The 111885-nt window shown below is 60.3% G+C and carries 115 protein-coding genes and 4 tRNA genes (2 of these 119 only partly in view); 34 read left to right on the forward strand and 85 right to left on the reverse strand.

Annotated elements, in window-relative coordinates:
* The 6 genes from ACR0IR_RS05785 to ACR0IR_RS05810 form a co-directional block, all read left to right on the forward strand.
* On the forward strand, nt 1–321 hold the 3' portion of the coding sequence (locus ACR0IR_RS05785; protein ID WP_093962961.1) for an ABC transporter ATP-binding protein. 468 nt of this gene lie to the left of the window's left edge; 321 of the gene's 789 nt are visible here — the last part of the coding sequence; the start codon falls outside the window, past its left edge; it ends in the stop codon at nt 319–321.
* Complete coding sequence (locus ACR0IR_RS05790) at nt 318–1148, forward strand: ABC transporter ATP-binding protein (RefSeq protein ID WP_170338588.1); 831 nt, start codon at nt 318–320, stop codon at nt 1146–1148. The genes ACR0IR_RS05785 and ACR0IR_RS05790 overlap by 4 nt, the downstream gene beginning before the upstream one ends.
* A 328-nt stretch (nt 1149–1476) precedes the next feature.
* Entirely contained in the window at nt 1477–1806 is a 330-nt protein-coding gene (locus tag ACR0IR_RS05795; RefSeq protein WP_170363452.1) for a hypothetical protein, read from the forward strand.
* A gap of 210 nt (nt 1807–2016) precedes the next feature.
* Nucleotides 2017–3027 (forward strand): branched-chain amino acid ABC transporter permease, encoded by a 1011-nt coding sequence (locus ACR0IR_RS05800; RefSeq protein WP_093962081.1) that lies wholly within the window; start codon nt 2017–2019, stop codon nt 3025–3027.
* Nucleotides 3024–4337 carry a branched-chain amino acid ABC transporter permease gene (locus tag ACR0IR_RS05805; protein ID WP_170338584.1) on the forward strand — a complete coding sequence of 438 codons (1314 nt, stop codon included), beginning with the start codon at nt 3024–3026 and terminating at the stop codon, nt 4335–4337. Before ACR0IR_RS05800 ends, ACR0IR_RS05805 begins: the two co-directional genes overlap by 4 nt.
* A gap of 188 nt (nt 4338–4525) precedes the next feature.
* Nucleotides 4526–4780 (forward strand): hypothetical protein, encoded by a 255-nt coding sequence (locus ACR0IR_RS05810; RefSeq protein WP_093962083.1) that lies wholly within the window; start codon nt 4526–4528, stop codon nt 4778–4780.
* Nucleotides 4781–4822: 42 nt separating this feature from the next.
* Here the strand turns inward: ACR0IR_RS05810 and ACR0IR_RS05815 are convergent, their stop codons facing one another.
* Entirely contained in the window at nt 4823–6370 is a 1548-nt protein-coding gene (locus tag ACR0IR_RS05815) for a helicase HerA-like domain-containing protein (RefSeq protein WP_170363451.1), read from the reverse strand.
* A gap of 468 nt (nt 6371–6838) precedes the next feature.
* Here ACR0IR_RS05815 and ACR0IR_RS05820 point away from each other — a divergent pair, with 468 nt between their 5' ends.
* Nucleotides 6839–7450 carry an invasion associated locus B family protein gene (locus ACR0IR_RS05820; RefSeq protein WP_170363450.1) on the forward strand — a complete coding sequence of 204 codons (612 nt, stop codon included), beginning with the start codon at nt 6839–6841 and terminating at the stop codon, nt 7448–7450.
* A gap of 52 nt (nt 7451–7502) precedes the next feature.
* Here the strand turns inward: ACR0IR_RS05820 and ACR0IR_RS05825 are convergent, their stop codons facing one another.
* Genes ACR0IR_RS05825 through ACR0IR_RS05840 form a run of 4 tightly spaced genes read right to left on the reverse strand, consistent with a single transcriptional unit; the run spans nt 7503 to nt 11750 of the window.
* Nucleotides 7503–8711, reverse strand: coding sequence for a beta-ketoacyl-[acyl-carrier-protein] synthase family protein (locus tag ACR0IR_RS05825; RefSeq protein WP_093962085.1), 1209 nt, complete (start codon nt 8709–8711; stop codon nt 7503–7505).
* Between the two features lie 9 nt (nt 8712–8720).
* A complete protein-coding gene (locus ACR0IR_RS05830; RefSeq protein WP_093962086.1) occupies nt 8721–8978 on the reverse strand; it encodes an acyl carrier protein in 258 nt (85 codons plus the stop codon).
* Nucleotides 8979–9010: 32 nt separating this feature from the next.
* Nucleotides 9011–10102, reverse strand: coding sequence for a UDP-3-O-(3-hydroxymyristoyl)glucosamine N-acyltransferase (gene lpxD, locus ACR0IR_RS05835; protein ID WP_170363449.1), 1092 nt, complete (start codon nt 10100–10102; stop codon nt 9011–9013).
* A 37-nt stretch (nt 10103–10139) separates the two neighbouring features.
* Nucleotides 10140–11750 carry a L,D-transpeptidase family protein gene (locus ACR0IR_RS05840; protein ID WP_170363448.1) on the reverse strand — a complete coding sequence of 537 codons (1611 nt, stop codon included), beginning with the start codon at nt 11748–11750 and terminating at the stop codon, nt 10140–10142.
* A gap of 354 nt (nt 11751–12104) precedes the next feature.
* Here ACR0IR_RS05840 and mepK point away from each other — a divergent pair, with 354 nt between their 5' ends.
* Nucleotides 12105–12674, forward strand: a complete 570-nt coding sequence (gene mepK / locus ACR0IR_RS05845) for a peptidoglycan L,D-endopeptidase MepK (RefSeq protein WP_170338571.1) — start codon at nt 12105–12107, stop codon at nt 12672–12674.
* Between the two features lie 131 nt (nt 12675–12805).
* On the opposite strand, the gene ACR0IR_RS05850 is transcribed toward mepK, so the two are convergent.
* The 10 genes from ACR0IR_RS05850 to iscR form a co-directional block, all read right to left on the reverse strand.
* Nucleotides 12806–12882 (reverse strand) — tRNA-Arg (locus ACR0IR_RS05850).
* A 78-nt stretch (nt 12883–12960) separates the two neighbouring features.
* Complete coding sequence (locus tag ACR0IR_RS05855; RefSeq protein ID WP_170363447.1) at nt 12961–14181, reverse strand: cysteine desulfurase; 1221 nt, start codon at nt 14179–14181, stop codon at nt 12961–12963.
* 11 nt (nt 14182–14192) lie between these two features.
* Nucleotides 14193–14759 (reverse strand): Yip1 family protein, encoded by a 567-nt coding sequence (locus ACR0IR_RS05860; protein ID WP_170363446.1) that lies wholly within the window; start codon nt 14757–14759, stop codon nt 14193–14195.
* Nucleotides 14756–15241, reverse strand: a complete 486-nt coding sequence (locus ACR0IR_RS05865) for a YIP1 family protein (protein ID WP_170363445.1) — start codon at nt 15239–15241, stop codon at nt 14756–14758. Before ACR0IR_RS05865 ends, ACR0IR_RS05860 begins: the two co-directional genes overlap by 4 nt.
* Nucleotides 15241–16521 carry a Fe-S cluster assembly protein SufD gene (gene sufD / locus ACR0IR_RS05870; protein WP_170363444.1) on the reverse strand — a complete coding sequence of 427 codons (1281 nt, stop codon included), beginning with the start codon at nt 16519–16521 and terminating at the stop codon, nt 15241–15243. Before sufD ends, ACR0IR_RS05865 begins: the two co-directional genes overlap by 1 nt.
* Nucleotides 16521–17276 (reverse strand): Fe-S cluster assembly ATPase SufC, encoded by a 756-nt coding sequence (gene sufC, locus ACR0IR_RS05875; protein WP_170357887.1) that lies wholly within the window; start codon nt 17274–17276, stop codon nt 16521–16523. The genes sufD and sufC overlap by 1 nt, the downstream gene beginning before the upstream one ends.
* Before the next feature lie 48 nt (nt 17277–17324).
* Complete coding sequence (locus tag ACR0IR_RS05880; RefSeq protein ID WP_170363443.1) at nt 17325–17522, reverse strand: hypothetical protein; 198 nt, start codon at nt 17520–17522, stop codon at nt 17325–17327.
* Complete coding sequence (gene sufB, locus ACR0IR_RS05885) at nt 17522–19042, reverse strand: Fe-S cluster assembly protein SufB (protein ID WP_170339113.1); 1521 nt, start codon at nt 19040–19042, stop codon at nt 17522–17524. The genes ACR0IR_RS05880 and sufB overlap by 1 nt, the downstream gene beginning before the upstream one ends.
* Nucleotides 19043–19060: 18 nt before the next feature.
* Entirely contained in the window at nt 19061–20104 is a 1044-nt protein-coding gene (locus ACR0IR_RS05890) for a cysteine desulfurase family protein (protein WP_170363442.1), read from the reverse strand.
* 56 nt (nt 20105–20160) lie between these two features.
* The gene (iscR, locus tag ACR0IR_RS05895) at nt 20161–20619 is read right to left on the reverse strand and encodes a Fe-S cluster assembly transcriptional regulator IscR (protein ID WP_093962098.1); all 459 of its coding nucleotides are present in this window, start codon (nt 20617–20619) and stop codon (nt 20161–20163) included.
* 178 nt (nt 20620–20797) lie between these two features.
* On the opposite strand from iscR, the gene ACR0IR_RS05900 reads away from it, so the two are divergent.
* From ACR0IR_RS05900 to ACR0IR_RS05920, 5 genes are all read left to right on the forward strand, one after another.
* Complete coding sequence (locus ACR0IR_RS05900) at nt 20798–21451, forward strand: alpha/beta hydrolase (RefSeq protein WP_093962099.1); 654 nt, start codon at nt 20798–20800, stop codon at nt 21449–21451.
* On the forward strand, nt 21451–21696 hold the full coding sequence (locus ACR0IR_RS05905) for a hypothetical protein (protein ID WP_093962100.1): 246 nt from the start codon (nt 21451–21453) through the stop codon (nt 21694–21696). Before ACR0IR_RS05900 ends, ACR0IR_RS05905 begins: the two co-directional genes overlap by 1 nt.
* Before the next feature lie 364 nt (nt 21697–22060).
* Nucleotides 22061–22396: a DMT family transporter gene (locus ACR0IR_RS05910; protein ID WP_170339109.1), complete on the forward strand. Its 336-nt coding sequence runs from the start codon at nt 22061–22063 to the stop codon at nt 22394–22396.
* A gap of 74 nt (nt 22397–22470) precedes the next feature.
* The gene (typA, locus tag ACR0IR_RS05915; protein ID WP_170363441.1) at nt 22471–24288 is read left to right on the forward strand and encodes a translational GTPase TypA; all 1818 of its coding nucleotides are present in this window, start codon (nt 22471–22473) and stop codon (nt 24286–24288) included.
* A gap of 744 nt (nt 24289–25032) precedes the next feature.
* Nucleotides 25033–25695: a hypothetical protein gene (locus ACR0IR_RS05920; RefSeq protein ID WP_170363440.1), complete on the forward strand. Its 663-nt coding sequence runs from the start codon at nt 25033–25035 to the stop codon at nt 25693–25695.
* A gap of 103 nt (nt 25696–25798) precedes the next feature.
* Here the strand turns inward: ACR0IR_RS05920 and ACR0IR_RS05925 are convergent, their stop codons facing one another.
* The 4 genes from ACR0IR_RS05925 to recA all read right to left on the reverse strand — a co-directional run bounded on the left by ACR0IR_RS05925 (nt 25799) and on the right by recA (nt 30968).
* Nucleotides 25799–26422, reverse strand: coding sequence for a transglutaminase-like cysteine peptidase (locus ACR0IR_RS05925; RefSeq protein ID WP_170339104.1), 624 nt, complete (start codon nt 26420–26422; stop codon nt 25799–25801).
* 378 nt (nt 26423–26800) lie between these two features.
* Nucleotides 26801–27088: a DUF1330 domain-containing protein gene (locus ACR0IR_RS05930; protein WP_170363439.1), complete on the reverse strand. Its 288-nt coding sequence runs from the start codon at nt 27086–27088 to the stop codon at nt 26801–26803.
* 1 nt (nt 27089) lies between these two features.
* Nucleotides 27090–29762, reverse strand: a complete 2673-nt coding sequence (gene alaS, locus ACR0IR_RS05935; RefSeq protein WP_170363438.1) for an alanine--tRNA ligase — start codon at nt 29760–29762, stop codon at nt 27090–27092.
* A gap of 141 nt (nt 29763–29903) precedes the next feature.
* A complete protein-coding gene (gene recA, locus ACR0IR_RS05940) occupies nt 29904–30968 on the reverse strand; it encodes a recombinase RecA (protein ID WP_170363437.1) in 1065 nt (354 codons plus the stop codon).
* Between the two features lie 306 nt (nt 30969–31274).
* On the opposite strand from recA, the gene ACR0IR_RS05945 reads away from it, so the two are divergent.
* Nucleotides 31275–31868 (forward strand): gamma-glutamyl kinase, encoded by a 594-nt coding sequence (locus ACR0IR_RS05945; RefSeq protein ID WP_480778990.1) that lies wholly within the window; start codon nt 31275–31277, stop codon nt 31866–31868.
* Here the strand turns inward: ACR0IR_RS05945 and ACR0IR_RS05950 are convergent.
* From ACR0IR_RS05950 to guaB, 3 genes are all read right to left on the reverse strand, one after another.
* On the reverse strand, nt 31865–34156 hold the full coding sequence (locus tag ACR0IR_RS05950) for an ATP-binding protein (protein WP_480778991.1): 2292 nt from the start codon (nt 34154–34156) through the stop codon (nt 31865–31867). The genes ACR0IR_RS05945 and ACR0IR_RS05950 overlap by 4 nt on opposite strands.
* Nucleotides 34157–34260: 104 nt before the next feature.
* Entirely contained in the window at nt 34261–35421 is a 1161-nt protein-coding gene (locus ACR0IR_RS05955) for an RsmB/NOP family class I SAM-dependent RNA methyltransferase (protein WP_170363434.1), read from the reverse strand.
* A 28-nt stretch (nt 35422–35449) separates the two neighbouring features.
* Nucleotides 35450–36898 (reverse strand): IMP dehydrogenase, encoded by a 1449-nt coding sequence (gene guaB, locus ACR0IR_RS05960; protein WP_170363433.1) that lies wholly within the window; start codon nt 36896–36898, stop codon nt 35450–35452.
* A 215-nt stretch (nt 36899–37113) separates the two neighbouring features.
* Between guaB and ACR0IR_RS05965 the strand changes: the two genes are divergently transcribed.
* From ACR0IR_RS05965 to ACR0IR_RS05980, 4 genes are all read left to right on the forward strand, one after another.
* Nucleotides 37114–39156, forward strand: coding sequence for an ASKHA domain-containing protein (locus ACR0IR_RS05965; protein WP_170363432.1), 2043 nt, complete (start codon nt 37114–37116; stop codon nt 39154–39156).
* A 24-nt stretch (nt 39157–39180) separates the two neighbouring features.
* A complete protein-coding gene (locus tag ACR0IR_RS05970; protein ID WP_170363431.1) occupies nt 39181–40038 on the forward strand; it encodes a class I SAM-dependent methyltransferase in 858 nt (285 codons plus the stop codon).
* A 354-nt stretch (nt 40039–40392) separates the two neighbouring features.
* A complete protein-coding gene (locus tag ACR0IR_RS05975; protein WP_170363430.1) occupies nt 40393–41145 on the forward strand; it encodes a response regulator transcription factor in 753 nt (250 codons plus the stop codon).
* On the forward strand, nt 41142–41636 hold the full coding sequence (locus ACR0IR_RS05980; protein ID WP_170339082.1) for an A24 family peptidase: 495 nt from the start codon (nt 41142–41144) through the stop codon (nt 41634–41636). The genes ACR0IR_RS05975 and ACR0IR_RS05980 overlap by 4 nt, the downstream gene beginning before the upstream one ends.
* 74 nt (nt 41637–41710) lie before the next feature.
* On the opposite strand, the gene ACR0IR_RS05985 is transcribed toward ACR0IR_RS05980, so the two are convergent.
* From ACR0IR_RS05985 to ACR0IR_RS06045, 13 genes are all read right to left on the reverse strand, one after another.
* A complete protein-coding gene (locus ACR0IR_RS05985; RefSeq protein WP_170363428.1) occupies nt 41711–42697 on the reverse strand; it encodes a type II secretion system F family protein in 987 nt (328 codons plus the stop codon).
* A gap of 15 nt (nt 42698–42712) precedes the next feature.
* Nucleotides 42713–43741: a type II secretion system F family protein gene (locus ACR0IR_RS05990; protein ID WP_170359187.1), complete on the reverse strand. Its 1029-nt coding sequence runs from the start codon at nt 43739–43741 to the stop codon at nt 42713–42715.
* Nucleotides 43742–43752: 11 nt separating this feature from the next.
* Complete coding sequence (locus ACR0IR_RS05995) at nt 43753–45147, reverse strand: TadA family conjugal transfer-associated ATPase (protein WP_170363427.1); 1395 nt, start codon at nt 45145–45147, stop codon at nt 43753–43755.
* Between the two features lie 46 nt (nt 45148–45193).
* Entirely contained in the window at nt 45194–46399 is a 1206-nt protein-coding gene (locus ACR0IR_RS06000; RefSeq protein ID WP_093962116.1) for a CpaE/TadZ family protein, read from the reverse strand.
* Nucleotides 46400–46410: 11 nt separating this feature from the next.
* On the reverse strand, nt 46411–47049 hold the full coding sequence (locus ACR0IR_RS06005; RefSeq protein ID WP_170363426.1) for a TadE/TadG family type IV pilus assembly protein: 639 nt from the start codon (nt 47047–47049) through the stop codon (nt 46411–46413).
* Complete coding sequence (locus tag ACR0IR_RS06010; protein ID WP_170363425.1) at nt 47046–47537, reverse strand: TadE/TadG family type IV pilus assembly protein; 492 nt, start codon at nt 47535–47537, stop codon at nt 47046–47048. The genes ACR0IR_RS06005 and ACR0IR_RS06010 overlap by 4 nt, the downstream gene beginning before the upstream one ends.
* Nucleotides 47534–49054: a pilus assembly protein TadG-related protein gene (locus ACR0IR_RS06015; protein WP_480778992.1), complete on the reverse strand. Its 1521-nt coding sequence runs from the start codon at nt 49052–49054 to the stop codon at nt 47534–47536. Before ACR0IR_RS06015 ends, ACR0IR_RS06010 begins: the two co-directional genes overlap by 4 nt.
* The gene (gene cpaB / locus ACR0IR_RS06020) at nt 49035–49859 is read right to left on the reverse strand and encodes a Flp pilus assembly protein CpaB (protein ID WP_170363423.1); all 825 of its coding nucleotides are present in this window, start codon (nt 49857–49859) and stop codon (nt 49035–49037) included. The genes ACR0IR_RS06015 and cpaB overlap by 20 nt, the downstream gene beginning before the upstream one ends.
* A gap of 162 nt (nt 49860–50021) precedes the next feature.
* On the reverse strand, nt 50022–50204 hold the full coding sequence (locus ACR0IR_RS06025) for a Flp family type IVb pilin (RefSeq protein WP_093962121.1): 183 nt from the start codon (nt 50202–50204) through the stop codon (nt 50022–50024).
* 237 nt (nt 50205–50441) lie between these two features.
* A tRNA-Gly gene (locus tag ACR0IR_RS06030) sits at nt 50442–50515 on the reverse strand.
* Between the two features lie 109 nt (nt 50516–50624).
* Nucleotides 50625–51689: a methyltetrahydrofolate cobalamin methyltransferase gene (locus tag ACR0IR_RS06035; protein ID WP_170363422.1), complete on the reverse strand. Its 1065-nt coding sequence runs from the start codon at nt 51687–51689 to the stop codon at nt 50625–50627.
* Between the two features lie 9 nt (nt 51690–51698).
* Nucleotides 51699–52625, reverse strand: coding sequence for a methylenetetrahydrofolate reductase (locus ACR0IR_RS06040; RefSeq protein ID WP_170363421.1), 927 nt, complete (start codon nt 52623–52625; stop codon nt 51699–51701).
* Between the two features lie 26 nt (nt 52626–52651).
* Nucleotides 52652–52948 carry a virulence factor gene (locus tag ACR0IR_RS06045; protein ID WP_093962131.1) on the reverse strand — a complete coding sequence of 99 codons (297 nt, stop codon included), beginning with the start codon at nt 52946–52948 and terminating at the stop codon, nt 52652–52654.
* 237 nt (nt 52949–53185) lie between these two features.
* Between ACR0IR_RS06045 and ACR0IR_RS06050 the strand changes: the two genes are divergently transcribed.
* The 3 genes from ACR0IR_RS06050 to ACR0IR_RS06060 are packed head-to-tail and all read left to right on the forward strand — an operon-like array spanning nt 53186 to nt 55419.
* Nucleotides 53186–54298 carry a Ppx/GppA phosphatase family protein gene (locus ACR0IR_RS06050; protein WP_170363420.1) on the forward strand — a complete coding sequence of 371 codons (1113 nt, stop codon included), beginning with the start codon at nt 53186–53188 and terminating at the stop codon, nt 54296–54298.
* Nucleotides 54270–54650, forward strand: coding sequence for a hypothetical protein (locus tag ACR0IR_RS06055; protein WP_217357072.1), 381 nt, complete (start codon nt 54270–54272; stop codon nt 54648–54650). The genes ACR0IR_RS06050 and ACR0IR_RS06055 overlap by 29 nt, the downstream gene beginning before the upstream one ends.
* 52 nt (nt 54651–54702) lie before the next feature.
* A complete protein-coding gene (locus ACR0IR_RS06060) occupies nt 54703–55419 on the forward strand; it encodes an RlmE family RNA methyltransferase (RefSeq protein WP_170338513.1) in 717 nt (238 codons plus the stop codon).
* Here ACR0IR_RS06060 and ACR0IR_RS06065 read toward each other — a convergent pair whose 3' ends face one another.
* From ACR0IR_RS06065 to ACR0IR_RS06075, 3 genes are all read right to left on the reverse strand, one after another.
* The gene (locus ACR0IR_RS06065) at nt 55420–55626 is read right to left on the reverse strand and encodes a hypothetical protein (RefSeq protein WP_170363418.1); all 207 of its coding nucleotides are present in this window, start codon (nt 55624–55626) and stop codon (nt 55420–55422) included.
* Nucleotides 55627–55723: 97 nt separating this feature from the next.
* The gene (locus tag ACR0IR_RS06070) at nt 55724–57646 is read right to left on the reverse strand and encodes a multiheme c-type cytochrome (protein ID WP_170363417.1); all 1923 of its coding nucleotides are present in this window, start codon (nt 57644–57646) and stop codon (nt 55724–55726) included.
* The gene (locus tag ACR0IR_RS06075) at nt 57643–58509 is read right to left on the reverse strand and encodes a YihY/virulence factor BrkB family protein (RefSeq protein WP_170339051.1); all 867 of its coding nucleotides are present in this window, start codon (nt 58507–58509) and stop codon (nt 57643–57645) included. The genes ACR0IR_RS06070 and ACR0IR_RS06075 overlap by 4 nt, the downstream gene beginning before the upstream one ends.
* Before the next feature lie 171 nt (nt 58510–58680).
* On the opposite strand from ACR0IR_RS06075, the gene ACR0IR_RS06080 reads away from it, so the two are divergent.
* The 10 genes from ACR0IR_RS06080 to cls all read left to right on the forward strand — a co-directional run bounded on the left by ACR0IR_RS06080 (nt 58681) and on the right by cls (nt 70374).
* The gene (locus tag ACR0IR_RS06080) at nt 58681–59757 is read left to right on the forward strand and encodes an AI-2E family transporter (RefSeq protein WP_170359158.1); all 1077 of its coding nucleotides are present in this window, start codon (nt 58681–58683) and stop codon (nt 59755–59757) included.
* A 141-nt stretch (nt 59758–59898) separates the two neighbouring features.
* Nucleotides 59899–60876 (forward strand): AAA family ATPase, encoded by a 978-nt coding sequence (locus ACR0IR_RS06085; protein WP_480778993.1) that lies wholly within the window; start codon nt 59899–59901, stop codon nt 60874–60876.
* Nucleotides 60877–60896: 20 nt separating this feature from the next.
* Entirely contained in the window at nt 60897–61844 is a 948-nt protein-coding gene (locus ACR0IR_RS06090; RefSeq protein ID WP_170363415.1) for a DUF58 domain-containing protein, read from the forward strand.
* Nucleotides 61841–62314 (forward strand): DUF4381 domain-containing protein, encoded by a 474-nt coding sequence (locus ACR0IR_RS06095; RefSeq protein ID WP_170363414.1) that lies wholly within the window; start codon nt 61841–61843, stop codon nt 62312–62314. The genes ACR0IR_RS06090 and ACR0IR_RS06095 overlap by 4 nt, the downstream gene beginning before the upstream one ends.
* Nucleotides 62314–63297, forward strand: coding sequence for a vWA domain-containing protein (locus ACR0IR_RS06100; protein WP_170363413.1), 984 nt, complete (start codon nt 62314–62316; stop codon nt 63295–63297). Before ACR0IR_RS06095 ends, ACR0IR_RS06100 begins: the two co-directional genes overlap by 1 nt.
* A complete protein-coding gene (locus ACR0IR_RS06105; protein WP_170363412.1) occupies nt 63294–64796 on the forward strand; it encodes a VWA domain-containing protein in 1503 nt (500 codons plus the stop codon). The genes ACR0IR_RS06100 and ACR0IR_RS06105 overlap by 4 nt, the downstream gene beginning before the upstream one ends.
* Entirely contained in the window at nt 64793–66019 is a 1227-nt protein-coding gene (locus ACR0IR_RS06110; RefSeq protein ID WP_170363411.1) for a BatD family protein, read from the forward strand. The genes ACR0IR_RS06105 and ACR0IR_RS06110 overlap by 4 nt, the downstream gene beginning before the upstream one ends.
* Before the next feature lie 258 nt (nt 66020–66277).
* The gene (locus ACR0IR_RS06115; protein ID WP_093962145.1) at nt 66278–67888 is read left to right on the forward strand and encodes an arylsulfatase; all 1611 of its coding nucleotides are present in this window, start codon (nt 66278–66280) and stop codon (nt 67886–67888) included.
* Between the two features lie 75 nt (nt 67889–67963).
* On the forward strand, nt 67964–68938 hold the full coding sequence (locus ACR0IR_RS06120) for an HAD family hydrolase (RefSeq protein WP_480778994.1): 975 nt from the start codon (nt 67964–67966) through the stop codon (nt 68936–68938).
* A gap of 23 nt (nt 68939–68961) precedes the next feature.
* Nucleotides 68962–70374: a cardiolipin synthase gene (cls, locus tag ACR0IR_RS06125; protein WP_170363409.1), complete on the forward strand. Its 1413-nt coding sequence runs from the start codon at nt 68962–68964 to the stop codon at nt 70372–70374.
* On the opposite strand, the gene ACR0IR_RS06130 is transcribed toward cls, so the two are convergent.
* Nucleotides 70371–70805 carry an ion channel gene (locus ACR0IR_RS06130; RefSeq protein ID WP_170338490.1) on the reverse strand — a complete coding sequence of 145 codons (435 nt, stop codon included), beginning with the start codon at nt 70803–70805 and terminating at the stop codon, nt 70371–70373. The two genes, cls and ACR0IR_RS06130, sit on opposite strands and share 4 nt — an antisense overlap.
* 171 nt (nt 70806–70976) lie before the next feature.
* On the opposite strand from ACR0IR_RS06130, the gene ACR0IR_RS06135 reads away from it, so the two are divergent.
* From ACR0IR_RS06135 to ACR0IR_RS06145, 3 genes are read left to right on the forward strand one after another with little or no spacing between them, the layout of a single operon-like run.
* Nucleotides 70977–71624: an ABC transporter ATP-binding protein gene (locus ACR0IR_RS06135; protein ID WP_170363408.1), complete on the forward strand. Its 648-nt coding sequence runs from the start codon at nt 70977–70979 to the stop codon at nt 71622–71624.
* A complete protein-coding gene (locus ACR0IR_RS06140; RefSeq protein ID WP_170363407.1) occupies nt 71621–74035 on the forward strand; it encodes an ABC transporter permease in 2415 nt (804 codons plus the stop codon). The genes ACR0IR_RS06135 and ACR0IR_RS06140 overlap by 4 nt, the downstream gene beginning before the upstream one ends.
* Complete coding sequence (locus ACR0IR_RS06145; protein WP_170363406.1) at nt 74025–75059, forward strand: lipocalin-like domain-containing protein; 1035 nt, start codon at nt 74025–74027, stop codon at nt 75057–75059. Before ACR0IR_RS06140 ends, ACR0IR_RS06145 begins: the two co-directional genes overlap by 11 nt.
* Nucleotides 75060–75065: 6 nt before the next feature.
* Here ACR0IR_RS06145 and ACR0IR_RS06150 read toward each other — a convergent pair whose 3' ends face one another.
* The 46 genes from ACR0IR_RS06150 to ACR0IR_RS06375 form a co-directional block, all read right to left on the reverse strand.
* Nucleotides 75066–75497 (reverse strand): universal stress protein, encoded by a 432-nt coding sequence (locus ACR0IR_RS06150; protein ID WP_170338483.1) that lies wholly within the window; start codon nt 75495–75497, stop codon nt 75066–75068.
* A complete protein-coding gene (locus tag ACR0IR_RS06155; RefSeq protein ID WP_170363405.1) occupies nt 75494–78103 on the reverse strand; it encodes a TRAP transporter permease in 2610 nt (869 codons plus the stop codon). The genes ACR0IR_RS06150 and ACR0IR_RS06155 overlap by 4 nt, the downstream gene beginning before the upstream one ends.
* A gap of 111 nt (nt 78104–78214) precedes the next feature.
* Entirely contained in the window at nt 78215–79183 is a 969-nt protein-coding gene (locus ACR0IR_RS06160; RefSeq protein WP_170338481.1) for a TAXI family TRAP transporter solute-binding subunit, read from the reverse strand.
* A gap of 710 nt (nt 79184–79893) precedes the next feature.
* A complete protein-coding gene (locus ACR0IR_RS06165) occupies nt 79894–80280 on the reverse strand; it encodes a hypothetical protein (protein ID WP_480778995.1) in 387 nt (128 codons plus the stop codon).
* On the reverse strand, nt 80280–80567 hold the full coding sequence (locus ACR0IR_RS06170; protein WP_480778996.1) for a hypothetical protein: 288 nt from the start codon (nt 80565–80567) through the stop codon (nt 80280–80282). Before ACR0IR_RS06170 ends, ACR0IR_RS06165 begins: the two co-directional genes overlap by 1 nt.
* Nucleotides 80568–80600: 33 nt before the next feature.
* Nucleotides 80601–80855 carry a hypothetical protein gene (locus ACR0IR_RS06175; protein ID WP_480778997.1) on the reverse strand — a complete coding sequence of 85 codons (255 nt, stop codon included), beginning with the start codon at nt 80853–80855 and terminating at the stop codon, nt 80601–80603.
* 12 nt (nt 80856–80867) lie between these two features.
* Nucleotides 80868–80951 (reverse strand) — tRNA-Leu (locus ACR0IR_RS06180).
* A 35-nt stretch (nt 80952–80986) separates the two neighbouring features.
* Nucleotides 80987–81343, reverse strand: a complete 357-nt coding sequence (locus ACR0IR_RS06185) for a hypothetical protein (RefSeq protein ID WP_480778998.1) — start codon at nt 81341–81343, stop codon at nt 80987–80989.
* On the reverse strand, nt 81340–82368 hold the full coding sequence (locus ACR0IR_RS06190) for a tyrosine-type recombinase/integrase (protein WP_480778999.1): 1029 nt from the start codon (nt 82366–82368) through the stop codon (nt 81340–81342). The genes ACR0IR_RS06185 and ACR0IR_RS06190 overlap by 4 nt, the downstream gene beginning before the upstream one ends.
* 92 nt (nt 82369–82460) lie before the next feature.
* Complete coding sequence (locus tag ACR0IR_RS06195; protein WP_480779000.1) at nt 82461–82886, reverse strand: hypothetical protein; 426 nt, start codon at nt 82884–82886, stop codon at nt 82461–82463.
* 43 nt (nt 82887–82929) lie between these two features.
* Complete coding sequence (locus ACR0IR_RS06200) at nt 82930–83286, reverse strand: MarR family winged helix-turn-helix transcriptional regulator (RefSeq protein WP_480779001.1); 357 nt, start codon at nt 83284–83286, stop codon at nt 82930–82932.
* A 405-nt stretch (nt 83287–83691) separates the two neighbouring features.
* Complete coding sequence (locus ACR0IR_RS06205) at nt 83692–83853, reverse strand: hypothetical protein (RefSeq protein WP_480779002.1); 162 nt, start codon at nt 83851–83853, stop codon at nt 83692–83694.
* Nucleotides 83850–84242, reverse strand: a complete 393-nt coding sequence (locus ACR0IR_RS06210) for a hypothetical protein (RefSeq protein WP_480779003.1) — start codon at nt 84240–84242, stop codon at nt 83850–83852. The genes ACR0IR_RS06205 and ACR0IR_RS06210 overlap by 4 nt, the downstream gene beginning before the upstream one ends.
* Complete coding sequence (locus ACR0IR_RS06215; protein ID WP_480779004.1) at nt 84239–84463, reverse strand: hypothetical protein; 225 nt, start codon at nt 84461–84463, stop codon at nt 84239–84241. The genes ACR0IR_RS06210 and ACR0IR_RS06215 overlap by 4 nt, the downstream gene beginning before the upstream one ends.
* Nucleotides 84460–84903, reverse strand: a complete 444-nt coding sequence (locus tag ACR0IR_RS06220; RefSeq protein ID WP_480779005.1) for a hypothetical protein — start codon at nt 84901–84903, stop codon at nt 84460–84462. The genes ACR0IR_RS06215 and ACR0IR_RS06220 overlap by 4 nt, the downstream gene beginning before the upstream one ends.
* Nucleotides 84904–85008: 105 nt before the next feature.
* Nucleotides 85009–85152 (reverse strand): hypothetical protein, encoded by a 144-nt coding sequence (locus ACR0IR_RS06225; RefSeq protein ID WP_480779006.1) that lies wholly within the window; start codon nt 85150–85152, stop codon nt 85009–85011.
* A 64-nt stretch (nt 85153–85216) separates the two neighbouring features.
* Nucleotides 85217–85687: a hypothetical protein gene (locus ACR0IR_RS06230; protein ID WP_480779007.1), complete on the reverse strand. Its 471-nt coding sequence runs from the start codon at nt 85685–85687 to the stop codon at nt 85217–85219.
* Complete coding sequence (locus tag ACR0IR_RS06235; RefSeq protein ID WP_480779008.1) at nt 85687–85818, reverse strand: hypothetical protein; 132 nt, start codon at nt 85816–85818, stop codon at nt 85687–85689. Before ACR0IR_RS06235 ends, ACR0IR_RS06230 begins: the two co-directional genes overlap by 1 nt.
* A 75-nt stretch (nt 85819–85893) precedes the next feature.
* Nucleotides 85894–86583 carry a GP88 family protein gene (locus ACR0IR_RS06240; protein ID WP_480779009.1) on the reverse strand — a complete coding sequence of 230 codons (690 nt, stop codon included), beginning with the start codon at nt 86581–86583 and terminating at the stop codon, nt 85894–85896.
* Nucleotides 86584–88182: 1599 nt separating this feature from the next.
* On the reverse strand, nt 88183–88446 hold the full coding sequence (locus ACR0IR_RS06245) for a glutaredoxin family protein (protein WP_480779010.1): 264 nt from the start codon (nt 88444–88446) through the stop codon (nt 88183–88185).
* Nucleotides 88447–88570: 124 nt separating this feature from the next.
* Nucleotides 88571–90304, reverse strand: a complete 1734-nt coding sequence (terL, locus tag ACR0IR_RS06250; protein WP_480779011.1) for a phage terminase large subunit — start codon at nt 90302–90304, stop codon at nt 88571–88573.
* A gap of 444 nt (nt 90305–90748) precedes the next feature.
* Nucleotides 90749–91030, reverse strand: a complete 282-nt coding sequence (locus ACR0IR_RS06255; protein ID WP_480779012.1) for a hypothetical protein — start codon at nt 91028–91030, stop codon at nt 90749–90751.
* Nucleotides 91027–91299, reverse strand: coding sequence for a hypothetical protein (locus tag ACR0IR_RS06260; protein WP_480779013.1), 273 nt, complete (start codon nt 91297–91299; stop codon nt 91027–91029). Before ACR0IR_RS06260 ends, ACR0IR_RS06255 begins: the two co-directional genes overlap by 4 nt.
* On the reverse strand, nt 91299–91484 hold the full coding sequence (locus tag ACR0IR_RS06265) for a hypothetical protein (protein ID WP_480779014.1): 186 nt from the start codon (nt 91482–91484) through the stop codon (nt 91299–91301). Before ACR0IR_RS06265 ends, ACR0IR_RS06260 begins: the two co-directional genes overlap by 1 nt.
* A complete protein-coding gene (locus ACR0IR_RS06270; protein WP_480779015.1) occupies nt 91481–92224 on the reverse strand; it encodes a fatty acid desaturase in 744 nt (247 codons plus the stop codon). The genes ACR0IR_RS06265 and ACR0IR_RS06270 overlap by 4 nt, the downstream gene beginning before the upstream one ends.
* Complete coding sequence (locus ACR0IR_RS06275) at nt 92224–92634, reverse strand: hypothetical protein (RefSeq protein ID WP_480779016.1); 411 nt, start codon at nt 92632–92634, stop codon at nt 92224–92226. The genes ACR0IR_RS06270 and ACR0IR_RS06275 overlap by 1 nt, the downstream gene beginning before the upstream one ends.
* On the reverse strand, nt 92631–93254 hold the full coding sequence (locus ACR0IR_RS06280; RefSeq protein WP_480779017.1) for a hypothetical protein: 624 nt from the start codon (nt 93252–93254) through the stop codon (nt 92631–92633). Before ACR0IR_RS06280 ends, ACR0IR_RS06275 begins: the two co-directional genes overlap by 4 nt.
* A gap of 3 nt (nt 93255–93257) precedes the next feature.
* The gene (locus ACR0IR_RS06285; RefSeq protein WP_480779018.1) at nt 93258–94799 is read right to left on the reverse strand and encodes a phage tail fiber domain-containing protein; all 1542 of its coding nucleotides are present in this window, start codon (nt 94797–94799) and stop codon (nt 93258–93260) included.
* A gap of 69 nt (nt 94800–94868) precedes the next feature.
* A complete protein-coding gene (locus ACR0IR_RS06290) occupies nt 94869–98711 on the reverse strand; it encodes a hypothetical protein (protein ID WP_480779019.1) in 3843 nt (1280 codons plus the stop codon).
* 49 nt (nt 98712–98760) lie between these two features.
* Nucleotides 98761–100926 (reverse strand): hypothetical protein, encoded by a 2166-nt coding sequence (locus ACR0IR_RS06295; protein ID WP_480779020.1) that lies wholly within the window; start codon nt 100924–100926, stop codon nt 98761–98763.
* Nucleotides 100927–100938: 12 nt separating this feature from the next.
* Nucleotides 100939–101532, reverse strand: coding sequence for a virion core protein, T7 gp14 family (locus ACR0IR_RS06300; protein ID WP_480779021.1), 594 nt, complete (start codon nt 101530–101532; stop codon nt 100939–100941).
* The gene (locus ACR0IR_RS06305) at nt 101529–102002 is read right to left on the reverse strand and encodes a hypothetical protein (protein WP_480779022.1); all 474 of its coding nucleotides are present in this window, start codon (nt 102000–102002) and stop codon (nt 101529–101531) included. Before ACR0IR_RS06305 ends, ACR0IR_RS06300 begins: the two co-directional genes overlap by 4 nt.
* The gene (locus tag ACR0IR_RS06310) at nt 102002–104365 is read right to left on the reverse strand and encodes a phage nozzle protein (RefSeq protein ID WP_480779023.1); all 2364 of its coding nucleotides are present in this window, start codon (nt 104363–104365) and stop codon (nt 102002–102004) included. The genes ACR0IR_RS06305 and ACR0IR_RS06310 overlap by 1 nt, the downstream gene beginning before the upstream one ends.
* Before the next feature lie 8 nt (nt 104366–104373).
* Nucleotides 104374–104949, reverse strand: coding sequence for a hypothetical protein (locus ACR0IR_RS06315; RefSeq protein ID WP_480779024.1), 576 nt, complete (start codon nt 104947–104949; stop codon nt 104374–104376).
* A 66-nt stretch (nt 104950–105015) separates the two neighbouring features.
* On the reverse strand, nt 105016–105975 hold the full coding sequence (locus ACR0IR_RS06320; protein WP_480779025.1) for a major capsid protein: 960 nt from the start codon (nt 105973–105975) through the stop codon (nt 105016–105018).
* Nucleotides 105976–106137: 162 nt separating this feature from the next.
* Nucleotides 106138–106213 (reverse strand) — tRNA-Asn (locus tag ACR0IR_RS06325).
* A 105-nt stretch (nt 106214–106318) separates the two neighbouring features.
* Nucleotides 106319–106633: a lipoprotein gene (locus tag ACR0IR_RS06330; RefSeq protein ID WP_480779026.1), complete on the reverse strand. Its 315-nt coding sequence runs from the start codon at nt 106631–106633 to the stop codon at nt 106319–106321.
* Nucleotides 106630–106806 carry a hypothetical protein gene (locus tag ACR0IR_RS06335; protein ID WP_480779027.1) on the reverse strand — a complete coding sequence of 59 codons (177 nt, stop codon included), beginning with the start codon at nt 106804–106806 and terminating at the stop codon, nt 106630–106632. Before ACR0IR_RS06335 ends, ACR0IR_RS06330 begins: the two co-directional genes overlap by 4 nt.
* A 10-nt stretch (nt 106807–106816) precedes the next feature.
* Nucleotides 106817–107611, reverse strand: a complete 795-nt coding sequence (locus tag ACR0IR_RS06340; RefSeq protein ID WP_480779028.1) for a capsid assembly protein — start codon at nt 107609–107611, stop codon at nt 106817–106819.
* Between the two features lie 147 nt (nt 107612–107758).
* Nucleotides 107759–109312, reverse strand: coding sequence for a portal protein (locus tag ACR0IR_RS06345; protein ID WP_480779029.1), 1554 nt, complete (start codon nt 109310–109312; stop codon nt 107759–107761).
* A gap of 12 nt (nt 109313–109324) precedes the next feature.
* Nucleotides 109325–109534, reverse strand: coding sequence for a hypothetical protein (locus ACR0IR_RS06350; RefSeq protein ID WP_480779030.1), 210 nt, complete (start codon nt 109532–109534; stop codon nt 109325–109327).
* Between the two features lie 3 nt (nt 109535–109537).
* Entirely contained in the window at nt 109538–109717 is a 180-nt protein-coding gene (locus tag ACR0IR_RS06355) for a hypothetical protein (RefSeq protein ID WP_480779031.1), read from the reverse strand.
* 42 nt (nt 109718–109759) lie between these two features.
* Complete coding sequence (locus ACR0IR_RS06360) at nt 109760–110110, reverse strand: DUF3310 domain-containing protein (protein WP_480779032.1); 351 nt, start codon at nt 110108–110110, stop codon at nt 109760–109762.
* Complete coding sequence (locus ACR0IR_RS06365) at nt 110077–110946, reverse strand: hypothetical protein (RefSeq protein ID WP_480779033.1); 870 nt, start codon at nt 110944–110946, stop codon at nt 110077–110079. Before ACR0IR_RS06365 ends, ACR0IR_RS06360 begins: the two co-directional genes overlap by 34 nt.
* Nucleotides 110943–111281, reverse strand: a complete 339-nt coding sequence (locus ACR0IR_RS06370) for a hypothetical protein (protein WP_480779034.1) — start codon at nt 111279–111281, stop codon at nt 110943–110945. Before ACR0IR_RS06370 ends, ACR0IR_RS06365 begins: the two co-directional genes overlap by 4 nt.
* 1 nt (nt 111282) lies before the next feature.
* Nucleotides 111283–111885: the final stretch of a DNA polymerase gene (locus ACR0IR_RS06375; protein ID WP_480779035.1), read on the reverse strand. 1419 nt of this gene lie beyond the right edge of the window; 603 of the gene's 2022 nt are visible here — the last part of the coding sequence; its start codon lies beyond the right edge, outside the window; its stop codon occupies nt 111283–111285.

Raw genomic sequence — 111885 nt, forward strand, 5'->3', positions numbered from 1 at the left:
CTGCTGGAACTGGGCCGCACGATGATGGTGGATGCCAAGATCGTGTTCCTGGACGAGGTCGGCGCAGGCGTGAACCGCACCCTGCTGATGACCATCGCCGATACGATCCTGCGTCTAAACAAGGAACGCGGCTATACCTTCGTCGTGATCGAACACGACATGGATTTCATCGGCAAGATCTGCGATCCGGTGATCTGCATGGCCGAGGGCAAGGTTCTGGCGCAGGGCACGCTGGACGAGATCAAGGCCAACGAGCATGTAATCGAGGCCTATTTGGGTACTGGGCTCAAAAACAAAGACCAGCTGGAGGCCGGGGCATGAGCGACAATCCCTATCAGGATGACAAAGGCAACAAGGACGCCTCGATCACCAACACGCATGGCATCGGCACGATGACGCCGGCCCATCGGGTCAGCGGCAAGACCCACCGGGTAGAGGGCGGTCCATTCCTGATCGGTGACACCATGACCGGCGGGTACGGCAAAGGCCCCGACATTCTGCACGATTGCACCATCGCCGTGGACAAGGGCGAAATCGCCGTGATCGTCGGCCCCAACGGCGCTGGCAAATCCACCGCGATGAAGGCCGTTTTCGGCATGCTGGACGTGCGCGCCGGATCGGTGCGGTTGGATGGAGAGGACATCACCAACCTCAGCCCTCAGGACCGGGTGATCAAGGGCATGGGCTTTGTGCCCCAAACGCAGAACATCTTCACCTCCATGACGGTTCAGGAAAACCTGGAAATGGGCGCGTTCATCCGCACGGATGATTTCTCGGACACGATGGAACAGGTGTTCGAGCTGTTCCCGATCCTGCGAGACAAACGCAATCAGGCGGCGGGCGAGCTCTCGGGCGGTCAGCGCCAACAAGTGGCCGTCGGCCGCGCGCTTATGACCAAGCCCAAAGTGCTGATGCTGGACGAACCGACCGCGGGCGTTTCGCCGATCGTGATGGACGAGCTGTTCGACCGCATCATCGAAGTGTCGCGCACCGGCCTTCCGATCCTGATGGTCGAGCAGAATGCACGCCAGGCGCTTGAGATCGCCGACAAGGGCTATGTGCTGGTCCAAGGCCGCAACGCATACACAGGAACCGGCAAGGAACTGCTGGCGGACGAGGAAGTACGCAAGTCGTTTTTGGGTGGCTAACCGACGCTTTTCAGAATTCGGTTTTTTCATGGGGCCGGTCGGGATTCTCGACTGGCCTTTTTGCTTGATCGCTTTGCGCAAAATTGAAGGCCAGAAGGTGGCAACCGGTGTTTCCGGCTATGCCCTTCTTCTTGAGAACCCTTATTAGGCATCTGAAAAGTATAAATTATTTTCTGGCAGCGTACCGGTTCAAAAAGCCTGTGGAAATTCCCGGAATGCCAATCTGCTGCTTTAATCAGGTCAAATTTCAAAAATATCGCTGCGCCCGAACCACAACACCAATCCCCGAAACGCGCCCCAAGTGGGGGCACAAAAATTGGAAGTCAAAATGAAGAAATGGATGATCGCCGCACTGGTCGCACACTTGGCAACTGGCGCTGTGGCTCAGCAACGCGAGTTTGTGTGCATATCGGAAATTGATGGAACCGAGTACCGGCTGACGCGGCTTGAAGGCGAGCAAAAGGGATCGGTCGAATTCGGTGACATGACCGGGGATGCTCAGGTGTTTCCTGGACTGAACAACATGACGTTCATCCTGGCGACCGAAAAGCATGTCATGACCTTCTTCGTCAAAAGCCCTGATCTGTCCTACAACCTGTCCATTCGCCGTCCGGTCCTTCAGAATGACCGCGGCCAATGCACGGAAACCGGAGCCTAGTCCCGCAACCATCTGCGATTTCAGGCCGCGTCCCACATGGTGGCGCGGTCTTTTTCTTTCGGCGATCGGCAGACGGTCGGAGCGCGCGGGATCAATGTCCGCCAAACCGCATAAAAACATGCACAAAGCCGCAAAAATCATGCTCCAAATTGTTGTGTCTTTCGTCGGCGTCATGCCATAAAGCCGCACCCGGACAGTGAGAAGAACATAATGGACCTACTGAATGCGCTTGTTGCGCTTGCGAACTTTGTGATCGTGCCTGCGGTTGCCTATGGCAGCCAGTTGGCACTTGGGGCGCTGGGGGTCACCCTGATCTACGGCATCCTGCGGTTTTCCAACTTTGCCCACGGGGATACGATGGCCTTCGGCGCAATGATTGCCGTGCTGGTCACCTGGGGTCTTCAGGCCGCAGGGATCGGGTTCGGGCCCCTGCCGACGGCGCTTCTGGCGCTTCCGTTTGCGATCCTCGGGTGCATCCTTCTGGTGCTGATCACCGACAGGCTGGTCTATCGGTTCTACCGCGAGCAAAAGGCCAAACCTGTGATCCTTGTGATCGTGTCCATGGGTGTGATGTTCATCATGAATGGGCTGGTGCGCTTCATCATCGGCCCCGATGACCAAAGGTTCTCGGATGGGGCACGGTTCCTGATTTCTGCGCGGGATTTCAAAAAGATGACCGGGCTGGATGAGGGGCTTGCGATCAAGACCTCGCAGGGTATCACCGTGATCGTCGCCGTCGTTGCCGTCGCCTTGCTGTTCTGGTTCCTCAACAAGACCCGCACCGGCAAGTCGATGCGCGCCTATTCCGACAACGAGGACCTGGCCTTGTTGTCCGGCATCAACCCGGAACGTGTGGTGATGATCACCTGGATCATCGTTGCGGCACTGGCCACGACGGCCGGGGTTCTCTATGGGTTGGACAAGAGCTTCAAGCCATTCGTCTATTTCCAGCTGCTTCTGCCGATCTTTGCCTCTGCCATCGTGGGCGGATTGGGTAACCCGATTGGGGCGATCGCAGGCGGATTCATCATCGCCTTTTCCGAAGTCACGATCACTTATGCCTGGAAGAAGGTGCTGACCTACCTTGCCCCGGAAAGCCTCGAACCTTCGGGCCTGGTGCAGTTCCTGTCCACCGATTACAAATTCGCCGTCAGCTTCGTCATTCTGCTGATCGTGCTTCTGTTCAAGCCAACGGGTCTGTTCAAGGGGAAAGCGGTATGAACGAAGCAGTCAAAAACACCCTGCTTTTCGTGATTGTCGGCGGGCTGATCCTGCTGACCGGTTTCGTTCAAAGCTGGAACACGGCGATCTTGATTCTGAACATGGGTCTGATTTCCGCGATCATGGCGATCGGTGTGAACCTGCAATGGGGCTTTGCCGGACTGTTCAATGTCGGCGTCATGGGTTTTGTCGCGCTGGGTGGACTTGCGGTTGTGCTGGTCTCTACCCCTCCGACACCCGGAGCCTGGTCCGCGGGCGGGTACGGGATCGTACTGGCGCTTCTGCTGGGGGCGGCGACCGTTGTCGCAGCCGTGATGGCCGCGCAAAAAATGCCCAAGGGCCGGGCACGAACGCTGGCGATCATCGCAATCCTCGTCGTCGGGTTCTTCGTCTATCGCGCGGTGTTCGACCCAAGCATCGCAGCCGTCGAAGCCATCGACCCAGCCATTGCCGGAAATATCGGCGGGCTGAATCTTCCAGTGCTGCTTGCATGGCCGGCGGGTGGGCTGTTGGCCGCGGGCGCTGCTTGGCTGATTGGCAAGACGGCGTTGGGTCTGCGCTCGGACTATCTTGCGATTGCCACGCTGGGCATCGCCGAGATCATCATTGCGATCATGAAAAACGAGGACTGGCTGGCCCGTGGGGTCAAGAACGTCTACGGCATCCCCCGCCCCTCACCTATCGTGGGCTATGAGATTGACCTGCAGAGCGATCCGACCTTCGTCGAACGCGCAGCCTCGTTCGGGCTGGACCCGGTGACCGCTTCGACCCTGTGGGTGAAACTGGGTTATGCATTCCTGTTCCTGATCGTGCTTCTCATCCTGCTCTGGATGGCTCAGATGGCGCTCAAAAGCCCGTGGGGCCGCATGATGCGCGCGATCCGCGACAACGAGGTCGCCGCCGAAGCCATGGGTAAGGACGTCACCCGCCGTCATCTGCAGATCTTCGTTCTGGGCTCGGCCATCTGTGGCATTGCCGGGGCGATGATGACGACGCTGGACGGCCAGCTGACACCCAGCGCCTACCAACCGCTCCGGTTCACCTTCCTTGTCTGGGTGATGGTGATCGTCGGCGGTTCCGGTAACAACTTCGGCTCGGTCCTGGGGGCCTTTCTGATCTGGTTCCTGTGGGTCGAGGTCGAACCGATCGGTCTGTGGCTTATGAACCTGATCACTTCCAGCATGCCAGATGGCAGCGCGCTTAAGGCCCACCTGATCGAAAGCACGGCACATATGCGCCTGTTCACGATGGGGCTTATCCTGCTGATTGTTCTCAGATTCAGCCCAAGGGGCCTGATCCCCGAGAAGTAGACATCTTTCATCACGAAACCGTCAGGCCGCGCCATTCGAATGGCGCGGTTTCTTGATTGCGGCTTGAAAAATCAATAGACGGCTTCACACTCTATGAACCATATCGGCGCATATTGTTCGAAACACCACTCACCTGATGCGCCGATCTTAACGAGTAAACTCTGACCCAGAAGAAAAGTTCTTGCACCATGAAGACTTCCACAAAGAAAATTGCCCTTATGGTTCCGGTCCTGGCTGTTGTGGCCGGATGTATCCCAAGCCCCCGTGAACTGGAAACCACACCCGTCCAGGTACAGACGCCCAAGGGCGTCGTGACCTGCCAACTGTATCGCCAGGATCGGGTTGACTGGGATCGCGCGATTGATTTCCCGGCCACCAAGATGTCGGTTCCCGAAGCTGACGCCTATTGCCAGCAGGAAGGACAGCGGCGCCTCAAGCGCTGACGCGGCACGCCCAGCCAGTTCCGGCTGGCAGGGCGATGAAACTCAACGGTTGCGAAACAGCCCGCCCAGAATGCCGCGAACGATGCGGCGTCCTGTGGTTCCTTTCAGCTCTTTGATGACTGCCTCGCTCATGGCAGAGGCAAAGCTGTCTTGCTTTCGGACCGATCGTGCAGACGATCGCCCTACTCTGCTGCCGCTGTATCTGCGCGCCGCCGAATACTCCCGCTCGGACACCGACCGGGTGTCGTCTTGCTCCTCGGGTTCGGCTTCCTCGGCCTCGGCCGCGGCCTTGGCCGCGCGCGCCTGCAGGATTTCGAATGCCGATTTGCGATCCAGAAGCGTTTCGTACTTTCCGGCCATCGGAGACGCCTCCATCACAGCCTTGCGCTCGGCGTCGGTAATCGGGCCCAGTTGTGAACCCGGTGGACGTATCAATGTTCGCTCGACCATACCGGGGGCGCCCTTTCGTTCGAGCATCGAGGTCAACGCCTCGCCCACTCCGACCTCCCGGATCGCGGTTTCCGTGTCGAAGGCCGGGTTTTCCCGATAGGTTTCCGCGGCCAGCCGCAAATTCTTGCGATCCCGCGCGGTGAAGGCGCGCAAAGCATGTTGGACGCGATTGCCCAACTGCCCGAGGATATCTTCGGGAATGTCGGCCGGGTTCTGAGTAATGAAGTAAACCCCAACGCCTTTGGATCGGATCAATCGCGCGACCTGCTCGACCTTGTCCACCAGAACCTTGGGCGCATCGTCGAACAGCAGATGGGCTTCGTCGAAGAAAAAGACCAGCTTGGGCTTGTCGGGATCGCCGACTTCGGGCAGTTCCTCGAACAGTTCGCTCAGCAGCCACAAAAGAAACGTGGCATACAGCCCGGGCGCGCCCATCAGCTTGTCAGAAGCAAGGATGTTGACCATCCCGTGGCCGTTTTCATCCAGGCGCATCAAATCCGACAGTTCGAGCGCGGGCTCACCAAACAGCCGTGCGCCGCCTTGGTTTTCTAACACCAGCAATCGTCGCTGTATGGCACCGATCGAAGCGGTCGAGACATTTCCGTAGCGCAGGGACAGCTGCGACCGGTTTTCACCAATCCAGACCAGAAGAGCCTGCAAGTCCTTGAGATCCAGCAGCGGCATTCCCTCTTCATCCGCAACCCGGAAGGCGATGTTCAGCACACCTTCCTGCGCTTCGCTCAGGTCCAGAAGCCGGGAAAACAGCAGCGGTCCCATCTCGGTAACCGTTGTCCGAACAGGGTGGCCCTGCTCACCAAACAGATCCCAGAACGTGACCGGGCACGCGGCATAGGAGTAATCGGCAAACCCGATACGCTGGGCACGGTCCATGAAGGCCTGATGCAACTTGTGATCGGGGCTGCCGGGACGCGCCAGTCCGGACAGGTCACCTTTGACGTCAGACAGGAAAACAGGAACACCCTGCTGCGAGAACCCTTCGGCCAGGATTTGCAGGGTCACGGTCTTGCCCGTCCCCGTTGCACCGGCAATCAAGCCGTGCCGGTTTGCATATTTCAGCGTCAAACCCTGCGGCTGCTTGTAATCAACACCGCCACCGCCGACAAAAACGTTTTCCGTCATATTGATACGTCCCAAAACTTAGCGTCCCGGCACCACCATACAAACTTAACCTTTGACTGCGATAGTGATTTTGCCCGCCTCGCAATTCCCTCGTGTGGTGGGCAAACTTCCTCCCTGTCGACTGGCTGTGCTTTCGGGCACAGCCCTTTTTTTGAAATTTCCAAGTTTCTGCTTGTGGAAACATTAAATTTCGCTGTTTGCAGTTGACCACTGGGTTCGCCTCTCGTAACGTTCGGGCATAACTAAGTCGGCCAGTCCGACGGGGAGATACATTGATTGAAGGGAGCCGCACGTACGGCTCCCTTTGTCGTTTGTACTCAAAGGCTTCCAGGCGTCACTTCAGGTTGCCTACGATGGGTCGGCGAAAATCCGTCCAATCCCGCGTGTGGCGCGCGCTTTGCAACTGACATGGCCGAGCAGGAATGCTAGAGACGTTTGAAAAAGCTGTATCAGCACAATGAGGCACTGATGATCACCAAACTTGTTCCAGCCACCCTGGTAACGGCTGCATTGCTGGGCTCAGGCGCGTTCGCCCAGGAAGCCACGACTGAAACTCAAGAGCAGAGCCAAGCCGGTCAGACCACGGATACCGGCTCCGACCTGGATCTGGGTCAAAGCGGCCCGCGTGTCGGCGAGCAATATGTCCGAGAGAAGTCTGGCGACTGGGAGATCTCCTGCATCAAGGCGCAATCCGGCGATGACCCCTGTGCGATGGTTCAGATTCTCAACGGTGCGCAGAATGAACCTCTGGCCGAGATCACCGTTGGCAAGCTGCCCGCCGGTGGTGCCGCCGCGGCCTGGGCGAACGTCATTGTTCCTCTGGAAACTCTGCTGCAAGCACAACTGGCCATCTCGATCGATGGCGCACCTCGCAAGCTGTACAACTATCATCACTGTGTTCCGGTCGGTTGTGTTGCGCAGCTGGGTCTGACGCAGGGCGACATTGACGCGATGAAAGCGGGAACGAAGGCTACCATTTCACTGGTGCCCGCACGCGCGCCCGATCAGGTTATCAACATGGATCTGTCGCTGAGCGGATTTACCGCTGCCTTTGACGGCCTGCAGGTCAACACCAACTGATCACGCCAGAATGAATGACCAAAGCCGCCATCATCCGATGGCGGCTTTTTTTTCATACCTTCTTGAGGGCCAATACCGCGTTCAGACCGCCAAACGCAAAGGCGTTGCTTAATGCCACATTCACCTCGGCTTCGCGCGCCTCGTTTGGTACGACGTCCAAAGCGCATTCCGGGTCGGGTTCTTCGTACCCTATGGTCGGCGCTATCACGCCGTCACGGACGGCCATGATACAGGCCAACAGTTCAACCGCGCCGGTTCCGCCGATAAGGTGGCCGTGCATGGATTTGGTCGACGAGATCATCAGATCGTCGGCATGGCGTCCGAACACATCCGCGACTGCTGCGCATTCGGTCTTGTCATTGGCGGCGGTTCCGGTGCCGTGGGCGTTGATATAGCCCACGTCACTTGCGTTCAGCCCCGCATCCTTCAGCGCCCCGGCCATGGCCCGTGCCGCGCCCTGTTTGCTGGGCATCACGATATCCGTCGCGTCCGAAGACATCGCATAGCCCGCAACCTCACATAGGATTTCAGCGCCGCGAGCACGCGCATGTTCGTATTCCTCGAATACGAACACACCGGCGCCCTCGCCCTGAACCATGCCATTGCGATTTGCGCTGAACGGCCGGCACGCGTCCTTCGACATAACCCGAAGGCCTTCCCAGGCCTTGACCCCGCCAAAACACAACATGGATTCCGACCCACCGGTAATCATCGCCGGGGCGGCGCCACTGCGCACCATCTGGAATGCCAGCGCCATCGCGTGGTTGGACGATGCACAGGCCGTCGAAACGGTAAAGCTGGGACCTTTGAGGTTGTGCTCCATCGAAATGTGGCTTGCCGCCGCGTTGTTCATCAGCTTCGGCACGACGAATGGATGGACCCGGTTCTTCCCGTCTTCGTAGACCGAGCGGTAGTTGTCATCCCAGGTGGAAACACCACCGCCGGCCGTTCCCAGAACGACCCCCGACCGAACGGCCAATTCGCCGTGAAACTCCAGCCCCGACTGGTCGATCGCCTCTTTGGCCGCAGTCAGAGTGAATTGCGTGAAACGGTCATACAGCGCCATCTGCTGGCGATTGAACCTGCCCTCGGCCTCGAACCCACGGACCTGGCCGCCAATTTTGATGCTCAGTCGGTCGACGTCACGAAATTCAAGCTCGGAAATGCCGCAACGACCTTCGCGCATCGCTTCCAGGGTGTCGGGCACGGAATGGCCCAGCGAATTGATCGTGCCAGCGCCGGTAATGACAACCCGTTTCATGACCGCGGATCAGACCTTTTCCGCGACCAGTTTTTCGATCCCGGCAATGATCGCTGCAACATTCGAGATGTCGAAATCGCTTGCCGTCGGTTCGTTGGCGTTGAAGGGGATCGAGATGTCGAATTCTTCCTCGATGGCAAAGATGCTCTCAACCAGGCCCATGCTATCGATTCCGAGATCTTCCAGAGAGCTTTCGGGCGTCACGTCGGACGGCTCCAGCACGGCCTGCTCTGCAATGATTGCGATGACGCGGTCGCTGATGCTCATGTCGTTCCCCTGATTGTCGCGTTGCGGTTGATTTAATCGCTCGACGAGGGTTTGAAAACCGTCTTTTTAAGCGCCTCTACGTCACGGGCCATGCGTGGAAGCCGACGCTGTGCCTTGTAGATTTCGGTGTGCGTTTCCATTTTCACGCCCGGATAGCCCATGATCACACGACCTGCCGGGACATTCGAAAGTATCTTGGTTCCGCCGCCCGCGATCACGCCGTCACCAATGAAGATATTGTCGACGACTCCGGTCTGGCCACCCAAAACCACGTTGTTGCCGATCTCGACCGAACCGGACACTCCGGTTTGACCGCACAGCAGACAGTCTCTGCCGACCTGGGTGTTGTGCCCGACATGAACAAGATTGTCCAACTTGGAACCGTCTCCGATGACGGTGTTGCGGATCGTACCGTTGTCGATGGTGCAGTTCGCGCCAACCTCGACATCATTGCCGATCTGGACCGCACCGAGCGAATGGATGCGCAACCAGCTCTGCGCCTTGGCGTCTCCGGCGTCGCCCATGGTCTTGCGCACGTTTTCCACACCCGACACCTCGGGCGTGACAAAGCTGAACCCATCCCCGCCGATCCTGGCTCCGGGTTGCGCAATAAAGCGATCGCCGATGATGGCACGCGCGCCGATGCTGACCATCTCGCGCAACAGGCAGTTCTGGCCCAAGACGACATCCATACCAACGTGGCACTGGGCGCCGATCACCGTTCCGGACCCGATGCGGGCCCGGGGGCCGACAACGGCCAGAGGCCCGATGGACACATCTCCGGCGATCTCGGCCGTCGGGTCCACGACCGCCGAGGGATGGATCCCGGGTGCCACACCCTGCCCCCGGTCCAGCATCGTGGTAATTCCGGCCATTGCCATACGGGGGCGGCCGACGAACACGGCGCCCTCCAGACCCAGTGCGCGCCAGTCAGCACCCTCCCACAGAACGGCACAGCGCGCTTGACCCTCAGCCAGAGCTTCGGCGTATTTCGGAGCCATCGCCATAGCCAGATCGGTCGGACCGGCATCCTTGGGCTCGGCCGCCCTCAGAATAGTCAGGCTGGTGTTTCCCTCGGCCGGCGCCCCCAGAGCATCGGCGATTTGCTGTAAGGTGAACTGCATCGCGGGCTTCCTTGTCGCAGGATTTTGCGCCCTGTGCTTACCCCTGAACGTTCGGCAGGGCCACCCCTGCTTTCTGCAGGGCATCCCAAATCTTTTGGTCCCGACCATAGACATCGCGCCGATACTGCACATCGCCCTTCGGCCCGACGAACGCGGTGCGGTAAATCAGATGAACCGGAACCGGCTGTTTGAGGTCAACCTTGGTTTCACGCCCGGTACCCAGCACCCTGTGGAAAAAGGCCTTGGGGTCCTCTTCCTGTTTTGCCAGCAAAGCATATGCGAAATCAAAAGGTTGCGCCAAACGAATGCACCCGTGAGAGAAGGCGCGTACTTCGCGTGCGAACAGGCTCTTCTGCGGGGTGTCGTGCAGATAGATGTTGTACTTGTTGGGGAACATGAACTTGACCAGCCCCAGAGCGTTGCTCTGCCCCGGAGGCTGGCGCATCGCAAACGGGAAGCTGCGAGCCGTGAACTGGTTGAAGTCCACCGCATTGCGGTTCACCTGCCGTCCACGCCGATCGGTGATCTCAAGATGCCGGACGGCATTGGGGTTGGCCCGCAACTTCGGCAGGTATTCCTTGGTGATGATCGAGCGCGGCACATGCCAGCTGGGATTGATCACCATGTGCTCCATCACATCCGAAAACTCGGGGCTTTGACGATCGCTGGTGTTTTTGCCGATCACCGCACGTGTTTCAAATGTCACCCGACCATCATCGACGATTTTCGCGGAAAAGTCGGCCTGATTGACCAGAACATGCCGTGCACCCCTCTCGCGAGGGAGCCAGCGTTCACGTTCCATCGCAACCATCACCGCCTTGAGCCGGTCAGAAGGTGAACGGTTGATTTCGGCAATCGTTCCCTGGCCAGCGACACCATCTGGTTCAAGTCCATGGGCGCGTTGGAAGGCTTGCACCGCTGCCACAATGGACTCGTCATATTCCGGGCTGGCCGTAGGCTTGAGGAACCCCATCGCAACCAGACGGTTACGCAGCTTTATGACGCTCGGCCCCGTATCGCCGCGTTCGTATTTTCCGGTTGGTACGGTCGGCCCCCATTCACCGTGTTCGTTAAGTGACTGCAGCGCCATCTTCTGCTTGAGCAGCGCCCGGTACTGACTGGACTGCGGCGGAAGCTGCGCGAGATAAGAGCCGTCGGTGGACTTCATCATCGCCGCAAGATGTTCCGAGGCCGGCCTCCGTTCGACCGCACGCACGAGGCCAGCGTCGATCTGAGCCGGGCGCAGCAGCCCGGACTGAATATCCTGTGCATAGCGGACAAACGCCTCGCTCAGTGCCGCTTCAAGCGCTCCGAGATCGCGGTTTGACCGAGCGCTCTGCATCTTCGCCATCAGGCCGTCAACGTCATATCGTTCGGCCGGAAGTCCGTGCATCTGAGCATGGGACAATGCTTTGATAAGTGCCGATCGGCGTGCCGCGTGACCAGAGGTAGCACCGACCCAAATCGGCGCGAACTCCTGTTCTCGGTAAAAGGACGCGATTTCCGGGGTTGTCCCTGCACTTTCCGCGACAGCCATCCGAAAGGCGAAACTCTCAGGCTGGGTCGGAGCCGCCGGAACGGATGTGGCCGACACGGCGATGCTTGCGGCAAACAGAAAAATCGTACAGGTCCGACGGACAGAATTCATGGGATAGCCTTGGTTTTCAATAACTTGGAACACTAGTTTTTGCGCCCGACAATTATGTTTCACGCGTCGGGGGATTGTCCACTCACATTTCCAACAGCACATCACACCGCTGGCCCCCTGATGCGCGTTTGCATCGTCTGGAAAAAAACGAAAGGGATTCAGGCCTGTTCGCCACATTTTTTGTCACTTGCGCAGATTTTCGCCGAAAATTCCCCGTAAGAAGGCACAAGACCAAAAGATCACTTGGCGCAAGAATCCCTCTGTGGCATAAAATCCGCATCTGGGATGGGAAAGAATTAAGAAAGCGCACGTAACATCGTGTGCAGGCAGGAACTGTACGGGACGAAACACGCTATGACCAAGAGCAGTACCTCGGGGATGACCCGGCGTGCCCTATTGGGCGCATTCGCGGCAACGGCAGTTGTTGCAGCACCAACCTACTCAAACGCAGCAGGCTTCCTTCGCGGGGGTGGAGACATCCGCAGGATCCGTATGTATTCGGGTCGTACCGGCGAGCGTTTGGACATGATCTACTGGGTCGATGGCAAATACGTCAAAGACGCGGTCAAGGAAATCAACCACTTCATGCGTGACTGGCGCACCGATCAGTCAAAGGACATGGATCTGCGCACGATCGACATCATGGCCGCGGCCCACAACCTTCTGGATGTGAACGAGCCCTACATGCTGTTGTCGGGCTACCGCTCTCCGCAGACCAACGCCATGCTGCGCCGCCGGTCGCGCGGTGTCGCCAAGAACTCTCTCCACGTCAAAGGCCAGGCTGCGGATCTGCGGCTTGCCTCCCGCTCGGTCTCACAGATGGCCAAGGCAGCCATTTCGTGCCGTGCCGGCGGTGTCGGCCAGTACTATGGATCAAATTTCGTGCACATGGATTGCGGCGACGTTCGCTCCTGGCGCGGCTAATACACTACCACTCACCAACCCCGCAAAAGGCCCCGGCGCATCACTGCCCGGGGCTTTTTGCTGCGCAGCGCCCATCCGGCAGTGGCGGACACAGGCGCAGAAGCGCTACGCCTTGAAATTCTGACAGAAAGTGGCGCACCTGAGAGGATTCGAACCTCTGGCCTCTGCCTTCGGAGGGCAGCGCTCTATCCAGCTGAGCTACAGGTGCGTTGGCCGTTAGCTAACCTTGTTCCGATCCGGGTGCAACTGGATTTTGCATGTCGGAATGCGGTTTAGCGACGAACAATCAGGCAAACAATTCGTGCGCCAGTTCCAGCGCATCGATCAGCGTGTCGACCTCATCGGTTGTGTTGTACAAACCAAAACTCGCGCGGCAGGTGGCCGTAACCCCGAGATGATCCATCAACGGTCCGGCGCAATGGTGCCCCGCCCGAACCGCGACGCCCTTCTTGTCGAGAATGGTGGATACGTCGTGCGCGTGGCCCGCACCATCCAGCGTAAAGCTGAAGATAGCAGCCTTGTCGGGCGTCGTCCCCTGAACCTGCAGCCAGTTCAGCCCGGTCAGGCGCTGCATTGCGTAGTCGCGCAAGCCCGCCTCATGGGCCGCGATATTATCCATCCCCAAACCCATCATGTAGTCCAGCGCAACGCCCATGCCGATTGTCTGGACGATACCCGGAGTGCCGGCTTCGAATTTCATCGGCGGATCGTTGTAGATCACCGTGTCTTTCGACACCTCCTTGATCATATCGCCTCCTCCGATGAAGGGGCGCATCTCGGCCATGCGTTCCGATTTGATGAAGATCGCGCCAGATCCCGAGGGGCCGTACAGCTTGTGCCCGGTGATAGCGTAGAAATCACACCCGATATCCTGCAGATCCACCGGCATGTGAACCGCGCCCTGGCTTCCGTCGACCAGCACAGGCACGCCTTTGGCATGGGCGCCTTCGGTAATCGTCTTTACGTCAACCACGGTACCCAGAACGTTGGAACACTGGGTCACCGCCACCAGTTTGGTCTTGGGCCCGATGGCGTCGATCACGGCCTGCGGATCCAGCGCACCACTTGCATCCACGTCCACCCATTTCAGAACGACGCCCTGGCGTTCGCGCAGGAAATGCCAGGGTACGATGTTGGCATGATGCTCCATGACGCTCAGAACGATTTCATCGCCGGCCTGCATCCGTGGCATGGCCCACCCATATGCGACAAGGTTGATCCCCTCGGTCGTCCCGGAATTCAGGACGATCTCATCCTCATTCGCGATATTCAAAAACCGGGCGACGGTCCCGCGCACGGATTCGTATTTTTCGGTCGCTAGGTTTGACAGGTAGTGCAATCCGCGATGCACGTTCGAATACTCGTGCGCATAGGCATTGGTGACTGCATCTATCACCACCTGAGGTTTCTGCGCCGAGGCCCCGTTGTCGAGATAGGTCAGGGGTTTCCCGTTCACCTCACGCGAGAGGATCGGGAAATCGGCGCGGATTTTCTGGACGTCATACATGATCGAAATCCCTAAACAGGCCCGCTTGGGGTCATCAACAGGACGAAAGGTATCGCCAGCAATCCCGAGATGAGGATGACCACAAAGGATTTGCCCAGCGAGTCGAAATGGTGCGCCTGATTGATGAAATGCAGGCTGATGTAGAGGCTGTACAGGCTCATCCCCAATACGAGGATCAGGAACATAGTCGGCGCGACCATCACCATGACGAAGATGATCAATTGGCCCAGAATCTGCAGGAATTGCAGCCAGACCATCAGCAGCATCATACCGTCCAGGCTGCCGGTGCCGCCAATCATCCTGCCGACAAAATGAAACGCGAAGATGCCCAAGAGAACGGCTCCGGCCGAAGTCGCCATCGACTGCACGACCGGTTCAAACGCCATATCCAGAGATGGATCAAGCGCCGGAAACACAAGGGTCGATAGTGATTGAGACAAAGCGTTCAGGACAACGACCAATGCCAGCGCTGTCCAAAGCACATCCCGACCGGGTACTCCGGCCAACAGACGCCTTGCCGCCTCGGCCGGATTTGCCAGTGTCAGAACGGCCAGATGTCCCAGAAATGCGGCGTTCATGCCGGCACCCTTCGTGTTTGAGAAAAACCGGAAAACCAGAACCAGACGAATACCGCAACCCACAGGGCCCCGGTCAGCGTCTGGACAGGGCCCGGACCGATGAAACCAGCCACCAGCCCGTTCAACAACACCAGCGGTGATGAGGCGAGCAGAGCCCAGAACAGCGCAAGCCGCGCCTGATAGGACGTGGTTGCACCGCCGAACATGCGAGAAATCAGATAATTCCCCCAGGCAAGGACGTAGAGCAGCAACGGTAGAATGAAGACCGACCCCAGCAGGGCCCCACCCATCAGCATGTTCAGGTCCAGCCCCTCAAGATGGGCGCGGCGCGCAAGGCCGGGCAACTGCGCAATAAAGCCAATCACACAGAACGCCATGACAAAGGCCAGCGCGCGGTCTTCGCGCGGGCCCATGTCCAGCAGCCGACGCACCACCCGACCGGGCCCGCGATACGAGGCGACGATATCGGTGGTCACCGGCATCAGCTGTGCCGCGCCAACCAGCCTTCCAGCCGCGAGACGATGTCCTCGGCCAGCGCTTCGTCTTCGATCTCTTCAACGGCTTCCGCCAAAAAGGCCAGCGTCAGCATGTTGGTCGCGTCCTTGGCCGGAACCCCGCGCGAGCGCAGGTAGAACATCGCGGTCTCGTCGATCGCACCCGAGGTCGACCCGTGTGAACAGGCCACGTCGTCGGCATAGATCTCAAGCTCGGGCTTGGCCAGGAACTGACTGTCGTCATCCAGCAGCAAAGACTGGCTGATCTGGTAGCCATCGGTCTTCTGGGCTCCTTCCTTGACCAGAATCTTGCCCTGGAACACGCCGGTCGCGCCGTTGCGCAAAACCTTCTTGAACACCTGACGGCTTTCGCAGTTCACCGCGTCATGGGTGATGAACACCGTGTCGTCATGGTGGAAGTCGCCATCGCCCACACAGGCACCGGCCACATGCGCCACCGCATCGTCACCGGTCAGTTCGACCACCTGTTCATTGCGCGTCAGCACACCATTCACGGTCAGGGTGAAGGATTTGTAGACGGAGTCCTTGCCCAGCCGGGTGAACATATGCGTCGCGGCACGGCGCTGATGGTCCCTGCCCTGCGCCCGGACATGGTGCAGCGCGCCGCCATCGGCGATGTCGATCTCGATGCATTTGTTGAACCGCGAGGCCGCCGGGCCATTCTCGAGAATCGTCACCTCGGCGCCGCTCTCCACGCGGATCACGTGGTGCAGGATCGCGTCCGAGCTTTCGGAGTCGTGGCGATAGACCAGACTGATCGGCTTGGACGGCTTGCCGGTCACGTGGATCGCCACGCCGTCTTGCGCAAAGGCGGTGTTCAAGGCCGCCAACGGGCGTTGAACCGGGGTCTGACCGCGCTCCTCGAGCACGCCATACAGCTGCTTGGCCCAGTGGATGTCCTTGCAGCAGATATCTTCAAGCCGGTCGATGCTCACGCCTTCCAGCGTCAGGTCATCGCTGTCCTCGGGGCTAAATACACCATCGACGAAGACGATCTTCAGGCGGTCGAACCCGTCAAAGACCATCGGCTCGTCGGTGTGGAATACCTCGGCCGCCGGGGCCTCGGGCGCGGTAAGCGTATCGGGACGCGTGTATTTCCAATACTCGTCGCGCCGCCCGGGCAAACCCATGGCGCGCAGGCGGGCCAGGGCCCCCTCGCGTGCGTCGCGGGTGCAGCCGGCTTCGGGCATGCGCAGCGTGGCCAGCCGCGCCTCGGTCGCGGATTGTTTCACGTCGGGCAAGGCCATCAGTTCACCTCGGCAAGAATGTCGGCGTAACCGTTGTTTTCGACTTCCAGCGCCAGCTCGGGCCCGCCAGTCTTGACGATCCGGCCATCGGCCATGATGTGCACCACGTCGGGTTTGATGTGGTCCAACAGACGCTGATAGTGGGTGATCACCAGGAACCCACGGCCTTCGTCGCGCAGCGCGTTCACGCCCTCGGCCACCAGCTTCATGGCATCCACGTCAAGGCCCGAGTCGGTCTCGTCCAAGATGCACATCTTGGGCTCGAGCATCGCCATCTGCAGGATTTCGTTGCGCTTCTTCTCGCCACCCGAGAAACCAACGTTCACGGGGCGTTTCAGCATGTCGGCGTCGATTTTCAGCGACTTGGCCTTTTCGCGCACCAGCTTGAGGAAATCCGCGGCCGAGAGTTCTTCCTCGCCGCGCGCCTTGCGCTGGGCGTTCACGGCGGTGCGCAGGAACGTCATGTTGCCCACGCCCGGGATCTCGACCGGGTACTGGAACGCCAGGAACACGCCGGCGGCGGCACGCTCTTCCGGCTCCATCTCCAGCAGGTCGGCGCCATCCAGAGTCGCCGAACCCTCGGTGACCTCATACCCGTCACGGCCCGACAGCACATAGCTGAGCGTCGATTTGCCCGAGCCGTTCGGCCCCATGATCGCGTGCACCTTGCCGGCCTCGACCGTCAGATCCACGCCCTTGAGGATCTGCTTTTCCTCTTCCTCAAGTTTGACGTGCAGGTTCTTGATTTCCAGCATGATTTGTCCTTTTGCGTATCGTCGGGACGCGCCGGCCCCGGTCTGTTCCTATCCCAGCATCCTGCGCAGCAGCCGCGCCGCGATCCATCCCAGGACCGCCCCGCCGCCGATTGCCCAGACCGGGTTGATGAAATCGGTGTAGTTGACGTTGACATAGGCCACGCCCAGCAAGCCGCCCAGAACAGGCAGCGCATAAGACGCCGCGGTCAGGACATCATCCCTGCGGGTGCGCGGCGAGCGAGCCATCAGCCGACCGAGCCTTCCAGCGAGATCGCGACCAGCTGCTGGGCTTCCATGGCGAACTCCATCGGCAGCGCCTGCAGCACGTCCTTGCAGAAACCGTTGACCACCAGCGCCACGGCCTCTTCCTCGTCCATGCCGCGCTGGCGGCAATAGAACAGCTGATCGTCATCGACCTTCGAGGTTGTGGCCTCGTGCTCGACCCGGCTGCTGTTGTTCTTGACCTCGATATACGGAACGGTGTGCGCCCCGCATTTGTCGCCGATCAGCAGGCTGTCGCATTGGGTGTAGTTCCGGCTGTTCTTGGCCTTGGGGTGCATCGACACCAGCCCGCGATAGGTGTTCTGGGCCTTGCCCGCGCTGATGCCCTTGGACACGATGCGCGACTTGGTGTTCTTGCCCAAATGGATCATCTTGGTGCCGGTATCGGCCTGCTGCATGTTGTTGGTGATGGCGATCGAGTAGAACTCACCCTGGCTGTCATCACCCCGCAGGATGCAGGACGGGTATTTCCACGTTACGGCACTGCCGGTCTCGACCTGCGTCCACATCACCTTGGACCGGTCACCCCGGCAATCGGCACGCTTGGTAACGAAGTTGTAGATGCCGCCCTTGCCGTTCTCATCCCCCGGGAACCAGTTCTGGACGGTCGAATATTTCACCTCGGCGTCTTCTTCGACGATGATCTCGACCACTGCGGCGTGCAGCTGCGCGGTATCACGCTGCGGCGCGGTGCAACCTTCCAGATAGGACACGTACGAGCCCTTGTCGGCGATGATCAGCGTCCGCTCGAACTGGCCAGTGTTTTCCGCGTTGATGCGGAAATAGGTGCTCAGTTCCATTGGGCAGCGAACGCCGGGCGGCACATAGACGAACGAGCCGTCCGAGAATACGGCCGAGTTCAGCGTGGCGTAGAAATTGTCCGACACCGGAACAACCGAGCCCAGATACTTCTTGACCAGTTCGGGGTGCTCCTTAATCGCCTCGGAGATCGAGCAGAAGATGACGCCGGCCTTCTTCAGCTCAGCCTGGAAGGTCGTGCCCACCGAAACCGAGTCGAACACCGCATCCACGGCGACCTTGCGGCCCTCGGCCGGGGCATCCTCAGCGCCCTCGACGCCTGCCAAAATCATCTGTTCTTTCAGCGGGATACCCAGCTTTTCGTAAGTGGCCAGCAGCTTGGGGTCGACTTCGTCTAGCGACTTGGGCTTGGTCTCCATCGACTTGGGCCGGGCGTAGTAATACTGGTCCTGAAAGTCGATTTCAGGATAGTGGACCATGGCCCATTTGGGCTCTTCCATCTGGGTCCAGCGCTCGAAGGCCTTCAGACGCCATTCGGTCATCCACTCGGGCTCTTCGTTCTTTTCCGAGATCAGTTTGACGATATCGGGGTTCACGCCCTTGGGCGCGTATTCCATCTCGATATCCGTATCCCACCCGTATTTGTAGGTTCCGACCTCGCGCACCGCGTCAACGGTTTCCTGATCGACACCTTCTTTTACCTGGGTCTGGTCCAAAGCGGCCATGTTCCACCCTCCGTCAGATCACGCGGCCCGCGCGCGATGCTTTTTCTCTTTTTCCAGCCACGTTTCGGCGAAACGCAGCACGTCTTCTTCACTCGTCTCGGGGCCCAGCGAAACGCGTATCGCGCTGGCCGCCGTGGCCTCGTCATATCCCATCGCGGTCAGTACCGCGCTTGCCCTCACCTTGCCGCTGGAGCAGGCCGAACCGGCGCTGATCGCAAAGCCCGACAGATCCATCTGCATCACCTGCGTTTCGCCCTTCCAGCCGGGCGTCGCAAAGCACAGAGTGTTGGGCAACCGATCCTGATCTTTCCCGACAAAAATAGTAGATTTAGAACCAGCCTCAAGGGCCTTTTCTAGAATATTTCTAAGTTCTGCAACCTTTTCCCAAACTCCGTTTGCCAGATCTCGCGCCGCCGCTTCAGCCGCAGCGCCGAACCCCGCGATTCCAATGACATTTTCCGTCCCCGACCGGCGACCCATTTCCTGCCCGCCGCCCTTGATCTGGGCCTCCAGATCGGTGCCGCGTTTCATCACAACGGCGCCCACACCCTTTGGCCCGCCCAGCTTGTGCGCCGAGACCAACGCGATCTGCACATCCAGCCAGTTGAACGCGATCGGCAGTTTCCCGAACGCCTGCGTTGCATCGGTGACCGCCAGACCCTTGGGCAATGTCTGAATGAGTCCGGTTTCAGAATTGGCGAGCTGCAACGTGGACCGAGCCGGGTCGGCTACGGTGACAACGCCTTGGTGCGAAACTGGCAAATCCTCGACAGTCCAGGCCCTTACGGCATCATGTTCGATCGCCGCGCCATGCAGGTCGCGCCCTTCCAAGGCCAGCGCCGCCCCTTCGGTCGACCCGGATGTGAACACGATATCGGCTCCATCCGCCCCAAAGGCCGCCGCCACCTGAGCACGCGCCTTTTCGATGACGGCTTTGGCCGCCCGCCCCTCGGCATGGACCGAGGAGGGGTTCCCGCAGACCTCCATCGCGGCGATCATTGCGTCGCGCGCCTCGGGGCGCAGCGGGGTCGTGGCGTTGTGATCCAGGTAAACACGTTTCATGGAGTCACCTTTTCATCCACGGCCACACGCTTCGAGAGTCCCAATCCGCTCATCGGTCAATCATCCACGACCGAGAACAGCCCAGGCACCGCTGGACACGGCGCAAGGTCGTTCTGGATCACATCGGACAAGCGTGTCTGGTGCAGGAACACGTAGACATGCGCGCTGAGACTTTCCCACAGGCGGTTGGTCAGCGACTGCGCCCGGCTGCCCGAGGATCCCCCCGAAGCCCCGGCCCCCTTGTGCATGGCATCAACTGTTTCATCCACTGCTGACAGAATCTCGACCACGCGGATCTCCGACGCCGGCCGCGCCAAACGATAGCCGCCGCCCGGCCCGCGCACGGATGCAACCAGATCGGCACGGCGCAGCTTGACGAACAGCTGCTCCAGATAGGGCAGCGAAATGTCCTGACGCTCGGAAATCTCTCCCAGGGTCACCAGCGTGTCGGCGGGCTGAAGCGCGATGTCCGCCAACGCAACCATCGCGTAACGGCCCTTGGTTGACAGCTTCATTCTTCGATCCTCGTGGCTTGAACCGCGTGAAAACATTGACGTCGCCGCGGTCAGTGCGTATCTCCGACTGACAGCGTGTTCACGCTTCGATACTCAATTAGAACCGTTCTAAGGTGCCTGACGATAACCGTCAAGTATATCCCGGCGCCCGCGAGAAAAAGACAGGACAACCGCACACATGCCCGAGGTGATTTTTCCCGGACCTGAAGGCCGACTGGAAGGCCGTTACCACCCCCAAAAGGAAAAAGACGCACCGATCGCCATCGTGCTGCACCCGCACCCCCAGTTCGGCGGGACCATGAACAACAAGGTCGTCTACAACCTGCACTACGCGTTCTACAACATGGGTTTTACGGTCCTGCGCTTCAATTTCCGGGGCGTCGGCCGCAGCCAGGGCGAGTATGACCAGGGAGTCGGAGAACTCAGCGACGCGGCATCGGCGTTGGACTATCTGCAGTCGATGAACAACAACTCGAAACATTGCTGGGTTGCAGGCTTTTCGTTCGGAGCCTGGATCGGCATGCAGTTGCTGATGCGTCGCCCCGAGATCACCGGCTTCATCAGCGTGTCGCCGCCCGCGAACATGTATGATTTTTCGTTCCTTGCCCCCTGCCCCTCGTCCGGGCTGATCATCAACGGAACGGCTGACCGGGTGGCACCGCCGGCGGACACCACCGCACTGGTCGGAAAGCTGCACGAGCAGAAGGGTATCACCATCACCCATACCGAGGTTGAAGGAGCCGACCACTTCTTCCAGGGTGAGCACATGGATACGCTGATGACCAACGTGACCGACTACGTCAAACGCCGCCTGACCGAGAACACACGCTGATGTCCGACACCATCACCATTCTCGCGGCGAAACTGGCCGAGGATACGATGAAGGTCATGGACGAAACCGGCCAGGATCGGTTCTACGTCGAAGTCGGTGACGTGCTGGGCGCAGCCTCCCAATCGCTTGAGGAGGCTTTCCTTACCGAAATCCGCGTCCGGTTGGCCGAGCGCAAGGCGCGGCAATTCCTGATCAAGAGGCTGTCGGATCACCGGTCCAAGGTGAAGGCGATCGAAAAGCAATAGGCGCAAAAAAGGAGCCCGCGGGCTCCTTTTTCGTTTCATTCGTGGCGTTCAAACTGTTGTTGCGCTTGACCTATCAACCAATTTGGCTGCGTCAGTATCGACGGACCCCCCGTCAGCAAGCCACCCAATCGCCACGATTATTGCCGAAGCAAACACGACCGTTTTTGCAAATGTCGTCATGAAACACACTCGTTAAAAAAGTAATCGAAAACGTGGATTAGTTTACACGCTTTCCGGCCTTGCCATAGTCGGGTTTACCTGACCCTAGGTGAACCAACGAAAGGGGCGGCTGCCTGAATTTCCTTGCGCCGTTTCTGAATTCTGTGCTCAACGTCCCAGCAGATGCATCAAGGGTTCAAGAACCATGCCCCACGCCTACCTGATCCTCCTTCTCGCCGTTATTGCCGAGACAATCGGAACGACCGCATTGCAGGCCAGCCAGCAATTTACCCGGTTCTGGCCCTCGGTGCTGGTGGTGGTGGGCTATGGCTTTGCCTTCTACCTGATGGCGCTGACGCTGAAGGTAATGCCCGTCGGCATCGTTTATGCGATCTGGTCCGGGCTTGGCATCGCTCTGATTGCGCTGATCGGCTTTGTGGTTTTCGGCCAACGGCTGGACTGGCCCGCGGTTCTGGGCCTTGCGATGATTCTGGGCGGCATTCTGGTCATCCACCTCTTTTCGCAAACTGCGGGCCACTGATCGCGCGTTAGGGCTGGTAACTTGTGCCGCGCCGCGTTATGCGCGCGGCAACTTCCCGTTCAAAGGCTGACCTCATGGACATGCGCAACATCGCAATCATCGCTCACGTGGACCACGGTAAAACGACCCTGGTGGACGAGCTTCTGAAACAATCCGGTGCATTCCGGGAAAACCAGGCCGTGGCCGAGCGTGCCATGGACAGCAACGATCTCGAACGTGAACGCGGCATCACCATTCTGGCCAAGGCCACCAGCGTGGAGTGGAAAGGCACGCGCATCAACATCGTCGACACCCCCGGACACGCCGATTTCGGCGGCGAGGTCGAGCGTATCCTCAGCATGGTCGACGGTGTTGTGCTGCTGGTTGATGCCGCCGAAGGCCCGATGCCTCAGACCAAGTTCGTGACCTCGAAGGCGCTGGCGCTGGGCCTGCGCCCGATCGTGGTGTTGAACAAGGTCGACAAGCCCGATGCCGAGCCCGACCGCGCCCTGGACGAATGCTTTGACCTGTTCGCCAACCTCGGCGCCGACGATGACCAGCTGGATTTCCCGGCCATGTACGCCTCGGGGCGGTCGGGCTGGGCCGACATGGAACTGGACGGCCCGCGCAAGGACTTGTCCGCTCTGTTCGACCTGGTAGTCGACCACGTTCCCGCCCCCAAACAAGCTGAGCGCAAGGATGAACCCTTCCGCATGTTGGCGACCACTCTGGGCAGCGACCCGTTCATCGGTCGCATTCTGACCGGCCGTGTGGAAAGCGGTACGCTCAAGGCGGGTGACAGCCTCAAAGCGCTCAGCCGTGACGGCAAGCTGATCGAGAATTTCCGGGCCACCAAGATCCTGGCCTTCCGTGGTCTCAGCCAGCAACCGATCGACGTTGCCGAAGCGGGCGACATCGTAACCATCGCGGGCATGAGCAAGGCCACCGTCGCGGATTCGCTGGTGGCGCCCCAGGTGGTCGAGGCCCTGCCCGCCCAGCCGATTGACCCGCCGACCATCACTGTGACCTTCGGCATCAACGACTCGCCCTTGGCGGGGCGTGACGGCAAGAAGGTCCAGTCGCGCGTCATCCGCGACCGCCTGATGAAAGAGGCCGAATCGAACGTGGCGATCCAGATCACGGACACCCCCGGCGGCGAAGCCTTCGAGGTCGCGGGCCGCGGTGAACTGCAGATGGGCGTTCTGATCGAGAATATGCGTCGCGAAGGGTTCGAGCTCAGCATCTCGCGCCCGCAGGTTCTGTTCCGCGAGGAAGACGGCCAACGCCTGGAGCCCATCGAGGAAGTCACCATCGACGTGGATGACGAATTCTCGGGCGCAGTCATCGAAAAGGTGACAGGCGCGCGCAAGGGCGAGCTGGTTGAGATGCGCCCCGCAGGAGTTGGCAAAACCCGCATCATTGCGCATGTCCCGTCGCGTGGCCTGATCGGCTATCACGGTGAATTCCTGACCGACACCCGCGGCACCGGCGTTCTGAACCGCGTGTTCCACGGCTGGGCACCGCACAAGGGCCCGATCCCCGGGCGGCGCGCCGGCGTTCTGATCTCGATGGAGAACGGCCAGGCCGTCGCATACGCGCTGTGGAACCTGGAAGAGCGTGGGCGGATGTTCGTCGGCCCCCAGACCGATGTGTATCAGGGCATGATCATCGGCGAACACTCGCGGGACAATGACCTTGAGGTGAACCCGCTGAAAGGCAAGAAGCTGACCAACGTGCGGGCCAGCGGCTCGGACGATGCCGTTCGCCTGACACCGCATGTCCAGTTCTCGCTGGAGGAGGCCATTGCTTACATCGACGACGATGAGCTGGTCGAAGTAACCCCGAACGCGATCCGACTGAGAAAGCGGTTCCTTGATCCGCACGAACGCAAGCGTATGGCCAAGTCAGCCTGACCCCCGGTCCGTTCGATTTTGGACGGGTCGGAAACAATGGCGCGAATGTGACATTTTTGCGTCCATCTGAAACAGTGTTTTCTCAGGGAAGCCATGAATGGTTCATGGCTTCCCTTTTGTTTTGCCAGCAATTTCGTCCATAAGATGAGTTAATTCCGCATTGCTATCGCGGTGTTGCCCTTGAAAATGCGACGTGATAGGGGTGTATTTGTGTTCAAAGTATGTCATCGCCAGGTTGTTCGGTGATGAGTTTAACGAGTGTAAGGAGGCGCGATATGCGCATCAAATCCCGTCTACTGACAATAGTATTTGCTTCAGCTTCATTGCCTCTGATTTCCGGTGGGCCTGTCGCCGCCGCGGGCAAGTGTACGATCCAGACAGCCCGGCAGTCGGTTTCCACAGAAACCCTGTGTGCCTGTACGGTCGTGGATGCACGGATGCTGCGTTACATCCAGCGTCGTGCCGATTTTGAAGACATTCTTGCCAGAACTCTGCAGACCTGCCCGGCATTTGCGGCCGTACTGACGGATTTCCCGACCGCGTCGATTGGAACAGTGGAACAAAGATCCGGCGACGGCCCTTCGGACCCGGGTGGTAGTTCTTCAGGCGGCAGCTCGAGCGGTGGGAGTTCCTCTGGCGGAAGCGGCGTTACCCCAACCGGTGGCGGCAGCTCCAGCGGTGGTAGCTCCAGCGGCGGCTCCAGCGGTGGCAATCCTGCACCGCCAGCGCCTCCAGGGGGGTCTGGTGGCAGCTCCAGTGGTGGTTCCGGTGACGGAGGTGGCAGTTCCAGCGGCGGCAGCTCCAGCGGTGGGTCCGGCGACGGCGGTGGCAGCTCGAGCGGCGGCAGCTCCAGCGGTGGGTCCGGCGACGGCGGTGGCAGCTCGAGCGGCGGCAGCTCTAGCGGTGGCTCCGGTGACGGTGGCGGCTCTGGTGACGGTGGCGGCTCCGGTGATGGTGGCGGCTCCGGTGATGGTGGCGGCTCCGGTGATGGTGGCGGCTCCGGTGACGGTGGCGGCTCCGGTGATGGTGGCGGCTCCGGCGACGGCGGCGGCTCCGGTGACGGTGGCGGCTCCGGTGACGGTGGCGGCTCCGGTGACGGTGGCGGCTCCGGTGATGGTGGCGGCTCCGGTGACGGTGGCGGCTCCGGTGACGGTGGCGGCTCCGGCGACGGTGGCGGCTCCGGTGACGGTGGCGGCTCCGGCGACGGTGGCGGCTCCGGTGACGGTGGCGGCTCCGGCGACGGTGGATCCGGAGGCGGCGATAGCGGCGGCTCAAGCGGCGGCAATGGCAACGGTAACGGCGGTGGCGTTAACGGTAATAATGGCGGCGGAAATGGACCGGAAGGCGCAAGCCCTGGTCAGGGCAACAACGCCAACAATGACGAGGACTAACCGCCTTTGGTCGTGATGCCACGTTTCAATGGCAATCTGGCATACAAATGAAAAAGGGCGATGAATTCATCGCCCTTTTTTGCTGGAGCCTTCAAGAAACTCAAATTCGCTGTTGCTTCTTAGCTTCGCCCGTAGATCCCAACCCAACGCTGGGGCTGTTTTGGGTCCTGCATCCGCAGGAACAAATAGCGTGTAGCCGACCAGGGCTTGATCCGATTGGTCAGGTTGTCCAGTACGAGATCACCCTGATTGGAGCGGTAAACCAGAACCGCGTGAGGTCCGCGACGGGTGTCCAGGACGGTCGCCAGCAAAAGCTTGTTGGGATCAATTCCAGCCTTGATCAGGTCACGCTTTTTCAGCAGCGCAAAATCCTCGCAATCACCGCCGCGCGATGTTGGCAGGGCCCAACGCTCCCGCGTCTTGTACTGCACTTGGTCCGTGACCTCACGCGTTGTCGCATTGACCTGGGCATTGATTTGCTTGACCAGTCGCAGTTCCTGATGGCTGGGCAGCGAAACCGACTTCTTGTTCGCACAAGCCCAAGCATACTGGCGGCACAAGGTCCGTGCGCCCGACGGCGGTGGCGAAGCCGAAAACCCCGAAATGAAAGCTGTCTCTGAAGCGCTGGCTTGTCCTGTCGCAAGAACGGCACCGCCGATCACTCCCAACACACCCAGAGCCAATGTGGCCTTGCTGGCCGCGCGACTTGCCACTGTGTTGAGCCTGTCCAAAACCCGTTTCATGCCTGTCCCTCGATCCCATACGTTCGACTGACTGCCGCTTCTGAGGACCATATTCTGCTTTTGGAAACTATCCGTTAACAGACTGGCTCTGGCAATCCTCGGTCAGGTTGTCGGCAAAAAACGGCGGAAATTCGTAACTCAATATGACCTTTTCCGCGCAAGAAAATGGCGAAGCCTGACACAATTAGAGGTAGAACGTCATAGTTTCGCCGCCACAAAAAATCTCAACCCACTGAAAGTATGAGGGAAATTTTGTTGCGGGACGTGATCACCGGAACACTATCGGCCCAATTCCAGGATCGGCGTCGCAACTTTGGCTGACGTAGCGTCACCCAAAGCGGGTTCCGGAGCCAATCCAAGACCGGCTCCGGTTGATTCTCACTCGGTCGTTTCGACGACCAGCAATTCGCGCTCGCTTGCGCCCCGGGCGTGGCTCAGGGCTTCTTGGTATTCAGCCGAGTTGTAACAGGCGACGGCGGCTTCAACCGACGGGAACTTCGCCACGACATTGCGGGGCCGCTCTTTGCCTTCCAGTTGGACATAGCGTCCTGCACGGGCAATGAACGTGCCCCCATGTTTGGAAATGGCCGGGCCGGCAAGCTCGGCGTATTTGCCATAAGCTTCGGCATCAGTAACCTTGACATGTGCAATCCAGAGTGCTGGCATCTTATCCTCCCAAAACCTCTTCCGCGGCCTTGATGGCCGCCGCGGCGTTGGCGGCATCGCGACCACCGCCCTGCGCCATGTCGGGACGCCCGCCGCCGCCCTTGCCGCCCAGTTCCTGCACGGCGGCCTTGACCAGATCGACGGCCGATATCGACTGCGTCAGGTCGCTTGTGACACCGGCAGCAACTGCAGCCTTGCCGCCCGTTTCGGCGATCAGAAGAACGGCGCCCGATCCCAGCCGCGCTTTGTGCTCATCAATGAGGGCCGGCAGATCCTTGCCCGACACACCATTCAGAGCCTGTGCCAGGAACTTGACGCCGTTGATCTCTTTGGCTTCCGCGCCGCCGCCTTGACCGGCTCCACCGGCCATCGCCAGATCGCGGCGCAGTTGCGCCACTTCGTTCTGCAACGACTTGCGCTCGTCCAGCAGAGCTTTGATGCGATCGACGACATCATCCGGCTGCGCCTTCAACTCGGCAGCAATCTGGCCAAGCCGCCGATCCTGCTCGGTCAAGTACCGCAATGCAGAGTCCCCGGTCAGAGCCTCGATCCGCCGCACGCCCGCGCTGCTTGCACTGTCACCCAGAATGACAAAGGTCCCGATATCTCCTGTCTGGCGCACATGCGTACCGCCACACAGTTCGATCGACCAGGTTTGGCCGTCGTGGCCCTTGCCGGTCTGGGCCTTGCCCATCGAGACGACCCGGACTTCGTCGCCGTATTTCTCACCGAACAACGCCTGTGCCCCCAAGGCGCGGGCATCGTCCGGGGTCATGATACGGGTTTCGACCGTCGAGTTCTGACGAATGAACTCATTCACCTCGCGTTCCACGGTCTGCAACTCAGCCTGTGTCAGCGCTTTGGCGTGGCTGAAATCAAACCGCAGACGGTCGGCAGCATTCAACGATCCGCGCTGTGCAACATGATCGCCAAGCGTTTCTCGCAGCGCTTCGTGCAGTAGGTGGGTCGCCGAGTGGTTCGCTCGGATGGCCGAGCGCCGGGCGTGATCGACTTCGAGCTCGACGGCATCACCTTTGGCGATCGCACCGCTGTCCACGACGATCTTGTGTGCATAGACCTTGCCATCCGCGAACTTCCGGGTGTCTTCGACCGTCGCGCTCTGGGTGCGATCTTCAAGACGGCGGATGCTGCCGGAATCGCCAACTTGGCCACCCGCCTCGCCGTAGAAGGGTGTCTGGTTTACGACCACCCAGCCGGATCCGCCCTGCTCGATACGGTCTACAAGGTCACCGTCGACCACCAGGGCCACAACCTGGCCCTCAGCCATTTCCGTTTCGTAGCCCAGAAAATCGGTCGCACCGCTTGCGTCCAGTATGTCGAACCAGACCGCCTGATCTGCTGCCTCGCCCGAACCAGCCCAGGCGGCGCGCGCCTTCGCCTTCTGCTCGGCCATGGCGGTGTCGAACCCATCGGTATCAACCGTCCGACCTTTTTCGCGCAGGGCATCCTGGGTCAGGTCAAGCGGGAAGCCATAGGTGTCATACAGCTTGAAGGCGGCATCCCCGGGCAGCGGCGCCCCGTCCGGCAGGCCCGCCACTTCGTCATCCAGCAGCTTGAGCCCCCGGTCCAACGTCTGCTTGAACCGGGTTTCCTCCAACAACAACGTCTCTTCGATCAGAGCCTGAGCACGACCCAGCTCGGAATACTGCGCGCCCATCAATTGAACCAGTGTCGGAACAAGTTTGTGCATGACCGGATCCTTGGCGCCCAGAAGATGCGCGTGGCGCATGGCCCGGCGCATGATCCGGCGCAGGACATAACCGCGACCATCATTCGAGGGCATGACCCCGTCTGCAATCAGGAACGAGGTCGACCGCAAGTGGTCGGCAATCACCCGATGGTGCACATTCTGATTGCCATAGGGGTCCACATGCGTGACTTCGGCCGAGGCCTCGATCAGTGTCTTGAAAAGGTCGGTGTCATAGTTGTCATGGCTGCCCTGCAGCAACGCGCCGATCCGTTCCAGACCCATGCCGGTATCGATCGACTGCATGTCCAGTTCACGCATCGAGCCGTCTTCGAACTGCTCGTTCTGCATAAAAACGATGTTCCAGATCTCGATGAACCGGTCACCGTCTTCCTCGGCCGATCCCGGAGGGCCGCCCCAGATGTGGTCGCCGTGATCATAGAAGATCTCGGTACATGGGCCGCAGGGGCCGGTCGGGCCCATCTGCCAGAAATTGTCGCTGGTGGCGATGCGGATGATCCGGTCCTCGGGAACGCCGACTTTCTTCCAGATCTCAAACGCCTCGTCATCGGTATGGTAGACGGTCGTCAGCAGACGGTTCTTGTCGATCCCGAACTCCTTGGTGATCAATTCCCAAGCGAACGGAATCGCTTCCGATTTGAAATAATCGCCGAACGAGAAGTTGCCCAGCATCTCGAAGAACGTGTGGTGGCGGGCCGTGTAGCCGACATTGTCCAGGTCGTTGTGCTTGCCGCCGGCGCGCACGCATTTCTGCGCCGTGGTGGCACGTGTGTAGTCGCGGGTCTCAAGGCCGGTGAACAGGTTCTTGAACTGCACCATGCCCGAGTTAACGAACATCAGCGTCGGGTCGTTGCGCGGCACAAGCGGGCTCGACGCGACCACTTCGTGCCCTTGTTTGGCAAAGTAGTTCAGAAAGGTTGAGCGGATATCGTTCAGCGTGGGCATTGGGCTCTCTCAGCGCGCATTCATGATCTATCGCGACGGTTTAGCCCCCTGCCCGCCGATAGTCCACAGGATTGCTGCACCGCAAACGAAACAAGGTGAACCCGAAGGCTCACCTTGCCAGTGTTCTCTCGGATCTTCCGATCAGGCTTCGAGGATATCATCCTCATCCGCCGCAGGCGGCATGTCGAAATCAAGCCCGTGCGCGGCACGGATCTTATCCTCGATTTCCAGCGCAACCCGATTGTTGTCCCGCAGGTATTGCTTGGCGTTTTCACGCCCCTGCCCGATCCGCTCATCCCCATAGCTGAACCACGAGCCGGACTTTTCGACCACTCCGGCTTTGACGCCAAGATCCAGCAGTTCGCCCATCTTGCTGATGCCCTCGCCATACATGATGTCGAATTCCACCTGCTTGAACGGCGGGGCCACCTTGTTCTTGACCACCTTCACGCGGGTCTGGTTACCGACCACCTCATCGCGGTCCTTGATCGCGCCGATGCGGCGGATGTCCAGACGGACCGAGCTGTAGAATTTCAGGGCGTTGCCCCCGGTCGTAGTTTCCGGGCTGCCGAACATGACGCCGATCTTCATGCGGATCTGGTTGATGAAAATCACCATGCAGTTGCTGCGGGCGATCGAGCCGGTCAGTTTGCGCATCGCCTGGCTCATCAGCCGGGCCTGCACACCCACATTGCTGTCGCCCATGTCGCCTTCCAGCTCGGATTTCGGCGTCAGCGCCGCCACCGAGTCCACAACGACCATGTTGACCGCCCCGGAACGCACCAGCGTATCGGTGATTTCCAGCGCCTGCTCACCCGTGTCGGGCTGCGAGATCAGCAGTTCATCCAGATCCACCCCCAGCTTGCGGGCGTATTGCGGGTCCAGCGCATGTTCCGCATCGACGAATGCACAGACGCCGCCGCGTTTCTGCTGCTCTGCGATACAATGCAGGGTCAGGGTCGTCTTGCCCGAGCTTTCCGGGCCGTAGATTTCGACAATCCGACCCATCGGAAGTCCGCCAATGCCAAGGGCAATATCCAGCCCAAGTGACCCGGTCGAACTGGCTTCGATCTCCTGCCGGGCACCATCGCCCAGTTTCATGATCGAGCCCTTGCCGAACTGCCGCTCGATCTGCGCCAACGCGCTGTCCAGCGCCTTTTGCTTGTCGGGGTTTTTCTTGTCGTTCATTGTCAGAAGATCCGCCATTGTCCTGTCGCCTTCCCTTTTGTCACACCCATCACCGGGCGGCAATCGCTGCTTTGTTCGCCTCTTGTTCCTTATGAGATCAAAAAGAGAACATTTCAACAAAAACTTTCATTCCCTACCTTTCGATGAAGAGGTTAAAGAGTCGTTTACTCTGATCTCGAAACTGCTCAATCATGCACAAGGCTTTGTCTTTGCGATGAAACTTTGCTTGCACAGGCCGGCGATTTTGTGCGGAAGCAATTGACCTTGGCCGCCGGGGCGGACAATCATGTGGCACGACAGCCTTCGGCGCAGGAAAGACATGAAATGCTGATCTTCTTCAAGGAACGCCTTGCGCTTCTGTCGCTGCCCAAAACCGGAAGCACCGCCTATCAGGTCGCGTTGCGGGACCGCGCAGATATCGTGGTGTCGGGTCCACCGGATCTGAAACATGCGCCGGTGCGTCGCTATGACCGTTTCTTCCAAAACATTTTCCGCAAGATGTACGACACGGAAATGGAAATCATGGCCGTAGTCCGCGAACCCGTCGATTGGCTGGGCAGCTGGTACCGGTACAGGACGCGCACCGAATTGACTGGCCACCCGCATTCGACCGCCGGCATGTCTTTCGACATGTTTGTTCAGGCCTATATGCAATCGCCCCGTCCCGCGTTCGCCGATGTCGGCAGCCAAACTGAATTCTTCCGGACCCGCAGCAATGGCGCCGGTGCTTCGCATATCTTTCGCTACGAACACCAGGACGAGATTCTGGACTTCCTTCAAGATCGACTGAACGCCCGGATCGATCTGACCCGCGAAAATGTATCGCCCAAGCGGGAACTGATACTGTCTGACCAGACCTTGGATACATTCCGCAAGGCTCATGCCGCCGAGTTTCGTCTGCATCAGCAGGCGCGTTAGTTGAGGTACTGAAACACCGCCTCGGTCAATTGTGTCAGTGAAAAAGGCTTGGGCAGGAAGGTCGAATGTCTGATCTCCGGCCCAGCATCGCCAAACGCGCCTTCGGTATAGCCCGACATGAAGACCACCCGCACATCGGGCCGGCTTTCAAGCGCCTTGGCAACCCAGGTTGGACCATCCATTCCGGGCATGACCACGTCCGTGACGAAGACGTCGACGTGCAGGTTCTGATCCTCAAGAATGCGCAACGCGTCCTCGGCCGAGCCCGCCTCAAAGACGGTATAGCCCTTGAGGCGCAAGGCACGGGTGGCAAAGGCGCGTACCGGCGCCTCATCCTCGACCAGCAAAACGACACCTTCGCCTTGATGCGCGTTCGGTTCCGGTTGTGCCGGCGGTTCGATCGCAACCTCGGTGTCTCGTGCCAAGCAGACCGGCAGCATGACGTTGAATTCGGTCCCACGCCCTTCGGTGCTGTCCACGAAGATGAAGCCGCCGGTTTGCTTGACGATGCCATAGACCGTCGACAAACCCAGACCGGTCCCCTCGCCTGTCCGTTTGGTCGTGTAGAAGGGTTCGAAAATCTTCTGCAGCTTGTCTGACGGAATACCGACGCCACTGTCCATGACCTTGACCGAAACATATTCACCCACCGGAACCGTCGCCCTGTCCCGCATCAGCGGCTCGGTCAAAGAAAACACCTCGGTTTCGATACGGATTTCTCCGCCGTCGGGCATCGCATCGCGCGCGTTTACAACCAGGTTCATGATGACCTGTTCCAACTGTCTTTTGTCTGCGCGAACGGGCTTGAGAACCGGATCATGACTGAGGGTCAGCTTGACCTTCTCGCCCACCAGGCGGTTCAACAAGTGGATCAGGTCGGAAATGGTATCGCGCAGATCCAGCACTTCGGGTCGCAGAGTCTGTTTTCGGGAAAAGGCCAGCAACTGGCTGACCAACGCAGCGGCCCGGTTGGCATTCTGGTTTATCTGGACGAGATCGCCGTAGTTCGGGTCACTTTGATCATGGCGCAGCAGCAGCAGGTCGCAATGTCCGGAAATGGCGGTCAGCAGGTTGTTGAAATCATGCGCCACACCACCGGCCAGCTGCCCGACCGCCTGCATCTTTTGCCCCTGGACGAACTGAGCCTCCAGCGTCTTGAGTTCGGTCGCGTCGTTCAACACGGCAACAAGGCGCACCTCACCGTTCTTGACGATGCGGGTCAGGGTCAGTTGCACGAAGACCTCTCGGTCCTTTCCGCCCAGCCGCAGGAATTCGGAACGTGGTGGCCCATCGCACGCGGCGACCTGAAGCAGCCAGTCCCGCAAGGGATGCCCCAATCCGCTCAGAATCGTGTCGATATTGGTCTGACCCAATTCAACATCACCGATCAGCTTGCGCGCCAATCGATTGGCATCCAAAATCTCACCACCCGGAGCGAGGTGCATCATGGGCACCGGGACGTCGGCGAAAGTCGTGGTCCACTGATCTGCAGGCGCGTCGTCAAGCACGATCAGCGCTATATCCCGGCCCGCGCTGGTTTTTTGAACCTCGCACAAGAATACCCGCCGCGAACCTTCTTGAGCAGGCAGGCGCAGAACCGTTTCACCGGATATGACCTCCGGCGTCAGAGCCTCGGCCGCGCCCACTTCGCTGCCTCGGAGCATCGCCTCGGCCGCTGCATTCATGTTCAGGACCACGTCATTTCGCCCGAGCGTCACGATTGGAAGCGAAGCAGACGCCCAGGGTTGCCGACCCGAGGCCTTGATCCGCCACAGGTACAGATCATCGCCAAGGTCGATCGCCAGAACTGGAATTGTCGTACCCTTTGTCACGATGTCTTCTGCCGCGCGCCCTTCGACTTGCGCCGATGACTGCATCCGAACCAGTATCGCCGCAGGATTGGCGAAAACGGACCGCAAACACATGTCCAGCCTTGCGCCTGTCGAGGCGTTGAACCTGTCCCGCGCTGCGGAGTTCACGATCAGCACCCGCCCGTTGGCATCCGTGATGAAACCCGGAGCGGGCTCTTTTTCCAGAAACGACGCGAGAATGGTCTGCGCCTGTTTGTCAACGCGATACGAGAAGCATCCGCGCAACAGAACAAACGCGCCAACGGCCAGAAAAGACCCTCCAACCGCCAGCAGGCCCGAAACCAACTGGGGCGAGATCGGAAAGAGCTGTGCGAGAATGACCAACAAAAGCGCGACACCGACCAGAGAAATGGCCCGCGACCAGCTCGGAAAATGTCGTCCGGTCAAACTTGGCGTAAATTGAGCGACTTCGGTCATCAACAACTCGATTCAAAATCAATCCACGGCATATCGTGGCACAAAGAGTTAATATCCGCTTAAGGAATCCAGCGGATATTCTCCTTTAAGTTGTTTTCAGCGCATCAGCGTCGCGTCAAGTGGGCGGAATAGAAGCCGTCGGTGCCGTGTACAACCTGCCACAATCGGCTGAACGTGCATTGCCATTCCGGATGCGACGACAGGAACGTGTTTATGACGCCTCTGTTTTCGACATCCAGCATCGAACAGGTGGCGTAGGCCAATACACTACCATCACCGACGAGTGGTGCGGCCGCGTCCAGAATGGACAATTGCGTCTTAGGCAACTGGGCCAATTGCTCGGGCGTCAAAGCCCATTTGCCCGCAGGTGCGCGCCGCCACGAGCCGCTCCCGGAACAGGGAGCGTCAGTCAGCACCACGTCAAACGGGCCGTGTTTTACCAAGTCATCTGTCGACAGGATGGTAATGCGCGCTCCCGCCCGTTGCGCTCGATAAGGAAGGTCACGCATGCGCCCGGGGTTGGCGTCATGGGCGAAGACTTCGACACCGCCGGTGGCGGCCATGGCCAGCGCCTTGCCGCCACCCCCGGCACAATAGTCCAGAACCCTCATGCCAGGCCTGAGGTTCAATGCAGCAACGACAGCTTGGCTCGCTGCATCTTGCAACTCGACCAAGCCGTCACGATAGCTTTGGGATTGCGAAATCTTCCGGGCACCTTCGACAACTTCAAGCGCTGTCTCGCAGGCCGGGTGCGGCGCAGTGGAAATCCCTTCCCGCGTCAGCGCGTCCACCGCCTCTTGCAAGCTCGTGCGGGCCAAATTGACCCGCAGGTGAACCGGAGCGCGCGATTGCAGCGCGGCGGCGGCCTCTCTGGCATTTTCACCAAGCGACCGCTCGAAAACCGGCCAGAGCCACTCGGGAATGTCAAACTGCTCGGCTTCCGTTTCGAATAGGCGACCGACTTCGTCCGCCGTGACGGGGTCTGGGGCGTGACGATCTCCGGTGAACAGATCGCCCGGGTCCTGACCCTGCGACCGCAGAGCGCCCAGCATCAGGCCTCGCCCCGTCCTTGCACCGCCGATCGCAGCGTAAGACCGAAGATGTCGAAGCGCGTCAAAGACATGGTCGCGGATCGCTGCCCTGTCCTTCGATCCGGCGAAACGGCTGCGCCGCGCCCAGCCCGTCAACGCTTTCTCGGCGGGAGTTCCGCCCAGAAAATCGTCTAGGATTTCGATAGCGGCCTGAACGCGCGCGCCTGGGGTCATGTCGAGGTCCTGAGTCCGACGGAAACCGTCACATCACGCGATAGTTGGGGCTTTCGCGTGTGATCTGTACGTCATGGACGTGGCTTTCCTTCAGACCCGCTCCGGTAATCTTGACGAACTGGCAATTGCGGCGCATTTCATCAACGGTCGCGCAGCCGGTATAGCCCATGGCCGCACGCAGACCGCCGACCAGTTGGTGAACAACGGCGCTGGCCGAGCCCTTGTAGGGCACCTGCCCCTCGATCCCTTCGGGCACCAGCTTGTCATTCGCGGCGTCCTTCTGGAAATAACGATCGGCCGAGCCGCGCGCCATCGCGCCCAAGCTGCCCATGCCGCGGTAGGATTTGAAAGAGCGGCCCTGGTACAGAATGACCTCGCCCGGGCTTTCATCGGTTCCGGCGATCATCGAGCCGACCATGGCGCAGGACGCGCCCGCCGCGATGGCCTTGGCGAAATCCCCCGAGAACTTGATGCCGCCATCGGCGATGACCGGCACGTCACCAGCCGCAGCCGAGCAATCCATGATTGCCGTCAACTGGGGCACGCCGACACCCGCCACCATGCGCGTGGTGCAGATCGAGCCCGGCCCGATCCCGACCTTGACCGCATCGGCACCGGCGTCGATCAGGGCCTTGGTTGCGCCGCCCGTTGCGACGTTGCCCGCGATGATCTGCACTTCGTTCGACAGGGACTTGATCCGCTTCACCGCGTCCAGCACCCCTTGGGAATGGCCGTGCGCCGTGTCGACCACGATGATGTCGACGCCAGAGTCGACCAATTGCTCGGACCGTTCAAAGCCGGCATCGCCAACCGACGTGGCCGCCGCAACCCGCAGCCGACCCAGATGGTCTTTGCAGGCCGTGGGGTTCAGCACCGCTTGCTCCGTATCCTTCAAGGTCAGCAGACCGGTCAGTTTGCCCGATCCGTCGACGACCAGCAGCTTTTCAATCCGGCGAGCCTTCATCAGGCTTTTTGCCTCTTCCAGGTCGGCCGGTTCCTGCAGCATCGCCAGATTGTCCGTGGTCATCATCGCGCGGATCGGCTGGTCGTCCGACGTGGCAAAACGCATGTCGCGGTTGGTCACGATGCCTACGACGCGCCCGTCGTCGTCCACCACCGGGAACCCGGTGAAGTTGTAACGTTCAACCAGGGCCTTGGCATCGGCCAGCGTTTGATTGGCGCGCAGGGTGACGGGGTTGTAGACGATGCCGGATTCGAAGCGTTTGACCCGGCGCACCTCACGCGATTGCTCCTCGACGGTCAGGTTCTTGTGGATCACCCCGATGCCCCCGGCCTGCGCCATGGCGATTGCCATCCGCGCCTCGGTCACCGTGTCCATGGCCGAGCTGAGCAGCGGTATGTTCATTGTGATCGCGCGCGTCACGCGCGTGGACGTGTCCGCCGTTGCCGGCAGCACCGACGAGGCCGCCGGAACCAAAAGAACATCATCAAAGGTGAGTGCCTCACGAATCTGCATCTGCTAACCCCATGCAAAACCCCGTTTGGCGGTGACCCTATTGCATGGTTTCGACCAAAGGAAAAGCCCCTGCCCCAACTTGTTCGCCCACAAACCGCCGCGATGGCGCGGAAAACGACGCAAGCCGCGCAAAACCTGCCGCGGATTGGCCTTTCCCTTTGCCGCGAAACCCATATCTTGCCGCCATACGCGCGAACACCAAAAAGGCATCCGTCATGACCACCGATCCCCTTGTCGTCTTTACCCCTTCGGGCAAACGCGGACATTTCCCCGTTGGCACTCCGATCCTGACGGCGGCCCGGCAACTGGGGGTCGATCTGGATTCGGTCTGCGGTGGGCGCGGGATCTGCTCGAAATGCCAGATCACACCCAGCTATGGCGAGTTTCCCAAACACGGCGTCACGGTCCGCGAAGACGCGTTGAGCGAATGGAACGCGGTCGAGCAGCGCTATGACGACAAGCGCGGTCTGAAACCGGGCCGGCGGCTGGGCTGCCAGGCCACCGTTCAGGGCGACGTGGTGATCGACGTCCCGCCTGAAAGCCAGGTGCACCGCCAGGTGGTGCGCAAGGCCGCCGCCGCGCGCGCCATCACCATGGACCCGGCCACGCGCCTCTATTTCGTGGTGGTCGAAGAACCCGACATGCACTCGCCCACCGGCGATCTGGAACGGCTGGAGCGTGCCCTGCGCGAGCAGTGGCAGATCGACGCCGTCACCGCCGACCTGTCGCTTCTGTCCAAACTGCAGCCGACCCTGCGCAAGGGTAAATGGGAGGTCACGGTCGCCCTGCACAAGGGCCACAAGGACAAAGTGGCGCGCATCGTCGAAATCTGGCCCGGACTGCACGAAAACGGGCTGTACGGGCTGGCCATCGATTTGGGCTCGACCACCATCGCCGCGCATCTGACCGATCTGGACACCGGTGAGGTCAAGGCCTCGTCGGGACTGATGAACCCGCAGATCCGGTTCGGCGAAGACCTCATGAGCCGTGTGTCGTACGCGATGATGAACCCCGGCGGTGATCAGGAGATGACCCGGGCCGTACGCGAGGCGATCAACGATCTGGTCACCTCGATCGCCGACGAGGCCGGGATTGACCCGGCCCTGATCGTGGAAACCGTGTTCGTCTGCAACCCGGTCATGCACCATCTTCTGCTGGGTCTGGACCCGGTTGAACTGGGCCAGGCGCCGTTTGCGCTGGCCACGTCGGAAAGCGTCACGCTGCCCGCACGCGAGATGGATCTGACCACGATGAACCCCCGTGCGCAGGTCTACATCCTGCCCTGCATCGCGGGCCATGTGGGGGCCGACTGCGCCGCCGTAGCGCTGAGCGAAGAGCCTGGCAAATCGCAGGACCTGGTTTTGATCGTGGACGTCGGCACCAATGCCGAGATCCTGCTGGGCAACACGACCCGCGTGCTGGCCTGTTCCTCGCCCACCGGACCGGCCTTCGAAGGTGCGCAGATCAGCTCGGGCCAGCGTGCCGCCCCCGGCGCGATCGAGCGCATTCAGATCGACCCCGTGACCAAGGAACCCCGGTTCCGCGTGATCGGATCGGACAAGTGGTCCGACGAAGACGGATTTGAGGCCGATATCGCCACCACCGGCATCACCGGCATCTGCGGGTCGGGCATCATCGAGGCGGTGGCCGAACTGCGCATGGCCGGCCTGCTGGACGAGAGCGGCCTGATCGGCTCGGCCGAGCAGACCGGCACCAGCCGCTGCATCCCCGAGGGCCGAACCCATTCCTATCTGATCCATGACGCCAGCGCCGAGGGCGGCCCGCGCATCACCGTGACCCAAGGCGACATCCGCGCGATCCAGCTGGCGAAATCCGCGCTCTATGCCGGGGCGCGGCTGCTGATGGACGAGATGGGCGTGGACCGTGTGGATCGCGTGGTGCTGGCCGGGGCGTTCGGCGCCCATATCTCGACCAAACACGCGATGGTTCTGGGCATGATCCCCGACGCGCCGCTGGACAAGGTCCAAAGCGCGGGCAACGCCGCCGGCACCGGCGCACGCATCGCGCTGTGCAACATCGCCGCCCGGGCCGAGATCGAACGCGTGGTGCGCGAGATCACCAAGGTCGAAACCGCGATCGAGCCGAAATTCCAGGAGCATTTCGTCGCCGCCAACGCGATTCCGCACAAGACCGACCCGTTCCCGGAACTGGTTAAGATCGTCACCCTGCCCGCTCCGTCCTTCAACACCGGAGGCGATGCGGAAAAAACTGGCCGCCGTCGCCGCAGAAAGGCATAGTCCGAAAAACTGCGGAGGACCCCCATGCAAACAGCAAACGAAGATCAGGCTGAATACTGGGGCAACTCCGAATCCGGCACCAAGTGGCTGACTTTTGAGGGCAAACTGGACCACATGCTGGCCCCGGTGCTGGACCTCGTTCTGGAACAGGCCGAACTGAGACCCGGAATGTGCGTTTTGGACATCGGCTGCGGGACCGGCGCCAGCACCATCGCGGCCGCCCAGCGTGTCGGACCGCAGGGCCATGTGCTTGGCGGCGACATTTCTGAGCCGTTCCTAAACCGAGCGCGGGAAAGGGCCTTGTCCGCGGGTGTCGAAAACGTCGATTTCCAATGCGTCGACGCTCAGGTCGCCCGGTTCCCCGAGGGCGCGTTCGACGCTGCGATATCGCGGTTCGGTGTCATGTTCTTTCAGGATTCGGTTGCGGCGTTCGCCAACATCGCCAAGGCTCTGGCCCCCGGCGGACAAATGACTTTTGCCGCATGGGGACCTCTGGCTGACAATCCCTGGTTCAGGATTCCCCACATGGCCGCCACATCGCATCTGGGCCACCCACCAAAATATGGTCGGTACGCACCGGGACCACTGGCCTTTCATGACATCGACCATGTGACCGGGATGATGGCAACGGCGGGTTTGGATGACATCTACGCCAACCCTGTAAGCCTCCGACTGCCGGGGCTTGGATCGGTGGAGGCCACCGCCGAGCTTTGCACCCGGGTCGGGCCGGCTGCGCGCGTGATAGCGCATTTTGAAGGCGATGAGGCCGACGAACGAAAAATCCAGAGCGCCGTGGCCCAGGAGTTTTCGAGTTTTCAAACGGCAGATGGGTTTGGCATCCCGGCAGTCATCAACGTCTTTCAGGCCCGTAAGCCCTCCTGAAATACCAGAGCGTGTCGCCCTTGGCCAATCACACCCGCTGACTGTTATTGTTTCTGATCGTCAACTCTTTTCAGCCTTTTGAGCCTAATTGTCTGCTTTTTTTCGTGTGTTTTTCTCCCCATCCGGAAACTTAATAAGATTCTTGGTGATTTTAGCGTAAAAATCGTAAAATATGAATGTATTGGGCAGAGTAATTCAAATCTACAGAAGCCGCTAAACCGGCTCGCTTTAGTGAGTAAAACGTTTACCAGTTGGTGCTATATGGACAGGGGGATGGGCCGTGCAGGTGCGTGGCTACCAAACACGCAACACACACGCGCATTGATCAGTTTCATTCAATGGAGCCAGGGCGGAGTGGTTCTGGACGCGGCGTTGTCCGAAGTTGTCAACGCGTTTGGAGCCGATTGCGGTACCCTCAGCCGTGTCTGGCTCAATAAAGGTGGCAGCCGAGTAGCTGCACGCGCAGATACCCGTGGCCAGACAATAAGTCGGCCGCTCTTTCTTTCCTTCACGAACGACGTGATTGGTCCGTTTGCGAGCAAGCCAAAGAAAGGCGTCGTCTTCAGCCTCAAGGATCACGGGAAACCCGTAAACGAGTTTTCTGCCGTTGTTCTGGACTGGATCTCGCACCGCAAACTGCATGATATCCTGTTCGTCTGTCTCGACAACCAAGGCTGCGAAATCGATTTTCTGGAGCTGCATTTCGCCAAAGGCCTCGAACCCGGCTGGCGCGAAGCGATAGAGACAGTCGCACCCGAAATTTCCGAGATCTACCGCAACAGACGCGCCGGTCTGATTACCGAAGCACTGTCCCGCCAATCCGTAACGACCATCCAAAGGGCGGTGAATGACGCGCCGCTGATGAGCCTCGAAAACCCAGCGGGCCTGACACGGGCCGAATGGCGGGTCTGCGTTCTAATTTCCCGGGGACTGTCGCAACAGTCCATTGGATCCGAGCTCGAGATTGGTCCCGCGACTGTGAGAACGCATCTCAAGCATATCTACGGCAAGACAGGAATGGAGAACTTCCACATGTTGGCCAGACGGCTGGTTTCGATCGAAGAACGCGAAGCCTTGCACGGCAGACACAATCAGGCACGCGCATGATGATTGATCTGCCTTGGCATAATTGGGCACCTCTGTGGTTGATGGTGCCGTTGTTTGTGGCGGTGGCGTGGACGGACCTAACCGAATACCGGATACCGAACCTGTACTGCCTGATAGGGGTTGCCTTGTTTCTGGTCGGGTCCCCTGCCCTCGGTTTGCATGAAGTTGGATTGCGATTGATCGCCGCCGGGCTTTGCTTTGGGATATGTTTTGCCCTTTTCGCCGCCGGTTGGCTTGGGGGCGGAGACGCCAAAATGCTACCGGTGGTCTTCCTGGCGATACCGACCCAAGCCCTTTCGACATACATGCTGCTGCTATCTGCCGCGATGGCGTTTGGACTGACCAGTTTGACCCTGCTGCGCCTGTTCGTTCGACAACCGACAGGAAAGCTTGCAGCAACGCTCAGCGGACGCGAGTTTCCTCTTGGGATTGCCATAGGCCTTTCAGGCCTGATCCTGGCCGGCTGGTCGATGCTGCTTTACAGCGCCTAAAAGAGCGAGAGCCTAAGGCGGACGCAAGGATGACCTCGTGCAGGCCTGCGAGCGCCGTATCTACAAAAGCAGCTTCATTTCACGAAGGTTTCGACGTATCGAATGATGATCGGTGCAAGGATCAACCCTGCAATCGACGGTAACATCAGGCTTGCCATGACGGCGGACATCTGCACCGGCAACTTGTTGGCTTTCTCCTGCGCGCGAAGCTCTCTCAGTTCGCGCATTTCTTCGGAATACGTAGTCAAGGCAGCCGACAACGGGACACCGAACCGGGACGACTGGAGGACGACGCTCACGAACGAACTCATTTCGTCGATGCCCGTCCGGCGCGCCATTCTCATCAACGCAACTTCACGGTCGCGCCCGGCCTGAATCTCGCTCAGGGCAATTAGAATTTCCTCGGACATTTCGGGCGATACAGTCTGCATTTCCACCGCAACTTTGAGAAGCGCCTGGTCAAACCCCATTCCCGCCTCGATCCCGATCTGGAGCAAGTCCAGCATGTTCGGGAACGCGTTTTCCATACGACGTTTACGCTCCTTGATCCGAGCGCTCATCCAAAGTTGGGGAATGAAAAACCCGATGCCGCAGAGGATGCCAAGGTTCCGCAAGATCTGAAATGAATTCAGACCAGACACATAATCGTTGATCGTGGCGCCGATACTGGACGCAGGCTGCCAAGACATGAGGACAAGAAAGACGAGCGGCAGAAACGTCGCCAAGCCCAAACGGATCAGATAGAAATTGGCGATTGCATTCCGGCCGCGAAACCCTGAGCGCGCAAGCACTTGGCCAACTTCGAACCTGACACTTGCATCGCTGGGGATAAGTGCGGCGCTCAGCCCGGTCGGTGTATCGCCCTCCACCTTTTCCGGCACAAGACGTGCAAGGCTCTGGCCCCTTGTTCGTTTGGGAAGCATCCGTTCGGCCGCTGTAGACCGATCGCCGAGCGACGATGATATCCCAAAGAACGCAACGATCGCGCCGGCGGCAACAAAGCCCAAGATCATGAGTTGGGAAAATAGACCAGTGTCGAGTACCGAGTTCACGATTTCCATTTCGACAACCCTCCCTCAGATCCGGAAATTGACAAGCTTGAACAAAACGATGGCATTCAGAACGATGGCCGCAGAAATGACGCTCATGACGGGCCAGAAAATCGGGTATTGCACCACGCTTCCGTAATAGTCCGGCGTCATGACCGTCATCACGAGGGCAATCCCGACGGGAATGAACGACAGGATATAGGCGGTCATCCGACCCTCGGCAGAAATGGCCTTGATTTTGCGCCGTAAGGACATGCGGGCACGGATGACGCGCGCCAATGTCCGCAGAATGCCGGCCAGATCGCCGCCAGTACCGTGCTGCATCGTCAGCGCGACCGAGAGGTACTGGATATCCTCTTCATCTACCCGGTCTGCCATGTTGCGAATGGCGGTCGTCAACTCTTCCCCATAAGCGACTTGGTCCACGACCAGACCGAATTCAGTTCCGATCGGATCGGGCATTTCGTTTGCCACGCTCTGCAAGGTCGTGTTCAACGGATGCCCGACCTTCAACCCACGCGACATCAGGTCCAACGCATCCGGCAATTGCTTGATCAGCGCGGCCTTGCGCCGTCTGAGGTTGGCGCCAAGGTAGACCAACGGGGCCAACAGGAAGCACACAGCGCTTACAGGTATGACCGTCAGTGGGTTGGCCACCAGTGAGCCTCCGATCGCCGAAACCAGAAAAGCGCCCCCACATCCCAACAGGAACATTTCCGGCACCATGTGCAGGCCCGATGCCGCAAGGGCACCCGGCAAGTCGCCGACCAGCGGAAACGACTTCATGAGAGGTTTGCTTTCCCGCGGTTTGAGCAATTCCAGAACGTCCTCGCCAGTCTTTCCCTGGTTCAGCATCTGGATGCGCCGGTTTATCGCCTCTTCCCGGTTTTCTCCGCGCTTCAAAAGCTGACGGACCCCTTCGAAGGCAATCAGTGCGCCGAGGAATATCAAGAGTGACAGGACAAAGCGGACATCGTATCCGCCCACTTCCATCTCTGGTCCGATCAACGAGTCTATGCTGTGCGTCGAAAAGAAGGATCTGAGATCTTCCAACATGGCTGGGTCCCTCAGTTGAACTTGATCGATGAAAGGTCGACACCCGCCGCCGCCAGCGCATCGCTGGATTTCGGTCGGATACCGGTCGGCATGAAGCGCCCAAGGATGTTGCCGGCCTCGTCCTTGCCTTCACGTTTGAAGACGAAGATGTCCTGCATGGTCACGATATCGCCCTCCATGCCGGTGATCTCGGCAATCGAGGTGACACGGCGCGTACCATCAGACAGGCGGTTCAATTGCAGAACGAAGTGAATTGCCGAAGCGATGGTCGCGCGGATGGCTGCATGCGGCAGCTCTAGCCCGCCCATCTGCACCATCTGCTCGACCCGCGAAAGCGCATCGCGCGGGCTGTTGGCGTGTACCGTCGTCATCGACCCGTCATGGCCGGTATTCATCGCCTGCAACATGTCGAATGCTTCGGAGCCGCGCACCTCGCCGATGATGATCCGATCAGGACGCATCCGCAGCGCGTTTCGCACAAGGTCTCGTTGGACAACGGCGCCAGTACCGTCGAGGCCAGCAGGCCGTGTTTCCATGCGCAAGACATGTTCCTGCTGAAGCTGAAGTTCTGCCGCGTCTTCAATCGTGACGATCCGCTCCCGAGCGCTGATATACGACGACAATGCATTCAGCATCGTGGTCTTGCCCGATCCGGTTCCGCCCGAGATCAGCACGTTCATCTTGGCTTCAACCAATCCCCGCAGCAGCTTGGCCGCGCTTTCGTTCAAGGCCTCATTCTTGATCAGGCGTTCCATCGTCAGCGGAACCCGCGAGAATTTTCGAATGGACAGCGCCGGCCCGTCCAGTGCGCAGGGCCGAATGATCGCGTTGACGCGACTGCCATCTTCCAACCGCGCATCCACCCACGGTTGCCGTTCATCAATACGGCGACCGATCCGGCTGACGATCTTGTCGATGATCCGCAGCAGATGACGTTCGTCCCGGAAACGTGCCGATGTCTTTTCGAGGATGCCGGAGCGCTCGACAAAAATCTGCGTGTGGCCGTTCACGAGGATATCGTTGATCGTGGGGTCAGCCAACAACGGCTCCAGCGGCCCCAGGCCAAGCACCTCGTGCATCAGCTCTTCGACAAGCTGCTTGACCTCCTCGCTGCGCATCGCACGGCCTTCGGCGCGCAGCAGTTCGGTGACATGTCGCCCAATTTCACCCCGCAGTGTTTCTTCCTCGACCTTTTCGATAACGGCGAGGTTCAGCTTGTCCAGCAACGAGTTATGCAGTCGTGCCTTGAGATCTATCCGATCGTTCTGGATGTCATGCATCAATACGAGGTCATCGCCGGAGCCACGAACCGGCTTGCCGATCTGAGCAAACTGCTTGGTGTCCAACGGCACAACTTTCGAAGCGTCCGGTTTTTCCTGGCCTGGTCGGTCGAATTCTCGAAACATCTACTTAACCTTCTGCAAATATTTAACTATTCCGAAACACTCTGCCTCAGTGCTGGCCGACCCGAGGCGGCAATGACAGGCATGTCTCATGTGCCAGCTTTCGGATTGCGCGGGTCATGGGTGCACGGGATGAAACATCTTCCAACGGTACGCCCCGATCGACCGACTCGCGTACTGTGCGCTCGTCGCGCGGCACCCAAAATGCAAAGTCCTTTTCAAGAAGTTTTGCCGCCGCTCTGTGGTGCGCCGCCGGAATGATGGGTTTCTTTTCAAGGTTGGCGACCAGTTGAATTTCCAGTGCTGGGTTTTCCGCTTGGTAGAAATCCATCAGCTTGCGGGCCGAGCGAACGGACGGTACGGCAACGTCCGTCACCAAATATAGGCGGTCAGCTTGCGTCAGGACGGGCGTAATCCATTCCACCAGCGCCCGCGGCAGATCCACCACGACGTAGTCATGGGTGCGTTTCAGGGAATCCAGAATGGCCGATATCTGCTCTTCTTTGATCGCAGTCAACGGACCATAGCGCGACGGAGCCGCCAGGATATCGACCCCGCAAGGCGACTTGACCATCGCCTGTTCCAAAAAGGCACTGTCGGGAATGCTGCCTTCCATGGCCATGCGCCACATCGCGTCGCTTTCGGCGACATCCATCAAGGCAGCAATCGAGCCGAACTGAAAGTCCAGATCCACCAGCGCAACCGAGTTCGACGCCGTCTTTTTCAGGAATCCGGCCTTGGATTGAAGCTCGTTCGCCATATTGGCCGCAACCAAGGACGATCCGACGCCACCACGAGATTTGCCAACCGCGATCAACTTGCCAAGTGTGGCTTGTCCACCCCAAACGGCGGGAAGCTGCGCCTGCCGCCGGGCACGGATCGCATCCACCTGCGGAATGATCTCCTCATGGATTGCATTGCGCGGCAGCACGTCATCGACTCCAAGCTTTTTGAGCTGTCGGGCCTTCTCAAGCGGCAGATCTTCGGACGCCAGGGCGATAATGATCGCATTGGGCATGCGCGCATCACAAATCTGCTGTGCGGTCTGCAACAGCTCGGGCGAACTGTCATCCACATCGAACAGAACCACGTCATGACGCGCTGACAAGGCAACAGCCGTCCCGTTGACCCGCGCGACAGTGTCCTTGCGGCCCGTAAAGCGGCAATTGCTCAGCCCCTCCAACGAGGTTTCGATTGCCGCGAAAATCTCTTCGTCCGGTGAAATCAACAGCACTGAAATCTGCTTGGCACTCATGACTCTTCTCCTTACTCAACGGCACCGATGGCAAGATCCTCGGCCGGGACGGATGTGCTCATCGTTGGGATTGAAATGGTGTTGGGGCTGCTGGCGGATATGGCAGGGTTGCCAGCAGCAAGGGCGACCAGCGGCCCAATTGGCAGCGCGAAATCGTAGTCTAGGTTTACCAGTTCGGCTGTAACCACCGGCGTATAGGGTCCACCAAGAAAACCAAGACGAGGATCGTGCGAATAGGTGATTTGCACATTTGCCGCGGTGGCTCCGGGCGGCAGCAGCATTTCGATCTCGTCCCAGATCCGGCTGCCATAGGCGGTTGATGCGTCAAGCTGACACGGCGCCGGCAGGTTCGGAGTGGCGCAAATGCTGCCGCTGCGGCACAGCGCGCCGAACTTGGTTGTTGCAGGGGCGCCACCGGCCAGCGTGTGCGTGTTTGGCATCGCGCCACACAGGGGCGGCCCGACCGTAGCAAGCCGAGAGGCTTTTTGCATCGCTTTCTGCGCCATCGTCGTGGACCAGTAGAGCCGTCCGTACTCGAGAATTCCAAACACGAGCACCAGGAACAACGGAACGACCATGCCCAGCTCGACCAAGGCCGATCCGTTTTCTCGTCGCCAGAAAGCGCGCAGCATATGCAGGTTACCCGTCATACCCCAAACACCCGGCTCTGGTCCGAGATCTCGGTGTCGAGAGGCCCCAGCGCTGCCCCGAAAAGGCTGAAAACATTTCCAAACAGGTACTCGATCCGGATCTGAGCCGTGACCTCGACCACCGAAGTCGGATTGATCCGGTACACGCCAGCCCGCGAGATACAGCGCGGCGTGACGTCGATGACGGATGTGCCATGCGGCATGATCGACGAACCGCCCAACTGGTTCTGGACGATGTCCGTGGCCAGAGCGTCATAGCTGCCGACTCCGCCCGCTGCGCACAAGTCCAACGGTGCGATCCGCGCGATCATACGCGAGGCATCACGCACCCCGGCCGACGTTGCCTGATGAATCCAGGTGATACGCCCACCTTCGATGATCACGGCAAAGAACAGCAGTATCAACGGAAGTACGATCCCGAACTCGACCATCGGGGCGCCGGCCTCGCACGACCGCAACCGTCGGATATGCCGAACGAGCCGAGTCATCGATACAACCTCACGACATCGCGAAAGATGCCATCATCGCTGCTGCCACCGACTCCACCACCGACCTGCTCGACCACCTCGACATAGATGTCAAAATCCGTCCCCGAGGATTCTTCGAGCGGCTGGATCAGGAAAACCTTTACAAACTCCTGCACCGGAACGTTCTCCGCGCGTCCCGCGACGGGATTGGCACTGCAGTTTATGGCGGCTGCGATAAATGTGCGGCGGTCAGGATCGTCCAGCGTTGTGCTCGCGCATTGCGGGCGGCCGGACTCGCTGCGCCCGAACAGCACATCACCCGTACCAGCCCTGGCGATCTCGTCGAGATACATTTCGTATCGCGTGTTTCCAGTCGGGTTACCCAGCGGGTGCGGCGTCAGATCATTGGCCGGACCGTCGCCATAGTTCATGTCCAAATAAGCCGCTTTGCCGGAGGTCCAGACACCGTTTCCAAAACGGCCGCCATGCGCGCAGGTGCCGGCGGCGAAGCAATCGTCGGGCGGAAACGGCATCGAGTCGGTCGAAACCTCGGGATTGTTCTTCAGACAGCTTCCGCCAGAGTTTTCCCAGCCCGCGATGACCTGCGGTCCGGGCGCATAGTCTTCATCATTCTTGAGTTTGCTCATCGTCGAGTGAAAAATATCGAACCGTGAATTGTAGATTGCGCTGCCAATGCCATTTCGCTGACCGGGTTCGGTATCGACCCCGCGCTGAGACACGCATTGCGTCAGGTTTCCATGGGCCGCGATCAGGCAGATATAGAGTTTTGATCCGGTCTGCCCCGCGCAAGGACCGTTGGGGTTTATGCCGATGTCCGTCGGGTCGAGGAAACCAAAATTCCCCGGCCCCCAAGCGGCACCGTTACCTCCAGTACGTAACTTGATGGTCGATCCCTTGTTTGCATTCGCTGTCCAGCCGGGAGGGATGCAGAACATCAACGGCGTCACATCACAGGCATATTGGGTGTAACCCGCAATCGCGACCGCCTCGACATCCTCATCCGGGCGAGTCACGCCCAACAAGTCAGCGAGCGCCCGACCGAACGGAAGGAAAACGGTTCTAGGGGTCGCGGTCACCTCAACCAGAACGGCCATAGCGGGATCAGTCGTCACAAACCCATCGACTGGATCATTGTCATCCGGATCGGCGGCAGGATCGGGCAGACCCGACAGAAACCGCAGCGAATAATCTGCGGCCGTCCCCAGATCTTGGCTGCCCTCGGCAAAGAACTGGGAGTCTTCGATCATTCCGGCTGCAGCAGCCGTGGCGCGTGTGATCGCGTCACTGCCGCCATCCAGTTCTCCGGCGGCGGCCAGAGCCACGTGATCGGTATAAGCCTGCAGGTCAGTCTGCGTAGAAGCCAGCCGCCCAAGATCAAAGGTCAACGCCGCCATGCCAACGATCACGGTCATGCAAATTCCGACGAAAACCAGAATGGTCCCCTGTTCGTCGTCCTTTATGTTGCGCAACGTGGGCATGAACAGACCTCGCGAGCGATCAGTTGGACACGGTTGCATTCGTGGGGTTGCCGGCAACAGGAACTTCCTGGACGTCCGTGGTGCCACGACGCACCTTCACGATCGGCTTGGGCGCGCCCTCTGCAACCGGCGACTTTTCAAGCAGAATGTCGCTGAGGCGGATGGCCTCCAATGGCTTGTCTTCCTGGATTTGCAGGGACCGCAGTGACAGGCTGAGTTGCCCGGCCTTCTGAGCCAATGCCAATCGCTGTCCCTGGTCCGGCGTGACTTCGACAGTCACCGTTCGGGCAATCCCGGGCTGGTCGACATCTTCATCAGCCGTCTGATCAACCCCAATGACACGGATGTTTTGCAGGATCGTCACCGCCCGCAGCGACTCGTTCTTGCCCTGCGTCAGCACGATATCAACAAAGTCACCTGGTGTGACGAACCCGCCAACACCGGTCTGCGCATCCACATTGATGGCCATTGCACGATTGTTTTCGCCCAAGGTCTGAACGATGGTGACCTTCTCACCGAAGTCAGAAACCTTTGATGCCAACAGGATTTCACCCTGCGCCAACGCGCGCTTGGCGCGTCGCGGATCGACACCTGCTGTGGGCAGAACATCTTCGAAACTTGTAAATACACCTGCCGGCACGGAATCCGCCGGCCAGTCGATGGCGGTCAACTTGTGACCTTCAATCGGAGATCCGAACGGGATCTCTTCTGCTGCTGCGACCACGCGAACGATCGTCGGATCAGCCGCGGCCTGGCTCCGTCTCAGCTGCTCCTGCGCGATCATCACGGCGCCACCCGCCAGACCCACGCCAAGAATAGTCATCATCAAGGATTTCAATCGCATAGGTCCCTCCAAATAGCCGGGCCGGTCATTCTGAAAACGTGGGGCCAGTCCTCGGCCCAAACTGCGTCACGCGGGACGCCTAATGCCGAGACTGGGCTGGTTCTGGCTTCCCGCCGTCCTCGCGGCGGAAAACCAGTTGCTTTTCAGGCCAAAACAGCAGGATTACGGCCGTGTTGCAGCCGTGTTGGCGTCATTGAAGTTGGTGTTGGTTGTGCCGCCCAGACCGGTCAGCAGGGTCCCGCCAACAGCGATCGCGATGAACAGTGCGATACCGTATTCGACAAGAGTGGCGCCACGCTCGTCACGGCGCAGACGAATAAAAAGACTACGAATTGCCTTCGACATGATTTGAACTCCAGTTTGTACTCATTAATGTGCGAATTTCGCACAGGAACGAGGGTTCCCCCGTCAGTTCAAATCGTAGCGAGCCCGCATCTGGCAAACCTCCCCACAAACGAAAAGGAATTCCCGCTTAACGCGAGAATTCGTTCATTTTGGCTTTTTTGTGGCGGGATTTTGGCGGTAAATAGTCCGAGTCCACCTCAGCTTTCGAGCTTCAAGCGGGCCAATATCAGAGTGTTTTGGAGCGGGTAGCGGGAATCGAACCCGCGCGTTCAGCTTGGGAAGCTGACAGGCTACCATTACATCATACCCGCCGCTCGGTGCTGAATATCACTCGTCCTTCGCAGAGTTCAAGATGCTTCGATCAGCGCGGCAAACAAAAAGGCCGGGCAGATTGCCCGGCCCGTTGACAAAGCAGCCTGCTCAGGCCCGGCGACGTCGAGCACCGCCCCGGCGGCCACGTGCGCTCTCGCCTTCGGCGCCTGCAGCATCGGCAGGTTTGTTGAACTTGATCCACTCGCCGCCATGCGGGTCGTTGTTGGTCAGCAGGTTGGCGGCGCGAATGGCCTCCATCTCCTTGCCGGCGCGCGGCTTGGTCGAGCCCAGACCGAACATCTGAACGAAGGTTTCGTCGTCCATGCCGTCGGGCAGGATGATGCCCGCCGCTGCAACCTCGACCTTTTTCTCGGCGATCTTCTTCTGCGTTACCGGCAGCGCCACCGGGTTCATGATGGCCGAGGTCATGCCCGCGCCCATCGCCATCGGCAGGAAGGCGTTGTTGATGCCGTGACGGTTCGGCAGACCGAACGAGATGTTGGACGCACCGCAGGTGGTGTTCACGCCCAGCTCCTCGCGAAGGCGGCGTACCAGGGCAAAGACCTGCTGGCCGGCAGTAGCCATCGCGCCAATCGGCATCACCAGCGGGTCCACAACGATGTCGTGGGCCGGAATGCCATAGTCAGCCGCGCGCTGAACGATCTTCTTGGCAACCTCAAAGCGCACGTCGGGGTCTTCGGAAATGCCCGTATCGTCGTTCGAAATCGCTACGACCGGCACATTGTATTTCTTGACCAGCGGCAGAACCAGTTCCAGGCGGTCCTCCTCGCCAGTGACCGAGTTCAGCAGCGGGCGGCCTTCGGCAGCCTCCAGCCCGGCCTCCAACGCACCCGGAACCGAGCTGTCGATGCACAGCGGCACGTCGACCAGACCCTGCACCAGCTGGACGATCTGTCGCATCAGCGGCGGTTCGGTCTCGTTCGGGTTGGGGTTCGAGTTGTAGACCACACCCGCGTTGATATCGAGCACGGTCGCCCCGGCCGCGACCTGTGCCAGCGCGTCCTGCTCGACGGTCGAAAAATCGCCCGCTTCCAGCTCGGCGGCCAGCTTCTTGCGGCCGGTCGGATTGATCCGCTCGCCGATCACGCAGAACGGCTGATCGAAGCCGATGATCGCGGTTTTGGTCTTTGATTCTACGACTGTTCGGGTCATGTCCGGTCCTTAGGAGTTTGCAGGCTTCGCCGAGGCGCCGCCGTTTTCGATGGCCCAGTTGGCATTGGTCTTGATGCCGCCAAGCGGGAAGAAGTGCACGTTGGTGATGTTGAAGTCGGGGTTGGCCGCCTTGTGCTCGGCCAGCGCGGTGATCACGTCGGTCGGCTCGTAGGGCAGCAGCAGCTTGGACACGTCCATGGCGCGCTTCTGCAGCACCTTCAGCGACGGGCCCACACCGCAGGCGATCGCGAATTTGATCAGGGTCTGCAGCTTGGCCGGACCGGCGATGCCGATATGGATCGGCAGGTCGATCCCCGCCGCCTTCAGGCCGTCGGCCCATGCGATGATCGGCTTGGCGTCAAAGGCGAACTGGGTGGCCAGTGCCATTTTTGCGTCGGTGGTTTCGCTGAATTTCTGCTTCCAGCGCAATGCCTCGTCCACGTTTTTGGTCGAACCGTCCGGGTCGATATCCTTGTTGCCCTCGGGGTGGCCTGCGACGTGCAGGCGCTTGAAGCCCGCCTTGTCGAACAGACCCGTTTCCAGCAACTGCATCGAGCTGTCGAACTGGCCATGCGGCTTGTCCACGCCCCCGGCCAGCAGCAAGGCCTGCTCGACACCCGCCTCGCCCTGATACATGGCGATCCAGTTCTCCAACGTCGCCGCGTCCTTGATGATGCGGGCCGGGAAATGCGGCATGACAGGATATCCCTCGGCCGCGATCCGCTTGGCGGTCTTGACCATGTCCTCGATGGGCGTGCCCTCGATATGGGCGATGTACACGCGCGTGCCTTCGGGCAGCAGGTCGCGGAAATCCTCGACCCTATCGGCAGTACGCGGCATGACTTCGATCGAATACCCTTTCAGAAAGGCTTCGACGGTCGGGTTCACCGGGGCCTTATCGGCCGCATCACGTTTCTTGAAGTTCAGCAAAGCCATTGCGGCCTCCCATAAAGATCTGGGGCTCATGCCCAACCGTCATTTGCGATCAGGGCCTTGATGCGGTCCTGATCGTATTCCGTTTCCAGGCGCAACGCTTCAGCCTCGGCGATCTCGGTCGGGTCACCCTCAACCTCGAACGGCTCGGCTTTGCGCCACTCGGCCAGATAGGCATCACTGTCCTTGGCGTTCACCTTCATGGCGGCGCGGTCGATGGCTTGCTCGAACCGCACATCCAACTGTCGCTTTGCGCCACGGCGGCCCTTGCCCACGATGACCTGAGCGGGGATGTCGCGCCAGTAAACGATAGTGACGTCAGGCATTGATCTTGATTCCTCCTAACCAGATGGTCCGGTTCTAAACGGCTATGTGGGGCCGGGTCGGTCGGATTTCGACACCCGGGGCTTTTACAGCGACGTTTTGCAGTTCGGGATACAGGCCCTGCACCGGTTTCTCCAGTCTCGGTGTCCATCAAAATCCTCATGACTTTAATGAGCGTCTTGCACGACGCGCGCCCGCAACCTAAGGTCGGGGTAACTCGAAAATCGGAGGGCGTGACGATGGCGCCCAAGCGTCCCAAAGGTGCGGGCGCGTTCCCGAAGGTGGTCGAAAGCCCCGCGCCGGCAAGACCCGATCCAGATGCCCTGTATGCCGCGCTGGATTTGGGGACAAACAGTTGTCGCATGCTGATCGCCCAGCCCAAGGGCAGCGGCTTTCATGTGGTCGACAGCTTCTCGAAGTCCGTGCAGCTTGGTGCCGGGCTTGAAAGGACCGGACGGCTGTCGCGGTCCTCAATGGCGCGCACCATCCAAGCCCTTCGGATTTGCCAGCAAAAGCTGAAACGCAACAAGGTCAAGCGCATGCGGCTGGTGGCGACCGAAGCCTGCCGCCGCGCCCGAAACTCACGCGACTTCATACGTCAGGTAAAGCGTGAGACCGGCCTGACCCTTGAAATCATCCAACCCGAGGAAGAAGCCCGTCTGGCGGTCATTTCCTGTGCTCCGCTGGTCAGCACCAAGACCGAGCAGTTGCTGGTCGTGGATATCGGCGGCGGCTCGACCGAGCTGGTCTGGATTGACCTGTCTTCGGTTCCGCGACGCGACCGTTCAACAGCGATCATGCGGCTGCACAACGGTTTTCACACGGTCGATAGTCCCTTTCCCGCCGCCAAGGTGGTGGACTGGATCAGCGTTCCACTGGGCGTCGCAACACTGCGCGATCAGTTCCACGATGTCGAAGACGATGCAGCCCGCTTTGCCCTGATGAGTTGGTTTTTTGAAGAAAACCTCGCCGATTTTGCGCCCTATAAGGACGAACAGGCCCGCGAGGGGTTTCAGATCGTTGGCACCAGTGGCACCGTCACAACGGTCGCTGCCTCTCATCTGGGCCTGAAGCGCTATGACCGAACCAAGGTGGACGGCCTACGCATGACCAGCGATCAGATTGACAAGGTCATTCGCGGCTATCTGGAGCTTGGCCCTCAAGGCCGCCGTCGCGATCCGCGCATCGGCGAGGACCGGCAGGCCCTGATCATGTCCGGATCTGCTATCTTGCAAGCGCTGTTGCGCTGCTGGCCGACCGACCGCCTATCGGTGGCGGACCGTGGGCTGCGCGAGGGTTTGCTTTATGCACAGATGAGCGCCGATGGCGTCCTGGAAGACGGGCCGTTTTGAGAAAGCTCTGCGCTGCATGCCGCTTGCGACCATAGCGATCGCCTACCGGGTTTCGACGGCCGCAACCACGATCTGTGCGCTTGAGGCTGCCGGGTTCAAGGTATTCAGCCCGGGTTTTCACATCGCCAACACCGTTCCGCACTATGCTTTGGCGATTGGCGGAATTGGGATCGCCGTGCCAGCGGTCGACTCGGCAGAGGCGCTAGAGCTGCTGCACAGTTTTTCGGCTTCACCGCCGATATCTGGCGGCCTCGGCGGGAAGGTCTTGAACGGTCTGGGATGGGTGGCATTTGGTGTTTCTACGCCCTGGCCCGATCTGCTATTGATGGAGCGGTCGATATCATCGGCTTGATGCCACATGAACAAGCGGGTAAAGGCCTCGCAGTCTTCAGGAGACCTTTTCAATGGCCAAGAAACCCAGCGGCAAAAACACTTCGGGACGCGGGCAGCGTGACTTGAAGGTCAAGGTCAAGACCGCGCGCGGACGCAAGCTCAGTTCGACCCGCTGGCTCGAGCGGCAGCTGAATGATCCGTATGTTAAGCGAGCGCAGGCCGAGGGGTATCGGGGGCGCGCGGCCTACAAGATTCTGGAGTTAGACGACAAGTTCCGCTTTCTGGTTCCCGGCGCACGCGTGGTCGACCTTGGCTGCGCGCCCGGTGGCTGGTGTCAGGTCGCGGTCAAACGCGTGAATGCGCTGGGCGAGAAATCGGGCAAGCGGATCGGGACGGTTCTGGGTGTTGACCTGCAAGAGGTCGAGCCCGTGGCGGGTGCCGAAACCCACGTTCTGGACTTCATGGAAGACGATGCCGACGAGAAGGTAAAACAGTGGCTTGGCGGCAAAGCCGACGTTGTCATGTCGGACATGGCCGCAGCGTCCTCCGGGCACAAGCAGACCGACCACCTGAGGATCATGGCGCTGTGCGAAACCGCCGCCTATTTCGCCTTTGACGTGCTGGAGGTCGGAGGAACCTTTGTCGCAAAAGTTCTGGCTGGTGGCGCCGAGGGCGATCTGCAGAAACTGCTGAAGCAGAAGTTCGACAAAGTGGCAAACGTCAAACCGCCAGCTTCACGGTCGGACAGTTCGGAAAAATTCGTGGTGGCAACCGGTTTTCGGGGCTGATCAATCGTCGTCGAGCGCGATCTTGTCGGCTACAATCCGCTGCGGCCGCAACGATGCCGCCGCGATCCCCTGCAGCAGCAACGCCTCGCCATGGTTGAGATACGTGGCCGGCTTGTTGCGCAACTCGTCGATCCGCTGATCCAGCGAGACCCGGCGCGTTGCCACAGGTTGGTCGAGCTTTGTCGACGGGCGTTTCAAATACAACATGGATTACCACATCCTGAACTGGTCAATGCCTTGTCCATGGATGTTGGCCGGTAAATGGGACTGCAAAATGGCGCAACTGCGTCGCTTCGATGCCGGTTTACCGGCCCAGTTGCCGCGCAAGATCCTGAAGCGCTGGGCTGTCGGGCAGAGTCCGAAGACCCTCATCCAATACTTGTCGGGCTGCATCCGTGCCGCGGTTGATTTGGGCCAGCTGGATCAGCATTGGCCAAGCATCCTCGCGCTGGGGATCCATGGATACCACCTGACGAAAGGCCTGTTCGGCGGCGACAGGGTTTCTCAGCGTCAGCGCCATCCCCCCAAGGACCAGGTGGGTTTCCGGGAAATCCAGACGGTTGGACAACGAGCGCTGCCAATCCGCCATGTTCTCACGCGCGTTGTTGCGCTGCAGGGGCGTCAAAGCCGCGGCGGGAATGGGCAGGAACTCCTTGGCAGCGGCGAGGCGTACATTTCGCACTGGGTCGGACAACAGCGGCGACAACCGGGCCACCCTGTCGTCCAGCCCTGCCGCCCGCTGCAACACCGCCGCGTTGGCGCGAACCAATGGGTCTTCGTCCGTCAGCATCGCTGCTGTTTGCTCGGCCATTTCGGGGGTCGCGAAGGGTTGCAGCAGATAGGCGGCCGTCGCCCGCACGATGCCTGGTTGCGCCCCGTCCTGAGCAATAGCCAGCAACGCAGCCGGGTCGTTGACCTCTCCGGCAAATGCGGGGGCGAAAGCAGTCCCGAAATGGGGCGTACGATGATCCGAGTCCGGGAACCAGTCATTGATGGCGGCGGCGGCCCATGGCTGATCCTGATCCGTGTGGCAATCAGTGCAGGCATCCTCTCCCAAGTCCAGATCGGGGCGCGGCACACGGAAACTGTGATCGCGCCGGCCATCGACGCCCATATAGAGGCGTTCGATCATGTGGCAGCTTTTGCACTGCGCCCCCTCGCCTCCCTCCGGGTGGTGGTGGTGTGAGGGATCGTCGTATTGCGCCTTTCGCAGTGACGGAAAATCGGGGTTGCCAGCCGGGGAATGGCACTGCGTACAGACCGCATTGCCCTCGGCCTTCAAGGTTGCACTGTGCGCCTCATGGCAATTCAGGCAGCCGACGCCTTGCGCATACATTTTGGACTGCAGAAAAGATCCATAGACATAGACCTCGTCCAGTATTTGGCCGTCGGGCTGGTACAGACCCGGACGCAGAAGCGCCAGATTGTAGGCATCGTGGAATGGCGTGCCCGGCAGCGGGTTTCCGTCCTCCAGAGCTTCACGGCGGGAATGACAGCCGGCGCATTGCTGAATCTCGACCTCGGTGTCGCCCGTACCCCAGATGGCAGGAAAGCCAAACTCGTTCAGCCCGGCAGGTGCAGGCTGACCTTTTGTCCAATCCAGATGAGCCGAGCCGGGGCCATGGCAGGCCTCACAACCCACGCCGATCTCGACCTGCTCGGAAGCAAAGGACTGGGTCTGCGGCTGAAAGTTCTTTTCGAACCCTGTCGCGTGACACTCCGCGCAGCGGCCGTTCCAATTCTTGTATGGGCCGGTCCAGTGCAACCCATCGTCTGGCGGCAAGTCCTGATCCGGATACAGGTGATACCAGCGCTTGGCCTGCGTGTCCCAGACCACATCAAAGCTCTGCAATCGGCCGGGCTCGGTTTCAAACAGATATTGCTGCAACGGCTCGATCCCAGCGACGGAATGAACCCTGTATTGCAGGCTTTGGCCGTCTTTCTCGGTCACGTCGGCAAGATAGTCCGACCCCTCCCGTCGAAACGTGACGGTCATGCCGTCATGAGAAAAGGCCGTATTACCGAAGTCGGCCACAACGGTGTCAGGCGTGGGCTCTATCCAGGCCAACGCGTGGTGGGATCCCGCCCAGGCTTGCACCTGTTCGTCATGACAATCGCGACAAGCGTCCGAGCCGACATAGTCCTGCGCCCAAGCCCAACCGCCGTTTTGCAAAAGGGCGCATCCGGAAAACGCGATGATCCGGGCGATGCGGTGCCAATTTCTCATGAAGCCCCGACCTCGCCCTGGTTGTCGATGTCCATCAACGCGCCGTTGAACTCTGCGCCGAAAATTAGGATGGCAGCGCACAGATACATGAAAATCAACGCGGCCATGGCCCCCGCCAGGCCAGCATAGGTGGCGCTGTAGGTCGCGAATTGCGCGATATAGACCGAGAACCCCCACCCTCCGGCCGCCCACAACAGAAGGGTCAGCGCCACTCCGGGCAGGATTTGCATGATGCGGTGACGCTTGGTCGGCAGGATCAGATGCGCCAGCAGAACCGTTCCCGCCGGCACAGCCACCGTGAAGGTCCAGCGCAAACGGTCAACCGACAGCCACTCGCCCACGTCCACGGCCGTATTCTCGGACACCAGACGTGTATAGACCGGCAGCACCAGTTCAACCGCCGCGATCAGCAGGATCGCGGCTCCGCCCAAAATGACCAACCCGAGGCACAGCAGGCGCGTCTTCCAGAATGGCCAGCTGTCATTGTCATGATAGGCCTGGTTCATGGCGGCACGTACGGCCGCCACTCCGTTCGAGGCAAAGTAGACGGCCAGCAGACCGCCCAGCGTGATCACACCCGAACCCGACCCGTCCAGAACCGCGCGCAGTTCGGCCACGATGGGCTGGGCCACGTCCTGAGGCCACGCACCGAAGATTAACTCGATCAGTTCGTCCGTCACGTATCCCTGCGACAGCGACCCGGCCAACGCGACGGTAAACAGAACAAACGGAAACAGCGCCAGCATCAGCGACATCGCCACATGGCTGCTCATGACGAAACCGTTTTTGTCGCCAAAGCGTTGGACCGCCAGCCACAGCGCCCGGCCAAACCGGCCAAAAACGGGAATCGAAAGACGTGTCATTGGGAAACTCTAGCCTGCAATCCGCGTTGGAAGAACCGGCCAATGTGCCAATTGCACGAGAATCTCCCGAATAACTGTCTGGCCCGATTGCATAAAGCCCGCTGCCTGTGCAGGATTGCCCCACAAAACTCCAATCGCTGCCGGCTTGCACCGGTATAGCCGAGGCCCCGCATGACGCCATCAGAGCCCCCCACCCGCACACCGCTGAGGTTGAGTGTCGTTCGCGACGTCACCATCGTGCTGACGCTTGTGGTTCTGGGGCTTTACGCAGGCGCCAGCTTTCTGGTTCCGCTGACCATGGCCTTGCTGATCAACGTGCTGATCATCGCACTCAGCGATCGGGTGATCGCACTGACCCGCGCTCCGGTCTGGCTTGCCAACCTGGCCGCAGTCACAGTGGTTCTGGCAGGCCTGTTCATGATCACCTACATCCTCGGCAGTCAGGCCACGCAGTTCGCGCGAACCGCGGGCACCTATGAAAGCCAGTTCGACGGCGTGATCAACCGCGTCACCGGTCTGGTCGGGAATGATGTCACCGCTTTTGTCCGGGACAACCTGATCAGCATCGACATGACCTCGGTCGCGCGGATTTTGCTGGGCAGCGCCACCTCGATGCTAAACCAGTTCTTCCTGATCAGCCTTTATGTGGCCTTCCTGATGGCCGAGCGGCTGGCCTTCCGCAAAAAGCTGCGGATTGCAGCGGGCAACCCCGTCACCGGAGCCGAGCTTTCTTCGGTTCTGGATGCGATTACCTTCAGCTTGCAGCGCTACGTCGGGGTCAAAACCTTCATCAGCCTCGTTACCGCTGGAATCAGCTATTCGGTTTTTCGCGTGTTGGGTCTGGAATACGCGGAAACCTGGGCCGTTCTGACGTTTGCCCTGAACTTCATCCCATCAATCGGGTCGATCATCGCGGTGATCTTTCCCGCGATGATCGCCCTTGTTCAGTTCGAGACGATCGGCCCGTTCCTGATCATCGTCTTCGGGTGCGGCACGATCCAGTTCCTGATCGGCAACTTCCTTGACCCGGCCCTGCTGGGCCGTTCGCTGAACATGTCGACATTTCTGGTCATCCTCGCACTGACCTTCTGGACCACGGTCTGGGGCCTGATCGGCGCGTTTCTCAGCGTTCCGTTGACCGTGTGCATTCTGATCATCTTCAGCCACATTCCGGCCCTGCGCCCGATCGCCGTCCTGATGTCGCTGGATGGACGTTTGGCCGACGACGTCAAGTCGGCACGGCCCTGATCAGGGTTGAACACCCTGAAATCGGGGGTGGATCGGTCCCGGGTGCGCTGCTAACTTTCAAATATTGCAATGGATTGACCGAAAAGATCCAGCGGGTCCGGCGCAAACGCATTATTGACCGTTTCTGATGATTGGACTGCCATGACACCGCTTGACCAAATCAACGATCTCAAAGCCCGGATGGCCCAATCGATCATCGGACAGACTCAGGTCATCGACCGCCTTCTGATCGGGCTGCTGGCCAACGGGAACCTGCTGATCGAAGGTTTGCCGGGCCTGGCCAAAACCCGTGCTGTCAAGGCGATGGCGCGCAATCTGGATGCAAAATTCAGCCGCATCCAGTTCACACCCGACCTGCTGCCGTCCGACGTGACCGGGACCGAGGTCTATACCCAGACCGAAGCGGGCGGCACCTTTCGGTTCGAGCCCGGCCCGATCTTCGCCAACATCGTCCTGGCGGACGAGATCAACCGCGCGCCGGCCAAGGTTCAGGCTGCGCTACTTGAGGCGATGGAGGAGCGGCAGGTCACCGTATCCGGCACCACCCATAAGATGGAGCCGCTGTTCATCGTGATGGCCACTCAGAACCCCATCGAGCAGGAAGGGACCTATCCGCTGCCCGAGGCACAGATGGACCGGTTCCTGATGCATGTGCAGATCACTTACCCCCCGGTCGAGGACGAGGTGCTGGTGATCCGTCTGGTCCGCGGCGAGGATACGGCCGCCAATTCCGGGACCACCGCCGAGAAACCCTCACCGATCCCGCAGGATGCCGTTTTTGCCGCCCGGCAGCAGATCGGGCAGATCCATGTCTCGGATGCGATGGATCGGTACATGGCCGATCTGGTTCAGGCCACCCGGACGCCGTCCGCGCTTAGCGATGAGCTCGCCGCGTGGATCGAGATCGGCGCCAGCCCGCGGGCATCGCTGGCGCTGGACAAATGCGGCCGGGCACATGCCTGGATGAACGGGCGCGACTATGTGGACCCGGCCGACGTCCGTGCTATTGCCCATGACGTGTTCCGCCACCGCATCACGCTGAGTTTCGAAGCGCAGGGGGACGCCAAGACCGCCGATGACGTGATCGACGAGATCCTGAAGCTCGTCGCCCTGCCCTGATCGCAACAAAGGAGAGCCGCGTGTCCCCGACCGCAGCGACATCCCGCGACCCACGCATCCACGTCGATGCCCGCCACCTGCTGAGCCTGGGCGGGCGCACCGGCGCGCTCAGCCTTCTGCCCCGACAGCCGGCCCGTTCAGTGCTGAACGGCCGCCATGCCTCGCGCCTGCGCGGGCGCGGCCTGAATTTCGAGGAACTGCGCAGCTATCTGCCCGGCGACGACATCCGCACGATCGACTGGAAAGTGACGGCCCGAACCGGCGAGCCGCATGTGCGCGTCTATACCGAAGAGCGCGACCGCCCGGCGCTGCTTCTGGTGGATCAGCGGGTCTCGATGTTCTTCGGCACACAAGTCTACATGAAATCGGTGGTAGCGGCCGAGGCTGCGGCCATCGCCGCCCATCGGGTTCTGGCGCAAGGCGACCGCGTCGGCGGGATCGTGTTCGGCGATGCCGACCTGGCCGAACATCGGCCACAGCGCCGCCCGGCGGCCTTGCGGAGATTTCTGTCCTCGCTCGGCGCGCTCAATTGCAGCCTGCACGCTGGGTTGCGCCCACAGACCACGGTCTCGCTAAACCAGGTGCTGCAACAGGCTGCGCGCATCGCACATACCAATGCCTTGGTCTGCGTGTTCTCGGACTTTGACGGCCTGACCGACGGGTCCGAACGGCTGCTGCGCCGCCTGGCCCATTCCAATGACCTGATCCTGTTCGACATCTCCGATCCGATCTCGCGCCACATGCCGCCCGAGCTTCGCCTGACGGTCTCGGACGGCGACCAGCAGATCGAACTGGACGCGTCAGACCGCCAGATGTCGGACCGCGTGACACAGGCGATGGAGCAACGGCTGGCGCAGCTGCAATCCTGGTCGCGCCGATACGGGTTTCCCGTCGTCCCGCTGACCACCGCCGAGCCCGCTCTGGCCCAGATCCTGAGACTGTTCGGCCACCAACGGGGGCGGTCATGACCCCGGACACCGAAGGCAAATCGCTGGTCGAGCTGCTGGACATGCTGAAACCCGCGCCCGAGCCGGCTCCGATTTCCATGGTACCGCAGACCTGGGGCTGGGTTGTTCTGGCAGTGGCACTGTTGCTCGTGGTTGGTCTGATCCTCGTGGCGATCCTGCGGCACCGGCAGTCAAATGCCTATCGGCGGTATGCACTGAAGGAATTGGACCGGTGTCAGAATGACCCGGCCAAAGCCGCCGAGATCGTGCGCCGCGCGGCGCTTGTCGCCTTTCCCCGGTCTCAGGTGGCCGGTTTGACCGGTGACGACTGGACGAATTTTCTTGGCCAAACCGCTGACCTGTCCGGGTTTTCCGCCTCGGCCCTCGGCAATCTGGCGGCCGCCCCATACCGCAAGGGGGTCACCGACCCGGATGCCGCCGAACTGGCGCGGCAATGGATCAAGTCGCATCGGTCCAAGGGGGCGGTCTGATGTTCAGTTTCGCCGCGCCTTGGGTGTTTCTTCTGCTGCCACTGCCGGCACTGGTCTATTTCCTTGCTCCGCCGCACAGGCAACGGGTCGATGCCATTCGCATCCCGTTCTTTCGCCACGTCGCACATGCAGCCGGGGCCGAGCCGCAATCCGGCTCGGTAACCCTGAGACGGACGCGGATGCAAGCCGGTCTGGCGATCCTGATCTGGGTGCTTCTGGTTCTGGCAATGGCCCGGCCCGAACGGTTGGGCGACCCGATCGTCATCGAGAAATCCGCCCGCGACGTGGTGCTGGCCGTGGACATCTCGGGCTCGATGGACCAGCGCGATTTCAAGGCCGCAGACGGCACACCCAAGCAGCGGCTGGAGGCCGTCAAGGACGTTCTGCGCGCCTTCATCGCCGCGCGCGAAGGCGACCGGATGGCGCTGATCATCTTCGGCACCCGCGCTTTCGTTCAGGCCCCGTTCACCGAGGATTTGCAAAGCCTCAACGGCTTTCTGGATCAGACCGCCGTCGGCATGGCGGGTCCGAACACGGCGCTGGGCGATGCGATCGGGCTGGGCATCCGCACATTCGAATCGAGCGAGGTTGACCAACGTCTGATGATCGTGCTGTCGGACGGTGCCGATACCTCAAGCCGCATGACGCCGGTCAATGCCGCGTCGATTGCGGCGGACAAGGGTGTCGTGATCTACACGATCGGTGTCGGCGACCCGGATGCCACGGGCGAAGACCGGGTCGATCTGGACGCGCTGAAGGACATCGCCAACAAAACCCAAGGCCAGTATTTCTTTGCCGACGACCAGGCCGCCCTGACAGAGGTCTACCGGCAGATCGACGCCCAGAACCCCCGCGTGGTGGAAACCCAAAGCTACCGCCCGAGGGTCAGCCTTGCGCATTATCCGCTGGCGGCGGCGCTGCTCCTCATCCTCGCCAGCACTCTGGGCTTTCGCCTTTCACATGGTCGGAGGCGCGCGGCATGATTGACGCTCTGGCCCAGTTTCATTTCCTGCGCCCCTACTGGCTGTTGCTGTTGCTGCCTATTGCCGCTGTCTGGTGGCTGACCCGGCCGCGCGGATCGGGCAGCTCGGACCTGCCTACGGGCATCGCGCCACACCTCGCTCAGGCACTGCGTCTGGGGGCCGAGGATCAACGGCGGGTCGGTCCGCTGGACCTCGCCGCGCTGGCTGCCGGTCTTCTGACCCTTGCCGTGGCGGGGCCGACATGGTCACGGGCGCCGAACCCTCTGATCGCGGACACCGCGCCGCTGGTGATCGCGCTCAAGGTCACCGACAGCATGGAGGAGGCCGATCTGGCGCCGTCACGGCTGGACCGTGCCAAGTTGAAGATCACCGATCTGATCAACACCCGCGCAGGTGCGCCCACCGCCCTGATCGCCTATGCCGGATCCGCACACCGGGTCGCGCCGCTGACCGAAGACGCCAACATCCTGCGTCCCTTGCTTGAAGGCTTGACCCCGGCGGTCATGCCGGTCGCGGGCGATGCCGCCGGTGACGCGCTGACGCTGGCGCAGGACATTCTGGGCGATCAGACAGGCACAGGCGCGGTTCTCTTCGTACTTGACGATATCGATCCGCAACAGGTTTCCGCGTTGGGACAATCTGATACCCCGTTGTTTTTTCTGACAATGCTTCCGAATGGCCGCCAGATTCCGCAACTGGACGGCCTGCGCAGCGCCACGATCGTTCCCTTCTCGGGCGACGACCGCGACATTACCCGGCTGAACCGCGGGATCACCCGCAGTTTTTCCGCGGCATTGGGCGAGGATGACCGCGTCGACTGGCAGGACCGCGCCTGGATCCTGGCCTGGCCCGTCGCCTTGATCGCGCTGCTGTGGTTCCGACGCGGCTGGGTCATCCGCTGGGGGTTTGTGACATTGCTGTTACTGCCACCGACCGGCGCGCGCGCAGACGGTTGGCGGGACTGGTTCCTGACCCCGGACCAGCAGGGCCAGATCGCCATGAACCGCAAGGACTACGCCGCCGCCAGCACTCTGTTTCAAAATCCGTATCACCGAGGCTACGCCCAGTTGAAAGCCGGGCAATATGCCGAAGCCTCCGAGACCTTTGCCCAGCTTTCCACGCCCGAAGCAGCGTTTGCCGAAGGCATGGCCCGCATCCGAAATCGAGAGTATCGTCCGGCCATCGCAGCCTTTGAAACCGCGCTGGAGCGCCGCCCGGATTGGCCGGAGGCCGCGTACAACCTGGCCGTCGCCCAGGCCATTCTGGCCGAGGTCGAATCCACCCGCGAGCAATCCGATACCGGCGAGGAGGCGGGCATCGGGGCGGATGACGTGGTGTTCGACAACGAAGCCGGTTTGGGCGCGGACACCACGCAACAGGCCGAGACCGGGGACGCCGCGCCCTTGTCGGCCGACCAGTGGATCAGCGCCATCGACACCGACATGCAGGACTTCCTGCGCAGCCGGTTTGTTCTTGAAAATCAGGAGCGTTCCCAATGAGGTACTTCGCGCTCTTGATGCTGCTTCTGTGGCCCGCCCAGGCTTCGGCGCAAGCACTAGACATCCAGCCCCGCGTCACGATCGAAGTGCCGCCGGATCCGACAATCGTCGGCCAGCCCGCCATCGTTCGCCTGAAGGTGCTGGTGCCGACCTACATGCCAAATCCGCCGGTCTTTCCATCGCTTGAACAGGAAAACCTTCTGGTACGCCTGCCCGATCGCGCTTCGGGGCCGGTCAGCGAGAGCGTCGAAGGCCAAACATGGTCCGGGGTTCAGCGCAGCTATCGTCTGTATCCGTTGGCCCCCGGTACGTATGAATTTGCGGCGGCCGAGGTGCAGGTAACATTTGCCAATCCCGAAACCAACGATCCCGTTCAGGTCTCGGTTCCCTTGCCTGCCGTTCGCCTGACAGTCGGGATTCCTGACGCAGCCCGGGGATTGGATCCCCTGATAATCGCTGACGGGTTCGAACTGTCGCAGGAGATTGAGGGCGATACCAGCCTTCAAACCGGAGACGCACTGACCCGCACCCTGACGGCAAAGATCACCGGAACGACCCCGATCATGATCCCGCCTTTGTTGCCCCAGATCGAGGACCCGTTGTTGCGGGCCTATCCCAATGAGCCCCGATTGTCGGAAACCGAAGACCGGGGCGTTCTGTCCGGCCAGCGCACCGACCGCGTGACCTATGTGGCCCAGGACGGCGGACAGACCCAATTGCCGCCTGTCGAGATCGATTGGTTCAACCTCAAGACCAACAAGGTCGAAACTGCGCGCGCCGATCCCGTCGACCTCGTTCTTGCGCCGCCGCCTTGGCAGCCTCCGGACCGGGAAACCGTTCTGCAGCTGGTCGGCTATTTCTTCATTGGGGTCGTGATATTATGGTTTGTTTTTCGCAAACTACATCCGGTTCTTTTGGCACGCTGGGCAGCGGCCAGGCAACGCAGGCTGGCCTCGGCAGCGCATGCCTTTTCGGAACTCAAGCAGGCTGTGCGCCAACAAGACTTGGCCCGTGTTTATCAAAAGTTGGAAGTCTGGAAACGGCGACTGGCCGACCCGCCAGACACTGCTGAATTCGAGGCTTCTCTGGGCGAAATCGGCGCGTCCAGATATGGCGGCGGCGATCAGCAAGCGGAAAACTGGAGCAAGGTCCGAGATTGCCTTGACCGTATCGCCCGCCCCCTAGGCCACTCTCAATCCGCTTTGCCCCAGCTCAATCCCTGACGCGGCTGCCAATTACTTACCTAACGTCAACCCAATCTGAGCCAAATCCCAGGGCGCTATCTTCAAACATAAGTATTTTTAGATTGGTCTTTGTGATAGTTATCAATTGCCTAGAGGGGCTTGTCTTGATTCCCCCTTTTTGCCGAACCGCCTGACCTGCGAAGGGCGTGTAGAATGATTGACGGATCGGGGGACGCATTTTCCCCTTTTTGACTTTCCTGCAAGGCCGTTTTTGCCTGACCACATAAGGAGAAAAAGATGTCATCACAGGGAAATTTAACGCATCTATGGCGCAGAGGACTGCGACGATTGGCAGTTGCTACGGTTTCTGTCGCGCTGGCCGCGCCGGCCTGGGCGCAAGATCAGAAACCCAACATTCTGGTCATCTGGGGCGACGACATCGGTCAGTCGAACATCTCGGCCTATACCAAAGGCATGATGGGGTACCGTACACCCAATATCGACCGGGTCGCGAATGAAGGTATGATCTTCACCGACTATTATGGTGAGCAGTCCTGTACCGCAGGGCGGTCGTCTTACATCATGGGTCAGTCAGTGTTCCGCACAGGGCTGTCGAAGGTCGGTCTGCCGGGTGCCGATCTTGGTATGCAGGTCGAAGATCCGACCATTGCTGGTTTGTTGAAGGACCACGGCTATGCCACCGGTCAATTCGGCAAGAACCACCTGGGAGACAAAGATGAACATCTTCCGACAAACCACGGATTTGACGAATTTTTCGGAAATCTCTACCACCTGAACGCGGAAGAGGAGCCCGAGAACGAAGACTATCCGGGTGACACCGTTTTGCCCGATGGCCGGACTTTCCGCGAAGCCTTTGGTCCCCGTGGCGTCATCAAGTCCAAGGCCGACGGAACCATCGAAGATACCGGACCGCTGACCAAGAAGCGGATGGAGACCGTGGATGAGGAAACGGTGGCTGCGGCGATCGACTTCATCAAGCGGGCCCACGAGCAAGGCCAGCCCTTCTATGTCTGGTGGAACGGAACGCGCATGCACTTCCGCACTCATGTCAAAGACGAGATGCGCCAGCAGGCCAATGACATGACCGGACGTGTGATGGACGAATACTCGGCCGGCATGATCGAACATGACATGCATGTGGGCCAGTTGCTCGATCTGCTGGACGAGTTGGGCATCGCCGACAACACGATCGTTCATTACTCGACAGACAACGGACCGCACTACAATACGTGGCCCGATGCTGCTTCCACGCCGTTCTGGGGCGAAAAGAACACCAACTGGGAAGGCGGCTGGCGCGTGCCTTCGATGGTGCGTTGGCCCGGCAAGATCGAACCCGGATCGGTCACCAACGAGATCGTGCATCACATGGACTGGCTCCCGACCTATCTGGCGGCGGCCGGAGATCCCGAGATCAAGGACAAGCTGAAGGCAGGCTATTCGTCCTCGGGGATGGGTCGCGACTACAAGGTGCATCTGGACGGCTACAACATCCTGCCGCTCTTGACGGGTGAAACCACAGAAAGCCCGCGCAAGGAGATCTTCTATTTTTCGGATGACGGCGACATGACGGCGCTGCGCTTCGGAGACTGGAAGCTGATCTTCCTGGAGCAGAAGGCTTGGGCCACCCTGCGCGCCTGGATGGAGCCGTGGACCGAACTGCGCGTTCCGATCATCGTGAACCTGCGCCGCGATCCCTATGAACGCGGATATCGCACGTCCAACACCTACTATGACTGGATGATCGACCGCGTGTATTTCCTGGTGCCCGCGCAGCAATACGTGGCGAATTTCCTCGCAACCTTCCAGGAGTTCCCGCCGCGCCAGAAGGCGGCGAGCTTCAGCCTGGATCAGGTGATGGAAAAGATGCTGACGCCGACCAACAACTGATAAAGGTCGGTTCTACTCTCGAGGGTCGCCGGCTTGATCGGCGACCCTCATTTCTTTGATGCGAAAGGATATTTCATGTTCCGCCTGATCTTCTCAGCCGCCGTTTTCGCGTTGCCTGCGGGCCTTTCGGCGGACCCTCTGCCCAGTTGGACCGACAGTCCGGCCAAGGAACGGATCATCGCCTTTGTCGATACGGTGACGACGCCGAACTCGGACGACTATGTCACCCCCGCAGACAGGGTGGCGGTGTTTGACAATGACGGAACGCTCTGGGCCGAGCAGCCGGTCTATTTCCAGTTCATATACGCCATGGATGAGTTGGCCGAGATGGCGCAGGACGATCCCTCGGTCCTGACCACGCCGACCTTGGAGGCCGCGGCCAAGGGCGACGCCGAAACCGTTCTGAAGGGCGGTGAAGATGCCTTGATCGAAGTCGTCAGCGCCACGCATTCGGGGCTCAGCGTCGATGCGTTCCAGGCTTCCGTCGCCGAATGGCTTCAGACGGAACGCCATCCCGATACGGGGCTGGCCTATGACCAGATGACGTATCAGCCCATGGTCGAACTGCTCCGGTATCTGCGTGACGAGGGGTTCACGACCTACATAGTTTCGGGCGGAGGCCTGCATTTCATGCGCGTGTTCGCCGAGGACGCCTATGGAATACCGCCCAACCAGATTTTGGGAACCTATGCGGACAGCACCTACGAAATTGTTGACGGCACGCCCACGATCATGAAGGCGCCCGCGCTGGCGTTCATCGACGATAAGGAGGGCAAACCGATCAATATCGAGCGTACGATCGGGAAACGACCGATCCTGGCGGTCGGGAACTCGGACGGTGATTTTGCCATGCTGGAATGGACTACCGCTGGCGACGGGCCGCGGATGGGCGTTCTGATCCACCACACAGATGCCGAACGGGAATGGGCCTATGATCGCGACAGCCACATCGGGCGGCTTGTCGACGGGCTGGACAAAGGCCCAGAAATGGGCTGGGTTATCGTGGATATGGCCAAAGACTGGTCCCGGGTTTTCACCGGCTCGAACTAAAGCGCGGAAAGGTCGGCACACACATGTGGACATTCATCGCCTCGCTGTCCGTCTTTGCCATCTACTGTGTCGCGGTTTTTTTCGCAGTACGGGCCGCTCAGACGGCGCGCACCCCGCAGGGCGCCGTGGGATGGGTGGTGTTTCTGCTTTCGGCACCGTTTCTGGCGGTGCCGCTATACCTGTTTCTGGGACATCACCGGTTCAAAGGGTATCGGATCGCCCGCAAGGAAAGCGAGCGCGTGGTCGAAGGGATCCGCAGCTTTGCCGATCACTCGAAACCCGATCCAGCGACGCTGACCGTCAATCCGCGCCCGTTTGAGGCGCTGGCTCACCTGCCCCTGTCCCGCGGCAACGGGGCCGAACTGTTGATCGACGGAGAGGCGACGTTTCAATCCATCTTCCGTGCGATCGATGCGGCCAAAAACTATGTCCTCATTCAGTTCTACATCGTGCGCGATGACGCGCTGGGGCTGGAACTGCAGGACAGGCTGATCGATGCGGCCAAACGCGGGGTCAGCGTCCGGTTCATGACTGACGCGGTAGGCAGCTATGGCCTACCGTCCTCTTACCTGGAGGAGCTGCGCTCGGCCGGTGTGGATGTCGCTGATCCACGGGACCAGCGAGGACCGAAGTTCCGGTTTCAGCTGAACTACCGCAACCACCGCAAGACCGTGATCATCGACGGCGAAACCGGGTTCATCGGCGGACATAATGTGGGCGTCGAATACCTGGGACAGGATCCGTATTTTGGCCGTTGGCGGGACACCCACATCAAGATGACCGGCCATATCGTTCGTCAATTACAGCTAATTTTTACCGAGGACTGGCACTGGGCCCGCGGAGAAGACCTGATTGACGTGCTGGACTGGGCCGGATCGGAATCCGATCAGGACATGAACGCGCTGCTGGTCGCCACCGGACCGGGCGACGCGACTGAAACGGGGTCGTTGATGTTCTTTTCCACGATCGCTGCAGCACAGGAGCGGTTGTGGATCGCATCACCTTATTTCGTGCCGGATATCGACGTGATGACGGCACTGGAACATGCCGCACTGCGCGGCGTTGACGTCCGCATTCTGGTGCCGGACATGATCGACCACCGCCTGCCCTGGTTGGCCGCCTTTGCCTATTTCGATGAAATCCGGGATTCCGGCGTGCGCGTATTCCGCTACACCGACGGGTTCATGCACCAAAAGGTAATTCTGGTGGACGATACGTTAGCCGCAGTTGGCACCACCAACCTCGACAACCGCTCGTTCCGTCTGAACTTCGAAGCAATGGCGCTGTTCTTCGACAGCCGGGCAGCCGCTGCCGCCGAGGACATGCTGAAGACCGATTTCGATGCCAGCTACGAAATGACCAGAAGCCTCGCCCAGCAACCGCCGCATATCCGCTATGGCGCGCCTTTGGCGCGGTTGTTCTCGCCGATCCTCTAGGTCAGGAACCGTTCCTGGAACACGCGCGTCATTAGCGCGACCATGAATGCCGTGGAAAGACCGAAGGCCAACAATCCGGTGACAGAGGCGAAGGCCCCGAAAATCCGCAACCCCTCGCCCAATACAATGTCGCCATAGCCCAGCGTCGTGAAGGTCACGAGCGAGAAATACAGGGCCGAGTTCCAGTCCGGTAGGACATCTCCCATCACCCAGACGATCGCCCAGATCCACACCTGGATCGTGTGCGTCGCCACGATGACGGCCAGCGCCAAGGCGATCGGGCCTGCCGTGGGCAGAAAGGTTCCCTGCCCTTCCCACCTGTCGATCACCTTGCGCACCATGATGGTGCACCATGTGAGCAGCCCGATCTCGATCAGGAAACACAGCCCCAGATAGAAGCTGCCCCAAAGGATCTGCTGCGACAATGTCATGGTGATACCCTGCATCGGCCCGGAAACTGAAACTGCACAATGGCGGCTCTGCTCTCAAGGCACAAGGCCGGACAGCGGGCGGTCATGCGACGAAAAGAACCGAAACTTTTTGAAGGCTGGACAGCGGATCGGCGCGCCGCACATTGTAGAGCGCACCAGGTGAGACTGATCATGTTGTTGGAAATACAGAATATCCACAAAACCTACCCGCGCGGGCGGCCTGTCCTGAACGACGTATCGTTGTCGCTGGAACGCGGTCAGACGCTTGCCATCACCGGCGAAAGTGGCAGCGGCAAAAGCACGTTGCTGAACCTTGCCGGCGCGCTGGACAGTTTTGACAGCGGTGAGATCGTTCTGGATGGCACGGCATTGTCGCGACTGGACGATCGCGGCCGCGCCTTGTTAAGGCGCGAAGACGTGTCCCTGGTGTTCCAGCAATTCAATCTGATCCCGTCGCTGACGGTTGCGCAGAACCTGTCATTTCATGCCCGGCTGGCAAATCGAGTTGACCCCGAGTGGCTCGCGCATCTGACCGCGACGCTCGGTCTCACCGATTTGACCCAACGCTATCCCGAACATCTGTCGGGCGGCCAGCAACAGCGGGTCGCGATTGGCCGGGCCCTTGCCGTCCGGCCCAAGCTGCTGCTGGCGGACGAGCCGACGGGAAACCTGGACGAGACTGCAAGCGCGGCGGTTCTTGACCTGATGCTGTCCTTAGTTGCGGATACCAGAGCAGCCCTGCTGTTGGTGACGCATTCGCCCGTGATCGCAGCCCGGCTTGACCGAACGGCGCACCTTGCAAACGGGCGGATCGTATGACTCGCACCGTGATCCAGGCCCTCTGGTCGCATTGGCGTTGGCACCGTATCCAACTGGCCACGCTGCTGATCGGAATCGCGCTTGCGACAGGCCTTTGGTCGGCGGTCCAGGCCATCAACGCCGAAGCCCGGGCCAGCTATGCGCGTGCCAACCAACAATTGGCGCTTGGGCAGATGGAGATGCTGCGGCATCCATCCGGCCACATTCCTTTGGAAACATACGTAAATCTGCGTCGCGCCGGATGGCAGGTCGCGGCCGTTCTGGAAGGTCGGTACAGGGTTGGGGACCGATCGGTTCTTTTGACCGGAGTAGACCTTGTCTCCTACCCGCCGCTTCCGGCGGTAACGCGACTGGAACAGGAAGAAGCCCCACCCGACCCGGCGACCATGCTGACCGCGCCCGGCCGACTGCTGGCGCCACCAGACTTGGTGCCAATGCTGCAGGATCAGCCCGATCTTCCACCGGCGATCGCCAGCACTGCGCTTCCCCCCAATGTGGTTCTGACCGATATCGGCGTGGCTGAGACACTGTTGAACAAACCGGGTGAGATTTCGCGACTTGCCATCCTGCCCGATCAGCCTCGCGGCATTGCGCCCCTGTCCCAAGTTGCGCCGGAGCTGAACCGTCAGCCCCCTTCCAACAGCGTCGACTCTACACGCCTGACCGACAGCTTCCACCTTAACCTTTCCGCGTTCGGCCTGCTGTCCTTCGCCGTAGGGCTGTTCATCGTGCACGGAACGGTTGGGCTGGCCTTTGCGCAGCGCCGTGGAATGGTCCGCAGTCTGCGGGCGATGGGAGTCCCGATGGGGACGCTTTCCCGCATCATTCTGGCCGAACTTGTAGGTCTGGCTTTGATCGGTGGATCCATAGGCCTGCTGCTGGGTTTTTTCCTGGCCGGAGCGTTGTTGCCCGATGTCGCCGCAACCCTGCGCGGGCTCTATGGTGCACCGGTGGATGGTCAGTTGCAACTGAGGGTCGGTTGGGTGCTGGCCGGGCTGGGTATGTCCATCACAGGAACCCTGGCAGCCAGCGGATACGCCCTGTGGCGTCTGGGCCGAATGCCGGTATTGTCCGGCCCAGGCTTGCAGGCATGGCGTGGCCGCAGCACACGAGCCGTCGTGACCGGACTGGCGGGTGTTGGGCTCGCTCTTGGCGGGGTCGTGATCTTTCTGCTCTTTGACGGATTGGTCGCTGGTTTCGCTCTGATGGCAGGCATTCTGACCGGCAGCGCCCTTTTGCTGCCTCTGGTTCTGTCCAGCATATTGCACCTGTGCGCGGGGCGCGCCCGTGACCCGGTTCGGCAGTGGGTGCTGGCCGACATGCAGGCCCAGCTGCCGGGCCTGTCGCTTGCACTGATGGCTCTGCTGCTGGCCCTGGCCGCCAATATCGGTGTCGGAACCATGGTGTCCAGCTTCCGGCTTACCTTCGTCGGTTGGCTGGACCAGCGCCTGATGGCCGAGCTGTACATCACGGCAAAGGACTCGGATCAAGGTCTCGAGATCGAGACATGGCTGACCCCGCGCGTTGACGCAGTCCTGCCGATACGGAATGTGGAGCTGGATCATCCCACAGGCCCGCTGTTTCTGTACGGAGTGGTCGATCATGCGACCTACCGGGACAACTGGCCCCTTGTCGCCGCTGCCCCGGACGTATGGACCAAGGTTCTGGCCGACGGCGCCATCCTGATCAACGAACAGCTGGCCCGCCGTGCTGATCTGTGGCCGGGGGATTCAATTGCGCTCACCGCCGATCATACTTTGGCAATCGCTGGCGTCTATTCCGACTACGGCAATCCGACCGGGCAAGCGATCGTCTCAATGGACCTGTTCGGCAGGATCGCACCAAATGCCGAAAACCGACGGTTTGGTATTCGCATCGCTCCGGAGCGCGTAGATGAGCTGGCGGCGGATCTACAGAACAGGTTTGATCTGGACCCAGGCGCGATCATCCGGCAGGCCGCGCTGAAGGCGCAGTCCATGGCGATCTTCGAAAAGACATTTGTCGTGACATCCGCTCTGAACATCCTGACGCTTGGCGTGGCCGGCTTTGCCATACTGACCAGCTTGCTGACCCTCTGGACCCAGCGGCTGCCTCAGATCGCTCCGGTCTGGGCAATGGGGCTGACACTGTCGCATTTGTCCAAACTGGAACTGGCGCGGAGCATGGTTCTGGCTTTCCTTACCGTCTGCCTCGCCTTGCCGCTGGGTCTGGCACTGGCTTGGATTCTGCTGGCCGTCATCAATGTCGAGGCGTTTGGATGGCGGCTACCCATGCACCTTTTCCCGTTGTCATGGGTGCAGCTCATGCTGTGGACACTTGTGGCCGCGGCCATTGCCGCGGCGCTGCCTGCCTGGCGTCTTCGGCGGGTGCCGCCGGCCGATTTGCTGAGGGTCTTTGCCAATGAACGCTAAACTACTCGTGTGTGCGCTGTTCTGGCCCCTTGCGGCAATGGCGCAGGGGTTTGCCGGTTTGGGCGGTTCTGCCGACGGGTTTGACGTACCACAACCAGAGTACCAGTTCGATTTTCCCGCCGACCACGGCCCGCATCCATCCTATCGGATCGAATGGTGGTACCTGACGGCCAATCTGACCGGAGAGGACGGTCGGGACTACGGCATACAGTGGACCCTGTTTCGCTCTGCCTTGAAGCCATTTGGAACCGCTGGCTGGCAAAGCCCACAGATCTGGATGGGCCACGCCGCGCTGACAACTCCGGAACGCCACTTCTTTACCGAGCGCTTGTCTCGTGGTGGAATTGGGCAGGCCGGTGTCACGGCGGACCCGTTCGAAGCATGGATCGACGAATGGCGCATGGCAGGACCAACGCTCCAGACCCTGACCCTGACTGCAAACGGAACCGATTTCGGGTACGACCTGAACCTGTCTGCTTCGGGGCCGCTGGTTTTTCATGGTGAGAATGGGTTTTCCGTGAAATCCGCTGATGGGCAGGCCAGCTACTATTATTCCCAGCCGGGCTACGCCGTCCAAGGCACGCTGCATCTGCCCGACGGCGATGTGGCGGTCACTGGGAACGGATGGCTGGACCGCGAGTGGTCGTCGCAGCCTTTGGCCGCCGATCAGTCAGGGTGGGACTGGTTCTCACTCAGTTTCAAGGACGGCGACAAGTTGATGGCGTTTCGCCTGCGCGGCGGACGTGGGGACTATACTTCGGCCACCTGGATCAACGCGGATGGTTCCAGCCGTAGCCTGTCGGACGGGTCGGTTATCTTCACACCACTGGAGACCAGCCGGGTGGCGGACCGCGATATTCCGACGGATTGGCGCGTGTCCATCCCGGGCGAGGATCTGGACATTCGCGTTCGGGCTCAGAACACCCAAGCCTGGATGGGGACGCGCTTTCAATACTGGGAGGGACCGGTCACCGTCTCAGGCAGCCACAAGGGGCGCGGCTACCTTGAGATGACCGGCTACTAGCGGGACTTAGCGGACCACGTAGACCGAAACGTTCGAGTGGCGCACCACTCGCGCCGCGTTCGGCCCCAGCAGGTAATCCTTGAAATCCGGCTTGTGTGCGCCAATCACGATCAGATCGCTGCCGGCGCTTTCGGCGGTCTTCAGGATCTCCTGATAGGCCGTGCCGGTTGCAACGACATGGCGGATCGTGGCGTTGCGCTCCGACCCGACCGCATCGACACACAGCTCAACCAGCTTGTCATGCGCTTCGTGCTGCGCCTTGTCGTGGAAGTCGGGCCGGAAAAAGCCGGACACCCAGCTTTCACCGAAATCCGGCAGAACGGTCACCACGTCCAGCTGCGCCCCGTCGAGATCGGCCAGTTTCGCGGCAATTTTCAGGACAGGAGCATCGATATTGCCGTTGCTGATATCAACGGCGCACAGGACGGACTTTGTCATGCGGGCACCTCTTGTCTGGCGGCACGGCCGCGTTGCAGGAAGGCGATCAACCCCAGCAGCAGCATGGCCGGGATATAGATCAACTGTTTTGGCGGCTGGCTGACCGGAAGATCGGCGGATGCGATACGCACCGGCTCGTCCGCGTAATAGTCGAAATTGGCCAGGTCATCGGCGATGGGCGAGCCGAACATAGGTTCGTCCATCTTCACCAGGCCATCTTCCTCGATCAGCAAAAAGCCCATGGCGTCAACACGCGCCGCACCATCAGGTTCGGACCCCACGGTGACGACGACCGTGGTCTCGGTCATGTTGCCGGTGTCGAAATCCGGACCACTGACCACCACCCGCACGTCGGTGCCGGGTTCAGCCTCACCAATGGCCTGAACGAATCCGGCCGGCTCGACCTCGAGGTGCGAGGGCGAGATTCGATCCATGAAATAGTCCGGCCGGAACAGCGCGAAGGCGATCGCAATCAGCGCAACGCTTTCGTAGATGCGGCTGTGGGTCAGGAAGTAGCCCATCGTTCCGGCCGTGAACACGAGGATCGCAATCGTGGCGAATATGGCCACTATGATCCCCTCAACCCAGGTGACATCGATCAGCAGCAGGTCGGTGTTGAAGATGAACACGAAAGGCAGCGCCACGGTACGCAGGCTGTAGAAGAACGCAGTGAAGCCGGTCTTGATCGCGTCACCGCCCGATACGGCGGCCGCAGCAAAGCTGGCCAGACCCACAGGAGGCGTCACGTCGGCCATGATGCCGAAGTAGAACACGAACAGGTGCACCGCGATCAGCGGCACGATCAGGCCGCTTTGCGCGCCCAGTTCGACCACAACGCCCGCCATCAGCGAGCTGACGACGATATAGTTTGCCGTGGTCGGCAGACCCATGCCCAGGATCAGGCTGAGCAGCCCGACCATCACCAGCATCAGGATCAGATTGCCGCCGGACAGGAACTCGACCAGATCGGCCATCACCTGCCCCACACCGGTCAGGGTCACGGTACCGACGATCACGCCGGCCGTGGCCGTGGCCAGCGCAATGCCGATCATGTTGCGCGCGCCGTCGATCAGGCCCTGCCACAGATCGGCAACCCCATCGACAAAGGAGTTTGCCAGATCACTCTGCCCCCGGAAGATCGCCTTGAGCGGTTTCTGCGTCAGCAGGATCACGAACAGCAGCGCGGTCGCCCAGAAGGCCGACAGACCCGGCGACTTCTGTTCGATCATCAGGAAGTAGACCAGAACGATGATCGGCAGCAGGTAATGCAGGCCGGCCTTGTAGATCTCGGAGATCACCGGCAGCTTCACTTCGGTCGCGTTCGGGTCATCGGGTTCAAGATCCGGAACCTGAGCCGCCAGGTAAAGCAGAGCAACATAGACGGCGCACACCGCCAGGCTCAGGATCAGACCAGCGCTGGACGGCACCCAGCTTGTGACGGCGTCCACCGGGAACTGGGAACCATAGCAGAGCCCCGCAAACACCAGGAAGAACATCAACATCCCCACGACCGTGCGCGCCAGATGCACGTCGCGGTCGCCCAGAGTGGGCATGTTCCGCTTCACGGCCTCGAGATGCACGATATAGACCAGCGCGATGTAGGAAATCGCCGCCGGCAGGAAGGCGTGGGTGATGACCTCGACATACGAGATGCCCACGTACTCCACCATTAGGAAGGCGGCGGCGCCCATCACGGGCGGCATGATCTGGCCGTTGACCGAGCTGGCAACCTCGACCGAGCCCGCCTGCTCGCTGGTAAAGCCTACGCGCTTCATCAGCGGTATGGTGAAGGTGCCGGTGGTGACGACGTTGGCGATGGACGAGCCCGAAATCAGGCCGGTTGCGGCCGAACCGACAACGGCGGCCTTGGCCGGACCGCCGCGCAGGTGACCCAGCGCGCCGAAGGCCATCTTGATGAAGTAATTCCCTGCCCCGGCCTTATCCAGCAAAGCGCCGAACAGAACGAAGAGGAACACGAATTTCGTCGAAACACCCAAGGCGATGCCGAACACACCCTCGGACGTGATCCACATGTGGCTCATCGCCTTTTTCAGGCTGGCGCCTTTCCAGCGGATCACCTCGGGCACCCACTCGGACGAGCCGAAGAACACATAGGCCAGGAAGATCGTCGCAATGATCGCCATGGCGGGGCCAAGCGCGCGCCGCGCGGCTTCGAACAGCAGGATCAAGCCACCGAGGGCGATCCACTTGTCGACATCATCCGCCAGACCGCCCGCATTGACGATCTTGTCATAGAAGAAATAGCCGTAAAGGGCGACACCGGCCCCCAGAACACCCATGATCCAATCCTGGATCGGAATGTAGTTTCGCGGACTGGATTTAAGCGCTGGATAAGCCGCGAAGGCCAGGAACATCGCGAAGGCCAAATGAAACTGACGCGCGTTGTTCACAACGCTTCCGGGCAGCACATAGTTGGCAATCGGTGACGCCAGAACGACTTGAAAGATCGACCAGATCGCGGCCACGATCGCCAGGAACAAGCCGACATTGCCAGCCGGGTCCCGCGCCCCCGCATCCGAGGATGCGACCAGTTCCTGTAGTTCTTCTTCGGATAACGGACGATTGCCCTGTTGATCAGCGCTCATCAAATGTCTCCCCGTCCAACGGCCGGTTTCCGGCGCAGTTTTGGTATTACCGGCCTCTCACCGGTGAAAACGAGGCGCGAACAGCGCCTCGTTTCTGGACTTGAAGGTGGATTACTGGATCCAGCCTTTTTCTTTGTAGTACTTCTCGGCGCCCGGATGCAGCGGAGCCGACAGACCGTCCTTGATCATTTCCTCAGGCTTGAGGTTGGCGAAGGCCGGGTGCAGCTTTTTGAAGTCGTCGAAGTTCTCGAAGACCGAGCTGACAACCGCGTACACCGCATCGTCAGACACGTTTGCCGAAGTCACGAAGGTCGCACCCACACCGAAGGTCTGGGTGTCAGCGTCCGAACCGCGATACATGCCGCCGGGGATGGTGGCCGTACGGTAGAACGAGTTGTCGGCAACCAGCTTGTCAACGGCTTCGCCGCTGACGTTCACCAGAACCGAGTCGCACGCAGTGGTGGCTTCCTGGATCGAACCGGACGGGTGGCCGACGGTGTAGACCATCGCATCGATTTGGTTGTCACACAGCGCGGCCGACTGTTCGGCGGCCTTCAGCTCGGTTGCCAGTTCGAAGTCATCCGTGGTCCAGCCCAGGGCTTCCATCAGAACTTCCATGGTGCCGCGCTGACCCGAACCGGGGTTGCCGATGTTGACGCGCTTGCCCTTCAGGTCTTCGAAGTTCTTGATGCCGGAATCGGCACGGGCCACCACCGTAAACGGCTCGGGGTGGACAGAGAATACGGCGCGCAGCTCTTCGAACGGGCCGTTTTCCTCGAATTTCGAGGTGCCGTTGTAAGCATGGTACTGCCAGTCGGACTGGGCCACACCGAATTCCAGCTCGCCTTCGCGAATGGTGTTGATGTTGTAGACCGATCCACCCGTCGATTCGACCGAGCAACGCACGCCATGTTCTTTGCGGCCCTTGTTCACCAGACGGCAGATCGCGCCACCGGTGGGATAGTACACGCCGGTCACACCGCCGGTGCCGATGGTGATGAATTCTTCGGCATAAGCCGCCGGAGCCATGAGGGCAGCGGTCACGACCGCGCCGAGGCTGAGCTTGCTTTTCTTGATCATTTAGGAACTCCCAAGATTCTTATTGTGGACGGAAGACAGGCCAAAGGCCCCTTGTCCGGGGGACGAGCCATTATGACAATCCGCATGAGCAGGCAACGGATGAGCTCAAATTTTCCCGAATTCTCCCAACGGTCACGATGGTTTGTTGCCCGTACCGCTGTTGTCAAGCGTTAAGCGCCCGACCCCGGCGCCGGGACGCACATATGACGTAGAACCCGGAAATTTCCCCATTGCCACATCCGACACGGCAGTGATGGACTTTAGTGCGGATAGAAAGGTGCCTATCCACTCGGTCGAGATCGACTATGCTTTCGTTGAAGCAAGACTTCCACTCAATCGAAACAACTGAACCCGCCCGGCAGTGGTCGATTTAGGGATACATAACTCAGTTGGACACCATTCACCGAAATACTGGTCCGTTTTTTTTGCACCGCACTCCTAGACAGAGGTGCGCTCACAATGAAATTTATTCATTTGCAATCAATGTGGTGCCCAAGGAGAGACTCGAACTCTCACGCCCGTGAAGGCGGGGGATTTTGAAACCCCCGGCCCCTTGTTAACCCTTTGATTTTCCACACTTTTGCATGTCACCATGTCACCACTTACGTCACCATTTATGTCACCAGTGACGCAGTGACTTGTGCAAGGGGACACCTTGTCCTGTCGCGCGACGGGTTCGCCACCGTTCCGCATGAACTCCCAATAGTTCATCAGCACCTCCCTTGGAAGGCATCGCCGAGGGTATCGAGCATGCGGTTCACGCGGTCGTAGGCGGGGTCGCCGTGGTGGATGCCTTGGTCGTAGAAGTCGCGCATCACGTTGACCAGTTCGTCGTAGATCGGGCCGTAGACGTGCCGCATGATCAGCCCCTTGGTGTCCATGTGGATGCGGTCGCGCTGCTCGGGAGGCATGCTCGGCTCGATGGCAGTCTGGGCACCGATGCGGACCTCAGTGCGCCACACGTCGCGGTCCCTCAGGACGAGGCGTTCAAGGGAACCGTTCTGGTCGGAGTAAAGACCCAGCCGTGCGGGTGAACGCTCGGGGAGACGGTAGCCGGTGCGCTCGGGCTTGATGTTGTCGGCGAGTGGAAGGCGCATCAGAAGTCTCCTTCGGGTTGCTTCGTGGTGGACAGGTGCTCGATCTTCTCCTTGTAGATTTCCGCGCGCTGGTTCGCGTCGAACGCTTCCTTCCGCAGTTTGGAAACGGATCGAAGTGTGTCCTGATGGGAGGCGTAGACGGCGCGGCGTTCGCGGTCCATCATCCTGAGGGTGTGGTCTGTGCGCTTTTTGTAGGCCGTCAATGCCTCCCGCATCAGCCGTAGGTGTTCGTCGGGCTTGAGCAGGCCGAACCGTTGGGCCAGCCAGTTGACAATCATCTGTTTCATTATGTCTCCGTAAGTGGATGTATCAGGGCATGCTTAAAGGCAGGTGGTTTCGGGGCCGGTGTAGTCTTTCCCGGCAGGCAGGCAGACGCGCTCGTGCTGGACACAGTGTGCCTGTTGCTGGGGCATGAGCATGGTGGTCTTGCCGTTGTAGATTGGAACGACGGTGGTGTAGTATTCGTGCCTGACGCAGACCTCACCCCAGCGAGGCGGGCGTTCATCTGGCCGGGTTGCAAACCAAACGACAACGGCGGCTGCCGCGCAAACGGTGCCGATAACGATCTTGTTCATGATGTTCCTTGATGGTGCCCTTCCCCGGACTCGAACCGGGACGCCGTGAGGCAAAGCATTTTGAATGCTTCGTGTCTACCATTCCACCAGAAGGGCACTTGGCGCTGGTGTATGGTCTGTTCGTGAGATGGTCAACCCCGCTTGAGGCTGCTCTCATACATGTCTTCGTCGATCTTCATCAGCGCGACGTAGGCCACGTTCAGCATCTGCTCTGGGGTCAGCCCTTCGAGCAGCGCCTGAGGGGAGCGCGGCGGGTGCTTGCTGCCTCCGCTTCCGCGCAGCGGCGTTTCAGGTTTCTCTTCCTGCTCGGGCTGCGCCCTCGCCGTGCCTGCCACCTCGTCGATGAAGGCTTGCAGCGGGCCAAGCATCTCAGCCCACTGTTCCTGCGTTGCCTTGTTGCTCTTCGCCGACTTCATCATCGGCCCTTCGAGCAGTTCGCACATCTTGTTGATGCGCCCGTAGTTGGTCTCGTTGAAGAACCCGCTCATGCAGCCTTCCTTTCGTTGAGAGCTTTCAGCGCAATGTCCAAGCTGTTCGGAGCGAGGTGCGCATACTTCATGGTGGTCTCGATCACCTTGTGACCCATCCAGTTCTGGACGATGACCAGAGGGACGCCTTCCTGCACCATGCGGGAGCAGGTGGTGTGGCGCAGGGTGTGGAACACTGCCTCGTCGTCGAAAGGCAGCCCCCGGTGGTGCTTCCAGCGGCGCATGAAGCGGCTGATGTTCTCGCTGGTGATGCGGTCCACGAAGATGCGCTCGTGAGCCATGAGGCCATCGACCAACCGCTTGCAGACGGCCAGCGCCTCGTCCGTCATGGGGACCGATCGGTTCTCGTCCGACTTGGTCTCGCTCACCACGATGATGCCGCGCTTGAAGTCAATGTCCCGCGCAGTCAGGCTCAGCAGTTCGCCCTGCCGCATGCCGGTCTCGACCGCGAGGATGATCAGGTTGCGCAGCGGCGCGTCCCCCTCGGCGAAGTCGATCAGGCTGTCCACCTCTTCGTCGGTGAAGTAGCGCAGCCGCCCGGTGTATTCCTTCTTCTTGGGCAGCTTGAACTTCTGGACCCAGCCCCGGTTCTGCCCGATGGTGAGCATCTTTCCCAGCGCCGCCAGCTTGCGGTTGATGGTGCCGCCAGCGTTGCCCTTCACGGCCAGCCTGTCGCAGACCTTCGTGATGTCGTCAGGGCAGAGCTTCGAGAGCGGGTAGTCATACCCGAGTTCGTCGGGCCAGACGCTGCCGTTGCGGACACTCGAAGCCTCAGCCTTGGTGCCCCGCCACTCGTCGCGGATGGTCACGTCCAGAAGGTCGCCCAAGGTTGGCCCTGCGGTCACCGTTGAGGTGCTGCCCTCGGGTGCCAGATCGGAGGGGTCGCCCCCGGCCAGCAGGTGCGCCTTGAACTTGGCCTCAATGGCCTGAGCTTCTTGGAGTGAGTCGGCAGAGACCCGAGGGGCGCGGACGCCCTTCACGGTCACGTCCACCTGATACTTGTTTCCCTTGTTGCGGATTGCCATTGGTGTTCCCTCTCAGTTTGCGGAAGTCCCCCCGCGACCAGTCATCGCAGGGGTCGTCCATGTGGATATGCTCTACAAGTGGAGGCATCAGGTCAGCCGAAATACTCGGCCAGCAGATGCGTCGGGTAGGCGTTGACGTAGCGGGCCTTGGGGAAGCGCCGCTTCATGTGTGCGCAGGCCTCGATCTGAATGACCGGCAGACCCCGGCCCCGCGCCAGACAGGCCATGCGCTTGCCGTCAGTGATGGTGCCGTGCACCGGCTCGTCCATCAGTTCCAGCGCCTCGGGGTTGTGCTTGGCGAGGTAGCTCAGGACCGTGTCGAAGCCGACCACGTCGCAGGTGAAGTCAGCCTTTGCCCGACCCGCGATGGCGTCTTCCAGAGCTTCGATGCGGCGCATCACCTGAGAGCGGGAGGTTCCAAACCGCACCGGGCCGCGCACCGGGTGGTGCTTGATGCGTCCCTCGGTAGCGAAGTGGCGAATGGCACGCAGTTCGGCGATGATTTCTTGTGCATCCATGGGGTATTCCTTTCAGTGGAGCTTTAGGGGTAAATGAAGCCGGTCACCTGTAGGTTTCCAGCAGGGTCTTGACCAGTGCCTTGCCCTTCGTGGACAGGAAGAGCAGCTTGGCGCGGCGGTCTTCTGGGTTCTCGACCCACTCGATCAGGTTGTGACCGGGCTTGCCCAGCCGGTGCACCTTGGAGAGGGCCGCGAGGTTTCGTGAAGAGGTGGAGCTTGGCAAGTCCAGTGCCTGCCGCATGTCTACCTGCGTCATGCCTTCGTTCAGGGCGACCCATGCGAAGATGGCTGCCATGGACATGGGCATATCCTTTTCAACGTCGCGCAGTGCATTGATCAGATTGAAGATCGCGCGGAAGCTGCGGCGTTGGTCGTCGGTGTCGAAAGTAGAAGTCGGCATCTGGTCCTCCTAGAAGGGGCCAATAGCCCCCGTGATTACTGGTTCCAGCCCCAACGCTGAGGCTGTGGCGGTCGTCGCGGCTGCGCCAAGGGCTACCCCCAGCAGCTTCGTAACGAAATGCGCGGGGCGCTGCCAGTGGTTTGTGTGCACTAGCGAGAATTTTCCGAGAAAGACATGAGTGTCCCAGCGTCCCTCGGTCTCGATACCCCAGCTTTTCCATGACGCTTCTGGGGAGTATTCAACGATGGTCTCGCGACCACCTGCGTAAAGAGTGGTGATGATCATAGTTTAGGTGGTGCCTTTTTTGGGAGACTGCGGGGCGTCTTTGACGCGCCCCTGCTCCTTGGTTCCATGGTGGTCCTTAGGTCAGTTCTGTTGCCCTACTTACTGACCCTGCCCGAAGTATCAAGCGGAAACCTGCCGAGGTGACGTGACGACACCTGCTGAGTTCTGCATGCGTCGGAGCAACCGCTTGTCCTTGCGCATCCGGTGAACGAGCCAAGGCCCCATCAGCCCTTCCCGTTCGTGCTCGATGAAGATGCGCTTGTCGATCTGCGCTCGGGTCATGTGCTTTCCCCCTGCGCCATGCGGTCGATCTTGTTCATCAGGTCGGCCCATTCGTTCTTCCACGACATGTCGGAGACCACGTCTTCGAGGTTGCCGTGAATGAGCGTGAAGGTGCCCGCTCGTTCATACTTGCTGTCCTTGACAGGCTGACCCTCGCGCCACTGCGTGTTGGCGTAAACGTCGTAGAGCGTGATGCCCGTCTGGGCGGTCTCGCGCTGCACCTTGGCCCGGTCGTTCGTCAGGGGACACATGACCTCGCCGCCCTCGCCCTCGCGCACCTTGATCAGGCACCCGTGAGACAAGATCGCGGTGATCAGTTTGTTGCAGACGCGGGCCTCGTCGCGGTCCATCCATTCGGGCCAGTGGCCGCTCAGTTTCAGTTTGGTCATGCTTCATACTCCTCAAACCATTCGCGCACCTGCGCTGCTTGTGCTCGGTCCAGCATCACCTCGACGCCGTTCCCGTTCTCGACCATCAGTTCGTGATTGGCGAACGACAGGCTGTTACCGCCCTCGCCATCGTCTTCCCAGCAGACCGAATAGTGCCCGCTCTCGCTGACCCTCAGTTCCAGCCCGTAGGCCACGTCAATGCACTCTTCCTGCTTGGTCATACTTGTGCCTCCTCGAAGGGTTTCATAGTGGCCGAGAAGCCTACGATGGTGGGCTTCCCGTCGGTGGTGCGGACATAGACCTGAGCGTTGCCCCGAAGCTCGCCGCGCTCGGGGCCTTGCCCGAAGTTCTCAATAAGGCTGATGTAGAAGTCCAAGACCGCGCAGCCCCGCTCGTCGAGTTCGATGCCTCGGTCCTTGAACCAGCCCCAAGAGGTGCGATCATAGAGGTCGGTGTCGTCCCAGCCCCATTCAGGGTCCATCGCATCGCCTTCCTTGGAGACGATGCACAGGTTCTCGTTCGTGTCAGCCTCCGGGTCGTCGATGTTGTATCGGCAACCCAGATCAATCACGATCTGACGTGGTCGCAGCCCCTCGACCTTGGCGCAGTAGGCGCGGATGGCCCGGAGTTGGGCAGCGGTTGGTTTCCAGATGGCTGGCATGGGTTTATTCCCTCATTTCCTGTTGTTGGGTGGCCCGATGTAGCAGAGCACCGCCAGCCACCCGGTGACGATGATAATCAAGGGAATGCCGGTATCCCAGCCCAATTAGGCAGCCTCTTTCATGAGCACCGCGAACACGCCCCGGTCGTCTTCCAGATCGTGCAGTTCGGCGATGGCGTAGCCGTAAATCTCGGCCCAAATCTCGGCCTGTTTGGTGTTGCGGAAGGTGCGTTCTTGAATGGTAGCCATGGGTTCCTCCAATGGTTGGCTTGTGGTCACAGTGAGACAGCCCCGCAGGGCTGCCCTTCGGTGATCACTGAGGGATGGTGCGTGCGTAGACCTCGCGCGGCCCCGCTAGGTGGACCATGTCGGCCCGGTGTATGGGTTCGCCGTCACGGGTCTCGAAGGTGTCCAGCTTGTGCGGGTTGTAGACCACGGGCACGCCGGTATTGATCGTGTGGTCAGCACGCAGCCGGTGCGGACGATAGACCCCAGACGTAGGGTGCGAGTGTCGCGGGCTGATGTTCCAAGGAAGCATGCCGTCAACGCCCGCTTGTGTCCGCTCGAAGTCGAACACCGCGAAGCACTCACCGCGCACAAAGGCGTGGATATTCTTGTGCCCGGTCTCGCGCACCTTGCGCTGCCCCGCCTTGCCCACATGGAAGCTCACATGGTCCAGCGTGACCTCTTTCGCATGCCCGATCACGCGCCCCTTGCTCGGCCCTTCCTCGGCGCGGATGGAGAACAGCTTGCGGTGCAGGTTGAAGTAGACAGAGACCCGCATCACGCACCCCGCTCGGCAAAGACCCAAGCCATGCCCACGGCCACGATCACGGCAGCCAGCAGGCCCCATGAGTGCATCTGCAGGAAGTCCCCAAAGGTGAAGACCAGCGGTTCAACGGTCACAGTTTTCATCGGTTTTCCTCTCGTTTGATGAAGGTTGCACATTGAGAGGCACCCGCAGGTGCCCCCTTATGTGGAGCCTTTCCGTTAGTGGAGGCAGTAGGACACAGTTTTGACGGACTTGTCCCAGCATGCGCGGCAGTCGCCACAGTTCCCGCCTTGCTGCGGTGCAGGGCAGATGTGACCCTCGGGCGTCTCGCCCTTGCGGTGCACCGTGGACGTGTTGTCATGGCCCGCAATCGGCTTGTCCCCGACCATGGTGGAAGAGACCCGCAGCGTGAGGTTCGCGGGCACCTTGCCGCCTTCCTTGCGGTATGCCTTCACAATGCCCGCCTCACGGGTCGGCAGCCAATGGTTGATGTGCGGCGTCTGGGCAGCGACTTCACAGATCGCGGCCAGCATCTCGACACTGTCCAAGTCGCCACTGTCGAACCAGCGGTGATAGGGCACACCTGTCTTGTTGGCGATGCGCTCAATCTGGAACTTGCAGGCGGCAACCCAGCGGTCAGGGTTTGAGGCAATCAGCCCGGTGGCCTTGAGGTAGTTTGCGGTCCAGCCTTGGTTGACGCTGGGACGCAGCTTTTGGAGCTTGCGGGCATAGCAGCGGCTGCAGACAGACCCTTTGACCTCGGCCAGCTTGGAACCGACCTTGCAGGCGAATGCGTCACTTGCGAACGTCGAACCGGGCATTTTGGAGTTGCCCTCAGAGACCTTGCCCGCCTCAGCGACGGCAGCCTTGACGGTCCATTTTTCGGGGGTGTTGAAGTCGAGTGCCATGGTGCAGTTTTCCCTCTTGTGGAGCTTTGTGGATACACTGAGACAGCCCAACTCGGGGCTGCCTGAGAGTATCGCCGACCGTCCCCACAGGGCGGCCAGCTTTGCTCTGGCGTGTTGTATACCGCCACGGACTTACGGGAGCCGCTTTGGTGGCCTATGGTGGCCTGCCGGTGTCTTGCCGTTCGCCGCTCGGGCCGGGCCGGTTCGCCCTGTTCCCGGTTTAGGTCCGGGTCTGACCTGCCGCCTATGGGTGTGGCGGCCCCTCAAAAAGAGCCGGTGGCGCGTCCTTTGTCGGGGTCCACACTTCGCCGTGTCGCGTCCCTAGAGGCTTGCGCCGCCTCAGATTGTGTTGCCGGGAATGCTGCAGTCGGAACCGCGTCACCCCGTAGCCCTAGGCTTAGGCATCTCGGTGGCCCTTTATGGTGCTTCGCCACTATGCACCGGGTGCTATCGTCTCCTAACCCGCCGGATATTTACGCCTTGCGGCATGCTCAGTTTCCGGTTTCTGGCCCGTCTCGGTTCGGCCCGTAGCGCCCTGCGCCGTGTCTGCCGTCCCGTTCGGTGCATTCTGTAGATCATGGATTGATTATGCCCACAAGTGGATTTTTTACGTTTTAGCAAAAAAAGTTTGATTATCGTTGTTTTTCAATGGCTTGCGAGAGCGTTTTTTTCGGATTGATCCGCGAAAACACGGGAAAAGCGCCATTTGCGGGCATATTCTGCCCCCATGGTGCCCCTGCCCCTGCCCCTGCCGGTTTCCCCCATGGTGCCCCTGCCGGTGTCCCTGAAGGTTTCCCCTTGCCGGGAATAGGCACCCGCGAGCTATATACGCGCGAAATTGGCCCCTGCCCCTGCCGGTGTCCCCTGCCGGTGTCCCCTGCCGGTGCCCCCGCCGGTGTCCGTTATGGTGGACGTGAAGGGCATGATAGCGGATTGCGAACGAATTGACTGGCACCCCTTCGAACATTGACGCGCGTAAAGTTTCTGCCGGTGTCCCTGCCGGTGCCCCCATGGTGCCCGATATGGTGCCCCAAAGGCCTGCCGGTGGATTGTGTATCCCCTGCACCCCCAAGAAAATAAGGGGTTTCCGCGTGTTGGTGACGCGAACCGGTGACGTGAAGGGCCGCGCGAAGGCCGCGAGAGAGGGGCACGGGGGGTCGGCGCGGGCATATCTCTCTATCTCTGGGTGTCACATTTTTGCGGTGAAAATAAAATGGGTTTTCACTTGACACACTATGGGCTTGACAGGGTTGACCGAGGGGCCGCAGGCCCGAGGGAGACCCTGAGGTGGGGAGACCCATGGAGAGATGCTCATTCCGAACATGAAGCCCTAAGGGTCTCACCTCTATCATGGGGGTCTTTGAAGGAGGAGATGACGAAGTGCATGCACGTTCAGATCACTCCCTCATGCACTAGATGCTCATTCTGAACATCAACCCTTAACATACACCTTAACATACTCTCTAAGGGGTATCTTTCCCTCTAGTATGAGGGTGAATTATAGGTGTCTGTAATGGTTAGTCTTTTTGTGTGTCCCTGAGGGGTGTGTGAGGGTGTCTCCTTCTCCTTCGATAGAAGGGGAGACATCCCCCTGAAAGGTCACCCTAAGAGGCCCCCTGCCTGCAGCCCCAGACGGGCCACTTTACGGAAGTCGCTGTAGCCGCCCAGAGAGCGCCCTGTGTGGGCCTCGAAGGCTTGAGGTAGGGTAGCGTAGCCCTCGTCCCTGAGGCGCTCCCTGAGGGCGCTCTGGCGCTCCACGGGGCGATATTCATAGGGCACCCCGAGTAGGTCGAGCAGGGCTTTGAGTTGGTCGCATGCAGGGCAGCCTTCGGCATACCCGTAGATGAAGATTGAAGGGGTCATGGTGTTGCTTTCGAAAAAAAGCCCCACCGGCTCGCAGAGCGAGTCAGCAGGGCCAGGTGTTGGTGTTTCAGGTGTGTGGGGTGCCGAGAACCGTAGAGGCTCTCAGCGGGGCTTACAGCGCCTCTCAGAGGCTGGTGAACCCTTTGCGTTTCCGACGGCGTAGGCCACCCGATGTGATGCGCCGGTCGAGGCCACCACGGACCTCCTTGATGAAGTCCTTGTAGACCTTGTCGCGGAGCTTCTGCTGGTGCTTCTCGAAGGCGTCCTCGGAGTTCTGGGCCATCTGCTCGACCCAATACGACACAGCCATTGAGAGCGCGTCTAGGCGGTCGTCATGCTTCAGGCACCCTCTCTCCCGCGTGAGACGGGTAAGCTGCCAGAACAGGCTGTAGGACGCCTCTGCGGCGGTCTCGAAGTCGCGGTTGATCAACGTCTGACAGACGACCAATCGGTGCTGTGCGAGGACAGGCTCTAGGGTGTCGGCCATCCGCATCTCTTTCTGCTTCGAGTGGTTCACTTCCTCGATCTGGACGAGATACTGGTTGCGCTTGCAGGCAGCCATCAGGAGCTTGGCGAACATGCCGCCGCCGAAGTTGCCCTCGACCAGTAGGACATTCACCTTCTGATCTTTGGCCACCTGAACGATCTTGTCCAAGGTCTCGTCATCGTAGCCTCCCACCAGCCCGCCAGCGGCGGTGACGAACTGCATACCGTTGAGGTGCTTGACCACGGCATAGGCGGTTTCGTCCTGACCGCGCCCCGAGGGGTCGATAGCCATTACGGAGCCGGTATAGGGCAAGAAGTCCTTGCCGATGAACATCGGGCCATAGAACTTGTCGCCGGGGAGACCAGAGACGTGGACGCCTTCGATCAGATGCTCTGCCCCAGAGGACCAAGCAAGCTGCGCCGGGGCCATGTGAGGGTCCAGCGGCATGGTGATCATGTCGGCCAGCTTCAACGGGAACCTCAGGCTGTCGTTCAGGCTGGTGTTCAACATGAACTGCAGGGCGAAACCTGCTGGGCCGTATGATCTTTCCCGCTCGTCGAGGTCTTGGTTGGTGAAGCGGTCGGGGTCGGTCGATGTGCCCACCGGCCAGCCCTTCTCGATCAGATCGTAGATGAACGGGGCAAGCTGTCCGTTGTAGACCGTGGGGTCTTCGGGGACACGCGCAGGCCAGATGCGGATGTTGTAGCCGCGCTCAGGCAGCTTGATATACATCGTCATGGCCGACTGAGGGGTGCCGAGGTAGGTGATCACGCCACCCGGTTTAAGAACAGCGTCGAACTCTTTGACAGCCTCAGACAATCTCTCACGAGCACCTTCGGTCGCTGAGTTGTTCAAGCTCTCGATGTCGTCCGCGAGGATTTCATCGGCGCGTGAGCCGGTGATCTGGCCGGTGATGCCAACGGACTTGAGCGAGGGGTCTTTCGAAGGACGCGCTGGTCCCACGTCGAAGAACACGTTGGAGTTCCGCTGATCGTCGCGGGGGATGAGGTGTTCCAGCAGGGGCATCTCATGGATGAGCCGCTTGACGAAGCGCGAGAAGTCGTCAGCCGTCGTCTTGGTCGCGGAGACAACCATGATCTTCCATTCGGGGTTGCAGTAGAACCGCCAGCAGACGAAGGCCGCGTAGACCCACGTCTTCCCGACGCCTCGGAACGCCTGCACCATCTTCCGGCGCGGGCCGTGCTGCATGTAGCGGGCGATGTCCAACTGGACAGGGGTGGGTTTCGGAAGGCCCAGATGCTTCCAGACGACGTGAAGGAAAAGACGGAAGTCCTTCTTAAGAGGGTCTTTTCTCTCTTCCTGACGGCGCACCTGTCGGGACCGCCCGTCATGGTGACTTTCGGGTATCATTTGGATTTCCTTTTGAGTGAAACACAAAAGCCCCCTTGAATAAGGGAGCTTGTGAGTTACACCGCATGTGGATACAGTCAGGTATTCAACAGTGGAGATGAGTGAATGGCACGAGGAAGAGCGCCTTATACAAAGCCGACAATCCTGCGGCAGTTGTGTAGGGAAGTTGGGGATAACCAGCGGGTGGCCGACAAGGTGGGCGTGGGATATTCCACCCTGAGCAAATACCTCTCGACGGACGCATGCCCCGTCCCTGTAGAGAAATCCGCAGAGCTTGCGATGCTGCAGCGTAGAGGGGGCGTTGAGACCCGCCTGCCCGCTCTGAGGCACGAGATCATCTTCGTTAAGTGCCCACCGGAACACCTTGATATGATTATGAACCTTTGCAAAACGGTAGGCTGCAAGGTGACCCGGTGGAAGGACGAGTAGGCCCGAAGGCCTAGCTCAGTTGATAGGATACTCCTCTCCATCGTCGTAGGTGGGGAGGTCTTTCAGGGCATCCTCAAGGGGATCGAAACGCGCAGCGCCGGGGTCGGCGGTCACGTCATTGTCCTTGAGGAATTTGATGGCTGCCGCGATGTAGCTGGCCGGGGCCGGTTCGCGGGCAATCTCTTCGCCCGTCTCTTTCGAATAGACAGGGATGCCGTTCTGGATGATGTCGGCCAAGCTCTTCGCGGTGAGCGCGTGAAGCTGGTCCATCAGGTCCATGGTTGCTTTCTTGCTCATGACAACAGTCCTAGCTTGGTTGCGATGACGGTGATGGCAGTGGGGACGAGAACCCCGAGAGCGCCTGTGAAGACGCCCACGCGGATTTTGAAGGCTTCCAGCTTACTGAGCCGCATCTCTTGGTCAGAGAGCTTCCCAGCAATGGATGCTTCAACTTCGTCGAGACGCCGGTTTGTGGACCGACGCTCTTCAACGAGGTATTTCAAGTCGCCCCTGATCTCACCGAGCATCAGGTAAATCTCGTGCGAGTTGGGGCTTTCAGGGGGCATTAGAAGGCTCCGAACTCAGGCCGATCTTTCAGGCCGGTTTTGTATTCCAGTTCAGCCACACGTCCTTCCAGATCGCGGGCGGTTGCGTTGAAGCGCCGACGCAGGGTGCCCACGCTCAGGAGCGCGACCAGTGCGGTGAAGGCGACGACGAACGCGGCGACGATTGCAACTTCGATGAAGGTCATTTCATGGTTCCTTGTTTGGAGACGAGCGCGATGATTGCGCCCGAGATGTCGAGTTCCCACCACTGGTGCTTGAAGCTGGCCCGAGCGGGCTTGGCGTGGTGGTTGTTGTGCCAGCTTTCGCCCCACGTCGGGATGGCGAACCACCAGCAGTTTCGGCTGTCCTCGCCGGTCTCGTAGGTCTGATAGCCATAGGCATGAGAGACCCAATTCGACGCGACAGACATGACAGCGGTGATGGCTTGAGGGATAAGGCCAAAGAAGGCGACAGCCATGTCCCCGCCGATGATATGCAGCAGGCAGTAGTAGGTGATGATCACAAAGAAGCCCTTGCGATGCAGCCACCTCAGGTAGCGGTCGCGGAGCATCGAGCGGACCATCCGGTAGTCCACCACATCGTCGTAGTCTGGCATGAAGTTACGCCAGCCCAGATGCGGCCCGTGAGGGTCGCTCTCAGTGTCGCTGTAGGCATGGTGCGCCTTGTGCACTGCCACCCACCCTATCGCGCTCCCTGTGCCTGCCAGATGGCCGAACAGGATGAAGAGCTTCTCCATCCATGGCCACCGGAACTCGAAGCTGCGATGTGCGAGGTAGCGGTGGAACGTCACGGTCACCCCGAGGCAGCCGAAGACGAAATACATGGCGATGGCGCAGGCCCACCAAAGCAGGCCCGCGTCGTGGTAGACGATCCCGACGGAGATACCCACCAGCATGATCGTCAGGATGTGAATGGAACGAAGCATTACAACTCCAAGGTTGCCACGACCCAGCCGTTGCGGGTGCCCTCAAGGGTCCACTCAGGGAACCGCTGACTGATGAAGTCTTCGGAACCGGGGCGGTAAACCATTTCGAACTTCCATACGGGCAGATGCGCCGCATAGAGTTCAGGGTCAGCCGAGAAGGCCGTGACGTGGTGGTGAATGGGGTTCGACGAGGTCTCGTGAGAGTTCCCCGGCGCGGTGTAGAGGTGCAGTTCAGCCTTGTCCCCAACGACCACAGCGAACAGCGCGGAGACCGCTTCCCCGGCTTCGTGGACAATCCGCAAAGGGATGACCATTGAGGGGATGCCGCCACGGAGGTTGAGGGGGATAGGCAGGTTCATGAGGCCCACCTCAGGGAGAGGCAGGCCTTCGGAGATGTCGTAAAGGGTCATGGGTTGTTGTCCGTTACTCTGACCGTGATCGCGTTGGCCGTGACCGCTGGCGTGAAGTTCTTCTGCTTGCGGAGGTTGCCGGGGAGGAACCGCACATACTGGTTGCGGACTTGGGAGCCATAGTCTGGGCCACAGTTCGCGCGGTCGGCGTTCGTCCACGTCCGGTCGATCTTCGTTGCGCCTTGGTAAAGCTCAACAGTCACGCCTTCCTTGAGCGTCAGCTTGGTGAACAGGCTGTTGTCCACGGAGTTGCCGTCGCTCTTTGGCATGTAGAGATACAGGTTGGTCTCGTAGAGGTTGCCCTCGTTGCCGTTGTTGTAGCCTTCGATCATGCCCCAATAGAGGCCCGTCCCTCCGACTGTGCGGGTGAGGATCATCCAAGGAGGAGGTGTTGCACCTGCATCGACGAACTTCACGCCGCCGAACGAAGCATCTGCGCCCTTACCAGAGTATGGCTCCAGCGGTATGGTGTATTCGTAGACGATGGCGTTCTTCCACGTCGATTTCCACTCACCGCCCTGCTTGACGAAGATTTCCTTCGGCTTCTTCCAGAGGCCCCCGTGCTTGACGAAGGGAGAGGCGTCCTTCCAGACGCCCCCGTGTTTCACTTTAAGGGTCATGTGTTACTCCACTTGGAACCAGACATCGCCGTCCGAGCCGCCCGAGGGAGCCGCAGTGGACACCGTGCGGACACCGTAACGGCCATCTGCAGTTGCCCTGCGCAGCACCGAGTTGGGATGCGGGAGGTCGCCCGTCACGTCGAACTGGAAGGACTGCGCGTAGCTGCCGTCAGCGTTGTGCGTGTTGATGAACGCCTTGTGGTCGCTGTCGCTGAGCAGGAAGTCAGCACCAGTGTTGCCATCGGCGTCCTGCAGGGTCACCTGAGCGTATCCCGCAGAGGCAGACACAACGGGCACCTGAGCGTCCGACTTCTGGAAATAGCGGTCGTCACAGTCCTGCCGCTTCATGAAGTGGTTGTTTCCGTCCGCTGGCCCCACAGGGAAGACCCCCACCGGGGAGTTATCCACGCGGAACTGCAGGTTGGGGCTGGCGTCGAAGACACCCAAGCTGACCCGTCCCGTGCTTCCACGTTCAAAGATCAGGCCCAAGGTCGATGCTGCGGTGATGGTGACCGCGCTGGTGAAGGTGTTGGCACCGTTGAAGGTGTTGCCTCCGGCGATTGTGTTGCCACCCGAGAGCGAGACGTAGCGCCCATCGGCGTCGGGCTGCGTGAGGATGGTGTCCAACTCTGCCTGCAGACCAGCGATCTCTGCGATGGCGTGGCCGTGAACAGCAGCCGCGTAGTCAGCCGGGTCGAACCCCGCAGCGTTGGCCGCGTCGATGGCCGATTGTGCAGCCGCCTGCGCCGACAGGTCAGCGTCATCAGCATGTCCTGCAGCGAAACCAGCCTGCCGGGTTGCCTCAGCAACAGCCGCAGCACCGTCCGTCCGCAGATCGCCGATCTCGTCACGCAGCGTTTGGGTCTCGTCACGCGCAGCCTCAGCACCCGTTTGGGCAGCCTGAGCGGCAACCTTGTGGGTGTTCGCCGTGTTGGCGTGATCGAGGGCAGTATCACGGGCAGCCTCAGATGCAGCCTGAGCCGCCTGAGCGTTGTCCTTGTGGGCCTTCGCGGTGTTCTTGTGGGCGTTCGCCGAATCCCGCGCAGCCTCAGATGCAGCCTGAGCGGTCTGTGCCGCGTTCTGCGCAGCGGTGGACAGCTGGACGAAGCCGTTGCCTTGCGCCTCGATCCAGCCTTTGTTGGCCACGTCCTCGGCAGCGGTTGGGTCACCGACTTGGGTGATGCGCCGACCACCAGCGGAGAATGCGCCGGTCTCGTCGATCAGGAGCGAACCGGATGCAGCCGCCAGAGCTTCGGCAGCGATGTGGGTGGCCTGCAGGGCCGAGAGGTTCAGGTCTTTCGCCACCAGAACGGACCCGTCAACGAACTCGACGATGCGGTCGGTTGCGGTTTGGCGTGTGATGGTGATGACGGCACCAGCCGCCGGGGCCTCGTCGAGGGTGACCTGATAGGTGCCCGAGAGGGTGCGAGGGACTTCGACACCGTCAACCAGAACCTTTACAAATTCCTTGCTGATGTAGTCGAACTCGAATGTGTAGATGGTCGTCGAGCCATCCGACACATAAGTCTTGATCGTTTCTGCCATGATGGCCTCCTAAGAAGAAAACCCCCAAGCCGAAGCTCAGGGGTTCTCGTTTGGGTCTAGTATGAGGGTTTACTGTGAGTGCTTCGGAAGACCGCTTGTGATCGCCGCGATGCCGTTGCGAACGCCGAACATGTTGTGGAACATGAACACCTTTGCGATAGCGTTGGCATCCTTCTGGGAGAAGTCGTAGTCGCCCGAGAAGGCAGCCTGAGACATCCCGCCAGTTGCACGGAAGGTGCCGTCGATCAGGTCACCCGTGGGGTTCCCCAACATTGCACCTACAGGGCCACCCCCGCCGCGCAGTCCAGAGGACCGGAAGTCGAAGATGGGATCGAGACCAAAGGCCTCTCGCCCTGTGTCGTAGGCGATGGGAAGCACCGACGAGAACGCAGCCCGCTGGAAGCCAGCCTCAGCCAGCGCCGTGGGGTTCAGCCGCTTCTCAAGGAACTCGTCCCGGTCGGAACGGCCAATCGAGTTGATGTGCTGCTGACCTGCATAGAACAGGCTGCCGAAGAGCATCGACGTGCTGAATGCAGCGAAGGTTTCCCAATCCCGGTTGTGGATACCGGCGAGGGTCTGCTTCACATACGCAGCCATCATGAACGAGCGGAACTGGCCGATGGTCTTGCCAAGCTCGTAGCTCATGAAGTCGGGCATGTTCCCGATGTCGTTCTCCTGAATGGACCTCTTGGCCCAGCGGTCCACACCGTTGATGAAAGCGTTCTTGGCGTCCAAGTCGTCCCACTTCTCGATGTTGATGCGCTTCACCTTCTTGCCCAGCATGCCGGTGCTTTGATCGACGTGCTTGCGGAGTTGCTCTTGGATACGCGGGTGCATCTCTTCCGAGACGCCCATGACACGCAGCCGGTTGGTGTTGATGTCACGGGTGCCCACTGCATCGTCCATGAAGCGTTGCACCAGAACACGGGCGTTCAGGCGCTGTAGGACCATGTTGACGTGCCCCATGCCGGAGCCGACCACGGTGACCCGCTTGCTTCGCTGCAGGAAGTGGTCCGTCTTCTGGAACTTGGTGGCCTCTTCGACCGAGCCAGCTTCATCGAACATCGCCGACATGTTCATCCGTTCCAGATCGGTGCCGAAGCCCCAGATCGCCTCGATCTCGTTGAGAAGATCGTCGGAGAACTTGCCTGTCTTTGCGTTGGCGAAGATGCGCCGCAGCGATGGGATGTTCTGCATCAGGACACGCAGGCCCCCGTTGCCGAGGATGTTGCCCACCTCAGCCAACTGAGCGACACCCAACTGGCCCCCGATACGGGAGAAGTTGTAGTCCCGCAGCATGCGCTGTGCCGTGCGGAAGCTCGATGCCTGTTCAATCGGGATGCCGTGAATGAGCTTGTAGCTGTTTTCCAGCACCCGCATCTCAGCGTTCAGCTTCTTGGCAGGGATGCCCTTCTGGCTGGCCTCGTCGGCGATGTAGCCCTTGACCGTCGCGAAGGACGGAGCGTGCACCGGCAGGTTCCCCTCAGCGTCCCTTACGCGGAACTCTTTCAGGAAGTCCTCCATGTGCCCCGCTGCGGTGACCGAACGGACATACTGCCCGAACAGTTGCTCAGCGTCGTTCTCAAGGAAATCCTCGATCCCGATCTCTCGCGGCTGTGCGCCGTTGAGCGGATACAGCTTGGTCTTGTGGGTTTCGTCGAGGTCCAGACGCCACTTCGCCGAAGCGATGCGACCCTCTTCCCCGCTGTCCCGCGTGAAGCGGACCTTGTCGGAGATGCGAGTGATCTCGTCAGCGGCCAGACCAGCGTCGTCCAGCATCATCTTGAGGGTCTCCATGTCCTGCCCTGCCAGCGCCCGGTTGAGGTCGAACTGGCCGTAGCGGCGGGAGCGGATGCTCTTGATGTAGCTCTTGGCGATCTTGAGGCTGTCCTCGTAGTCGATCTCGTCAACCGCCATGGCCCTGCCGGGGTTGGCATTGCGCCACTTCCGGTTTGCCTTGCGGATGCTCTCAGCAACCATGCGGCGCATAGCACCTTCACCGAACTCTTCAACGAGGCTGTCGAGGCGGTCGATGCGGTGGCGGCGAACCATGTAGTTGTAGTTCTCCTTCACCTCGTCGAAGCCACGGATGCCCATCTCTTGTCCGAATTTCAGAAGATCAGCGAACTCCTTCTTCATCTGCCCTGCCACCTTGGCGACGTGGGCGTTGTTGGGGGCGTCAAGCTCACGGCGAACAGCCATGGAAACCTGACGGTTGAACTCGTTGCGCTCGTTCACACCATGCTGCCAGAACAGGCGCTTGCCTTGGTCCTTGAGCCAATCCTTGTAGGCATTGTTGTAGGTGCGATAGAAGCGGCCCAGACGGACGCGCTCTTCACGGGCCACCTTCTCGGAGACCGAGTAGCGGTTGGTGGAGCGGTCGGCATTGCCCACGCCATCTTCGATCAGGCCACCACCAAGGCGGCGCATGATGTCGCTGTCCGAGGACTTGAGCACAGACGAGCGGTCGATGCGTGCGTTGGACATGGCAGCAGTGGGGGCACCAACACTGTCAGCAGCCACCTGTTCGGCAGCCGTAAGCTGGACTTCCTGTTCCACCCGAGCAGCGCCCATGGACCCGTTCGGGGTGCCACCGGCAAAGGCCCGCGCGATGTTGTCGCCCTCAGCTTCCTGCAGGGCAGCCGCCATGGCTTTGTCCTCAGGGGTTTTGCCACGGAGAGCGCCCACGGTGCCGCCCAGAACGAAGCCTGCAGCAGCCGAGATGGCCACATCTTCCCAGCCCATGGTCACGTCCTGAGACGCGAGGTAGCCGTCGATCCCGGCGTTGACCGCGCCAGCAGCCACACCGGCACGCAGAGCACGGCCCATGCGGCCCACCTTCGCGCCGTAGATCACGGGAGCCGCCACGCCCTCTGTCAGGGCCGACACGCCGATTGCCACGGGGTCGAGGATAGCAGCGCCCAGACGCAGACCTGTGCCGCCCCAGCCGAGGCCAGCAAGATCTTGGTCGATCTGTTGTTCGCTCAGCATTTCCTCACGAAGCGCCCGCAGGTGAGCCTCAGAGGTCGCCGACAGCAGGCCCTCTTGGTAGACCTCGCCGAGGCCGTCAGTGACTTCCTTCCAGAGGTCGTCGGTCAGGGTGAAGTCAGGGTCGGGGGTGAAGTCCTTGCGGCCAAGCTGTTCGGCCACGTTGGTTGCAATCCACTCTTCGTTGACGGCCATCTTCGTGGCATCCCACCATGACGGTGTCTCGGCCTCTACCTTTTCCTGAAAGCCCTCTTCCACGGCCTTCGTGCGAAAGGTGGAGATGGGGGTGTTCTGGACGGCATCGACAGCGCGTTGCTCGAAGGTTTCCATGGGGACCAAGTCTTCGAGTGTCGCCTTGTAGGCCGAGGGAGCGGGGCGCGGACCAGAGGCATGGGTGCCTTGGGTGCGTTCGAACTCATATGCGCCACCCGTGCGGGCAGCGTTCAGGGCCTCAAGCACATTGCCCGGTGAGACGGTCGCGCCATTCAGGCCATCGCCAGCATAGTAGCTGCGGCCAGCCTTGGAGCCAGAGACCATCGGCAGCCCTGCCCATTCCTTCGAGAGGTTGTTGCCGAACTGCGCGTCGGTGATCTTACCGGCAACCCAATCGTTGTAGCCACGGCGGGCCAGCAGGTGCATGCCCATGCGGTCTTGCAGGGCTTCGTCAAAGAGTTCGTCGCCGGTCAGGCCAAGCTCACTCACAAGGCCGTTGAGGGTCTTGCTGATGATCTGGTAGCCGCCGACAGCCGAGGATGCGGAGCCTGCGTTGACACTGGCCCGCTGCCACTCTTGGACTTCGCGGACGGTCATCTGGGTGACGGGTTTCGGGGGTGCGATCTTCGAACCGTTGTAGAAGTCAACGTAGCCTTTGGATGTCTCTGCGCCACGGATGAGGCTCAGAACAGCATTCGGTGAAGAAGTCATGGGGGTGTCCTAAATTGAAGGGGGGTGGGATGCCCCCTGAGGGGCACCCTTAGTTTCTGTTTCGCTTGGCGCGACGGTCGAGCCGTTCCTGCCGCCGTTGAGCGTTCTTCTCAGCGTCGAGGGCTTCCTGAGTTGCCTCGTCGATAGCCTGCTGTGCCGCCTCAAGTGCAGCCGCTGCGGCTTCCTCTTGGGCGTGCTGATAGGTGCGCTCGATCTCGGACGTGTGGACGATGTTGTCCGCGCCCATGATCTGGACCGGCATTGCCACGTTGCCCTTGTAGGCGATGACCCAATTATTGGAGCCATCGTGTGCGGGGATCATCGTCAGGTCGTCCACGTCCTCGCCATGCAACTCAGCGAACTCTTGAAGGACCACCACTGAGGCGTCCTCGAAGTTCTGCGGAAGGTGCACGTTGCGGGTGTTGACGGAGACGCCGTTGATCAGCGTGTGGCTGGCCTGATAGTCCTCGACAGCCTGCGTGACAGCCTGCTTCTTGGGCACGCCGTGCGAGATGTAGAACCGGGCCAGAGCCTCTGTCTGCCCGAGGGCTGCAGCGCCGTTGGCCATGTCGTCCCCGAACATGCCGGGTTCGATGCTCTTCGCCAGTGCGCGGAACTCTTCGTTGCCGAAGCCGTTGGCCTTCGCCTTGCCCGCTTCCGAGGGGGGCTTCGAGGCACGCATCAGCGCATCCTCAGGCTGGTATCCCATCTGCTCAAGCAGGTAGGCCGTGGACCACACGCTCTCCGCGTCGGCGTTGTTGATGTGCCGGGAGCGAAGCTGTGGGGTTTCTGCCAGCGCCTTGTATGTGGCGTAGCCTTTCAGGGCCACCTCAGGAACCTTCGTGGTCCCGTCAGCGTCCGTCGCAGCGGCCTCCGTCAGGGTCAGGTAACCGTCAGACAGGAGGTTCTCCCAAACGGGATACGTCACGTCCACGCCGTAGCTCGACAGGGTCTCAGCCATCACGGCAGGCGGCGTCTCGCGCTTGGCCAACTCGTTCATGCTGTCCACCACCGCGTCTTCGATCAGCGTCTCACGGGGGATGGTCTTCGTCTTGCCGTCAGCAGTCTGGTAGGTGAAGTCCTGAATGGCATACCCCTGCCCGCCCGTCACAGCTTTCAGAGCCGATACCTTGATGGCGTCGATCTGCTGGTCGTTCTGGGCCTTGATGGTTGCCTTCAAGCGGGCCGTCTCGTTTGCCGACACGAGCCGTTCGAACTCCCCGAGGCTGATCTGCTCTTGATCCCGAAGGGTCATGGCAGCGTCGATGTCGAGGTTCCCTGCAGCGGCCTGCTGTTGAAGACCCACGATGGTCGCGGTGTTCTCTTCACGCAGCGCAGCACCAGCCACGGACTTCGCCTGCTCCAAGAGCTTCATGCTCTCTTCGGCATACTTCGGGCGGTTCATGTAGGAGCCGATCACGGTGCCGTCAGGGCCGACCTGTTCAAGGTTCAGCAGTTGCTCAAGAGCTTCCACGTTCCCTTCTGCAGCGAGACGAGAGGCGACACCGAAGATGCCCGCATCCTGTTCCGCGTAGGTGGTCCCGAAGGCCTGCCGGTTCTCGCCCTTCATGGCCGCGATCACGGCGTTCAGGTCGCCGCCCTCAGCCACCGTCTGGGTGACCTTGTCGTAGGCGATGGTGCCGAAGTTCTCGTTGACCCGTTCCTTGGTCCAGTTGGATTTCCACTCAGCGTGGTTGTCGCGGAGTTGACCGAGGACGCCCTGCATCGAGTTGCGGTAGCCAGACATGATGAACTTCGAGCCGCCGAACTTGTCCAAGTCCTCCTGAGCGAACCCGGCAATGAACTCGTCGAGGTTGCCGTTGTGCTTGTCGAACTCGTTGTTGTAGGCGTCGATCAGTTCACGCTTCCGGCGGGCCGCGTAGACGGTGCCGAATTGCTTCTCGAAGGCTGCCTGATACCACGGGCTTTCAGTGTCCCGCATGGCACCCGACTTCACCAAATCCTGGGACTCTTCGTAGGTCATGCCTTGGATGGTGTCGTAGGCCCGCGCTTCTTCCTCCTGCTGGTAGTCCTCTTGGAACTCCTGAACGTAGCCTTGGAGGGTCGGAGCGATGGACAGAAGGGATTGCGCCAACGCCCCCGCACGCGACTGCTTGATCGAGTAGGTCGGCGCTGCATCCCGCGTCGGGCGGGCAACGGTGCGAATGGCCTCAGGCTGTCCGAGGTCTGTGTTCACTTGGGGGCGTTTCGCCATTGTGGGGTTCCTTTATTTCGAGCCGCGCCCGGTGCTGCCACGGACTTTCCATTGGTCCTTGTAGGCACCTACGATGCCGGTCCCTGCTTCGAGGAAGGCACCAGTGAGTGACGGGTGTTGGGGTTGCGGGCGGGTGTTGACCGTGTTGTCGAAACCACGCGCGATGCTCTGGCGTTCAGCCGCCATCTGCATGCCGGTGTTCTCAAGGTTCTGGTTCACGCTGTCGCGGATGCTGGCCTCTTGGCCGAAGATGTCACCGAGCAGAGCGTCAACGGAGAGACCCGAGACGCCGCCAGCCGATGCGGCCACCTTCGCCGATGCAGCCGTTTGAGCCGCGTTGACTTGGTTCGCCTGTATCTTCTGGGACGCAGCCGCAGCTTCCTGCTGCTCCATCTGGGTCATCTTGTCGTAGTCGGCGATCATGTATTGCCGAGCACGGTCGTTCGCTGCCTTGTTCTGGGCTTCCATAGCGTCAGCCATGCCAGCCTGTTGTTGGTAGCTGAGGGCGGTTTGACCCACAGCGAGGCCCGCCGAGATGGCAGAGCCGTATGTGCCGATGGCTGTGAAGGCAGTCTTCATCGCCATGGCAATCATTGGGAAGCTCATTTCATAATCCTTACAAACGTGAAGTAGGCCTGCCCGTTCTCCGCTTCCTCGCGGTTGATGAACGTGAAGCCGATCTTCTTGAGCCACTTGATCTGTGTGGTGTTGCGGGCGTCCTTGACGTTGGTGAGATACCAGTAGCCCTCGCCCACCTCTTGCAGTGCCCGTTCGGTAATCCTTGTGATCCACCGCCAGCGTGCATGTGCGCGGGTGCCCGGTAAGGCCCAGATCAGGCCAGCCTTGGGGTCTGCCATAGGGGTTACCCCGTAGATGGCCGCAGGGCCTTCGTCGGTGTCCCACGTCATGATGCGGGCCTCTATCGAGGTGAGGTCGAGTTCCAACTGCTCAGGGTCAGTCATGCCCCCATCGCGGAGTTCCCGAAGGTCTTCCTCAAGGAGGGTGCCCCAAACACGACCGAGGTCGCCTTGGGCATAGGGCCGGAGCTTGTTCCAGCCGTGCTTGGGTTCTTGCATTAGACTTTCCTTGCGCGGGTTGTGTAGGTGGCCTCCCATTCGGCAGCCGTGAAGCTGGCCGGGAGGTGGCTGTCGCAGACGATCTGCAGGTCGGCGTCGAGGTTCCGGCACATCACCGCCATGCGGAAACGCCCGGTCGCGAGGTTGAACGCACCAAGGGTGCCACTCTCGATCCCCAGCTTGCGGCCCGAGAAGACCTTCTCAGCGGCTGGCCGTCCCCTTGCCTGAGAGACCAGCTTGAAGTGGCCTGCACGGGAGTAGTCGAGGGACAGGTAGCGGAGTTGCAGACGGCCATCAGCGTTCGCGGACACACCACCAGCCGGTTCGGGCGACCTCATGTAGAAGGTCGAGAACTTGTAGCGGGCGGTGAACTTCTGCCCGATCAGCAGCTTCGCCGTTTGGAAGTCACCCCTGAGGCGCACCTCTGAGGGAGACGGACGGTCATACGGAACGGACAGCCCTTCGGCATAGTTCGCGTCCCCGCCACGGACCACCACATGGAGTTCCTCATTGGTATCGAAAGGCAGCCCGAAGGTGGTGTATTTGCCGTCAAAGCTGATGGCACACATGTCCTCGGTCACCCCTCGGTCGGCCCGAAAGGCCACCTGAGAGCCGCCATCGGTGAAGCCGCTTTCGAGGCTGACGATGTCGATGAACGTGTTGGAACCGCGAGTGACCACCATGTAGAGATCGCTCTCGATGAAGGCCACGCTCTGGATGGTGTCCTCTTCCGAGAACTCCCACTTCGACCATGCGGACTGCAGCTTCCCTTCGTTGTTGAAGAAGAAGCGGTAGACCCACATCGCGTTGCGTTGCTCACGGGCCAAGCAGACCATGGTGTCCTCAGACGAAGATGCGGCAAGCTGGAACAGCCCACGAGGCAGATACCGGGGCGCGTGAGAGGTCACGTCCAAGGCGTCGTTCTGCTCGTTGCCTTCCTGCACGAAGTATTCACGCAGGCCTGCATTGCCCCCTCGGGGGACCGGGAAGTAGACGAACTGGCCGACACCTACAGGGCGCACGGTCGTCAAGCTCTCGAAGGCCGTGGCCTGAGCCACAGAGACGTTCTGGGGCGTGAGAGTGCCGCCGCCTTCCATCACGAACTGCGATTGGTCGGAGAACAGCAACAGGGTCCGGTTGAAGGGCACCGCGAAGTTGATGATCGAGACACGCTCAGAGGTGAGCGCCACGTCAATCGGGTCGGTGTCCAGCAGGGTCGTCGCGGTCGAGCGGTAGAAGTCGAAGTATTCGCCGTCCTGAGACAGGATAACGTTCTCGTCGGCACCAAAGCCCAGCCGGTTCTGGTAGAAGAAGATGTCCCTGATCTGCCGTCCAGCAAACGAGGGGTGAGGCATCTTGTCCAAGTCACCCACCTTGCGGGGTGCCCACTCGGGGCGGCTGAACTCGAATACGCCATCGGCCCTGCGGACCAGCGTGTGCGGCATGGTGTCGGCATTCATCTTGAACGTCTCACCACCCTTGATGCTTTCCTTCCACACGCCAACGCCGTCAGCGCCTTCGGTGATGAACTTGACGAAGTAGTTGTCGAAGCTCGACGATTGGTCGCCCACGACTTCCACCTCGAAGCCTTCAACGCCTTCCTTCGGGAGGTCGCTGAAACGCTGCACTTGGGATTGGATGGCGTCGATGTTGATGCCCCCGGTGCCGTCCTCAGCGCGAACCGAGAACTCCACGGCAGGGTCATTGTTGGCGATCACCACCAAGTCGCCCGTTCGGGAGATTGTCCACGAGCCATCGTTCCATGCGTCGAGAGACTCCTTCACCTTCTGGGTGATGTAGCCGGTGTCGATCTGATCGGCGTGGGAAACGTCGGAGCCGTTCGGGGTCTTGTAGCTGCCCGCGAGAGCGCCGTTGATGTAGACTTGGTATTTCCGTCCGTAGTTGCCTGCCTTGATGAAGACCAGTGCTTCGTTGCGGCGGGCCGGGGTTGTCTCGGCGTCCACCTCTACGGTCTTGCTGGCGTTCAGGACGAAGGTGTAGTCGGCGACGGTCACTGCGCGGTAGTCGCTTGCGGTGCCACCACTCAGGTAGCCGAAGCCCTGCGGTGCGACCACGGTGCGCTCGATGCCTGTCTGGGCCTCATACACCTTCAGGGCACCGTCACGGATAACCATGATGTAACGCTCGTTCACGTCCCGGTTGATGGTGTGGATGAAGGCGTCCGACCAGTCGTTCGTATCGACCAGCGCGAGGTGACGCGAAGGGGGCCGCATGGTGAGGCCGTCGGCGACCGAGGACAGGAAGTTCACCTGTTCCTCAGCCTGCGATGCCAGCCGCAGCGTGGCGGGCTGTTGGGAGATACCGTTGATCAGGTTCGGTATCGAAGAAGTGATCAATGGCATGATGTCACCTATCGGGTGTTATGGATGTTGCGGACGGCTTGGCTGTTGAGCAGGTAGCTCTTGCGCTTCACACGCACGTTCGCTCTGCGGTGTGCCCACATGGCGCGGCGTTCGTCGTCCTCAGTCAGGGCGTTGATCAGGTCCGATGCCACGGCACGCTTCTGGAACCGGCGGGCGGCGCGGATGGCCACATACTGCCGGGTCACCTCAGGAAGCTCTTCGAAGCTGAGACCCCAGATGACCTGAGCGATCACCTCTTTGGTCCCCTTGAAGGAATACCCGAAGGTCTTCGTGTCGTAGATGCGGTTGCCGCGCACCGTGAGGGTCCGGTCTTGGGGGACCACGCTCAGGGCGTTCGGCGGGATTGCCACTTCGAAAGGCTCGAAGCCTTCCACCTGCAGCGGGTAATTCTCGTCGGTGTTGAAGGTGTATCCCTCAACGAGCACCTCACGGGTCACTTCGTCGAGTGACGCGATGGCGGTGATGGCGTCCACCACACCAACATCTTCGAGGGTGTTGATCGGTGCTTCGCCGACAGTGGCCAGCATTGAGTTGACCGCAGATAGTCTTGTGGTGGTTTCCATAGGGGGTTCCTCAAGGTCGAAAAAAACCCCCACCAAGAAGTTAATCTCAGTGGGGGCTTAAAGGGCTTAGGCGCGGGCCAGTTCGATGGCAGCCTCAGGGCGCAGAACGCCGTGACCAACCGCGTATTTCGACACAACCTGCGTGCCAAGGCGGCGCGGGTCGTAGTCCATACGGGTGGACAGGTCCATCAGTTGCACGGTGCCGATGGCCGACTTGTGCATGACCAGAGCTTCCGTCTTGGAGAAGTCGCCGATGTATTTGTCACCGGTGCCTGCTTCGACGGAGTCTGCCGTGACGTTGGCGTTCGGCAGGTTGTTGGTCTTGATCAGTTCCATGCCAGCAACGCGGTAGATGACGCCTTTCGCGACATCGCCATTGCCTTCCGAGAACTCTTTCGAGACCAGCTTGTCGTTGTCGATCAGACGCCAGTAGGCAGCCGGACGGACATAGACGGCACGGTCTTGCTCAGGGATGTTCTTCTCGTCCATCTTCTGAGCGGCCAGACGCAGAGCGGCGTGGAACTTGTTCACGTCGTCGTAGTCACCAGCAACGGCTTCGGTCAGAACCGAACCAGCGGGGCTTTCACCAGCGATGTTGCCGGTCGTGGTGCGAGCAGCCAGAACGCCAACTTGCAGCGCGTGCTTGTCCCACGTTTGCGCCAGCACACGGCCAACTTCGGTCGAGTAGTGGCCGCGAACATCGTAGTGGTTCTTGGCTTCGTCGATCTCGGCGATGAACACAGGCGAGATCAGCAGGTCGTCGATGGTGATGACCTTCTCGTTGTGCTTGATTTTGCCGCCGAGGATTTCGTTACCCGGAGTGTGGTAGTAAGCCGACGCGCGGCCCATAACCGGGAACTGAGCGGATTTGCCCGAGGTGATCGAGCGGGACATAACCCGGCCTTTGGTTACGTTCTCGGCTTCGAAGATGGTCATCACTTCGCCCGAGAATACTTTCAGGAAGAGTTCGTCAGTCAGGCCAGCGCCTTCAACTTGGCCCAGAGCAGATACAACTGCATCAGTCATTGTGGTGTTTCCTTGTGAGAGAGTGGGTGACCTCTCCGCACCACTCACAGCGCAGCCGGAGTTATCCGCCTCAGCGGGCAACGGGCCTGATCGTAAGTTCGGTGGAGGTTCGTGATCGCCGCCTGAAAAGGTCAGCACGATCTGTCTCGTAAGGAATGTTGTTGGCTGCTTGGGCTGGGTTCGAACCAGCGACCGTCCCGTTAACAGCGGGATGCTCTGCCAACTGAGCTACCAAGCAACTAAGGAAGGGGGTGTGACCCGCCAGATGGGTCGGTGGTCTGGCGGGCCTTCCATTCACCCCTGAAAGGAACCCTAGACGGTTGTCTTAGGGCTAGTATGAGGGTTAATTGGTTGAGGGACGTTTGAAGAGTTCACCCAGCCATCGGCCAATCTCGCGGTGAGATGGGCAGAGGACACCGGACAAGAAACACAGCAGGCAAATCAGCTTCCAATCCACATTGGTCACCTCCACGGTCTCCGCAGAGGGAGCCGTAACGGTTTGCGTGGAGTGGTCTGCAATGACAGCCTGAGTGTTGGTCTTGCCGATCTGGGTGTTCGCAGCGACATTGGGGCCACCGCCTGTCAGGAGACTAAGAGGTGTTGCCCCGCACCCTGCCAGCGTCAATGCCAGCAGGGCCACGAGGACGATGCGCTTCATGATTGCTTGGAACGCCAATCAAGCGCGAATGCTGCGCCCGACCAACCGAAGATCGGAAGGGTCAGGAACTTGGCTGCCTCGAAGGCAGTCTCGTCAAAGATACCCCCAACCCACATGCCAGCGAGGAAGACCAACATGCAGATGGCCACCTCGCGCTTGAAGGTCTTTTCCATGGGGATGTCCTTACATCACTTTCGAACGGCCCAGCTTCGCCATGACATCAGCACGGTATGCCGGGTCGCGTGCGTAGCGGGGGTCGCTCATTGCTTTGGTGACTTCGGCGGTCGAACGGAACACGTCGCCAGACGCAGCGCCGCCACGCTTGCCGCCAATCAGGTTCGGGGCAGACCCAGCCTCAGCCTTGTGCCGCGCTTGCAGGCCACTCAGGGCCATCTTCACGGCAGCCTCGGAGCCGGTGTCCACGGTGTTGTTGAAGGCTTCGATCTCTGCCGGGGACAGGTTCTCACCAGCCCATGACAGGAGGTTGTCGAAGGCTTCCTGACCGCCAACCTGAGCGTGCATGTCGTTGACCAGCTTGTCGGCAATCGCCTGCTGCCCTGCAACGTAGCTCTGGGCCATCTCTTTGGTGATGCCCTGCTTCGCCAGTGCTTCATAGCTGGCCTCGTCGAGGTCGCCATTCTGCATGACTTGCTGAGCCAGAGCGTCCATGCTCAGGCCAGCCGCTTGGACCACGTCAGCAGCAGCTTGATCGGCTTCCGCTTGGGTAGCTTCGGCTGCCTTGTCGTCGGCCTTCGGGGTTTCCTGAGGGGCGCTCTGCTTGCGTTCCATTTCGGCATAGGCCTTGGCCATGTCCTCGGGGGTTGCAAACTTCTCGGGCAGCCATGCGGGGCGCTCAGCAGGCGTCTCAGGGGCCAGCGGCTGGGCCGGGGTTTCTTTGCCTTCGGCCTTGGCCACCATCGCGTCGATTTGGGCCTGAGTGTCGCCGCCTTGTTCAGGGGTGATGTTTACTTCGGTCATGGTTATTCCTTGATCCAGATTTTGAAGCCTGCGTGGTTCACGAGTTTACCGCGCGGGTCTTCTTTCGGGGTGCTCTTCTTGGAGGTTTTCTTTGCGGGAGCTTTGGGGGTGGCCGCTGGGACCACCTCCGGTGCTGTCGGGTTTGCGTCAGCCATCGTTCTGCTGTTCCATTCCTTTCTGGACCATACCGCCCATTTGGTTGATCATTTGCGGAGCGCCGTTCAGCATCATCTGCGTCTGCAGCTTCTGCTCCTGTTCCTGAGCCTTCTGCTCGGGGGTCTTGAGGAGACCTGTCGGGTCGATGCCCAAAGCTGCTGCACGCCGTTTGACGTAGTCGGAGACGTTGGTCTCGGCAGCCAGAGCCTCGGGGCCGTAGAGATCGCGCAAGCCAGCAACCATGCGGTCGAGCTTGTTGAGGTCACTCTGACGGGAGAGCGCGTCGATGCCCGTGGTAACGGTCGGGGTGACCAGTTCCTTCGGGAGTTTCGGCAGACGCTTCTGCTTGACCAGCTTCTCGATGGTGATCTTGACCAGCGGGAGTTGGAACTCCTGCGAAAGCTGGACGTAGACGGCACCAATCGTGGCCTCAAGGTCAGCCGCCATGTAGCGGATTTCCTCAGCGGTCACCCGTTCGCCCGCCCGTTGGATGGACGAGTTCATCAGGAAGTGCTGCTCGATGCGCCGGGTCAGGTCGTCGGCGAGGTTCTTCGCCACCTGCAGATCGGCATACTTGTCGATGCGGAGGAAGCTCACGTCCTGTTCGACACCGCTCACGAACTCGAAGTTCTCGGCATCGGCCAGATCGGCCTCGTCAGTGACACCGTTGGGGTTCACCAGAGCGATCACCTTCGCGGCACCTGCGGCAAACTCAAGGATGGCCTTGGTCAGGCTTTCCAGAGATTTCAGGTCACCGATGATCGTCTCGACATGCGAGCGGCCATAGTCCTCACCGTCGATGCGGGTCCAACGCAGCGGGAACCACGGGCATTTATCGACGGGGTATGTGCCGTCGGTGCCGGGGATTTCCACATCGTTGATGGACTGCTGGACGATCCAGTTCTTGTCGTCGCGAACGAGGTGCGTGTAGAGCTTCGCCGTCTGCTCGGGAGCCTTCATGGCACCCTCTTTGTTCTGCTCCGAGGGGGCCTTAACGAGCGCCGCGACGGAGGGGTCGAGGGTGGCGACGTTGACTTCTTCCTCGGTGATGATTTCGACGGCATTGCCCGAGGGGTCACGAGCCACGACGTATTGCGACAGGCTGTAGACTTTCAGGCTGAGGTCGTCCTGAACGAAGATCAGGCAGTTGCCTGCAACGATCAGGTGTTGGGTTGCCTCAGAGAAACCCATACGGGTGCCTGAGCTTTCGACCGAGCGGGATGCGGTTCGTTCAACCATCGTCAGAGCTTGTTCAATCTCTGCCCGCGCGTCGGGGTTCTGCGAGAGTTCCGCGAGGGTGTATTCCTCAATGTCCAGACGGAAGAACGGCTCGTTCGGAGGCATGAGAGTGGTGGTCGCCTTGGCCGTAAGACCAATGCAGCCACGCGCTCCCACGCTCTGATACGGCTGTTTCAAGGGGCTGGACCCAGAGTGCCCTTCCGGTGGAACCAGCGACGGGATGGTCAGCTTGCTGTTCTCACGGGCACGGGTAAGGAATGGCTCACGGCTGCTCGATAGCTGAGTGTATCGGGCCTGCGTGGACATATGCGGGGTTCCTTACTTGAGGGGGACGTTGATACCCGCACCGCCAGCGCCAGCGAGACCGCCGCTCTGGGGGTCGATACGCAGGGACTTGCGCCCACGCTTCTTGCGGATTTCTTCTTTGTTGCGCTCTTCGTCGCCAAGCTCACGGGCAGCAAGCTGCGGAGCTACGGCAGGAGCCGGGGGAGCGGTCGGCTTCGGTTGTTCAACCTTGGGTTTGGACATGGGTCATCCTTCCAGAATATTCTGTTTCGCGTGATTGCGCCTCAAGAGGTCGAGGACGCCCTGCTGCCCAATGGCCACGCCCATCTGCACGGGGGTCGTGTTGATGTCGCGGGGAGCTTTGTCAGGGAAAGCCTCTTCGAGCGCCTTGAGGAGTTCGTCGGAGATGTGTGGGAAACGTTTCATTGCACCTCTTGGGGCTAGTATGAGGGTTTTTGGAGGGGAGCCTTAAAGCTCCACCTCTCCGTTCAGTTGGTTGATGCGCATCTCGGCATACCGAATGACCTTCTTGAGGTCGGTGATTTCGCTCTGGGTCTCGTCCATGCCGTCGTAGAGCTTCGACCCCGCGCGGGCCGCATACTTGACGATGTTTCCACGCCAGAACTCGAAGCCGTTGCGCATGATGAAGGTGATGGGTTCGATCACCCACTTGGCATAGTGCGAGGGCTTCTCGACGATGCTCTCTTGGATGGCCTCAAGGACATCGAGAGTTTCGGGAAAGGAGATGCCGGGGGATTTCTCACAGTCCCCTTTGCAGCCACAGTCTAGGCCGCAGGGCGAATGAGGTTCGGTTGCCACAGGATGGGTTCCTTCTTCTTGAAGTCGTAGTCAGTTGTTCGGAGGATGCGGGCCACCTGCATCTGGACGATGGCGTCCTGCTCGGTCAGACCAGCTTTGGCGTAGAGGGAGACGATGCCGGTCCAGAGGTCGGGGGTCTCGCGCTTGACCCATCGGGTCTGCTCTTCACCGGCCTTCTTGCCGCTCTTCGGCGTGTAGACCTCGGGGACGAACATGAACGGCTCTTCGAGATACCGCTCAGCCGTGTCCATGCCCCAGCCGGGGCAGCCCTTGTAGCCATCGGTCACGTCGCCCGCGATGCCCTGCTTGAGGTGGAACAGGTCGGCCTGCTTCTCGGTCACCTCAAAGACACCCAGAACGGTCTGGTGCATGCGGTAATGCAGACCGGGCAGCGTGCTCATGTCCTTGTCGATGGTCACCATGATCTTCTCGCCGGGGAACCGCTCATGCAGTCCCGAGAGGATGCCCAGAAGGTCGTCGCCTTCGAGGCCCGGTCGTTGCCATGCGGCGTATTTGTCCCGCAGGTATTCCCGGCATTGCGGCAGGAGGATGGGCTTGGGGGTCTCCGTCCGGTTGCCCTTGTAGGTTTCCAGAACGTCCTTGCGCCAGTTGTGGTTGTCGGTCAGGCAGCAGATCACCTCGTCGGCTTCGAGGTCGTCCCTGATCTCTTCGAGGGAGATGTCGATGTGCTTGCGGGCAGTCTCGCCGTCAGCCTGAGCCGTCCAGCGGGCACCGTCGAGGGAGCCGTCGCCCCAATCGGTCCATTCCTGCGCACCAGCCGCAGCGCGAAACGCGATGATGTCCGCGTCCACGATTGCCGTGCGTTTCTGTTTCATTTCGTCATCCAGTTGTTGCTCATGTGGTGCTCGAAGAAGTCAGCCACCTGCCGCAGTTCAGCGACGGTCGCGTTGTTCTTGATGCGGTTGGCCCTGTTGGAGATCACCAGCACGTTCCCTCGGACGTAGCCGAGAAGGGGCACCACACGGTCGAGTGAGGGGGAGTTGTCGGTGGGCTTCCCCGAGCCGACGATGATGGGTGTGCCGAGGACGGGGCACAGGTGAGGTATCGTGATGTCCTCAGGGGTCAGGTTGAACGGAACCCCCGCTTTGGTGGCACGGGCCTTCGCAGCCCGCACCATTGCTTTCACGACCCTCTGCAGGTCAGTGGGCATGTCAGTGACATTCCTTCCAGTTGCTTCCGCGCATGCTGTCCACATCGAGCTTGATGCGGATGCCGTAGTATTCGCGGACTTGGTCCATCGCCCACGCAGACGCTGCCTCGACAGCATCGGCCACCTCAGCGGTGCGACAGGCGACTTGGTTTTCGTCGTGGATGTTGGCCATGAAGACGAAGTCTCCATCCCAGCCATGCTTGAAGCCCAGATCGAGCAGACGCCGTTCCATCAGCACGGACCACTTCTTGCAGACCAGCGCCCCTGCGGATTGCAGCAGCGTGTTCAGCGCGGAGTGTTCAGAGCGGACGTGCAGGAGACCCTGATCGAGAGCGTTCAGGTGCTTGTGCATCTTGGCCTTGTGCTTGACCGCTTGCACCAGCTTCGCCAGAGCGGGCAGACCTTCGAGGAACTTGGCCCTCAGTGCCTTCCCGTCAGCGGCAGTCCCGCCCACGATCTCTCCCAGCTTCCCGTCACCGCCACCGTAGAGGAAGGCGTAGATCAGGGTCTTGGCCATGTTCCGTTCGGGCAGGCCTGCGAGGGTTTGGTTGTGGGTGTGGATGTCGCCGTTCAAGATCACGTCGCCGTAAGCGCCATCATCCCA

It is taken from the genome of Ruegeria sp. CF2 (assembly GCF_056537385.1).

Bases quoted from the DNA above. Each gene is read 5' to 3' on its own strand.
- ACR0IR_RS06135 (WP_170363408.1), top strand. From the start codon at position 70,977: ATGTTGTTGGAAATACAGAATATCCACAAAACCTACCCGCGCGGGCGG.
- ACR0IR_RS06295 (WP_480779020.1), bottom strand. From the start codon at position 100,926: ATGGCGAAACGCCCCCAAGTGAACACAGACCTCGGACAGCCTGAGGCC.
- ACR0IR_RS05865 (WP_170363445.1), bottom strand. From the start codon at position 15,241: ATGCCGGTGACCACCGATATCGTCGCCTCGTATCGCGGGCCCGGTCGG.
- ACR0IR_RS06120 (WP_480778994.1), top strand. From the start codon at position 67,964: ATGTTCCGCCTGATCTTCTCAGCCGCCGTTTTCGCGTTGCCTGCGGGC.
- ACR0IR_RS06000 (WP_093962116.1), bottom strand. From the start codon at position 46,399: ATGAGTGCCAAGCAGATTTCAGTGCTGTTGATTTCACCGGACGAAGAG.
- ACR0IR_RS05955 (WP_170363434.1), bottom strand. From the start codon at position 35,421: ATGACCCCAGGCGCGCGCGTTCAGGCCGCTATCGAAATCCTAGACGAT.
- sufB (WP_170339113.1), bottom strand. From the start codon at position 19,042: ATGGCCGCTTTGGACCAGACCCAGGTAAAAGAAGGTGTCGATCAGGAA.
- ACR0IR_RS06005 (WP_170363426.1), bottom strand. From the start codon at position 47,049: ATGACGGGTAACCTGCATATGCTGCGCGCTTTCTGGCGACGAGAAAAC.
- alaS (WP_170363438.1), bottom strand. From the start codon at position 29,762: ATGCCCACGCTGAACGATATCCGCTCAACCTTTCTGAACTACTTTGCC.
- ACR0IR_RS06190 (WP_480778999.1), bottom strand. From the start codon at position 82,368: ATGGCAATCCGCAACAAGGGAAACAAGTATCAGGTGGACGTGACCGTG.
- sufC (WP_170357887.1), bottom strand. From the start codon at position 17,276: ATGCTGGAAATCAAGAACCTGCACGTCAAACTTGAGGAAGAGGAAAAG.
- ACR0IR_RS06345 (WP_480779029.1), bottom strand. From the start codon at position 109,312: ATGTCCACGCAGGCCCGATACACTCAGCTATCGAGCAGCCGTGAGCCA.
- ACR0IR_RS05800 (WP_093962081.1), top strand. From the start codon at position 2,017: ATGGACCTACTGAATGCGCTTGTTGCGCTTGCGAACTTTGTGATCGTG.
- ACR0IR_RS06280 (WP_480779017.1), bottom strand. From the start codon at position 93,254: ATGACCCTTAAAGTGAAACACGGGGGCGTCTGGAAGGACGCCTCTCCC.
- ACR0IR_RS06050 (WP_170363420.1), top strand. From the start codon at position 53,186: ATGGCGCCCAAGCGTCCCAAAGGTGCGGGCGCGTTCCCGAAGGTGGTC.
- ACR0IR_RS06240 (WP_480779009.1), bottom strand. From the start codon at position 86,583: ATGGCACTCGACTTCAACACCCCCGAAAAATGGACCGTCAAGGCTGCC.
- ACR0IR_RS06155 (WP_170363405.1), bottom strand. From the start codon at position 78,103: ATGAGCGCTGATCAACAGGGCAATCGTCCGTTATCCGAAGAAGAACTA.
- ACR0IR_RS06205 (WP_480779002.1), bottom strand. From the start codon at position 83,853: ATGACCCGAGCGCAGATCGACAAGCGCATCTTCATCGAGCACGAACGG.
- ACR0IR_RS05825 (WP_093962085.1), bottom strand. From the start codon at position 8,711: ATGAAACGGGTTGTCATTACCGGCGCTGGCACGATCAATTCGCTGGGC.
- ACR0IR_RS05980 (WP_170339082.1), top strand. From the start codon at position 41,142: ATGATGATTGATCTGCCTTGGCATAATTGGGCACCTCTGTGGTTGATG.
- ACR0IR_RS06150 (WP_170338483.1), bottom strand. From the start codon at position 75,497: ATGACAAAGTCCGTCCTGTGCGCCGTTGATATCAGCAACGGCAATATC.
- ACR0IR_RS06285 (WP_480779018.1), bottom strand. From the start codon at position 94,799: ATGGCAGAAACGATCAAGACTTATGTGTCGGATGGCTCGACGACCATC.
- ACR0IR_RS05880 (WP_170363443.1), bottom strand. From the start codon at position 17,522: ATGGCTCGCTCGCCGCGCACCCGCAGGGATGATGTCCTGACCGCGGCG.
- ACR0IR_RS06110 (WP_170363411.1), top strand. From the start codon at position 64,793: ATGAGGTACTTCGCGCTCTTGATGCTGCTTCTGTGGCCCGCCCAGGCT.
- ACR0IR_RS05830 (WP_093962086.1), bottom strand. From the start codon at position 8,978: ATGAGCATCAGCGACCGCGTCATCGCAATCATTGCAGAGCAGGCCGTG.
- ACR0IR_RS06340 (WP_480779028.1), bottom strand. From the start codon at position 107,611: ATGACCGAAGTAAACATCACCCCTGAACAAGGCGGCGACACTCAGGCC.
- ACR0IR_RS05810 (WP_093962083.1), top strand. From the start codon at position 4,526: ATGAAGACTTCCACAAAGAAAATTGCCCTTATGGTTCCGGTCCTGGCT.
- ACR0IR_RS05840 (WP_170363448.1), bottom strand. From the start codon at position 11,750: ATGAATTCTGTCCGTCGGACCTGTACGATTTTTCTGTTTGCCGCAAGC.
- ACR0IR_RS06170 (WP_480778996.1), bottom strand. From the start codon at position 80,567: ATGAAACAGATGATTGTCAACTGGCTGGCCCAACGGTTCGGCCTGCTC.
- ACR0IR_RS06195 (WP_480779000.1), bottom strand. From the start codon at position 82,886: ATGGATGCACAAGAAATCATCGCCGAACTGCGTGCCATTCGCCACTTC.
- ACR0IR_RS05900 (WP_093962099.1), top strand. From the start codon at position 20,798: ATGCCCGAGGTGATTTTTCCCGGACCTGAAGGCCGACTGGAAGGCCGT.
- ACR0IR_RS05860 (WP_170363446.1), bottom strand. From the start codon at position 14,759: ATGAACGCCGCATTTCTGGGACATCTGGCCGTTCTGACACTGGCAAAT.
- ACR0IR_RS06200 (WP_480779001.1), bottom strand. From the start codon at position 83,286: ATGCCGACTTCTACTTTCGACACCGACGACCAACGCCGCAGCTTCCGC.
- ACR0IR_RS06165 (WP_480778995.1), bottom strand. From the start codon at position 80,280: ATGCGCCTTCCACTCGCCGACAACATCAAGCCCGAGCGCACCGGCTAC.
- ACR0IR_RS06355 (WP_480779031.1), bottom strand. From the start codon at position 109,717: ATGAAACGTTTCCCACACATCTCCGACGAACTCCTCAAGGCGCTCGAA.
- ACR0IR_RS05910 (WP_170339109.1), top strand. From the start codon at position 22,061: ATGCCCCACGCCTACCTGATCCTCCTTCTCGCCGTTATTGCCGAGACA.
- ACR0IR_RS06310 (WP_480779023.1), bottom strand. From the start codon at position 104,365: ATGCCATTGATCACTTCTTCGATACCGAACCTGATCAACGGTATCTCC.
- ACR0IR_RS06255 (WP_480779012.1), bottom strand. From the start codon at position 91,030: ATGAGCAAGAAAGCAACCATGGACCTGATGGACCAGCTTCACGCGCTC.
- ACR0IR_RS06215 (WP_480779004.1), bottom strand. From the start codon at position 84,463: ATGACCAAGCAGGAAGAGTGCATTGACGTGGCCTACGGGCTGGAACTG.
- ACR0IR_RS05855 (WP_170363447.1), bottom strand. From the start codon at position 14,181: ATGTATGACGTCCAGAAAATCCGCGCCGATTTCCCGATCCTCTCGCGT.
- ACR0IR_RS06100 (WP_170363413.1), top strand. From the start codon at position 62,314: ATGTTCAGTTTCGCCGCGCCTTGGGTGTTTCTTCTGCTGCCACTGCCG.
- ACR0IR_RS05985 (WP_170363428.1), bottom strand. From the start codon at position 42,697: ATGGAAATCGTGAACTCGGTACTCGACACTGGTCTATTTTCCCAACTC.
- ACR0IR_RS05930 (WP_170363439.1), bottom strand. From the start codon at position 27,088: ATGCCAGCACTCTGGATTGCACATGTCAAGGTTACTGATGCCGAAGCT.
- ACR0IR_RS06365 (WP_480779033.1), bottom strand. From the start codon at position 110,946: ATGAAACAGAAACGCACGGCAATCGTGGACGCGGACATCATCGCGTTT.
- ACR0IR_RS06230 (WP_480779007.1), bottom strand. From the start codon at position 85,687: ATGCGGGTCTCTGTCTACTTCAACCTGCACCGCAAGCTGTTCTCCATC.
- ACR0IR_RS06330 (WP_480779026.1), bottom strand. From the start codon at position 106,633: ATGAAGCGCATCGTCCTCGTGGCCCTGCTGGCATTGACGCTGGCAGGG.
- ACR0IR_RS06260 (WP_480779013.1), bottom strand. From the start codon at position 91,299: ATGCCCCCTGAAAGCCCCAACTCGCACGAGATTTACCTGATGCTCGGT.
- ACR0IR_RS06140 (WP_170363407.1), top strand. From the start codon at position 71,621: ATGACTCGCACCGTGATCCAGGCCCTCTGGTCGCATTGGCGTTGGCAC.
- ACR0IR_RS06160 (WP_170338481.1), bottom strand. From the start codon at position 79,183: ATGATCAAGAAAAGCAAGCTCAGCCTCGGCGCGGTCGTGACCGCTGCC.
- ACR0IR_RS05945 (WP_480778990.1), top strand. From the start codon at position 31,275: ATGCTGATCTTCTTCAAGGAACGCCTTGCGCTTCTGTCGCTGCCCAAA.
- ACR0IR_RS06265 (WP_480779014.1), bottom strand. From the start codon at position 91,484: ATGACCTTCATCGAAGTTGCAATCGTCGCCGCGTTCGTCGTCGCCTTC.
- ACR0IR_RS06335 (WP_480779027.1), bottom strand. From the start codon at position 106,806: ATGGAAAAGACCTTCAAGCGCGAGGTGGCCATCTGCATGTTGGTCTTC.
- ACR0IR_RS05795 (WP_170363452.1), top strand. From the start codon at position 1,477: ATGAAGAAATGGATGATCGCCGCACTGGTCGCACACTTGGCAACTGGC.
- ACR0IR_RS06220 (WP_480779005.1), bottom strand. From the start codon at position 84,903: ATGCCAGCCATCTGGAAACCAACCGCTGCCCAACTCCGGGCCATCCGC.
- ACR0IR_RS05805 (WP_170338584.1), top strand. From the start codon at position 3,024: ATGAACGAAGCAGTCAAAAACACCCTGCTTTTCGTGATTGTCGGCGGG.
- ACR0IR_RS06015 (WP_480778992.1), bottom strand. From the start codon at position 49,054: ATGCAACCGTGTCCAACTGATCGCTCGCGAGGTCTGTTCATGCCCACG.
- ACR0IR_RS06010 (WP_170363425.1), bottom strand. From the start codon at position 47,537: ATGACTCGGCTCGTTCGGCATATCCGACGGTTGCGGTCGTGCGAGGCC.
- ACR0IR_RS06115 (WP_093962145.1), top strand. From the start codon at position 66,278: ATGTCATCACAGGGAAATTTAACGCATCTATGGCGCAGAGGACTGCGA.
- ACR0IR_RS05925 (WP_170339104.1), bottom strand. From the start codon at position 26,422: ATGAAACGGGTTTTGGACAGGCTCAACACAGTGGCAAGTCGCGCGGCC.
- ACR0IR_RS06145 (WP_170363406.1), top strand. From the start codon at position 74,025: ATGAACGCTAAACTACTCGTGTGTGCGCTGTTCTGGCCCCTTGCGGCA.
- ACR0IR_RS06175 (WP_480778997.1), bottom strand. From the start codon at position 80,855: ATGAACAAGATCGTTATCGGCACCGTTTGCGCGGCAGCCGCCGTTGTC.
- ACR0IR_RS06350 (WP_480779030.1), bottom strand. From the start codon at position 109,534: ATGTCCAAACCCAAGGTTGAACAACCGAAGCCGACCGCTCCCCCGGCT.
- ACR0IR_RS06315 (WP_480779024.1), bottom strand. From the start codon at position 104,949: ATGGAAACCACCACAAGACTATCTGCGGTCAACTCAATGCTGGCCACT.
- ACR0IR_RS06320 (WP_480779025.1), bottom strand. From the start codon at position 105,975: ATGACTGATGCAGTTGTATCTGCTCTGGGCCAAGTTGAAGGCGCTGGC.
- ACR0IR_RS06060 (WP_170338513.1), top strand. From the start codon at position 54,703: ATGGCCAAGAAACCCAGCGGCAAAAACACTTCGGGACGCGGGCAGCGT.
- ACR0IR_RS06210 (WP_480779003.1), bottom strand. From the start codon at position 84,242: ATGACCAAACTGAAACTGAGCGGCCACTGGCCCGAATGGATGGACCGC.
- ACR0IR_RS06370 (WP_480779034.1), bottom strand. From the start codon at position 111,281: ATGCCCACTGACCTGCAGAGGGTCGTGAAAGCAATGGTGCGGGCTGCG.
- ACR0IR_RS06025 (WP_093962121.1), bottom strand. From the start codon at position 50,204: ATGTCGAAGGCAATTCGTAGTCTTTTTATTCGTCTGCGCCGTGACGAG.
- lpxD (WP_170363449.1), bottom strand. From the start codon at position 10,102: ATGCAGTTCACCTTACAGCAAATCGCCGATGCTCTGGGGGCGCCGGCC.
- ACR0IR_RS06300 (WP_480779021.1), bottom strand. From the start codon at position 101,532: ATGAGCTTCCCAATGATTGCCATGGCGATGAAGACTGCCTTCACAGCC.
- iscR (WP_093962098.1), bottom strand. From the start codon at position 20,619: ATGAAGCTGTCAACCAAGGGCCGTTACGCGATGGTTGCGTTGGCGGAC.
- ACR0IR_RS05965 (WP_170363432.1), top strand. From the start codon at position 37,114: ATGACCACCGATCCCCTTGTCGTCTTTACCCCTTCGGGCAAACGCGGA.
- terL (WP_480779011.1), bottom strand. From the start codon at position 90,304: ATGATACCCGAAAGTCACCATGACGGGCGGTCCCGACAGGTGCGCCGT.
- recA (WP_170363437.1), bottom strand. From the start codon at position 30,968: ATGGCGGATCTTCTGACAATGAACGACAAGAAAAACCCCGACAAGCAA.
- ACR0IR_RS06185 (WP_480778998.1), bottom strand. From the start codon at position 81,343: ATGAGCGGGTTCTTCAACGAGACCAACTACGGGCGCATCAACAAGATG.
- ACR0IR_RS06055 (WP_217357072.1), top strand. From the start codon at position 54,270: ATGGCGTCCTGGAAGACGGGCCGTTTTGAGAAAGCTCTGCGCTGCATG.
- ACR0IR_RS06070 (WP_170363417.1), bottom strand. From the start codon at position 57,646: ATGAGAAATTGGCACCGCATCGCCCGGATCATCGCGTTTTCCGGATGC.
- ACR0IR_RS06085 (WP_480778993.1), top strand. From the start codon at position 59,899: ATGACACCGCTTGACCAAATCAACGATCTCAAAGCCCGGATGGCCCAA.
- ACR0IR_RS06095 (WP_170363414.1), top strand. From the start codon at position 61,841: ATGACCCCGGACACCGAAGGCAAATCGCTGGTCGAGCTGCTGGACATG.
- ACR0IR_RS05820 (WP_170363450.1), top strand. From the start codon at position 6,839: ATGATCACCAAACTTGTTCCAGCCACCCTGGTAACGGCTGCATTGCTG.
- ACR0IR_RS06245 (WP_480779010.1), bottom strand. From the start codon at position 88,446: ATGACCCCTTCAATCTTCATCTACGGGTATGCCGAAGGCTGCCCTGCA.
- ACR0IR_RS06290 (WP_480779019.1), bottom strand. From the start codon at position 98,711: ATGACTTCTTCACCGAATGCTGTTCTGAGCCTCATCCGTGGCGCAGAG.
- ACR0IR_RS06035 (WP_170363422.1), bottom strand. From the start codon at position 51,689: ATGACCCGAACAGTCGTAGAATCAAAGACCAAAACCGCGATCATCGGC.
- ACR0IR_RS05995 (WP_170363427.1), bottom strand. From the start codon at position 45,147: ATGTTTCGAGAATTCGACCGACCAGGCCAGGAAAAACCGGACGCTTCG.
- ACR0IR_RS06305 (WP_480779022.1), bottom strand. From the start codon at position 102,002: ATGCAAGAACCCAAGCACGGCTGGAACAAGCTCCGGCCCTATGCCCAA.
- ACR0IR_RS06045 (WP_093962131.1), bottom strand. From the start codon at position 52,948: ATGCCTGACGTCACTATCGTTTACTGGCGCGACATCCCCGCTCAGGTC.
- ACR0IR_RS06040 (WP_170363421.1), bottom strand. From the start codon at position 52,625: ATGGCTTTGCTGAACTTCAAGAAACGTGATGCGGCCGATAAGGCCCCG.
- ACR0IR_RS05790 (WP_170338588.1), top strand. From the start codon at position 318: ATGAGCGACAATCCCTATCAGGATGACAAAGGCAACAAGGACGCCTCG.
- ACR0IR_RS06105 (WP_170363412.1), top strand. From the start codon at position 63,294: ATGATTGACGCTCTGGCCCAGTTTCATTTCCTGCGCCCCTACTGGCTG.
- ACR0IR_RS06075 (WP_170339051.1), bottom strand. From the start codon at position 58,509: ATGACACGTCTTTCGATTCCCGTTTTTGGCCGGTTTGGCCGGGCGCTG.
- ACR0IR_RS05990 (WP_170359187.1), bottom strand. From the start codon at position 43,741: ATGTTGGAAGATCTCAGATCCTTCTTTTCGACGCACAGCATAGACTCG.
- ACR0IR_RS06235 (WP_480779008.1), bottom strand. From the start codon at position 85,818: ATGAAAACTGTGACCGTTGAACCGCTGGTCTTCACCTTTGGGGACTTC.
- ACR0IR_RS06275 (WP_480779016.1), bottom strand. From the start codon at position 92,634: ATGACCCTTTACGACATCTCCGAAGGCCTGCCTCTCCCTGAGGTGGGC.
- sufD (WP_170363444.1), bottom strand. From the start codon at position 16,521: ATGGCCTTGCCCGACGTGAAACAATCCGCGACCGAGGCGCGGCTGGCC.
- ACR0IR_RS06270 (WP_480779015.1), bottom strand. From the start codon at position 92,224: ATGCTTCGTTCCATTCACATCCTGACGATCATGCTGGTGGGTATCTCC.
- mepK (WP_170338571.1), top strand. From the start codon at position 12,105: ATGACCAAGAGCAGTACCTCGGGGATGACCCGGCGTGCCCTATTGGGC.
- guaB (WP_170363433.1), bottom strand. From the start codon at position 36,898: ATGCAGATTCGTGAGGCACTCACCTTTGATGATGTTCTTTTGGTTCCG.
- ACR0IR_RS06130 (WP_170338490.1), bottom strand. From the start codon at position 70,805: ATGACATTGTCGCAGCAGATCCTTTGGGGCAGCTTCTATCTGGGGCTG.
- ACR0IR_RS05815 (WP_170363451.1), bottom strand. From the start codon at position 6,370: ATGACGGAAAACGTTTTTGTCGGCGGTGGCGGTGTTGATTACAAGCAG.
- ACR0IR_RS05905 (WP_093962100.1), top strand. From the start codon at position 21,451: ATGTCCGACACCATCACCATTCTCGCGGCGAAACTGGCCGAGGATACG.
- cls (WP_170363409.1), top strand. From the start codon at position 68,962: ATGTGGACATTCATCGCCTCGCTGTCCGTCTTTGCCATCTACTGTGTC.
- ACR0IR_RS05950 (WP_480778991.1), bottom strand. From the start codon at position 34,156: ATGACCGAAGTCGCTCAATTTACGCCAAGTTTGACCGGACGACATTTT.
- ACR0IR_RS05890 (WP_170363442.1), bottom strand. From the start codon at position 20,104: ATGAAACGTGTTTACCTGGATCACAACGCCACGACCCCGCTGCGCCCC.
- cpaB (WP_170363423.1), bottom strand. From the start codon at position 49,859: ATGCGATTGAAATCCTTGATGATGACTATTCTTGGCGTGGGTCTGGCG.
- typA (WP_170363441.1), top strand. From the start codon at position 22,471: ATGGACATGCGCAACATCGCAATCATCGCTCACGTGGACCACGGTAAA.
- ACR0IR_RS06225 (WP_480779006.1), bottom strand. From the start codon at position 85,152: ATGGCTACCATTCAAGAACGCACCTTCCGCAACACCAAACAGGCCGAG.
- ACR0IR_RS06065 (WP_170363418.1), bottom strand. From the start codon at position 55,626: ATGTTGTATTTGAAACGCCCGTCGACAAAGCTCGACCAACCTGTGGCA.
- ACR0IR_RS05970 (WP_170363431.1), top strand. From the start codon at position 39,181: ATGCAAACAGCAAACGAAGATCAGGCTGAATACTGGGGCAACTCCGAA.
- ACR0IR_RS06080 (WP_170359158.1), top strand. From the start codon at position 58,681: ATGACGCCATCAGAGCCCCCCACCCGCACACCGCTGAGGTTGAGTGTC.